This window comes from Paenibacillus sp. FSL H7-0331 (genome assembly GCF_001956045.1).
In genome coordinates, this window is the sequence record NZ_MRTH01000007.1 from 1 (window position 1) to 115,343 (window position 115,343).

Below are 115,343 nucleotides of genomic sequence, written 5' to 3' on the forward strand. Positions count from 1 at the left end.
GCACTCATTCACTGCTGACGAGAATTTGCATTCTCTTGTACTGCTATTTACTCACTCGTTGATTCAGTTTTCAAAGGACAATTCTTATTTTAAAACTAACATTTTGTACCGTCTCGTCTTCAACAATTTTCATTGTTTAGTTTTATCGGCAACTTTTATACTATACCACATCGCTAGTTATTTATGCAAGTGTTATTTTTTATTTCATTTTGCGTTCAAATGAAAATCTTTCGTAACACGTACACCGTTTTTAGCGGCGAGAAGTAATATATCATAGGACAATCATAGAAGTCAAGGCATAAATCAAATAATATTTTGGGGAGTCGATAATCAAGCTCGAAACGAATATGTGCCGGAAATACAAACGGATACCAGAAAGAAGAAAATAACCTCCCCTGTCCACTAATTACGGACTAAGAGGAGGTTATATAAAGTCTAACACTAGTTCTCAATAGATATTGCGTTAGCCATGGTCAACTCATGTTGAAGCTGGTCATGGATCAATCCGTTCGACGCAAGCACATTCCGTACATTTAATGTATAGGGATTACCTTCAGTATCCGTTATCGATCCACCGGACTCCTTAATGAGCAAAGCCCCAGCTGCCATATCCCACGAATTCAAACCAATCTCCCAAAAACCACTCAAGCGGCCAGCAGCTACATATGCCATATGCAAAGCTGCTGAACCAGCAACACGGATATTTCTAACCTTAGGAGACAATGCATTCAAACCACGCAGATTTACAGGTAATGCACCCTCGCGATCGGCTGGTAATCCGGTTGCAACTAGACTATCGATCAGCTTGCTCTCTTTCGATACCTGCATCCGTTTGCCTCTTAGATAGGCGCCTTTATCTTTTTCCGCTACGAACAATTCATTGTGAATAGGATTGTAAACCACACCCACGATGACCTCCCCTTTGTAAGCCAGCGCAATGGAGACACTAAAAAACGGGAAGCCATGAACAAAGTTAGTCGTACCGTCCAAAGGATCAACAATCCACAAATATTCAGCATCGCTAACGTCCTTTAAAGCTTGGACCGAAGCGGCTGGCCCCGGTTCAACCCCTTCTTCCCCAAGAATCGAATGATGCGGAAAATGGGTTTGAATCAAATTGCGGATCATTTTTTCCGCACCTTTATCTACTTCAGTTACTAGATCATGAGAAGAGTATTTGGTATTCAAGCTGTTGAAATCTCCCAATTTGCTTTGAACCCATTCGCCTGCCTTGGAGGCCGTATTAATGGCTACAGCGGTAAAGCTTTTACTTCCAACCGAGAAGGAGTTATTTCCTTCATTAGACATTCCAATCAGCCCTTTTTCCAAAAAAGTTTTATAGTAGTGGTACAACTAGTAGTTAGTATAGTGAATATACGCTTTAATTGCCACAAAGTTTCAACATACTTCTGAATTGCCACACACCCTACCGATAAGATAATCTATTAGTAGATTTCTAATGTTATCTTATGATGCTCACTCTTCAGTCGCTTGTACAAAAGAGCAATAAAAAAAGCTGTTGATTCCTCAACAGCTCTGCTGGTCTAACTATACTATTTACTTGTTATTTGAATTATACCCCTACGATATGGTATCCATTGTCTACATATATAACTTCTCCAGTTATGCCACGGGACAAATGACTCATCAAGAACATCGCGGTATCGCCCACTTCTGCAACTTCGGTTGTACGGCGCATCGGAGCCTTTTCCTCAACACTGCGAAGTATCGAATTGAAATCCTTGATGCCTTTGGCTGCCAATGTACGAATAGGACCCGCAGAAATGGCGTTAACACGTACATTAAACTGTCCAAGATCACTAGCCAAATAACGAACACTTGCTTCCAGGGCAGCCTTGGCAACACCCATAACATTGTAATTTTTCATTGCACGTTCGGCACCAAGATAAGTCATTGTCATGATACTGCCACCTTCGGTCATCAACGGATACATCCGTTGAGCTACAGCTACCAAGGAGTAGGCACTAATATCCTGAGCCAGCGCATAACCTTCACGTGAAGTATCTACAAACAACCCTTCGAGCTCTTCCGTTTTGGCAAATGCAATACTATGTACCAAACCATGCAGCACGCCAAACTGTTCCTTGACGATAGTAGCCAATGTATCGATTTCTGCATCAACCGTTACATTACAAGGTAAAACCGTTGTATTGGGAAGCGTATTCGCAAGCTTGCGTACCCGTTCCTCCACACGTTCGTTCTCAAATGTAAAAGCAAGTGTAGCCCCTTGTGCAGATAAAGATTGGGCGATTGCCCACGCAATGCTGCGATCGTTTGCAACACCCATAACAAGTATATTTTTACCGGATAAAAGTCCACTCATACTAATAAATTCCCCTCTCAACATTAAAATACGTTCATTATCACTCCTTTCTCAAGGTACTTCATTTGGACAAAATATTCAAGCAATAACGAAGTTTTTCATATGAATAATCCAATACGGTTACAGTCTGATCTCAAAGCTTAAAGGACGCTTGGTTTAAAACCTCTAGTTCAGGCTCCTCACTGATTTCCTTCATCAGCTGGAATAAGGCATCATCTTTCTTTTTGGCCTCAATCATCACATCGACCCTTGGCGTTAGCGGGGCAATTGACCTTAGAAATGTAAGCAGGGGTCCGGGATCAATAAAGTCGGCATGACTCCTCGTATCTTTTTCACTTTTTGGACTGGATACATGAATTTTGGGTGGAAGCTCCAATTGTGTTCCCTGCTCCGTTTGTCCTTTCCATGTCTGTAAAATACGCGGCCACAGTACCGCGCTATCTGCTATTTCCTCCTCATGATTTACTTCATGATGATGAATATCGAGTACCATGGGTGTATGCGTCACTTCACATACTTCCAGTGTTTCGGAGGCTGTGAAGGTTTTATCGTCATTTTCCAGTGTCATTCGATTGCGAATCCGCTCTGGCAATGCCTTGAAACGATCGATAAAACGCTGAGAAGCAATCTTTTTGTCACCGTACATGCCACCCATGTGGATATTGCATTTAGCCGACTCATCAAGACCCATCGCCTCCAGCATAGTGACGTGTGAATCCAGATCCTTAAGCGAGCTTGCGAGCACATCTGCACGCGGAGTGCTCAGGACGGTGAAATGATCGGGATGAAAGCTGAGTCTCATCGCATTTTTAATAGCATAACTTCCAAGCTCCGCAAAAGCTTCCGCCAGCACCACCATTGGGTTCCAATCGTTCAGCATCTCATGACCGCGCAGCGGGATCAGTTTGGAGGAACATCGGTATAATTCGATATCGTGTGCCCGGTTGTGCTTAAGGAGACGCAGCGTATTGTGTATATTTTCTATGGCTATACGCTCCAGCTTGCGGACCGCTGCGGCCCGATTATTCAATTTATCAAAGCTGGCGGCTGTCATTGTTTTGGATGGAGACGCATTAGATACCTGCATGGACATCGCAACATAACCAAGACGTACGATCATAGTGGCATATCAGCTCCAATTTTCAGATATGTCCATAGGATGCCCTACAATCACAGGGTCTATAAAAATCATGACAACAATAAAAAGAACACCTTGCCGCCGCAGCGCAAGATGCTCGATGTTAAGCTATTAGTTGGAAGCAAGACTAAAATACATTTCATCAGCCAAAGCGGTCTGAATGCGTGCCTCTTCTTCCGTTAATCGGCGAACCAGCTCCATTTCAACCTGGGTAATCTCTTCGCCTTGAAAATTAATTTCGGCGATTGACACCAAAATTTTGACTATGGCAACCGCTTTGTTATCGAGACTGTACGCAATAACCATTTGGCCTGTCGGGTACACACGAAATCCGCTTTTAACCATTTTGCTTCGGCCGTACTCCAATAACTCGTAGAGCTCCTGCTCGGATTTGAACTTGCATACGGAATTGAACTCAGTCTGGAACCCCATACGAACTCCCCTTTCAAAATAATTATTGTAAAAGACTTCTCATCCAATTATACCTCAAATGAATACTGCAGCCGCTGCTTGTCTTGATGGCGCTTCAATGCAAGCCCAATCAGTTCATCCAACAATTGAGCGTAAGGCTTGCCGGTTTCCTTCCAGAGTAAAGGATACATGCTGAAAGGCGTAAATCCAGGCATCGTATTAATTTCGTTAATGAATAGCTGATTGTCTTCTTTACGTATGAAAAAGTCAATTCGGGACAATCCAGAGCCGTCTACTGCCTGATAAGCACGAATAGCAAGCTCTCTAATTCGTTCAGACAGCTCATCTGGAATTTCCGCTGGTATAATCATGGAGGAGGTCCCGTCTACATACTTGGCCTTGTAATCGTAAAACTCTCCTGTGGAAACCACCTCTCCCACCACAGATGCTTCAGGATCATCGTTCCCCAAAATTGCGACTTCCACCTCTCGGGCATTCACATTCTCTTCTATAATAACTTTACGGTCATATAGAAAGGCACTATGAATGGCTTCGATAAGCTCCTCACGATTTTTGGCTTTGCTGATTCCGACACTGGACCCGAGATTAGCAGGCTTAACAAAGCAAGGATATCCGATGGCCACTTCAATCTCCATAATGAAATAAGCATTGTCCTTCTCCCATTGTGTTCTTGTAAAGTGGCGGAATATACATTGCGGCAAGCCTTCCTGCTCAAATACTCTTTTCATCATGACCTTGTCCATACCGACCGACGAAGCTAGAACACCTGCGCCTACATATGCAATATTGGCCATTTCCAGCAAACCCTGGATCGTACCGTCTTCTCCAAATGTCCCATGCAATAAAGGTAGAACCACATCAATCTGTTGTATGGATGCAGCTCCATCGGTTGCACTTGATCCTGAGGGCTGCAGGGAATTGAAGATAGGCTGAATGGAAAAAGCTTCTTCAGAGCTTGCAGTCGGTTCAAATTGCAGCTCCGCAATATGCTTGGGTGGTCCTTGCAGCTGTAAGCCTGAGCGCCATTCACCCTGTTTGGTTATGTAAAATGGTATAATTTCATATTTACTCATGTCAATGGCTGCAGTAACGGCAAGTGCAGTTTGAAGCGAAACTTCATGTTCTCCAGACTTTCCACCGTAAATTAAGCCAATGCGAATTTTGTCGTTCATAATAACCTCCGAAAATGAATTGTAAGATGTGAATAGTAACCTACTGAATCCCGTAAGCTAAGAGCATGTCTAACCATCAGTCTTGGTCGATCACATGCAAAAACCGATACCGCGTCTGTTCTGTCCAGGCATACGAATCTTTATAGCTCCAGTATCGATGCTTGCTGTTTGTCGTATGTGCATTGACCAAGGGCATCCCATTGGCATCCTTAGCAGTTACAATCGTGCTGTGGCGATAACGCCCGTCACCATTCCAATCGTAGCTAATGACATCTCCCAACTCAAGGTTTTCGGCCTTATGGACTTCTTTCGCCCGCAGTCCATGATCATTTGATGTCATATATCCTTGTAGACTCTGTGCTACAGCCCAACTGAAGCTCCACAGCTCCTGACTGTTATTGCGGCCTTTATACCACCAGCCAGAATCTCTTTTTCCAGTATAGTGCATAGGAGCTTCACCTGCAAAGAGGCATTGGGATATATAATTGCTGCAGTCGACTTCGAACTCCAGATAGGCCGGATTAGCTTGATCCCACCACCGATCAGCATATTGAACTGCTTTATGGCGATCGTAGTAATTTTTCCTAAGAGCCGGCTCCAAATAAGGAAGCACCTCATAATTTAAAAACGGCATAGAGGAAAGCTTCAGCAATCCTTGGTCAACGGTTTGGGGGACTGAGGCTGCAGAAGGGGACATAACCACCCGCTGGGTAGGCTGAAGCAGCTCATTGCCTGTGGATTGAATGTTTGTAATGACCCATTTACCTTCTTGCTCTTCGAAGGTAAGCTGCTCACTTTCCAGCCGCTTCTCTTCATGCTCAGTCACTCCTATGATTCCGACCATGGACTGCCTAAGTCTGATGGATGCTGTCACATATGCGGGCTGCTCAATGGTTTGCGTGATAGTAAGTCTTGTCTCATTTTTTACTGGGGAATAATGTCGATCCTGATCGTTTTGCGAGGTCCTGGCCAGACGCCTGATTTGTGCCTGCAGGAATGGAACATCCGTGACGAATGGCAGTAAGGGCTCAACCGAATAATCCAGATTCATTTGATTTTTATGATGAACATATTCGTAGAGCATCATTTTCCATGACATGCGGTCTACCTCCATTGATATCAAATGACCGATTTTCATCCAATTTGTATCACAGTCAGGACAAGCTCATGCACATACCTTAATGATTCCAATATATGAAGGAATACGTCTGATAATGATTCAATTTAACCTTTACGTAGCCTTCCGCAGCATGTATACTTAACTTATAACAATTATGAAATCTTGTTTCATTCCATGAAACAGAAGTTGTTTTGGACAATGGCTCATCCTGAAATACAGACTTATCATTCAAAGGAGGACATTCACACATGGCTAGAAAAGATCATTACTCAGTACGTACACCGCTCGAAGTTAATGGTAAAACTTACCAATACTACAGTTTGCCTGGACTTCAAGAACAAGGACACGGCAATATTTCCGCGCTGCCTTTTTCCATTAAGGTGCTTCTCGAAGCAGCTGTTCGTCAGTTTGACGGCAGAGCTATCACATCAGAGCACGTAAGACAAATCGCAACCTGGACTGAAGGCAGAGAAGAGAAGGAAATTCCTTTTATTCCCGCTCGTATTGTTTTGCAGGATTTCACAGGGGTTCCGGTTGTAGTTGACTTGGCCGCTATGAGAGATACGGTAAAGCTTGCTGGTGGAAATCCTAAGCAAATTAATCCGCTTGTACCTGTTGATTTGGTTATTGACCACTCGGTTATGGTTGATGCTTTTGGTACCGCTGACGCTTTGGAAACCAATATGAATATTGAATTCGAGCGTAATGAAGAGCGTTATCGTTTCCTTCGTTGGGCTCAAACGGCATTTGACAATTTCCGTGCTGTTCCACCAGCTACAGGTATCGTGCATCAGGTTAACCTCGAGTATTTGGCTTCCGTAGCTGCCACCAAGGTAATCGACGGCGATACTGAAGTATATCCAGATTCACTGGTAGGTACGGATTCCCATACAACGATGATCAATGGTCTTGGTATCGTAGGCTGGGGAGTTGGCGGTATCGAAGCTGAGGCGGGTATGCTTGGACAGCCTTTGTATTTTGTCACACCTGAAGTTATTGGCTTCAAGCTGACTGGTAATCTTCCAGAAGGTTCAACGGCTACCGATTTGGCCCTAACTGTTACACAAATGCTTCGTAAAAAAGGTGTTGTCGGTAAATTTGTTGAATTCTATGGCCCTGGTCTTAGCAATATCAGTCTGGCTGACCGTGCAACAGTTGCCAATATGGCTCCCGAGTATGGTGCTACAGTAGGATTTTTCCCTGTTGACTCCGAATCACTTAATTATTTAAAAGGAACTGGCCGTGAGGATGATCAAATCGCTCTGGTTGAGGCTTACTATAAAGCACAAGGCATGTTCCGTACTGATGATACACCTGACCCTGTATTCAGTGACGTTATTGAGCTCGATATGTCAGCAGTCGTACCAAGCTTGGCAGGTCCAAAACGTCCACAGGATCGTGTTGAATTAACTTCCATGAAGCAAGCCTTCCATGATATTGTTCGCACACCGATCGAAAAAGGCGGTTACGGCTTAAGTGACGCCAAAATCGAAGAAGTTATTGATGTACAGCATGCCAATGGCGATGTTAGCAAAATGGGTACAGGCGCTGTTGTTATCGCTGCTATAACCAGTTGCACCAACACTTCCAACCCAAGCGTTATGATCGGTGCCGGTTTAGTAGCCAAAAAGGCAGTTGCCCGCGGCTTAAGAAAACCTGCTTACGTAAAAAGCAGCTTGACTCCAGGATCGCTGGTTGTAACTGACTATTTAAAAAATGCAGGTTTGCTGGAATCCCTTGAAGCTTTAGGCTTCTACGTTGCAGGCTACGGCTGTGCCACCTGTATCGGAAACTCCGGTCCTTTGCCGGATGAAGTAAGTCAAGCCATCACTGATAACGACATGACCGTGGCTGCCGTACTATCCGGTAACCGTAACTTTGAAGGCCGTGTTCATGCTCAAGTCAAAGCTAACTATTTGGCATCCCCGCCGTTAGTTGTCGCTTATGCTCTGGCTGGAACGGTTAACATTGATCTGGCTAACGATCCAATCGGCTATGACCAAGCCAATCAACCTGTTTACTTGAAAGATATTTGGCCATCCAATGCAGAGATTCAAGAGGCAATTGCTACAGCCATGAGCCCAAGCATTTATCGTGAGAAGTACTCAAATGTGTTCCGTGCTAATGAGCGTTGGAATGCGATCGAGGTTCCTGAGGGTGATCTGTACGAGTGGGACGAAAAATCGACTTATATCGCAAATCCTCCTTTCTTTGAGCGCTTAGGCGATGGTGTTGCCGATATGGCTGATATCCATGGTGCAAAAACATTGGCACTGCTTGGCGATTCGGTAACAACCGACCATATCTCACCTGCTGGTAACATTAAGGCTGACAGTCCTGCTGGCAAGTTCTTGATGGAGCATGGCGTTAGAAAAGAAGATTTCAACTCCTACGGATCCCGCCGCGGTCACCATGAAGTCATGATGCGCGGAACATTCGCTAATATTCGTATTCGTAATCAGGTAGCACCAGGAACTGAAGGCGGCGTAACTACTTACCTTCCAACAGGTGAAGTCGAATCGATTTATGATGCTTCCATGAAGTATCAGGATCAAGACACGAATCTTGTCGTTATTGCAGGTAAAGAATACGGTACAGGCAGCTCCCGTGACTGGGCGGCAAAGGGTACATTCCTATTGGGTGTTAAAGCCGTTATTGCTGAAAGCTTTGAGCGTATTCACCGCTCCAACCTCGTAGGTATGGGCGTGCTTCCTCTTCAATTCAAATCAGGACATGGCTGGAGTGCACTTGGTATTACAGGTACTGAAACTTTTGATATTACAGGCTTGGATAACAATGTGCAGCCAGGTCAGGATGTAACAGTCACTGCTACTCGTCTGGACGGAACCAGCTTCAGCTTTGAAGTCGTTGTGCGTTTGGACAGCTCGGTTGACATTGATTACTATCGCAATGGCGGTATTCTCCAAACGGTCCTTCGCCAAATGATCGCTGAATAAATTGAGGCAAATAGCATCATGTATGAGAGGCTATTTCTGAGGTCCATAGACTTCAGGGATAGCCTCTTTATTTGTGAGTTATCATACCGATAGTGAAGAACACAAAGAGGAGGCTGTTCCGTAAGCACACAATCTGCTTAAGGAAACAGTCTCCTCTTCCAGTCGTTCTGTAATTAACCGTTAACCGTTACCCGTTGCTTATTTCAAGTGCAATGCTTTTACCTACCTACAACCTACAGGTTAGCTGGCAGAGCCTTCAAATATTTTTGCAGCAATCGTACAGCAACTTGTCCTGCTTCAGCCCTTGTCATATTGGCTAAAGGATAGAAGTTGACAAGCGGTTTGTTCTTGGAAGGAATTGGTGATACGACATTGCTGCCGACCATAATTCCTGCAGAGTTTAATGCATCAACTGCCGAGCGAGCGTAATTATTGATGGAGTCACTGTCAGCAAAAGCTTTTTCAATTTTCGCTTTGAGCTTATCATCATTAACGGCCAGCTTCACATTCAATGCGCGTGAGATCATCACCGCAGCATCTTGGCGTGTTAATTGTAAATCCGGTGCAAATACGAGATCGTTCAATCCTTGAACAATACCAGCCCTTGCAGCTGTTTCGATTTCTTCATAATTCCATGTGGCCGAACGGCTTCCTGGAATGATATCGAAGAATGTCTTTTTATCATCATAATTTAATCTCATACCTAATGAACGAACAAGTAAAGCAGCAAATTCACCACGTGTTACATAATCAGAAGCTCCAAAATCGTTGCTGCGAAGTGCAGGCATGTACCCTTTAGCCAGCAGTGTTTGCAAAATATTCCTTGCCCACTCATGATTGGATACATCCTCATAACCATATTTCAGCTTACCAACCATATAGTATCCGAAGTTATCAAATGGAACCTCAATCGTTTTTGCTTTAATATTGACTTCTCCGCCAATATTTCTCCAAATTCCATCGTCTCCCAAATAAAATACCGTTACTTCCGTAGCTGATTGATCCACTACAGCATCATTGTATTTAAGGGTTAACGTTCCACGGTCAGTTGGTGAAATTTTACGATTGGCATAATTGTTATAACGCGTGTAGGTTCCTTCTGTGGAATATGGAGCTAATCCACCTGTAACGTATTTATAATCAGAAGCTCCTACCTTGGATTGCTCACCAAGTCCTGCGGAGATCCAGAAATAATCTGATACTCTTGTAAAATGGTCACGACCCAAATCATTCGAGAACTGCGTGGATAACGAGCTGTCGATAGGGATGACAGTTTGTGATGTTTGCGGTGTCCGGTAGTCAATATCCGTTCCCAATTTTTGATTATAATCATTCACAAGATCGGTATTACCATTCTTAGGATCAGCAATCCCGAACAGAATATTACCTGTCGGCTCAATCTTTCCATCAATGACGCGGCGCAGCACGTTTGTCTTAGGGAAAGTCAATTGCAGATTTTTGTTGAATACATCATGCTTCGTGCCAAGCGGTTCCATGAACATGGCGCCTACACCATTACTCGTTACATAGCGAACAGTAATCGTTTCCTTGGCTTGGTTAGTACCATTCTGTACTACCAGATTGATTTTATTGTCAGTGTCACCTTTTAAACCCGTTAATGTGTAAACAAAACGATTCGCAACGTCTGTACGAGGCTTTGCAGAATTTCCGTTAATCTTCACATCAGAAGCTCCAACCGCTTCCACATCGAAAGTAATGAAATTCTTATTTACAATGATCGCTTCACCCGTATTAGCAATAGGCGCAAGCAACCGATACGGAACGCTTTGACTTATAACGGTAAGCGTCTGGTTTACCTTGGCACCAGCGGTATTCGTGAATTCAATCGTGTACACATGGGTTCCGGCAGATAGGGGAACATCATTCATACGAATTTTAAACCCGCTTGTTGTCCCATCATAGTTAACCGAGCTGTAATAAGCATTACCAGCAGTAGATCCTGGTGTAGGAGTACCGGTATACATCAGATTCTGGCCTTCTCTGACAGTGACAAGATTCGCCCCTGCACCTTCAATGAAAAAGTCGAATTTAGCCAATGTTGTCGTATAAGTGTTATTACTTAAAATTAGCTCTGGTGAAGCCGGTAAATAAACAGTTGGGTCTGTACTGCTGATATCTCCGCGCGGCCCATTCGGAGGCGTTAGCGGACGAACGATATTGATGTTGGGTGTGTTCTCATCCACGACATAGAACGTAACTTCCTTCGTGTACTTACGTAAAACACCCGGCGTAGGAAGTGCGTTATCACTATAGTCGACAATAATTTTGAGCACGTTCCGTCCTGTGAAGAGTGGTCCTGGTTGTACGCCCGGTGTGGCAAGATCGGAGTCACCAATGATTAAATCAGTTGGGTCGATATTGTATGAACCATCTGGCTGTATTGCAGAAATATTTGGAAATGGAACACTCGTATTATTAATAATTAATTGCTTGGCCAGCATGCTGTTACCAAAACCGATGATTTTACCTTTTAACGTGATGCTTTGAACCGTTGCTGCTGAAGAATTAATATTGAATACCTGGTCATTGTAGATATTATCCAGATCGACGTACAGCTTGGCTACGAAAGTAATTTTACCTGTATAGGAAACCGGAGCTGTTCCAGCGGAGAACGCCAATGTCTGGGTACCTTCAGGCAAACCAGTTATTTTATATATCTGCTTGCCTGCATGAATCGAACCCGCTGCTGGAACAACTGCATCCAATGTAACTCCCAGCGTTACGGTTCCGACAGGCTGTATGGCGACCTTTAATTCACCAGCCACTAAGGCTTGTGAGGGATCAACCATGATATAAAAATCTGATCCCGTTACACTTGATCCATTGAAAGGAACCGCCGAAGTATCGTTGTCAATAACGCCACCCGATGTATATTCAGGCGATAACAGCTCAACACCTCTGATTACTTTTCCGGAAACATGCTTGAAGCTAAAAGCTTTACCAATAGCAATCGGAGCTGCTGCTAATGTAGGATACGATAGGGACACAATAACCGGCTGTGTGGAGCTTGGATCGCTGATTGTAGCCGGCAGATTAAATGCAGTAGTCTTAAACTTGACCAATTTATAAGCAGGGTCGCCATACGTATTGGTAATGACCGTTTCTGCAGCAGTACCGTTTATCGTTGCAGCCTGCCCGTTTATAGTAATACCGACATTCGTATTATCAAAGGTTTCAGCCTGGAATGGATACAGCAATTCCATCGTAAGTGATGCTGTGCCAGCAGGGTCCGTTAATGTCGGAATTGTACCCAGTATATCCTTTGTTTCCGCTCCTTCAGTTATACTGACTGCAGTGAAAGGTTGAGTCGGGTCATAGTAATACACCTGACGCTTTACATTAACGGAATCCGTGTTATTGGACAATGTGATATCGAATTTGTTTAGCCCGGGAGTCAATGTAATTGCAGGAGCGTAATAGAGCCCGTTGCTTAGAACTGAAGCGCTTTGCCCATTAACCGTTACTTTAGTTGCATTACTTGCATTCCCTTGAATGTAAGCTACACTATTCGTCAGAACCAAGCCTGTACTCTCATTCAAATCATAGTTTTGGTTATTCGACGTAATTTGCAATGTATTAATTAACGGTGCCGTATCGTACAGCACGTAAAACACATCAGTTTTCGTGGCACCGCCCTGTGACCCGTTAAAGGTCAGACGATTGTAACCGGGAAACAACTGAACGCCGCTAATCTGAAACCGATTATTGGTAGCACCGACCGACGTATTAAAGGTTCTGCCGGATTGCGCTGTCCAGGCTGTATTGTTGATCGAAACGATTTGATCGACAGTTAACGTCAAGGTACTGCCCGTCATTTGCTGAAATGAACCTGTAATAGAAAGAGTGCCTGCATTCGTAACTTTCGCTGTCGTCCGATTCAGGTTGGCGCGTGCAGCAGGCGTGGAGGAAATATCCATATTGCCTGTTACCGCCAGTGACGCGTCGTCAGGAATAAAAAAACTGGATGCTGCCTGAGCCGCAGGTAATGGAAGAATCGATACCAGCAATGCAAACATAAGCGTAAAGTTTATTAATTTCTTCATGTGTTTCAAGTATTTCAATGCAATCGCTCCTTATTTATAAATCGTAATTTGGCTCCAACTTTCCCCGAACTTGTCCTACCATCACCACCCTAATTCTAACCCCTCTAGCATTATTTACCTGAAAGCAGAATTTCCCCAATAGACTATGATACTTATATCGGCTTGAGAGCATATTTTTTTTAACAATCATTGAAAAAAGTTCCCCGCTCACAATCTTGCAATACAAATATCAACTTTCTTCTAAGTTTTACCGATATAATGGGAGAGATTGGAGGATTGGAACATGATAAACAAGTACGTTAAAAAGATGAAATCGGCTGCATGGCTGCTGGCCATTGCTTTAATTGTGCCCGGCCCGTCAGCCAAAGCCCAAGTTTCGTTCAGCGATATCGATATGCAGCAGAAGGCTTGGGCGGTAAGCTCCATTTATGTAATGGCGGAAAAACAGGTGCTGAACGGTTATACGGATGGTACTTTTCGACCAGACAAAACAATTACCAAAGCGGAATGGACGAAAATGATTTACAATCTGTTTAATACGTATCGTCCTAATTTAACGGCAACAGGACAGCAAAAAATTAATGGATTTGCCGATGTAACTACACAGCATTGGGCTTATCAGCCTATTTCAGAAATTTTCAACTATTCGTTCCAGTGGGGCGTATATGGAGTTGCTCCGGATGGACAACTGACCTTCCAGCCAGATACAGAACTAAGCCGATTAGAGCTATCCAACATGCTGTATTCGTTTTTCGATACGCGTTTGATTGATCGGCGATTAAGCTCTAACGATGTGTGTTCCGTTACAGCGAGCCTCAGAGATGTGCCTGTGAAGTTTTTCAAAAATAAAGAGGATTATGATGCAGCTGCAAAAGCAGACGGTCGTTTGGATAACGCAAATGTCCAGATCACGACCAGCAATGGCGTTTTACCCTCTTTATTTATGGGAACAGACGCGGTCGATTGCAGTTTTGGAACCGATGGATTTTCCAATGCACAATCAAGCAGCCTGGCCAGTCTGCAGGCTTCCGGGATTATGACAGCAACAGCAGATGGATATTTTCGTCCACTGGATAAAGTTACGCGCGCAGAAGCTGTAACGATCCTAAACCGTATTTACAACTTTCTCAAGAAAAATTACTGGTTGCCGGATTATTCCAGCATTAACCTTGAGCAAGCCAATACCGGAGACCAAGGAAACAGTGCTGGCGGAGGTGGTCTGACAGGCTCTATAGGCAACGGCTCAGGAGGTTACGGAGGAACAACTGGGGGCAGCGGCTCCAATCCCACAACAGTCAAGGTACGCGATTATTTCAAGCTGCAAGGCCCTAACAATGACTTAGGCACTTTAGCCAAAAACGTCAAAAAAGACGGTGAGATCGAAACTGCCGTCATTCCTCTGGATTACAAGTATCTCACTATAAATCTGGTAAGCCAGGATAAAACGGAAATGGTGGACCTTTCAGTCAATATAGATGGTAAAGCCAATTTGTATAAACAGGAATCGTTTCCCTTGACGCTAGAGATTAGCGGTGCCCAATCCGTTGGACTACGTACACAGCAGAGGAACACATCCATCATCAATAAAAAGGGTGGAACCATTACACTGACTGTCAAGCTGGATAAGCAAAAGCCTTTGCCTGTTGATCCATAAGCTGTACAACATACAGCATAGTGCTCACGCCTCATACACCATGTTCAATGGTCTATGAGGTTTATTTGTATTTATGGTCAGACTTGATAAGCATGATGGGTTATACAGCAGATGTGTGGTCCAGCAAAAAAACACAGCTTTTCCGACAATCCGGTAAGCTGTGTTGGGATTAATGATGGGATTCATTCATCTAAGCATCTTGCCCATTCGACGAGCAGCTTCGATCAGTACAGGAGCATGCTCCTTCATCTTTGCCAGCGTTAATCGATTAGAAGGACCGCTGACCGCTAATGAAGCTACCAGCTGTTGTGCCTGATTATAGATAGGTACAGCTACGGCGGCGGTTCCAAGCTCTCGTTCTTCTACACTTGTTGCGTAGCCCAATTCCTTGGCCTCAGCCAGCTGCTGAAGAAATACAGTCCGTTCCAGGGCCGTTGGTAAATTATGAGCCTTCATCAGGGCCTCCAACAGCTGCGGCTCGGCGAAGGCTACCAGAATCTTGCTCGATGCACCGACATACAACGGTAGCCTTGCCCCAATCGGAGCCACTCGTCTTATCGCTTGATTGCTTTCTACCGCCTGCACGCGAACCCGCTCCAAGCCGTCACATACATAAAGACTGATCGTCTCATCCAGCTGATCACGTAATCGTTCCATTTCCGGAAGCAGAATCATAGCGGGATCATGAGTATGCACCATGTTGGCAGAAAGCTCCCATATTCGAAAACCCAATCGATATTTATCCGTTGCAAAGTCGCGCAGTATAAAGCCCTTTCCCTCCAGTGAAGCCAGCAAGCGATGCACTGTGCTTTTATGAAGGGATACGCGGACGGCAATTTCCGTCAAGCTCAGGTCAGATTCATCCGTAAAACAAAGCAGTATATCCAAAGCGCGCTCAACCGCACGCACTGTTAATTTGCCGTCCTCCATCACGATTTCCTCCGATTTTCAGTTTCACTTGATGAAACCCTGTTACATATAGTATAACTCATGTCTGCGTATACCGCAAAGTGTTTATTAACTAAAATCCAGAATTTGGGTCCACTATTACATGTATATTACAACATGTTTACATTTCTCCCCGTTGATTGACGATACACGTTTCCGGTCTTACTATTATAAATAAGAAGCTGAATCAACTACAACCTATGAATGTTTTATAACGTATCATCGGGATCCTATTGTCTTAGTAAATAGCCGTCCGCTGTGCATTTTCAACACCATGTTATTTTAGTCAACTAGGAGGGATTTCGATGGAAACCAACCCCTTGCCATCCGTTCAATTAACTACTGCCCAATTAGAAACCGCTCTCAATCGGCCGCTTCTAGTCAAGCGTAGAGTTAAACAGGTGCTTATTGCACTCATTTCGCTACTACTGCTTCTATTCAGCCTTGTGATGGCGTTCCATGCCTATATTGCCTGGTCCTTGGCAAGACCTCATATCGATCCATTGCGCTCCAATCCAAGCCTGTCGTTTGGAGCGGCGTACGAAGACATTACGTTTCCAAGCTTGAACGATAGTTCGATCTTATCTGGCTGGTATATCCCTGCGGCATCCTCCCCGAGTATCGGTAAAACCGTTATATTCTCACATGGCTACGGCGGCAACAGAGAAGAAATTTGGGTACCTTTGTACAGCTTGGCTCAAGAGCTTCATAAGCAAAATTACAACGTACTGATGTTCGACTATGGATATGTACAACCTGAAATCAGTGCAACCGGTGGAATTCGCGAATCACAGGAACTGCTGGGTGCCGTCAAATATGCCAAAGATAAGGGTGCAGAATCCGTATATATATGGGGCTTCTCCATGGGGGCAGGAACGGCTCTGCAAGCTGCGCTTCAGACGAGAGATATCGATGGGATGATTCTGGACAGCACCTTCATTCTGGAGCCGGAAACGATGTATCACAACATGAAGCAAATAGCCAATCTGCCCAAGTTCCCTTCACTGGCGCTCGTACATTTATTTTTCCCGCTTATTAACGGTGTTAGTCTGAATCAAATTCCGTATAACCAAGTGAAAGAAGCGCAGTACTCGATGCCGATCTTGTTCATTCACGGTAAACAGGACCAACGCGCTCCTTATGAAATGGTTCAGGAGATTTTCCGTAATCAATCTGCAGGCTCCAGCTCACAGCTGTGGCTTACGCCTAATGACACACACGAGCTTATATTTAAAGCACAAAAGAAAACCTATTTATCATTGACGATGGGATTTCTTAAGGGGATGAATACCAAGCCAGCTCTCTCAGCTAGCAGCGGGATATAAGACAAGTAGCTGAATCAAAGACTGGCTTGATCGGAGATTCAAAGGTATGGACATAAAAAAACAGGCTAACATCCTTCCTTAGCTGGGGGACGTTAGCCTGTTTAGTTGTTAATGCTTGAGTAGAGACAAAAATTCTGAGCGGAGGGCCGCATTGGTACGGAAAGTGCCGCGCACGGCTGAGGTTACCGTCTGACTGCCCGTTTTCTTCACGCCTCTGGAGCACATGCACAAGTGTTCCCCTTCGACAACAACCATGCAGCCATGAGGCGTCAATTCTTCCTCAAGAATATTGGCCAAATCCGATGTAATCCGCTCCTGTACCTGCAATTTGCGAGTTACCGCGTCAACCAATCGGGCAAATTTACTAAGGCCGGCGATTTTACCGCTTGGAACGTATCCGATATGGATCTTACCGAAGAAAGGTGCCATATGATGCTCACACTGGCTGTAATACACAATATCTTTGATGATCACAAGCTCTTCATGTTTCTCATCAAAGGTTACACCTAAAATATCTTTATAGTCTGCCTCATAGCCTGCGAATATTTCTTCATACATCCGGGTTACTCTTGCTGGCGTTTCCAACAAGCCCTCCCGATCAATGTCTTCACCAACCAACCGCAAAATCTCGCGGACATGCCCCTCGATTAATGCACGGTTGTTTATTACACTCGTATTCTTATAATCTTTAGCTGGCATGACTTTAGTTCCACCTCTCTGGACTTAAGGACGAAATTTTCGATTTTTCATCATTTGCTGTGCTTTGCCGAGCTGCTTTTTGTCTAGATTATAACCCATTTTTTTGGCCATTTCCTGCAGCATCTCCGGATTGCTCTGCATCTTTTCAAGCTGTCTGCGCAAATAATACACACCTGCGAAAAATCCGCCGACTGCACCGACAAGCAAAGTAAGTATTGGAATAATATAGTCCCACATCGTTGCTTATTCACCTCACTACTATTGATCATTATTGTATCTTAACAAATAAGAGGGTTAGGTACAACTCACTTTTACCGCAAAGTGCTGCTCCGTTCTCACTGTAATACGCTATCAATGAACACGGTTGTATGCTTGGCCAGATCGACTTCTACGACCTCCAAATCCGTCCCTGATTCGGATTTAACCACTCTGACGACAGGACGTCCGGGAAGTCCTCTGTGCTGTCCAACCACTACGCCCGTTTCTTTCGAAGATAGCCTTACCGAAGTCCCTGTAGGATAAACTGAGATCGTACGCAAGAACTGAATCACAATCTCTCTGTCCAGCTCTTCCCCTGCCAATACCATCATGTGCTCACAAGCTTCATGCGGCATCATGCGCCGACCGAGCGACAAATCAAACAGCAGATTATCGTAGGTGTTGGCAACGGCTACAATTCGTGCATACAGATGGATCTGATCTCCCTGCATCTCTCTTGGCAGACCGCTGCCGTTCATCTTCTCATGATGCTGAAAAGCGACGTGGGCAATAAGCAGGCTTAGCTCACGTTTGTTCTTTAACAGCTCAAACCCACGCCAGGTGTGATGCTTCTTTAAATCCTCGGATGTATCGTCCGTAATCAATTCGACCTTACCGATATCATGCAGCATCGCCCCAATAACAAGCTCCCGCAGCTGGTTCATAGGCATTTCCATTTGAATCCCGATCAGTGCAGACATCATGCTCACATTAAGCGCGTGCACATACATTTCATTGTCTTTGGTCCGGATATCGGACAGTTGGACCAACACATCTTTGTTTTTCATAATTTCATCAAGCAAACTATCAATGCTTCCGTTAATATTACGCGTATTAAAATCTTTACCTGAACGGATGGAGTCAAACGTTTGTCCCATCCGCTGCATGACCGCGCGCTTCGTCTCCTCGGACACAATATCTATAATATCGATGTCCTCAAACAACGGATCTTTAATGTAAATCATCGTAACGCCTATGCGGTTCAGGGTGTTGATCATATAAACCGTAAGCTGCACCCCATCCGATAGTAATACAGCACCATTACCGGAAAAAATTGTCCTACCCAAATGCTCCCCTGGCTCTACATTATCAATGTGTACGTATCTCATCGGGTCTCCGTTCCGAACGTGTCAACAGCCCACAATAGCAGCTGAAATCGTGTGTATCACGTCCATATTTAATTTGACAGAGCCTATTCTGCCTATGCCACACCCACAGTCTGATAAAGAAATCAATTGTATCAGTGCTTACAGGACGTAGAGGCTTTATCCAGCTCCATAAGAACCGTTTGGTGCTGTTCTTTACCAAGTGCCTCTTCTATGGCCACTTCGGCCTGCTTGCCCCCGATTCTCCCTAATGCCCACGCGGCGGAAGCACGGATTTCCGGCCTCTCATCTGTGATAAGCAGTTCATGAAGAACAGGAACAGCGGATTGATCCTTAAAATGTCCTAGTGCATAAATCGCATTGCGTTGAATGGGCTTCCTGCCGCGCCACGCAGCGGAGCTTGTACCAAAACGCTCTTTAAATTCACGGTTGCTCATCTTGAGTAGCGGAAGCAGCAGCGGTTTGACCTGCTCCGCATCCGGCTGGAGCTCGGGATGATGCGTCCAGTTCTTTCCCTTGTTCTTCGGACATACGATCTGGCACGTATCGCAGCCATATAGACGATTTCCGATCTTTTCTTTCATTTCATCTTCTTCAACATGCCCCTTGGTTTGAGTCACATAGGAGATACAGCGGGGCGCGTTCAATTGTCCGGGGCCAACCAATGCTCCTGTCGGACATGCGTCTATACAGAGCGTACAGTCACCGCAGCTTTCCGTTACTGGCACATCAGAAGGCAAAGGCAGATTCGTAATCATTTCACCTAAATACACCCATGAACCGAATTCAGGTGTGATCACCGAACAGTTCTTTCCGATAAAACCAAGACCTGCCCGCTCCGCAACCGCTCGATCTACCAAAGCCCCTGTATCCACCATGCTTTCCATCCGGGCATCAGGAACGCGTTCACGAATCCAGGCCTCCAGCCGCTGCAGCCGGTTGCGCAGCACCTGATGGTAGTCCAAACCCCAGGCCGAGCGGGAAAAGATACCCCGATATGCACCAAGCTCTGATCGCGGCGCATTAACTAGCTTGGATGGATAAGCAACAGCAATGGAAATGATCGTTCTGGGTTCTGCCAAGCTGAGCGCAGGCTCGGTCCGTTTATCAAGATCCGGTTCCTCAAAGCCGGATTCATAGCCCTTGGCGCGATGCTGCAGCAGAATCGATTTTAATTCCACAAAAGGCTCAGCGCTGGAAATCCCTATTTTATCAATACCAAGCTCTGATGCGGCCTCACGCATGTCTTGCTTCAATTGATGCCAGTCCATGCGGTTACTTTGGTTCACAGCTTCCGTCATGTTCTGCATCACCTCGCTTGAAAATTAAAGAATCCTGATTTTGGACAGCGGCCACACAATTAACTCCGCCCGCCCTTCTATCTTATCCAGAGTCACAGCTCCAAAGCTCCTGCTATCATAGCTGGCGAGACGGTGGCGATTATCGCCCATCACAAACAACGATCCCTGTGGTATCGTATATGGCTCCAGACTACCGTCTTCAATAGGTGAATCCGTGTAGCTCTCCATCGCAAACAATCCGTTAACATACAGCTTCCCCTGCTGAATCCAGACTTCATCTCCAGCTACAGCTACAACCCGTTTCACCAGAAAAATTGGCTGTGGCTCACTGGCCTCCGGCTCCTTGACGACCACAACATCGCCACGATTGGGACTCCCTATGAATTGAACGGTTTTATTAATAAATAACCACTCATTTTCTTCAAGAGTAGGCTGCATGGAAGCTCCTTTTACAGTTGAAAGGTGAAAGCCGTATTGATGGACCATCGCCACAATGAATAAGGCAATGAGAATGGATTTGGTCCAACTCCAGACCTCTGTCAAAAGCCCGGCTGAATGATCTGCTGCCAACATGTCTGTTGATAGTCGTTCTTCCGATTTTTTGGTAGTAAAGAAGCCCATTTTACGCCTCCATTCCTTACTTAACCTTTCCACTTTTCCCACTCTCGGTAATAATAATGCACCCACTCATCGCGAAAAGGCGCTTGATCAAGCTGAATGCGGCTTAATAAATCATTCAGCCCCTGCTTTACTTTTCCTTCTACAATGGCAGAGTAATGATACATCAGCTTGTGCTGCTCATATTCATCCTGATCGACAACATGTACAGCACCGCCTGGCATTCGGATCACATCCAGGTCGTAATCGATATACGTAATGACGTTCCCGCTCAAGTAGGGAGGTGAAGCAACATTACAGTAATATCGCACACCCGATTCTTCCAATAGAGCGACTACATTAAACCACTGCTTGGGGATAAAAAAAGAGACACCTGGAATTCGGCTAACCCACTCTTTCCCGTCCGCCTCAATAATTTTCGTTTGACTATTGATAAGGATCATCATCGATTCCGCTTTGTGTGATTCATGATGCAGCGATTCCGGAACCAAAGCGTTCTCAACCCACATCCGATGCAAATGTCCGTCATGCTTAAAGCTTTTGATGATATGCGTGGAAAAAGTCGCCATGAGGTCCATACCCTTCTATATGTAACATAAGACCAACGAAGACTTCAGCAGGCTTTCCCCAAGGAGAATGATGGGATTCCATCCTTCACTATCGCCTCATTCTATATCGGTTGGTTCTGACTTTACTTCGGTTATACATCATATGTTCCTGCGTAAATGATAACACATCTGGTTCATGGAAAACAGTTGTGCCAACACAAAAAAACACAGCCTCCGTTGTTAGCGAACAGACCGTGCCCGTTATAAACACTCCGTATTGTTAGGAAAACGGAGACTATCCGTTTACGATGCTCAAGCGGTGTGAGGAACGTGAGAAATCGGTGTCCTGATAGCCGACGGATTCATACACCGGTAAAACCATCTCGTTATGAACATCTACTGTGATCATGATCTTGCGTACCTTACGCTGTACAAAACGTTGTCTCATCGATTCGATCAATGCCTTACCAAAACCGCGTCGCTGAAATTCCGTACTTACAGCGATACGATAATAATAGCCGTTGTGATTGTCGATCGTACCTACGATTACACCTACGATTTGTTCATTCTCGGCAGCTACTAATACAAGCTCGCTATCCCAAGAAAGCTGCCTTGCAAAAGCTTCCATTGTTTCATCATAACAGGCCTCGCTTAATACGTGCTTGAATAAATCAGTAACAGAAACATAGTCGGACAATTGAAAGGGACGAACAAGCATCAACGGAACTCTCCCCACAGCATGGTTTTGTTTATTTCTATCTGGTATAAAATACGACAAATAGAGCTAAATTCCTTCTTATTTATTTGAAAATACACAAAAAACTTTACAAATGATTAATAATCTCTTGAAAGCGCTGTTTATTAAGCGTTTTCAAGAGTATTAGTGCTCATATTTTCTATATTTTGGATAATTCCTTGGTCCTGTGGATGGATAAGTTTATAGGTCTTTTGTAATAATAAGACTTAGAGTCTGAATCCGATTGAGCAGCGTAGTGGATACTTAATATACATACATGTTGCTTTTATATGGAATATAGGCGATAATAGGATTGAATTGGAATCTACATAACTATTAGGAGGTATTTACGAATGGCACATCAATTACCAGCTCTTCCTTATGCAAACAACGCTTTGGAACCACACATCGACGAGACTACGATGATGATCCACCACGATCGTCACCACAACGCATATGTAACTAACCTGAATGCGGCTTTGGAAGCTCACCCTGATCTTCAATCCAAGTCCATTGAAGAATTGATCTCCAACCTGGACAGCATTCCAGAAGGCATTCGTACTGCAGTTCGTAATAACGGCGGCGGACATGCCAACCACTCCTTGTTCTGGGAAATTATTGGACCTAACGGCGGCGGCGCACCATCCGGCGCATTAGCTGATGCTATCAATGCTGAGCTTGGCGGATTTGACAAGTTCAAAGAAGATCTTGCTAAAGCTGGCGCTACTCGTTTTGGCAGCGGCTGGGCTTGGCTTTCCGTAACTCCTGCAGGTAAATTGGTTGTAAGCAGCACGCCTAACCAAGACAGCCCAATCTCAGAAGGCAACACGCCAATCCTGGGTCTGGATGTATGGGAGCATGCTTATTACTTGAAGTACCAAAACAAACGCCCTGATTATATTTCAGCTTTCTGGAACGTTGTTAACTGGGATGAAGTTGGCAAACGTTACGCAGCTGCTGCTGGTAAATAATAAGACATACATTGTAAAACCGGGACTGGATACCCTCCATTCCCGGTTTTTTGCGTTATCTATAGATGCAGCTCCGTTAGTTTTCTAAACGGTTTTATAGGACAATTTGATCATTATACGACAAAATTTGATAAACACTTGACTTTTGTAGCATTATACACAGAATTATGTCAACCTTTGTGGAATAATGTAGCACATAGACACATGACTAGAGAACCATTGTGGCCCGTATTTCATCATCGTTATAGTGTCTAAACTACTAGTAAGCAAAGGTGATTTGATACTATGAGATTACTCCCTCTTTCTATGGTTCAGCCCGGTATGCGATTAGGTAAACCCATCATCTCTGAAGAAGGTCAGACTTTAATCGGCTACAACGTGGAACTCAGTCAATCTCTGATCAATAAGCTGATCCAATTTGGCTTCCAGCAAATCTACATTAAAGACAAGCGAACCGATGACATCTACATCGAGGACTCCATAAGAGAAGAAACACGTCTTGTCATTCGCGGCCAACTGACTCGCAGCTTTCAAATGCTGCTTTCCTCCAAATCGGTGACGCTTAGCGAACGGCAGCAGATATCCAAAACTGCGAATCATTGTATAGGTCTGCTCAAGGACGATCTGAAATCCCATATTCGTCCTTCAGACGACACGATTATGTTGATGGTGATGAATCGAAGTACTTTTTCCATGGTCGAGCACTTTTTCCAGAATGCACTCAATGTAGCTGTCTACGCAACTCGTATCGGAATGATAGAAGGCTATAGCACGACTGACTTGGAAGCTCTCGGTATGGGGGCGATGTTCCATGATATCGGCAATGCGATGGTCCCCCATTCCCTGCTGACCAAAAAAACATCCTTGTCTCCATTGGAATTCGAAGAAATCAAGAAGCATACCGAGCATGGCTTCAAGCTTCTGCGTGAAATACCTGGTGTTCCCCTACTCTCTGCTCACTGTGCGCTGCAGCATCATGAGAAGGTGAATGGCACCGGCTACCCCTTAAGTCTCTCCGGTACAAGCGTACATCCTTTTGCTCAATGGGTAGGTTTATTGGATGCCTATGATGCGATGACAAATCCACGTCCCTATCGCGCTTCCTTGCCACCGGATCATGCATTAGAAAATCTTTTCACCGGAGCTGGAACGTTGTATGATAAGAGTAAGGTGGAATTTTTCCGAAATAAGGTGGCTATTTATCCAGTCGGCCTTAGTGTTCGCTTAAGTACCGGCCAAACCGGCATTGTATCGAAAATCAACCCGTCGTTCAAGCAGCGGCCTGTGGTAAGAATTTTGACCAATGAGCAGGGCGAGCAGCTAAGGTATCCGGAAGAGATAGATTTATCCCGTCACCTACACATCATGATCTATCGTATCGGAGAGGATGCACTCGTTCATTAAGACTGGAAAAGAGATGAATTCTTTCATGAAAAGTTTAATTCCGTTGTTACAAAATGTACCCTTGTTTCAAGATTTGGCAGTGAGTGATCTGGAGATCATTTCTCCTTTATTTGTTGAGCGTGATTTTAAAAAAGGTACGATTTTATTTTTCGAGGCAGATTTGGGAGAGGAATTTTTTCTTATACAATCAGGAGTCGTCAAAATTTACCGAATTGATTATGCCAAGGAAATTATTCTAGCACTATTTCGTGATGGAGATTTTTTCGGAGAAATGTCGCTGATCCAAAAGGGCTTGACCCGTTCGGCTACAGCGGAAACGCTTGAAAACTGTAAAATCTACACATTAATGCGTTCAGAATTTTATCATTTTCTCGAACAAACGCCTAAGCTGAGTCTGAGACTTCTTGAAGTCACGATGGAGAGACTCCGTAAAGCGAATGAGCAAATTTATGATCTTACCTTCCTCGACGTACGGATGCGTATTATCAAAGTCGTATGCAGACTTGCTCAGGATCACGGCATCATTAAGCAGGGAAGATTGATGATCAATATGAAACTGACTCACCAGCAGATTGCCAATCTGGCTGGTACCGTCAGAGAATCCGTAACCAAGGTACTACAGGAGCTGCAGGAGGATCAGATCATCACCATCGAGAAAAAAATGATTTTCATTAACAAAATGGAGGCCATGAAAAGACTTCTCCCCCTGTAGCTTACAGCTCTGTACAGGCTGCAAAATACGCATTCAATATTTTCAGAAACACGTTCGGGAATGCAAAATTGTCCATTGTCGCGCTATCCACCCATTGATAATGAGAAGGCAGCAGCATGCCTGCAGGGCTTGGAATGATACCAGGCTCTAGTCTGCATGCAATAACATCCATATCCCAGTGAATATGGCTGAACGTATGCTCAGCGTGCATAAACCATCTTTCCGGAATAATACCGATCGTTTCCTCTGCCAATTGGTCCGTCAGCAGCTTGAATGATTCTGGTATAAGTTCCGGCGAGGATGGACTGGCGGCCATATAAGTAAACGGAACCTCTGTATGAGGCAGCTCCCACATGCGGGCTAACAGCCCTTCCTGCGGTCTCTGACGAATTAGAACTTTACCTTGGTGATCACCGCTGCCTGCAATTAATGCCGCTACCCGCTGCTCTGGACGTGGGGGCTTGGCCTTTTTCTTAATCGGCAGCTGCTCCTCCATCCCCGCTTCACGGGCTGAGCAATGCTCCATAACCGGACAAGTCAGGCAGTTCGGGGAACGCGGCTTACATACCATAGCTCCAAGCTCCATCAAAGCCTGATTAAAATCGCCTGCAGCTCCTTCGGGAATCAATACTTTTGCCAGCTTTTCCATTATTCCTCTTGTGCTCGGCTTCATAATATCTTCTTCAATCAAAAAGTACCTCGATAATACCCGCATCACATTGCCGTCCACTGCAGGCTCAGGCTTGTTATAGGCGATACTCAGAATAGCCCCTGACGTATACGGACCCACGCCACGGAGTGAGGAAATTTCTTCTTTATTATCGGGTACTATGCCTCCGTATCGTTCGTGAACCTCTCTAACGGCCCCTTGCAGATTACGTGCCCGTGAATAGTAGCCAAGACCTTCCCACAGCTTGAGCACGTCTTCTTCCGGTGCTTCAGCTAATGCTTCCACTGTGGGGAACCTTTCAATAAAACGGTGAAAGTACGGAATGACCGTATCTACCCGCGTTTGCTGCAGCATGACCTCGGAAATCCAGATATAATAGGGATTACGACTACGACGCCATGGCAAATCACGGCGGTGACGAAGATACCACGCCAGCAGTTCATTTGAAAAGTATTGTTGTTTATGTGTCGTGTCCATGAGTTCTCCTTCTGGTGATACATATTGTGGTATAATAAATGGCAGCTTTTAGTGAAGGAGTGGGACCGATGCTGACTCCTGGTGAACTAGCCGCCAGACTGAATAAACTAGTAATTTCCCTGCTGCTTGTCGGCCATCAAAAATGCAGCCCTGAATGGCGACAGCTGCCCCGAACGATCCGGCATCATTCGATTTGGCTGATTATTAAAGGAAAAGGCAGCTTTACGATTAATGGAACCCATTACCCTGCGGACCCTGGCAAGTTCTTCTCCTTCAGTCCCGGTATGGAAGTTGAGCGGCAAACCGATCCCGAGCAGCCGCTGGAATACTATTTCTTTCGTTTTCATTATACGGAAACTTTCGACGAGAAGGAACAGTGGATTTCCCGAAGCTCGGAAGAGTCGCCATTTCCTCTGGAGGGCATGTACACCGTACACAACACACCCCAGCTTATTTATTTGTTCGAGCAATTGGACATATTATGGAAACGTAGAGGGCATATGACAGCCATGCGTCGTAAAATATTGCTGCTGGAGTTTTTCATGACGTTGATTCAGGATTTCCGCGCACAAAAAGTCGCCGGCAATACAACTGCCGCCATTGAACTAACCCAGGATTATATGGTAGGCCACTACCAGGAGCCTCTTACTCTTGAAGGACTTGCACAAATGGCTGGCTTGAGTATAAGTCATTACTCCCGATTATTCAAAAAATATATAGGCTACAGCCCAATTGATTATTTGACGCATCTCCGCGTTGACCGTGCCAAGGAACTGCTGATGCTGTCCGATTATCGTCTGAAATCGATAGCGAGCAGTGTGGGCTATACAGATGAGTTTTATTTCAGCCGTATTTTCAAAAAAGTAACCGGCGTATCTCCACGTGACTATGCCAAAAAGCATCGTTTTGTTACGTCAGCAGATCGCAATTGATGCACAGAAAAGGTGTGAAGATGATGAAATCAGTTGAAGCCATGAACCCGAAGCAGACTATATTGCAAAACATTCAAAACTCACGACCGTATCTCGTATGGTTGATGATCTGGGGAATCCAATCCGTGCTGGCGTCCACATTGGAATTTATCGGACAATGGCTGAATGTCTCTCCCTGGCAGTCGATTCCACTGTGGATTGCGCTTGCAGCTAGTGCTGTTGTGATATGGAGGGATGTCCGGCTTGGCGTCTGGGGCAAAGTAACGATACCTGCCGGTGCATCTGTATGGTCTGTGATCATGATCATCGTAGCGGTTTGGACGCTTGGGTATGTACACGCTGCAGATGTTTCCTTTATACCCTTGATGAAATCCTTCATTGTTGCCGCGTCACTTGCTCAACTAGGCGTTTGGCTCGGAAGACCCATCCTTTATATAGGCATTTGGCAGTTTGTGCTCACAGTTGTGGTTGCGACTCAATATCTGGGCTTGGCTTCGGTCGTGCTTGGGGGCGCTGGAGGGCTAAGTATGATTGGTTTAGCGTGGATGTTGTACATAGGAAATAAACAATCGGAGGGCGTTATCCAATGAACAGACGGACCCAATATATGCTAACAGTAATTATTGTTCTAACCTTGGGCATTGTATCAGGCTGTGGCAGCAATACGCAAAATAGCGGTAAGGAACCATTTGGGGCCGCAAAAAATGCGAATCAAAACGATGCGTTGGTGGGTGCACCCGAGCAAGTCCAATCCGTTTATAAGCAAAATTGCCTATCCTGTCACGGAGGCGGGCTAGAAGGGCGTGTAGGACCCAAAACGAATCTGCAGCAGGTAGGCTCACGGTTAACTAAGGAGCAGATAGATAAGCAAATTACTGGCGGCGGCAACGGAATGCCTGCTTTCGGGACCAAGCTGAAGCCAGAGGAAACGCAGGCCTTGGTAGACTGGTTGGCTACCAAGCGTTAGAAGGAAGCCTGCGCTTCTATGGATGCTCAGGCTTCGTTGAACGGCTAACTGCTATGCCTGTTTCCCTCTGTTCTCCACCATCACATATGCCATTGCTGTCGAATCGGTATGAGTAATGCTGAGGTGAATGACCGTGCAAGCCGGATCAAGCTCCAGCCGCTGCAAGGCTGCATGGTCGACCGTACAGATCGGCTTGCCGCGTTCATCCGGCAGCACCTCAATGTGCTGCAGCGATACCTGCTTGCCGATACCACAGCCCAATGCCTTGCTGACCGCCTCCTTTGCGGCAAAGCGACCAGCAATAAATTCGGCCACGCGTCCCTGCCGCTTGGCCGCCAACTCCCGCTCTCCCGGTGTCAGTACGCGAACAGCAAACCGCTCCCCTGCGTCGCCCTTCATAATCTTATTCACTCTGGCGATATCGACTAAGTCGATTCCAATACCTATAATCATTGAAGCTTTAACCTTCTTCCATGCTTTCTATGCAGATAAACTACAAACACGTGGTGAATAATGAGCAAGCTTATCCAGCGTAATGTTACACTCCCGGAATAGTTACTCGCTTATGCTCGGTCTTTAGATACTGCTTCTCCAGCTTCTCCTTGGCTGCAGGAGAAATCTCTTTGCCCTCCAGATAATCGCTGTTGTCTTCATAAGTGATGCCAAGCTCGGACTCATCCGTCTGTCCTTCCCATAATCCAGCCGTTGGCGCTTTATCCAATACACTTTGCGGAACACCCAGCACTGCCGCTAGCTGTCGAACTTGTCGTTTGTTTAATGTGCTGAGTGGTGTAATATCAACGGCACCGTCTCCATACTTCGTGAAAAATCCGGTGATCGCCTCCGATGCATGATCGGTTCCAACAACAAGTAAATTCAAATCGAATGCCAATGCATATTGCAGCACCATCCGCGTTCTTGCCTTTACGTTGCCTTTGCCCGCACGACTTATATGACGATGAATACCGATCGATTTAAGCCCATATTCGGCTTCAAGCGCGATTTCATTGACGGTTTCTTCGATATTCGTCTCGATTTTGTAGGTTAATCCGAAGGCTTCAGCTACCGCATAGCTGTCTGTAATATCCGACTGCTCTCCGTAAGGCTGAAACACACCTACCGTTTTGTACTCTCTTCCCTTTTCCGCCGTTAACTCATCGGTGGCCTGCTTGCACAATCCCGCTGCCACGGCGCTGTCAATACCTCCGCTAATCGCAATCAACAGCCCATCGACAGCGGCATTTTCTATGTATTGCTTCAAAAAGTCAACCCGTTTGCGAATTTCCTCATCCACCTGTATAGTCGGTTTCACACCCAGCTTAGCGATAATTTCCTGCTGCAAATTCATGACTCTCCACCTCTCCCTATCCATTTTTACAAAAAAACTCCCGCAGCAGCCCAGGGAATCCTGAGGCCGGGGGAGTCTTCGTATATCGGAAGCGTTTATTGGATAAACAGCTTCCTACTTACAGTAGTTTTCAAAAGCGCTTGTCAGGTCGTTAGCGATTAAATCAGCGGAACGATCCTCAATTTGATGACGTTGAATAAAATGAACAAGCTGTCCATCCTTAAACAAAGCGATTGATGGTGATGATGGTGGATAAGGAGCCAAATACTCACGTGCTTTGGCAGTTGCTTCTTTATCCTGACCGGCAAATACCGTGAACAAATGGTCCGGTTTCACCTCGTTTTGCAATGCTTTGGCTACACCTGGTCTGCATTGACCAGCAGCACATCCGCATACGGAATTAATGACAACAAGAGCTGTACCTTTTACGTCTGCGAGGTTTTCAACAACTTCCTCCGGCGTACGCAGCTCAGTAATTCCGATTCGGGTTAAATCATCTCTCATCGGTTGGACCATATCTTTCATGTACGATTCAAATGACATCGACATCTTAGCTCATCTCCTTTACTAACATAATGATATAAAAACTATTCTAACTCCCATTATACATCGGCAAGGTTGGAAAGCAAAGGTTCTTTGTACGCTCGCCATAATCTTCGGTTAGCTTTTTCCTGGTCGCAGAAATTGAAAGGTATAAGAATCCTTGCCCAGCACATCAAAATGATAACCAGACTGCTGCAAATAGGAAATAATTTCCGGTAGTGCTTCCACTGTCGTCGTCTTTACATCCATATCGTGCATAAGTACAATAATTTGTTTTTTGCCGCTGCTGTTGCTTTTAACCGATTCCACAATCGCTTCCTTGCTCTGAGTGACTGCTGCTGCGTCAGTAGAACTCACATTCCAGTCAAAATACTGATAGCCAAGAGCTGACATCTCGCGGGTAATAGCACTCATGATATGACGGCCACCTGATCGCCAGCTTAAATGATTATTGGATCCTCCGGGATAACGAAGGATATTCGGCTTGACCCCTACGGTTTCTTCCAAGAATCGGTTCAGCCGATCAACATCAGCCTTAAAGGCCCCTACCGAAGCATAAATACGTTTATAATCGTGTGAATACGTGTGATTGCCGAGCGTATGCCCTTCATCTACAATTCGATGAAGCATCTGCTTACTGTAGTCAGAAGTTTTTCCTGTAACAAAAAATGTAGCCTTGATCCCATCTTTCTGCAAAATATCCAAAATGCGTGAAGTACTTTGCGAAGGTCCATCGTCAAAGGTTAAGTACGCAATCTTATCTGATGACGTTACAGCTGCAGCTGCTGGAGATGGCGGTAACAAGAGTGCCGCTACACCCTTCCCACCTATTTGTAAGGTGAAGACACAGATCATCATGAACAAAGCCGCAATTATCATGTAAATAAGGTATTTCATAGCAGTCCTCCCCTGCAATTAGTATGGACATAGGTGGACGTCAGCAGGCTGGGCGATTATTGGTTCCCATGCTATGAATTCCCTTATTCAGCAGTGGCATAGCCAGGATTTTACCACTTTTGCTGTTCGAGGTTTTTATTGGTATATTTAGTTTGAGCCTAATGGAGAAATGGAGCTTGAGAATGACTTATGAAGCGCTGATAACGATGATTGGACAATATGGGTATGCAGCATTATTTTTTGCTTTATGGCTAGGAATTGTTGGGATGCCTGTTCCGGATGAAGGTATTGTCATGACTGGTGGAGCCGTGACCGCAAGCGGTCTACTCTTGCCGATTCCTGCCTTTCTACTGACTTATTTGGGGGTTGTGTCAGGACTGACGCTGGGTTATGTCTTAGGACGATGGATTGGCACACCGGCGTTGAACCGAATGCGTCGCAAAAAAAAGCTTGCTTTATATGTAGACAAGTCAGAGCGGCTGGTGGCCCGTTACGGTTCATACGCACTGGCGATTAGCTACTTTCTGCCGGTAGTTCGCCATATCATTCCGTATCTTGTGGGCTTGAATAAAATGTCCTTTCGACGTTACGCCCTTATCTCATACTCAACCGGATTCGTATGGACACTGCTATTCTTCACATTAGGCTACGTTGCAGGAGATCATGTACCCCAGCTGGCACTTTTGGTGCATCGGTACGGGTTACAGCTGTTATGGTTGCCTGCGATCGCTCTGATCGTATATATCATTATTAGAATATGGAAAAAACAACGGAGGTTGTTAACCAAAGGGAGATTAGATTCATGAAGTTCGATGTAATTGTTATCGGCGGCGGTTCAGCCGGTCTTATGGCAAGTATTGCAGCAAGCGGTAACGGCGCGAAGGTACTATTGATTGACAAGGGTGACAAGCTGGGGCGAAAGCTCGGAATTTCGGGTGGCGGTCGATGCAACGTTACGAATAACAAGGATATTGATGAGCTGATCAAGAACATTCCCGGTAACGGGCGTTTTCTATATAGTGCATTTACCCATTTTGGCAGCAAGGACATTATCACTTTCTTTGAGGGGCTTGGAATTAAGCTGAAGGAAGAGGACCGAGGTCGAATGTTTCCTGTTACCGATAAGGCCAAAAATGTAGTCGACGCGTTGATCAATCAGGTGAAGCGCCAAGGCGTCCATATTCAGACGAATGCTCCTGTTGCAGAAATCCTGTACAAGGAAGGACGAACAGCAGGTGTGCGGCTGCAGTCGGGAGAGCTGATTCACGCGGCTTGCGTCATTGTCGCTACAGGAGGCAAGTCAGTGCCGCAAACAGGTTCAACTGGTGATGGTTATCCATGGGCCGAGCATGCGGGACATTCGATATCTGAGCTTTTTCCCACCGAGGTGCCTATCACTTCCAAGGAACCTTTCATAAAGAGTAAAGAGCTGCAGGGACTATCCCTGCGTGACGTCACACTATCCGTATGGAATCCAAAGGGGAAAAAGCTCATCGAGCATGAAGGCGACCTGATCTTTACGCATTTTGGCATATCCGGTCCTATCGTGTTACGATGCAGCCAATTTGTTGTTAAGGCGCTCAAGCAATTTGGTACACCTACGATAACATTAACGATAGACCTTCTTCCCGAGCAGAGCCTGCAAGAGGTCCATGACTACACGCTTGGCTTAGCCCGGACAGACGCCAAAAAAGCGATAAAAAATGTACTAAAGGCGGTTTTGCCCGAACGGCTTATTCCTCTCTTACTGCACAAAGCGGAGCTAAAGGAAGACATTACCTATGATAATATCCCTAAGCAGCAATGGCTTGAATTGTGCAAGCTCATCAAAGCTTTTCCTATTGAGGCGAATGGGACACTGTCCATCGAAGAAGCCTTTGTTACAGGCGGAGGTATTAATCTTAAGCAGGTAGATCCGAAAACTATGGAATCAAAACTAATGAGCGGACTGTATTTTTGCGGTGAGATTCTTGATATCCACGGTTATACGGGTGGTTACAACATATCGGCGGCTTTTGCTACAGGACATACAGCTGGAACCCACGCTTCACTTTCCTTGCAAAAGGTGTAGCGAGTAAGGTGGATTCATTTAGCTTAGCGGCCCAATATCCTTCCGATCTTCGATCACAGGTGCTTCTCCAGCATTATTGGGCTGCTTCACTCCATCTTCATCGCACTTCTAGCCCTCATTCACATGCTCAGACTTGCTTTTTTGTGAGACATAATTTTGAATCATCGCAATTATCATAAAGAGTACCCCTATATTTATTGCCAAATCAGCAATATTCATCACACCTCGGCCTGAACCAAATGCCAAAAAATCAGTGACAGTACCCAATACGATGCGATCAATCGCATTGCCAACAGCACCCCCAACCATAAATCCAGTGCCTATGTCCATCAGCGTTCCGCGAAGCTCGCCTTTTTTGCGATAATACAAGATCCCTGCAATAAATAAGACGGCAACCAAAGCAAACAGGCGTGCATATCCTGGAAATAGGCCACGCGCCATTCCGTCATTTTCAATATAAGTGAATTGTAATAGCCGGTGAACAGGTATCGACTCTCCAAGCTCCATGTATAAGCGAACCAAACGTTTCGAAGCTTGGTCAATAATCATTACAATAGCAGCAATGATATAAAAAAGCATGGCATTGATTCCTCTCTTGTTAAGACTTGCGCGTTTCAAATCGCCTATTTCGCGTTAATGATAAGTATCCAGTGTGCGAAGGGGAATACTAATGAAAAAAATGTGGCGAACGCTTCTGATTACCTCTTTATTATCTTTGATCATGTCCGGCCTTACTTCTGCACAAACCAACGGAGACTATGCCCCTGTAGCCAAAAGCAGCGATACCCACCCGGCTTTCATTCAGGATATGTATACGGATAATGGAAAGACCTATATCGTTGTTGATGATATCGAATGGTATGAAGGTAAGGAAGCTGATGCTGTTTTTGCACAAAGAGAGCCTGAATTCGGGCAGATGGGTGCACCAAGCGGCTACTATATCGTTAATGATAACACTAAACTGCAAACTTTTGAAATTCAGCGCGATGCAACGGTTCTGATGCAAATTTATAACCGAAACGGTAGTCCTGAGGAAGCTCAGATTGTATGGAATGAACCGATAACATTGAACAATTTCAAAGCTATTTTTAGCAAAGACGCCGTTATCCATGAGTATCCATACCATTTGACCGTTAAGAACGGGAAGATCGTAAACATCGTGCAGCAATATATTCCATAAAAATAAGAGCTTCAACCGGATCTGATTCGATCCTGCTGAAGCTCTTATTGTATTCACGGACAAGCTAGCTCATGTGTATCGCTAAAATCCCGAGAGCCAAAGCCCTCACGAGGAGCTAGCTCTCTTCTTTTAGGTTGGAGTACGGTTCTACATGTACATGCACATTATCGATACTATGCTGCTGATGCATGCGCTGCTCGATCTCGTCACTTATATGGTGACTTTGCTCTACGCTCAGTTCTGCACTTACCTCTACCACTACATCAAGCAGCACACTGCTGCCGTGGACTCTCGCCCGAATATCCTTGATACTCTTCACTCCAGGAGTTTCACGCACCGTTTCCTGAAACACCTTCAACCGCTTATCATCAAAGCCGTCAGTCAATGCATGTGTTGCCTCCGAAAATATGTCCCATGCCGTCTTGCATATGATCAGTCCTACGGCAAATGCAGCTATCGTATCCAATATCGGATAACCGAATCTAGAGCCGATAATACCAACCGTTGCGCCTATGCTGACAAAAGCATCCGAACGGTTATCCATAGCCGCAGCCATTAACGAATGATTGTTTATACGTTTGGCGAGCTTTCTATTATACATATATACGCCCCACATCACGACAGCCGAGAAGAGAGCAACCCATGCCGCGAGCATATCGGGAGCCTGGCGTTCAGCAGACATCAAGCTTTGCACAGATTGAATGATAACCTGAATACCAGCAGCAAACATAATAAAGGAAGCCACCAGCGAAGCAATCGTTTCTGCCCTCATATGACCATACGGATGATCGTGGTCAGGGGGTTTACGAGAAATACGCAGACCGATTAGTACAGCCAGAGACACAATAATATCGGTTGTATTATTAATACCATCAGCGGTCAACGCTTCAGAGCCCGTTATATAGCCCATACTGATTTTGAATATGGATAAAAGAATATACGCAGCAATACTGACCCATGCGCCCTTCTCACCCTGCTTCAGATTATCATATGCGTTCACTTCTGACACTCCTCCAGACCATGATGAAACATGCTCGTTATCTATATGTCCATCATAACAAACGATTCTCGTGTGGGTCTAGAGAAACAGTGTTACCCTGGCAACGAAAAATAGGGAAGGTACAACTTTGTTTTCCGAGGTAAATCTTTTTCACCCAAGCTCACTTACCAACAACATGGTATCTGATTGATAACAGCTACTTGTCCTTTTTCCAATTGGGAAAATCCGTTATTAGCCATACCTACTATTATTTCCCTTGAAAAAAGAAGATATTCCAAATAAAATGAACATATGCTGTTTCAATTTTGCATACGATGGTTACAAAACATAAACAAACAGTATATAACATGTATAAGAAAGAGGTGGAAATATTGTCATCACCGTCTGAAGATCCTAATCGTTCATCTGAACAGCTTCCTGTTGATCCAGCCGATGCCGCTGAGAACAAAGTTATTGGTATTGTTGCCTACATTATTTTCTTCCTGCCCCTCATCGTTGCCAAGCAATCACGATTTGCCATGTACCATGCCAATCAGGGATTACTGCTGCTGCTGGTCTGCATTGCTTGCAACCTTGTATTAGGAGCTATTCCGTTCCTAAACTTGATTCTGGTACCCATTGCCAATCTGGGTGCACTCGTACTGACGATCTTGGGTATCATTAATGCGGCTAATGGACAAATAAAGCCATTACCTCTGATCGGTAAATATACCCTGATCAAAACCCCATAGCACTCATCATCGTTCATAAATATGCAACGAACAATCCGGCTTCGCGGTGAAGCCGGATTGTTTTTATTGACAAGATTGTTTATACTATGGCATATTAAATATAGGGAATTTACTTTACCGCTTAAAAGCCAAAAAGCGTTAAAGAAAAATGAAGCAGACCGCTGCGGTCTGACTAACGGCGCACTGACAGAAAAGGAGCAAATTCGGATGACAAAAGATCTTAACCACAAAATTTTGGACTGTACGATTCGTGACGGGGGACTCGTCAATAACTGGGATTTTAGCGTGAAAATGGTTCAGGACATGTATGCTGGCTTGAGCGAAGCTGGTGTGGAATATATGGAAGTTGGTTATAAAAATTCGGCTAAGCTGTTAAAGGGTGCCGATGCTGGTCCTTGGCGCTTTTTGAATGAGGATTTCCTTAAGGAAGTTATTAAAACAAAAACCGATACAAAACTGTCTGCATTAGTCGATATTGGCCGTGTTGATGAGAATGATATTTTACCTCGTGAGCAAAGCCATCTGGACATGATCCGTGTAGCTACTTATATCAAAGATGTGGACAAGGCGCTGGAACTGGTCAACAAGTTCAATAGCTACGGCTACGAGACGAGCATTAACATTATGGCTCTCTCTCACGTTATGGAAAATGAATTGACAGAAGCTTTTGAAGATATCGCAAAAAGCCCTGTCGATGTCGTTTATGTAGTCGATTCCTATGGCAGCATGGACAATCGTGATGTCGATTATATGGTATCCAAATTCCAGAATTTACTTCCTAATAAAAAGCTCGGTCTTCATATGCACAACAATATGCAGCTTGCATTCGCCAACACATTGGTTGGTGCTTCCAAAGGCGTTGAATTTCTGGATGCTTCCGTATTCGGTATGGGCCGCGCCGCTGGTAACTGCCCAACTGAGTTGTTGGTAAGTTATTTGAAAAATCCAAGATACGAAATTCGTCCCGTATTGGATTTAATCGAAAGACATTTGATCCCTATGCGCGAAAAAGTGGAGTGGGGCTACATTATTCCTTACATGGTCGCTGGTGTATTGAACGAGCATCCACGTGCAGGAATGGCTCTACGTTCAAGTTCTGATAAAGACAAATATGTTGAATTCTACGATAGGCTGACTTCTCCGGAAGCTATGCCTACCAATCATCATTCCGACTGAGTTGTTCGTGAGCCCAGATACACATAAAGAGCAGATGCTTCGGCAGCCTGCTCTTTTGGCGTGTTCATTACCCTTTTATTGGGACAGGTCAGTTATTTTCCAGTAAGAGTTGCTCAAAGGCATCACAAGTATCTGCGTACAGCTGTTCAACCTCTGTAATCAGTCCTATGCATGCTTCTGTTACACAATTGGATCGTCCGATTGTCTCCAGCTTCTCAAAAGCTCTGGATAAGGTATTCATGCCAAGGCTTAAACTCGCTGATTTCAAATCGTGAGCGACAATTCTGAGATTAATAGCATCCTTGTCATCAACAGATTGCTTCAGCAGCTTCATTTTGTCCGGTGTATCCTGACCATACAAATGAAACAAGGCCGCCAGCATTGAATTGTCTCCGTCATCGTTCAAATCCATAATTTCCTGAATAACACACAGATTCAGCAAGGTATCCCCAGCTTCCGTCTGTTCAGTCGAATCGGTCTCCAACGCCGGCAATTCCGGCAGCCACTTTAGCAGAACTTCCTTCAAGGTGGCCAGATTAACCGGCTTGGTAATATAATCATCCATCCCAGCCCCAAGGCACTTTTCGCGGTCGCCCTGCATGGCGTTGGCTGTCATCGCGATTATCGGCAATCTTGTACTCCTGGCATGAGAAGTCTCCTTCTCCCACTCCCGGATCTTCATGCTGGCATCAAACCCGTTCATCACAGGCATCTGATTATCCATCAAAATCAGGGAAAAGTCGCGCCGCTGGACCTCCTCGCAAACCTCGGCTCCGTTGGAAACGGTAATAACGTGGGTGAGTCCCAACTTTTTAAGCTGCAGGAGGGCAACCTGTTGATTGATTTGATTATCCTCCGCCAGCATAATCGGCAAGCTCAAATCTTTATTCAGTAAAATAGACAGGTCCTGACTCGGCGTCACAACTTCTGGTGCTGGAGCACCCTGTAATTTGGCGCAAGCTTCGATATCCAGCTCGATTTCAAACCAGAAGGTTGAACCGACACCGTCTGTGCTCTCGACTCCAATACGACCCTTCATGATCTCAAGCAATTTTTTGGATATGGACAGGCCTAATCCGGTTGAACTGAATTTATGAGTTCGAGACTGATCAGCTTGAAAAAAAGGCTGGAACAGCTTGCTGCGATTTTCTTCGGATATTCCGATTCCGGTATCTTTAACTTCAAAAATCAACCTTTGCTTTTTGTCAAACGCTGACAGTAATCGTACCCTCACATCAATCTGACCCTGATCCGTAAATTTCAGAGCGTTCCCAATCAAATTCAATAAAATTTGACGAATTCGATCCGGGTCACCTTTTAAAGTAGGAGCTATCCTCGGGTCTATATGTATGTGGAGCTTGTTGCCTCTCTTCTGTGAACGTGGAATCATTAATTGCAGAATCAGATCCAGCAGCTCACGAAGATCAAACTCCACCTCCTGAATACGCATTTGACCCGCCTCGATTTTGGATAGATCCAGAATATCATTAATAATCGTCAGCAGCATGTTAGAAGAATCCAAAATGATTGAAATCGATTTTTTATGGGCAATCGATAAATTAGAATAGGAAAGCAGCTCGGCCATCGCAATAATGCCGTTCATTGGCGTCCGAATTTCATGGCTCATCGTCGCCAGAAAGGTACTCTTGGTTTGATTCGCCTGCTCTGCATTTTCCTTGGCCAGCTTAAGCTCAATGTTGCTTTTGGCCAGTTGCCTCTGAACTAGCACCAGTTCGTTGTTTAAGGCTGAAAACTCCTCATAGGCTCGTTGCTCCTGCTCCATCTTCAAGAGCATTTCCTGAGACAGCTTCTTGATCGTTTCCCGAAGGGCCACCAGTTGTTGATTGTTGATTTTCATCAGCTCATCGTAGAAATATGAATAAATAGAATTATACTTCGAGCCCACGACCAATATGCTTTCCTCAAACAAGCCGCCATTAAAATAAAACAGTTCTGTGCGATCTCCGATTTTCAGATTAATTTCCCAATTAAATAAAGCTTTGTTGATCTTGACCTCTTTAAGAAATTCGCGAAATTTACCAGTATTCATTTCATCAAATATTGAATATACGCCACTACCGGCGTCCAAGGTTGAAGATATATCCAGATCATCGCGAATAATCGATACGATCCGTCCATCCGAGTCGCACAATAGTGAGATAACAACCTGGTTCTCTCCCATCTAAAGCCCCCCTAAGTGGTGAAAAGTTGAATACAATTCCCCCTAATCTGCTATCATTTTATTTTCATCAACTCACGTGCCTGAGATATCGCATCCTTAGCATTGTAGGCATGTCCATCTGCACCTACGTTTTTCCATAGCTCGGGATCAATATTAAACGGAATTAGCTCTTTGACCAGATAAACATGAAAGCTCATCGTTGCAGAGATCGCCATAATATCGGCTTGCCTGTCTACAATCGAGTCGATGACAGAACGCTTCGGAACATTGGCACCCAAATAATACGTATCCCACCCATCCATTTCAAAAAAATCACATACCATTCGCAGTCCGATTTCATGCAGTTCTTCTCCTACACAAGCTGCGACCATTTGTCTGCCATTGCGTGCTATCGAGAATATGTAAGGATACAACTGGGACATGATCATTTGGGTCGCCGCGGTACAATAATGCTCCTGTGCTACATTAATCTAGTTAGTCTGCCACAGTCGCCCAATCTCGTATTGTGATTTTTGAAATATGTGTAGATAGATGTCCTCTATCGAAATCTTTTGCTTGTTCATAATCATTGCACTTGCCGTATGACGATCTCCTCGAAGCAGCAGCACTCTGCTCCAAAAGAGCAAGTCCAGCAGCATGATAAATCGACTCGATAAAGAATCACCTCGCTTAAAATCACCATTTAATATTATTTATTAAACACAATTTATAAACTGAAAACATTCTTTTATCGCTCAATCAGACGGAATTATCTGTAACCAACAGAAAAAAGCAGCCGGAGGTTCCCGACTGCTTAAGCTTTGTTCTACATTAGAGTTACTTCAACCGAATTACCGTTAGTAGGGTAACACTTGTATCAAGTATCATTCGCTTTTAACGAAAATCTGGTGGAATCCGGCGAGCAACACCCGTACGAATCGCTGCCTCGATAACAGCATGGCGAACATTGGTTACTACATGATCGTTAAATATACTTGGGATAATATAAAGCTCATTCAGCTCATCATCGCTCACGACCGAAGCAATGGCACGAGCGGCAGCCAGCTTCATATCCTCATGGATACGGCGTGCTCTGCAATCCAATGCCCCTCTGAAAAGCCCCGGGAAGCACAGCACATTGTTGATCTGATTCGGATAATCACTACGTCCTGTTGCCAGCACACGAACATGCGCTTGAGCAATTTCCGGATCGATTTCCGGATGAGGATTGGCAAGAGCAAACACGATCGCATCATTAGCCATCGACTGAACATGCTCAACCTTCAGCAGTCCCGCACGCGACACCCCAATGAAAACATCAGCCCCGTGAATAACCTTGTCCAAGCCTCCAGCAACATCTTCAACCTGAGGTTGTTCAGCAAGCCATTGCCACATCGGTTGATCATAGGTTTGACCGCGGACAATCGCACCATCACGGTCAACCGGCACAAGGCGCTTAACCCCTGCCGCGAGCAGCATTTTGCAAACCGATACACCAGCAGCCCCGATTCCATTGACTACAACACGTATGGATTCAATTGGCTTGTCCACAACCTTCAGCGCGTTAATCAGCCCAGCCATCATGACTACAGCTGTTCCATGCTGATCATCATGAAATACCGGTATATCGAGTTCCTCCTCCAATCGGGATTCAATCTCGAAGCAGCGCGGCGAACTGATATCCTCCAGATTAATACCGCCAAAGATAGGACTGATCACTTTCACAGTACGAATAATTTCCTCTGTATCCTTCGTGTCCAGGCAGATCGGGAACGCATCCACACCAGCCAGCTGCTTGAACAGCATCGCTTTCCCTTCCATTACCGGAGCAGCAGCCTGCGGTCCAATATCACCCAGCCCCAGAACAGCCGTGCCGTCCGTAATAACAGCTACCGTATTCCTTTTGATAGTTAAGGAATAAGCCTTTAGTGGATTTTCTTGAATAGCGGTGCAGACACGGGCTACCCCTGGTGTATATACACGGGACAAGTCATCTCGATTTTTGATCGGCATATTCGGTTGAACAGAAATTTTACCGCCCAGATGAGCAAGAAAGGTACGATCCGACACGTTGATGAGTGTGATCCCTTTCAGGTCCTTAATAGCTTGAACGACTTCAGCCTCAATCGAATCCTGCACATCTATCGTAATATCTCTAACCGAGGATTCCTTGCCGACACGGATAACGTCAATCGAAGTTACATCTCCGCCCGCACGGCTAATAACTGCAGCCACATCACCAAAAGTTACCAAATCATGTGCTAACTCTACCCGTAAAATGATACTTGTATTTGCCATAAAATCCTCCTTCTGTTCATCATAATGAACCTTGTTCTCAATACTGTTTTCACTATCATATCATGTTGACTTTTCAGTTACAATCCTAATTCTTACTTCTGTCCACAATACCATGAAAACCATGTCAACATTTACCACTAAACTTAGCTGGTTCAAGCGACGATATAATGGGTACCCCGCCAAATCTTGGACAAGCCTCGAACCCTATGAAGCGGTGGAGTCCAATATAAAGGACTTTCGATTGGATTCTAACCCCATTGTGGCTGTCAAACGGGTTAGATGTCAAATCAACAATTTCGATAACCAACCACAGCTTTTTTTATCGATTCCCAGGCAAACCTCGTTCTCCTGCTTAAAAGCAATGAGAATGTTTATATACATAAGGTTTGAAAACATCAACTGGAGGTATTACATTTTGAAAAAACATCTTGCGACATTGCTGTTAGCCACCACTCTCACCACAGGCGTCGGTCTACTCGTCCCCAACCAAGCCGATGCTTCATCAGCCGTCATTGTCAGCAGCGTTAACTTCAGAACTGGAGCGTCCGTCGATTCGAGCAGCAAAGGATTTTTGAAAGCCGGAGAGACTGTTGAAATTTTATCAAAAATCAATGACTACTGGTACAAAATCCGTGATTCCAAAGGAGAAACCGGTTATGTATCAACTAGCAGCCAATACATAAAAGAGACCTCTTCTGGCGGCAGTGGCACCACCGATCCTTCCTCGGCCGTCATTGTTAGCAGCGTTAACTTCAGAACAGGTGCATCCACCGATTCGAGCAGCATCAGATTTTTGAAAGCCGGAGAAACCGTTAAAATTTTGTCGAAGGTTAATGACTATTGGTACAAAGTCAGTGATTCCAATGGAGTCACAGGTTATGTATCAACCAACAGCCAATACATAAAACCGTCCACATCCGGTGGTAGTAGCGGCGGAAGTGGAGGTAATAACGGCGGCAATACCAGTAACACCATTAATAGTGTTATCAAAGCGGGCAAATCCTATTTAGGTACCCCCTATGAGTATGGTTCCGACCGTTCCAACACCAATACCTTCGATTGCTCTGATTTCGTACGCCAGGCTTTTAAAGATGGTGCCAATATTACACTACCAAGCGACTCCAGACAGCAGGGTGACTACGTCCGCAAAATCGGTAAAACCACTACCAATTGGAGCAACCTCAAGGTAGGCGACCTGATGTTCTTCATGGATTACAAAGGAACAAGCAAATCCGCATATCCCAGCAATACAGCTAATCAGCGTATTACACATGTAGGCATCTATCTGGGAGACGGTAAAATCTTGCACACCTATTCCAAGGAATCCGGTGGAGTCCGCATTGATACTATTGATAATAGACACTGGGAATACCGGTTTATATTTGGAGGAAGCGCGCTTTAATCTGAATCCCGGACTCATAATCAATACGTAATAAAAAGAAGCAGATGCATCCATCTCATGGACAAGCATCTGCTTCTTTATTATATGCCAAATATCGCATTGATCATCGGTTTGGTATCTCCACCTGGATACATCACATACAGAAGAATGAATACGGCTACACCTGTAGGTGCTGTTAGAAGCCACATTACGGCTGTCCAACGCCCTATTTTGCGGTGTCTGGCAAATCTTTGTTTATACGCAAGCAGCAGCGTGACGATTCCGAATACGCCGCCTGTCGTAGCCAAGGCAATGTGAAAAAATAAAAATAAATGGTAGGGAAGCTTTAAATGCTCGGGACCCCCAAAGCTTGTATTGCCGACGAACAACGTTCTCGATACATATATAATAAAAAAGGCAAGTGCGAACACCGCACCCCACACCATCAGCTTTTGGTGTGTTTGACGGTTACCCTTCACAATCTGGTACCATCCACAGGCGACAAAGATCGCACTGATCACTATAAAGCTGGTGCTGATCGTTGGTAAAATAGGCATACCGAGTCCCACCTAACCCATCATAAATTTAAGCTCGATTCATTTGAACAGAAGGCTGGGCTTGTGGATGCTGAATCAGAGACTCATTCATCAGATCTTCTTCCGCTTCCATTTTGCGCTCTCTCCGGTACCAGCCGAAGAAGGTATACGCAAGCGCCACGGCATAAACAATTTCCTGAACAATCTTCATAATGACCCCGCCAAGCTGCTGATCATTAAGCACCGACATGAACAAATACTGTTCAGGAACGTCAGCATAGGCTTGATATAAAGGTGATCCTGCAAATATGATCAATGCGCAGGCAGGTGTCAGCAAGATCCCGTTAACGAAGATATAACCCATCTTCTTCAGCTCGGACATCCGGTTATATTCAGGTAACGGACAAAATACAGGGAACCACAGCTGAAAAGCAGCCAGTAGAAAAATAGCTTTGTACAGCTCATGAAGCGGCATGTTGGCCATTAAAGTATCCATAATGATCGGAATATGATAAAAGGAGAACACCATATTAAACACGAACAAAGAGATCAATGGCGATGTAAAAGCCTGCATAAAAGCCTTCATCGCTTTCGGTTTCAATACAGGGCGCAGCAGCCATCCAGGCAGTCCCAGCAACAGCAGCGGAGGTACAACTAAATACAGAAACGACTGCTGCAGCATATGAGCGCTAAAGCTGTAGAGATGCGAATACAAGCTGAGCGGCGATCCCTCTGCTACATAGTACATCAACAACCCCAAATAAAAGTATACTAGCTGACTCCTTTTCACAGGTGCTGTATCCGCAAAACGATGACGCCAGCGAGTTACAGCCAAACTGTACAGCCAGCCGATAATGACAACAATGAGGAGCAACCCGGGACTCCACAGGTTAGCAAAACCCGCCGACATAATATCTCCTGTTGTGTGCTCCATATGACCCATTGCTTCCATGTTCATGATGATTCTCCTTTCTCACTAACCTTAATTTCCTGCCTACTTACTTTGTGAAAAATAGTGCATGCTCAATAGAAAGAAGAGGCTTTTATTTCTAAAAGCCTCCTCTACTTACCACCAAGTCCAGTAGACGGCTGCCGCTACTGCAGTTAAAGCTACGATGAATCCAAATATAATCCCTACAATAGGAAACAGGTGACCTCTTTCCTTCATGTGCATCCAATAAGCTAATTGGAAAATCGCTTGTACGATCCCAAGACCCGTTAGGAAAAGAATGAGAAACCAACGATCCAATCCGCCATAAAGTACAGCGGCAAAGGCTATCATTGTTAAAAGAATCGATACAATATAAGACAAGTAATGGTTCTTAGGGCTTTCCGCTTTATGGCGCTTAGCCGCTGGTGTTGCATGCTGTTGGCTGCTCATTTACGGTCCCACCTTCCCCAATAAGTACACTACGGTGAAGATAAATACCCATACTACGTCGATAAAGTGCCAATAAAGTCCGGCAACGTAATACTTAGGGGCAGTTACGACTGTAAGTCCTTTTTTGAACGAAGATATAATTAACAATGTGATCCATAGTACACCGAACGCTACGTGCGCTCCATGGAAGCCAACGAGTGTATAAAAGGAAGTAGCAAATGCGCTCTTCGTAAATACATGACCTTCATGAACATATTCCATGAACTCGTAAATTTCCAGACCCAGGAATCCCAAACCCAGCAATACGGTAACAGCCATCCACAAGTTCAGCTTTTTCAAATCATTACGATGCATGGCCATTGTAGCGAATACGCTGGTCAAGGAACTCGTTAACAAAATAAATGTGGAAATTCCGACTGTTGTCAGATTAAACAATTCTTGTCCAGTTGGACCATCAGGAACCTGATTACGTAATGCGATGAACGTTGCGAACAACGTACCGAACAATACGCACTCTCCGCCAAGGAAGAGCCAGAAGCCCGTGACCTTATTCTTGCCTTCCAATGTCGCGGTTTCTGCGTGAGGTGGCAGTGCACCGCCTACTTCATGATGCGCACTCATGCCTTAGCCCCCTTATCTTCAAGTTCTTCCGGCTCAATATGAAAGCCCTTGTCATCATATACCGAACGAAGGAACATACAAGCCAGCATGATGCCTCCACCGATAATAGCGACAGAATACGTGTGATACATAAAACCGAAACCTGCAATAAAGAATCCGATTGAGAATATTAAAGGCAGGATCGATGCGGATGGCATATGAATCGAACCAATAGGTTCGGCAGGCGTCATTTCCTTGTTGCCAGCCATCTTTTCTTTCCACAATGCATCCAAACCACGAACAAGTGGAGTTTGTTTAAAGTTATATTCAGGTGCAGGAGAAGGAATCGACCACTCCAGTGTACGACCATCCCAAGGATCTGCAGGTGCATTTTTTGGTTTTCTTGCTGCTACAATTGCATTGATCAGGAATACGATAGTACCAATACCCATCAGGAAAGCACCAATCGTACTGACAAAGTTACCTTCTTCAAGCCCTACGCCTGGCTGGTATGTAAATACGCGGCGTGGCATCCCCATAAGCCCAAGGAAATGCTGCGGGAAGAATGTCAGATGGAACCCGATAAAGAATGTCCAGAAGTGAACTTTGCCAAGCGTCTCGCTAAGCATACGTCCGAACATTTTTGGCCACCAATAGTAAAGGCCTGCAAATAATCCCAGTACAAGTCCACCAACGATAACGTAATGGAAATGCGCGACAACAAAGTAAGTATCGTGGTACTGGTAATCTGCCGGTGGAACTGCAAGCATAACCCCAGTCACACCACCCATAACAAAGGTTGGAATAAACGCTGTTGCAAACATATTAGCTGTCGAGAACGTAATTTGACCGCCCCACAATGTAAACAGCCAGTTAAAGATTTTAACGCCTGTAGGTACGGCAATGGCCATTGTTGCAATCGCAAAAATCGCATTACCTATTGGACCAATACCTGTTGTAAACATATGGTGGACCCAAACCATGAAGCCCAGGAATCCGATCAACGCTGTTGCGAATACCATGGAGCTGTATCCGAAAAGACGCTTTTTGGAAAACGTACTGACGATTTCGGAAATGATTCCGAAAGCAGGAAGAATCAGAATGTATACTTCGGGATGCCCAAAGATCCAGAATAAATGCTCCCATAGTACAGCGTTCCCACCCTTGGAAATTTCGAAGAAAGCACCGCCAAACATACGGTCAAACATAAGCTCAACCAAACCAACCGTGATCGCCGGGAAAGCGAACAGGATCAAAGCCGAAGTAATAAAAGCCGTCCATGTAAACATTGGCATTCTCATGTAAGTCATGCCTGGTGCCCGCATGTTAATAATCGTAACGAGGAAGTTAATCCCCCCAATTAGTGTACCCAATCCTGCGATTTGCAGACCTAGTACATAAAAGTCGACCCCATGATATGCGGACGTGGTATCGACGATGGCAGATAATGGAGCATAAGCTGTCCAACCGGCCGTTGGAGCACCGCCCAAAAACCAGCTCACGTTCAGCATTACGCCACCAAAGAAGAATAACCATAAGCCAAGCGCATTAACGAAAGGGAATGCAACATCTCGCGCTCCAATCTGGAGTGGAACAATCGCATTCATAAATGCAAATATGATCGGCATTGCGGCAAAGAAAATCATCGTTGTACCATGCATTGTTGTCAGAGCATTAAACGCATCGCCAACAAAAATTTTCTGATCAGGAAACGCAAGCTGAATCCGGATCAAAATAGCTTCCAGACCGCCTATCAAGAAAAAGAAGCCGCCTGCGATTAAATACAAAATACCGATCTTTTTGTGGTCAACCGTAGTTAACCAATCCATAAGTCCACTGTAGTGCTTTACTGGATGAGAGTTTGCCAACGTATTTTACCTCCTTTTTTCCAAAATCGTCCCTATTTCAGAGCATTCAAATATTTAATAACATCGTTGATTTGTTGATCTTGCAGCGGTTTCGATCCTGTAGGACCAAAAGCAGGCATTTTATTACCCGGTTTCACGGACTGAGGATTACTAATCCATTCATGCAGCTTCGCATCATTGATATCCTTGCCATCCTTGTCTATACGAGGCAACACACCTGCAATCATTTCACGTGAAGCAAAACCGTTCAGATTCGGTCCCATCCCAAGGCCTTCGGGACTGACCGCGTGACAGGCGAGACAGTTATCTTTAAACACCTGTTCACCATTCCGCGCATCTGCAGAAATAGTCGCAGGAGCTTTCATTTTATCAACCCACTTGGTAAAATCGGCTTCGGTCTTCGATATAACCTTGAAGTCCATCAATGCATGTGACGCTCCACAGAGCTCCGCGCACTTACCCATAAAGACAGCGGCATCATCCGCCTCAAAATACATCGTGTTGGTCATGCCCGGATTGGTATCCTGCTTACCTGCAAGTGAAGGCACCCAGAAAGCATGCAATACGTCTGCTGAAGTAATTTCAAAGGCAATTTTCTTACCTTTTGGAATAACCAAATCTTGTGCTGTTGAAATTCCCAACTCCGGATATTCGAACTGCCACCAGAATTGATGCGCCGTTACTTTAACATGCACCGCGTCCTTGTTGCCAATATGATTTTCAGCAAGCTTAACGGTGTAGCTCACGGTTGGCACAGCCAGAATGAGCAGCAAAATAATAGGCACTACCGTCCAAATGATTTCCAGAACGTGACTGCCTTCCACTTGCTTCGGAATAATATCTTTATCGCCTTTTTTCTTCCGAAAGCGTACGAGCACATAAATATAAATCGCAAATACAATCACGGTTACCAATACCATGATGCCCAGACTCAGCTCCATCAAAAACAGCTGATCTCTAGCTACCGGACCTCTTGGCCTCAACGCTGAAAGCGTGTCGCTCCCACAGCCCGATAATAGCAACATTAACCCGACAAGAGGGATGTAACGCCACAGATTCTGCCATCGATTCATCTAATTAATCCCACCTCTAAAGCAAATATTTTTCGAACAAAAGGTCACATATTGTCAATGAGCCTATTTACCATATTAACTATAAATTCGTACCCCTTTTTTGTCAATCAATCTGGAGAAGTTCACAAATTGTTCTCAACCTGCGCCGCTGCTCGTTTTTTTCCAAATAAGCCTCTCTGATTTTATACCCTTGTTCAAGCTATTTTATGCATCGCTTTGATTTGAACTTCCACGCATAATTCTGTTTCTTTGATGAATGCTACTATCATAGTGCGAGTTCAAAAAGTCGACTTTTTGAATCTAAAACGTAAATAAACTCAAGGAGGACTTCATGCAAAATCTGCGTCTTGGCCTAACCTTTATATGTATCAGTTCCTTATTGGGTCTGTGTGGCTGCTTCAGCATTTATGACAAGAACAGTGCTTCGAATTATGGAAGCCGTACAGGAAATGCTCCACAGGATACAACACGCGCTTATCAGACTGAACAGCAAAATTCAATCGTTTCCCATCGCCATTCCACTCTTCAATTCAATCAGGCTCTGGGTGAAAAGGTCGCGGCTATGAATGGCGTTAACAGTTGTATTGTGATGATGGCCGATAAAACGGCATATGTGGCAATCTTGATTGATAACACGGCTTCAGGTACAAAAAGTGGTCCGCTGGAAACCAATAATGCGGGAACGGTAAGAGGCTTGTACAATCCGTCAACTCCGTTCAATGACTATATGGACCCTAATCTGCTGACGAACGGCTCCAATAATTATGAGACCGTCCAATATCATGACCAGATTACTCATTTGTTCAAGCAAAAGATCGCTGAAAAAATTCGCAGTTTGCAGCCTAATGTGTCCGACGTGTATATTTCCGCCAACCGTGATTACGTCAACGAATTAAACCGATTAGCCCAGGAGGCTTGGAGCGGGCATGATTTGACGCCTTATTTGCCTGAATTCGATGCTATATCTGAACGTATATTTGGTACGCTACCTACGATTCCGACGCAGTCTGAGCAATAAACCTGCTCGAAGCCCCCTCAAAGTTTCTCTTCATTAATATATATGAAGAAACCGAGAGGGGTTTTTGACGTGAATCACATGACAGGCTGGTTTCTTTTTCCTACCGATTCCTGTAGAATGCAAGGTAAGCGCCTTGAAAATACCACCACATTATTGGTTTGAATAGTGAGCCTGTTTGCACGTATACCTGCAGTTGCAAGATGTGATCAAGGAATGAACCGATAGATGAAGGAGATAACTAACAATGAAATCCAATATGTTCACCGCACTCGGCATTAGTGAAGAAGTCGCGGAAGCACTGGCACAGCAAGGATATACCGAACCGACACCAATCCAGAAGGAAGCGATTCCGATCGTATTGACAGGCAAGGATATTATCGCTCAAGCACAAACCGGAACAGGTAAAACCCTCGCTTTTGTATTGCCGATTCTGGAAAATTTCGATCCTGTCAAAAACTACACACAAGCGATGATTTTGACACCTACTCGTGAACTGGCTATTCAAATTACGGCTGAGGTGCAAAAGTGGGCTCCACTCAAAGGCATGAATGTATTGGCCGCTTACGGTGGACAAGATGTCGAACGTCAGTTGAAAAAGCTTGCAGGTACAATCCATCTGATCATCGCGACGCCTGGACGACTGCTCGACCATATACGACGCGAAACCGTGCAGTTGAATAAGCTGTCTACCCTGGTGCTCGATGAGGCCGATCAAATGCTGCATATGGGTTTTCTCAAGGACGTTGAGGAAATCATCATGCAAACACCGGTTAAACGACAAACCCTGCTCTTCTCCGCAACGATGCCGACACCGATTCGCAATCTCGCCAAAGGCTACATGAGGTCACCACAGGAAGTCAAGGTCAAATCCCGACAAATCACGCTCACCGAAATCGAGCAAATTGCTATTAAAACTACAGACCGTGGAAAGCAAGATGCCCTTGTCCATTTAATGGAAGAAATGCGTCCGTATTTGGCTATGATTTTTTGCCGTACCAAGCTGCGGGCTGCCGAATTGAATCAGGCCTTGCAGGAAATGGGCTATGTGTCCGATGAGCTGCATGGCGATCTGACCCAGGGTAAGCGCGAGCAGGTCATGAAAAGATTCCGCGATGCCAAAATTCAATTTTTGGTCGTGACGGACATTGCCTCACGTGGTCTTGATGTTGAAGGGATTACCCATGTATTTAACTACGATATGCCGCATGACACTGAGGCTTATATTCACCGGATCGGTCGGACCGGACGGGCTGGACAACGCGGAATGGCAGTTACACTGCTCACTCAGCGTGATATGAAGACGCTGGTCGAAATCGAGCAGGGTATCAACGCACAGCTGCCGATTCGTACGATGCATGCCGACGGCGAGCTGAGCGCAGAGCAAACCAGCGGACGCACCCGTGTTGTCCGCAGCGGCGACAAGGATCGCGTGAGCATGAGCACAGAGCGGGCGGAGCGCGATGGAGCGCGCGGACGTGGTGAGCGTGGCGGCGCACGCCGCGGAGCAGCAGGCGCAAGCGATGGGCCTCGCCGAAGCCGCAGTGGCTTTGGCGGCAACGCGCCAAGCGGGCGTGGACGCGCAGGAGCGGCTGGCGGACAGCGTGGCGCGGACGCTGGCGGCTGGCGCGATCGCAGCGGCGCAGCACCGGCAGCGCGTGGCGATGAACGCGCCAACGCTGGCAGTGCTCGCACCGTGCGGGGCGACGCACGACGCGGAGAAGCAAGCGGCGATACTGAGCGTGTGCGCGGTGGTGGCGAAGAAAGAGGCTTAAGCGGGATTTTTGGCAAGCCCGGTGCTCCCAATCGGAATCGTGATCGCGAGTATGGTACACACAATCGGTCAGCTGGCTCTTCCCGGTCAGAAAGACCAAGCCGTGAGAACGGTGAATCCACGAATAGCCGTGCCGGTGCATCTGCTTCCAGATATGGAACTGGGACAGGGGCCGGTCGGGCTAGTAATGGTGGTGCTGCGGGATCAGCTCGTGACGGTGGAGAATGGACCAGCAAGCGTGATGCTCAGCAGCGAGCCAAGGCAAGTACAGGCCGTGGAGCTTCAGCCGCCCGTGGCGGTGATCGTACCGGTGCAGCAGGCGGCGGACGGCAGGATCGGAATCCACAATCCTCTCCTACCCCAAGAGGCTCTGCACCCGCTAGCCGAGGTGCCCGTCCAGGCAGCAAGGGCAGTGGACCTCGTGGACGCAACGGACGCTAAAACCTTGATTTACACAACATAAATACAGAATGAAGCCTTTACCCTGAGAGTAAAACCATGTAAAATAAAGGGTACGCAACAACTCTCAACTCAAGGAGGGGCTTCTATGTACGAATTAAAGGACCATGACATTATTTTCATTTTCACCGGCCCTAATGGTGCTGGTCGGAAAACCGTAGCACAAATGTTGGGTGATACGCTTGGCATGAAACAAGTTCTTTCGCACACTACAAGAGCACCCCGATCTGGAGAAGAGGATGGACTGGACTATCATTTTGTAACCCCTGAGGCTTTTACACAAGCGCAGCAGAACAACGAATTTATTGAGGTCATTGAATTAGACGGCAATCGTTATGGCGTTCTGGAGCAAGATTTGGCAAATTCCCTGCAAGCGCATGGCGTGATTTATCTGGTTCTGAATCGGCAAGGTGCCGATACCGTGAAACAGCTCTATGGACGAAAAGCAATTCGTATCTTCATCTATACTGATCGGCAAACCATTATCAAACGTGAGGAGCTGCGCGGCTATTCAGCTGACAGCATTGTGAAATCCACAGCTCATTATGATGAAGAAATGGCATACAAAGAACAGTGTGAACATATTTTTGAAAATCTTGATCTGGCTCATACCGTGTTTGATTTGACCAAGACTTTGGACGACAACTACTTACATCGTAATCTCGTTGATAAGGACTAGGCTCAACAGCACATACTAAAAGACCGGTACTTGCGCGGACATGCGTGAACGGTCTTTTTTTATATGATGCTCGCGTTCCATTATCACTTGACGGTACAGCCGTTAATTCATGCATAGAAAGGTGGCAATACCTTGCATATCGTATCCATCGAACCGACGCCAAGTCCTAATTCCATGAAAATCCAGTTAGACGAGCGTATTCCCGACGGCGTGCGGTCGACTTATACCAAAGCGAACATCGATCAGGCTCCAGCTTTTATCGCCAAGCTGTTTGCCATCCATGGAGTCAAAAGTGTGTATCACGCTGCTGACTTTCTAGCTGTCGATCGGATTGGCAGCAACGATTGGCAGCCGATTTTGGCGCAAATTCACGAAGTACTGGGCGGCAGCCCATCCACCATGGATCAGTTCCAGCCTGCTGCAGATGCAGCTGATTCGAGCAATATCTCTTCTTTCGGCGAGGTTCAGGTACTGCTGCAGCACTTTCGGGGTATTCCGCTTCAGGTTCGTGTAACAAGCGGTATGGAACAGCAGCGTGCTGGACTGCCGCAGCGCTTTACTGATGCGGCTATCCGTGCAGCGTCCGCAGCACCCAATCTGATCAAGGAGCGCTCACTTGAGGATTGGGGTATCCGGTACGGCGAGCTTAAGGAAGTATTAGAAGAAATCACTCAGGAAATAGATGCGGCTTATGATGAAACCCGCCTACAGTCTCTAATTGAGCAGTCACTGCAGTTGGGTGGCGCATCGGTAGAAGGCACTGCTGCTGTAAGCTCGGCAGGCCGGGCTATCTTATCCAAAGAAGAGCTGCTGCTGCAATTGGCAGCCCCTGATTGGAAGCAGCGCTATGCAGCTTTACAGCAAATTAAACCCTCTATCGAAACACTGCCGCTGTTGACACATGCCCTAAAGGATGAGAAATCGTCAATTCGCCGTCTCGCGACCGTATATTTGGGTGATTTGAAGGATACGTTGGATGTGCTGCCTTACTTGCAGCCTGCACTAGAGGATTCAACAGCTTCGGTACGCCGTACGGCAGGCGACACGCTGTCCGATATCGGTGATCCTGGCGCTGTCCCCATGATGATGAAAGCACTGAACGATCCCAATAAGCTGGTTCGCTGGCGTGCAGCACGTTTCCTCTATGAGGTCGGTGATGAGCAAGCCCTAACAGCACTGCGGCCAGCAGAGGATGATCCTGAATTTGAAGTCCGTATGCAGATCAAGATGGCAATCGAACGGATTGAAGGCGGCCATGCAGCAGAAGGTTCGGTCTGGCAGCAAATGACGCGAAGATCTGAATAGCAGAGGATTGAAGACTATTGGAATCTAACTGATATTATTTTACAAATATGGTATCTATTTAATTTACCAAAATGATGATAACCCTCCAAAACTCACTTTAGGAGTGATTCCGGGGGGTTATTCATTTTATATTATTTGAATATTTGAATAGTTATGACTTGATCAACGTTTCACCATGCTTCAATACCCGCAGCTTATCTATGGGCAGCTCCCGCTTGCTCCATTCCGCATACAAACGATCCAACGCTTCGCGCGGAGTATCGTCTGCCAGTCGGAAAGCTCCGTAGTGCATCGGGATAAATTCCTCCGCCTGGACATCGATGAAAGCTTGTATCGCTTGCTCAGGCGAAACATGCTGCAAGGACATAAACCATTCCGGCTCATAAGCACCGATCGGCATCAACGCATAGCGGATCGCAAACCTTTCGCCAATCCGCTGGAAGCCTGGGAAGTAGCCGCTATCCCCGACAAAATACACCGCCTCACGCTCCACGTCCGTACGGGTCGCAGGCTGAATGACCCAACCGCCCCAATGCGAGCGGTTAATATCAAACGGCGTCCGGCGTGTCCAATGCTGCGCTGGCACAAAGTGCAGCTCAATGCCTCCAAGCTGCACATGACCCCACCAGCTCAGCTCCGTTACATGAGCATAGCCTCTGGCTCGCAGCTTGCCGCTAAGTCCTTCGGGTACATATAAAGGTGTATCTTTGAACGCTCGTAAGGTGCGCATATCCATATGATCATAATGACTGTGCGAAATAAGCACGGCATCGATACAAGGCAGTTCCTGCATACGTAAGCCTGGAGGCGCCAGACGCCGCTCCAGTCCCATTCGTTCCGACCAGACCGGATCAGTCAGCAGGTTGAAGCCGCCCATTTGAATCAGAAAGGTGGAGTGACCGATCCAGGTGATCGTCGTTTTCTCCCGATTACTGCGAAGAAAATCAATTTCCTTCTGCTCACAGGTCGGTACCACATAGGATAAGTCCTTGATTTTTTCCTTACGCTCTTTGCGCCATTGACGTAAATCCTTAAGAACCTTGCCATGTCGGACGCCATTCATATTTTCAAAACGTTTCCCCTTCATCGTCTTCCCTCCCTCTTGAGTATCTTTTCTTTACTATAGCCTTTTCATTACCTGACGCAAAACGACAGATTTCCCCATTAAAGCCAGCTCCCTAACGATACAGTACCTTTGTGACTTGGTGAAGCCGAGGATCTGTTGTTTAAATAGGTGCTGAGATGATCATCCTAAAAAAGCATGCCGCAAACGGTTAGGTCGTTCCGTTGCTCATGCTTTTTCAATATTACTACGAATATTCGATTTGTAAGGTTGCAGACGATCCAGAATGTCTCATTCTTTAATACCCGTTGTATAAGGCTGCTAGTCTCTGATACCTGCTCTTATTCATCGGTCCAAGGTTGTGTTTATGAAGTTGTAGAAGTTGGCTGATTGTGAACTGTCTCATGTTTGTTATTGTCCCCGCCCTTTTGCAGCTGATACATCCTATAGTAGCGTCCCTGCAGCTCCATCAACTGCTCATGATTGCCGCGCTCCACAATCTCGCCATGATTCAAAACGAGAATCAGATCAGCATCACGAATCGTCGACAGCCGGTGGGCGATCACAAACGTCGTTCGGCCTTCACTGACGACTTGCAGCGCCTGTTGAATCAAGCCCTCAGTTTCACTGTCGATACTGGCAGTCGCTTCATCTAATATCAGAATCGAGGGATCAAAGGCAAGCGCTCTTGCAAAGGAAATGAGCTGTCTTTGACCAGCTGACAATGTGCTTCCCCGCTCGACTACCGGCTCATCATAGCCCTTGGGGAGTTTTTCAATGAACCCGGCAGCTCCCACATCAGCCAGCGCCTGTTTGACTTTGCGCTCGTCAATCGCTTCATTATACAAGCCTACATTGAATTTAATATCGCCAGCGAACAGAAACGGATCCTGTAGAACAATCCCCATATGCTTGCGCAGCGCCTGCTTCGATATTCCCGCAATACTGCGCCCATCAATACGGATTTCGCCTCCGGAGGACTCGTAAAAACCGAGCAGCAGGTTCATAATTGAGCTTTTGCCTGATCCTGTATGACCAACAAGCGCAACCGTCTCGCCTTTTTTGGCCTCGAACGTGATGTTCCTCAGCACCGGCTCACCTTCTTTGTAGGCAAAGGTTACATTATCAAAGGCAACATGCCCCTCCGGTCTGGCTAAGCCAATCGCGTTCTCCAGCTCAACACCTTCCAGATCGAGAATATAAAATACTTTCTCTGCCGACACAACAGCCCGCTGGGCGTTCGTTAACTGGTCAAAAATCCCGATAATCGGCTGAAAAAACCGTCCCAAATAGTCAATAAAGGCATAAAATACACCAAACGAAATGGCCGTCTGCAGCGATTCCCCGCCAAAATACCAGATCGTTCCGGCTGTGAACAACGATCCGACCAGACCGGTAAAATTACGGGAGGATAGTGAAAATACACGCAATTGCTTTTGATTGCTGCGGTAACGGTCCTCATTCAAAACCTCAAATTCTTTCAATCGGGCCTTCTCTTGACGAAAAGCTTGTATGATCGGCATCACGGCAATCGATTCACTGATCATTGCGTTCATATCACTCAATCTGGCACGCATGATAGCAATATAACCTTTGGAAAACTTCAGATGCACCCACATCACAGCGATAAATAACGGTATCAAAATCAATGTAACCAGGGCCAATTGGACATTCAGTAAAAACAAAGCTACATAAATACCAACAACATTAATTGTACTGACCACGAAGGTAGCCATAAAGCTCATAAATAGGTCGCGGATCGCTTCCGTATCATTGGCAACGCGGGAGACAACCTGACCAATCGGCGTGTTATCAAAAAACCGCAGTGGAATCTTTTGAATATGTCGCATCAGGTCCATCCGCATCCTCTGAATGATTCGCAGCGCCGTCGATTGCAGTGTGTATGCCTGGATATAATGCAGGGTACTGGCAATGACCAGCAAAGCAATGAATACCCCAAGCCAGCCCAATACAGGACCTACCTCGTATTGATATAGCGAAGCTACCTCCGATGAGGATAGCTTGCGGGCCGGGTACAGTTCAGCTGCGGCCCCTTTCCGAATGACCTTCACGGTTACTTGTGAAGATTCCGGAGCCACTCCACTCAGCTCAGCTGCCGTAGCGGGCTGAACTGACCAATTACCATCAAAATCCTGAGCTGTATTGATCAGGTACATTCCGCTCTCCAGCTGCATGAAGCGTACTTCCTTCCAGCCTGAACGGATCGCTTGCTGTCTGGCTTCTGACGGATCGGCATGCAGCCAATCGCTGCGGTAATAAATAAGGCCGTTTAACTCGACAGCCTTCATCGTTTGCGCTAAAGCCGGATACTCCTTGGCTTCGTACCAAGGCAGCTGTACGCTGCTGATGTGTTTATCAATAATCGTTTTCGCGATATAAGGACCGCCCAGCTCCGCTCCTACCGCACAGCACAGTACAAGCAGCGCGGCCATAATACGCACTTTGTAAATTAATGCGTAAGAGGCCAGCCTTCGAACTACCGTTTGTTGGGATGCCATGGTTCCATTCCTTTCACGCTTCGCGCTGCTTTTTTGTTGATCTTCTATTTGCTGATCTTCTTATTTGCGTGTTAACTCAACCTGCCAGGGTTGCCTCCATCTGTTGACGGTCAAACTGCTCCTTGTACCACCCGCCGTGCAGCATCAGCTGCTCATGTGTTCCTTCTTCGACGGTTCGTCCATCATCAAGAACGATAATCCAATCGGCATGCATCACTGCAGAAAGCCGATGTGTCGCGATCAGCGTTGTTTTGCCTGAGCGTTCCTTACGGAGATTGTTCAGAATCATGCTTTCGGTTCGTGCATCGACGGCTGATAGCGAATCATCCAAAATTAATATCTCCGGATTGACCAGCAAGGCTCGTGCAATGCTCACCCTTTGCTTTTGACCGCCTGAGAGCATCACTCCGTTCTCGCCAACAATCGTATCCAAGCCTTCCGGCAGCTGCTCCAGATCCTGAGTAAAGGAAGCCATTTCAATCGCTTTGCGAATATCCTCTTCCGTCGCTTCCGGATTGCCAAGGGCTATATTATCGCGAATCGGTTTGGATAGGAGCAGGTGCTCCTGCGGCACGTAGCCCATCCAACCGCGAACCTGCGAAAGTCCAATCTGTTCTATAGGAATGCCCGAAATTAACAGCTTCTGCGGCTCTATCGGATACTGCCTTAGCATCTGCTTCAGCAACGTACTTTTCCCACTGCCGGTCCGACCGACGATCCCAAGCGTTTGTCCGCGCTCAAGCTGCAATGAAATTCCATTTAAGCTGTCGTGTTCGGCTCCCGGGTAACGAAAGCTTAATTGTTGTAACTCAATCCGTCCCGGCTGAGCTACAGCTACTACGGGGTCATGATCCTGAACGTCTGCGGTTTGAGCAAAGCTTGCTGATAACCGATCCACGGATGCCGTCCCACGCTGTAATATATTAATAAATTCACCGAATGCAATCATCGGCCAAATCAGCATACCGAGATAAATATTGAAGGAAACCAGCTGCCCAAGCGATATTTGATTATGAAATACCATGTAAGAGCCGTAACCGATCCCAATCGCATAGCTTAACCCGACAATCGTCGATATCGATGGATGGAACAGCGAGTTGATCGCGGCGACCTTCATATTTTTGGTCATAACGTCCTTCGTAACCTCGTCGAACTTGGCGATATCGTGCTCCTCCTGTACATAGGACCGAATGACACGCATTCCCGATATCGATTCGAGCGCACGATCATTCATCTGTCCGAAGGAGGCCTGTGCGGCCACGAACCGCTTACGCATACGTTTCCCCAGCATACTGATGACAATCGTCAGGAACGGCAGCGGAATCAATGCAGCCAGCATCAGCTTATAGCTGATGAGTGATACCATCGTGATGAGTACAACAGCTGTACCAACTAACGTATTGACCAGCGTCATCACCCCGTAACCAGCCGTTTGGCCGATAGCAAGCACATCATTGGTCGCCAGCGCCATCAGCTCACCGGTTGTATTTCGTTGGAAGAAGGACGGCGACATCTTGGTCATATGCTGCAGTAATCTGCCTCTGAGCAGCTTCTCCAACAATATAGAATTACCGAATAAGGTTGTAATCCATATATATACGATGACATAAATCATCACTGCCAAGCCCACCAGCAGCATGACATTTCGATAAAGCTCTGCTTCGGTCAGTCCTCCTGTACGGATTTGGTCAATGACGTTACCGATCATTTTGGGTGGAATAATGCTTAACAGGTTTACCGTTGCCATGAGGATAATCGCCATACCATATCTAGCCCACTGTTGTTGAAAAAACCATGAGAGCTTTTTTACAAACGTCACGCCAAACTCCTCCTTACTTGTCAATTCATCCTTCTACCATACCATAAATTGGTGATTCAAACATCGGATTTTATCATTAAAAGAAAATGTTCCCCATACATGGAGTATCGCCAAACATACAAAACAAAACCACCTCCAAATCCACTTTAAAAGTAGTTTTGGAGGTGGTCATTTTACCTAATATTACTTATCGATAAGTTGGAGCTATAACGCCAGGGTCAGACACACTTGTAAACTCCCCGTGATCAAACTGCTGTACTTCATTCCCTTTGATCGTGACCGGGTAACCCTTGCCTTCATATCGAAGCTCACCCTCGACTGTGCGGACCGACATCCCGATAATCGACTTCAAGCAGCCCTGACGGTCGGTTACAGCCCGAATGCCACTCGGAAATTGCAAATACATCTCCCCGTTACGATAAACAACTGCCTGGTCGCGTGTATTCACAAGCTCGAACTCGCTGCCTTCAATCGTGCGGCTGTACGCCGTTTCATTGGCAACCTCTTCACCGTGGTCCATCGTATAAGGAACCAATCCGGTGAACCACAGCTGTCCCTCCGGCGTTGGCAGTATACCGCTCAACCGTTCTACATAATCGAGCAGACACAATATCGCTGGGGAATACGTCTCTGTGTACCCTTCCTTCCCTGTCCAAGGGCTTAAGCATTGCGCAAAACGCTCCACACTCAAAAATGCCGATAAAATCGGAAAGATCACCCAGGTCAGCTCCACATAACGGCCATGATGCTCAAACGCATGCGGGGTACGGATCAAGCTTAAGAAATTGGAGGCTCCGCCCCAGCTATTATAGCTGGAGAAGGGATCGAATCGCGGATCATCCATGGACATGGAGGTAAACGGATATTTGGCAAAAAATTTGCTAGTATTCAATAAATAGCGGCGCAGCGTCTTATCAAAAAAATCACGGTCACCGACCTCACACGCCATCACTCTCAGCAGCACATCGGATTGTACTTTTACCCATTCGTCATTACGATCCAGATCATAAAAAAATTCATCCTGCTCATCATAGCAATAGTTGAATAAGCTGTTCAGGCTTTCCTCTGCTTTGGCCTTCCAATCTATACCGGGTTCGCCCAGTTCTTCAGCCATCCGGTGTAAATAAAGACGCTGGCAGTATACATTAGCCGTCAGGTCTGGTGCGAGAAAAGGAAGAATCGGCGAATCGGGATTACAGTACCGTGCATCGTCCCCATGCGGTGTGTCAGGAACATGCCAGAATCGGGGCGATAAATCATGTCCGGTATCAAATGTGCAAAAAGCTTCCACACAGCCGCTTCCCCGCGTATTGCGATAAGCAACCAGCCATTCGTCAAAGCGCTGCATGGCGGAATACATTTTTCGTAAAAATTGTTGATTGCGTCCATTCAGCAAATAGTGATTCCAGACGCTTCTGGCGAGCGGCGTTACCATCTGAATTTGTCGATAGGCAGCGCCATGTTCCGTTATTTTATAAGGCAGCTGACCGTCTTCGCGTTGAAAATCAGCAAAGCTTTCAAAGGAAGCCTCAGATACAGAAGGAATGAAGCGCGACAACAATTCCGAGTTAATGGAACCGGTGCTCTCCAGCCAACAGCCGAGATAGATGCCTCCTTCGTGAAGAATCGGCTTCCTTGCGGTGCCGTTTATATCGCTACCCTTACCCGTAACGGCTCGAGAGACTTGCTCGCTGCCTCCAACACAGCTGGTTGGCACGATACAATCGAGCAGTTTGCGCACAGCGCTGTCATACACGCCCTCAAAACGTGCGGAGGATGCAGCAAAACGGACTCCTGATCGCTTCCACTCAGCCAGCACATCCGCATCGGACGGTTTCTTCAATATGCCCACCTTGTCATCTATATTGATTTGCCTTAGCCGTTCTAATAGGGCTTCACTCATCATACCCGCCTCTTCTCATTCATATTTACTTGTGCGACAAGAACAGGCAGCACCCGAATGTATTCGAGTAGCTGCCCATTCCTTGCTAATTGGATTATTTATTGTTATTGAAAATTTTCACAACACCGTTATAAAAGTCGTCGACTGCTTTTTTAACATCCTTTTTGCCAAATCCGATTTCCTGAACGGTCGTTTCCGCCAGCTTGGAATATTCCGTAAAGCCCGGAGGGTTGTAGCTGACTTTGACCGGTTCCTTCTTGGCCGCATCCGACACCTTGCTCGTGTAATCGTAGATGATCTGGTCAACCGGCGTAGCTTCCTTCTTCAGCAGCTCGCGCATTGGAGCAGTTACCGGAACACCACGGTCATTACCGAGAATTTTGGCTGCGTCCGGATCATTGATCCAGTAGCTCATCAGCTGTGCAACCTCTTTTGGATATTTCGTTTTGTTATAGCCAGACATCCCTTGGCTTGATTCAAAAATAACAGCAGTGCCTTTAGGGCCGCGCGGCAATGGAACCAGTGTCAGGCTGTCCTTGATCAGATTCTGATGCGCACCGAGTGCATTGGAGGCAATCAGGCTCATTGCGACTTTACCGGTTACGATAAGCGACTTGCTCGTATCTCCTGGAGGGTTGGACACCTGCAGCTCAGGGGTCACAACTCCTCCTTCCTTGCGCAGCTTATCCCAGTAAGCGAACCACGGCTCTACGTCCTTTTGCTCGAAGCCAAGCTTGCCGCCGTCCATATCGTACAGCTGCTTGCCATTCTGTTTCAAATAAATGTCCATGCCGTCCACTGTATAGTCATAAGTACCGTAGTAATCTTTGCCCAGCTTCTGGGACAGCTCCTTGGCAATTCGGCTGAAATCATCCCAGGTCCAGCCTTCTTTCGGCAGCTCGACGCCAGCCTTCTTGAACAGCTCCGTATTCACAAGTACACCTCGGGCGTTCGCGCCCGCTGATACGTGCAGCAGCTTGCCTTTGATCGTCCCGTATTCAATCATCGACTTGTCCATATCAGTCAGATTCAGCTCTTTACCAACATAAGAACCGACATCCAGCAATACGCCCTTATTTGCATAATCGACGACATTGCCTCCGAGGAAAAATACATCCGGCGCCGTGCCTGAAGCGAGCTGTGTGTTTAATTTATCGAAATAGCCTGAGCTTGGCGCGAATTCACCAACAATTTTAATATTCGGGTTCTTCTTCTCGAAATTACGCAAAGCCTCATTCGTCCGGTCCGCACGCTTCTGGTCGCCCCACCACATTATACGAAGCTCAACCGGCTCTTTTTTGGCGGCATCCTTAGCAGTGCTGTCTGCAGCACCTGTTGGCGTACCACCTGTACTGCCTCCGCAAGCGGAAGTAACGGCCATCAATGCTGCTATGGCAGCAAATGAAACACTTTTTTTCATTTTTGTAATCCCCCTTAACTGATTATGGAAGCTTGTGTTCTGATCATACTGGATAACGCTTTCTGGATGAATCGGTTTCCTTCGGCACTTCATTATTAATTTTTTCGGATTACTTAATACCCGTGGTGGCTATGCCATCCAGAAAGTACCTTTGGAACGTAAGGAAAATCGTCATAATCGGAATCAGCGACAGTACCGACATCGCCAGCAGCGCACCCCAGTCCGACTCTCCGGCAGGGTCAAACAGTGAGCGAATACCCAACTGTACCGTGAACAGCTTGACGTTATTCAAATAAATCATTTGACTGAAAAAATCGTCCCAAGTCCAGATGAACGTAAAGATTGCCGTCGTAATCAGTGCAGGCACCAGCAGTGGGAGAATAATTTTCCAATAAATCTGACCTTGTCCGCAGCCATCTATTGTCGCGCTCTCATCGAGCTCCTTCGGAATACCACGGATGAACTGCACCATCAACAAAATGAAGAACGAGTCGTGAGCCAGCCATTTGGGAACGATCAAGGGCAAATACGTGTTAATCCACTCAAAGTTTTTGTACAAAATATATTGCGGCACCAGGGTAACATGATACGGAAGCATAATCGTTACGAGCATCATACTGAACCACAGCTTTTTGTATTTGAAATCGAGCCGGGCAAAAGCAAACGCCGCCAACGAGCAAGTAATCACATTACCCAATACGGACATAACGGAAATTTGCGCTGAGTTGGTGAAGAAGCGAAGAAACGATATCCCCTGCAGCCCTTTCCAGCCATTGATGTAATTAGTTAAAGTAAATTCCTTGGGCCACAAGGTCGTATCGGAAAAAATCAGATTGTTCGGCTTAAATGAGCTGCTGAGCAGCCATAACACGGGATACATCATCACAAGTCCTATCGCAATAATGATGAGATGCTTGACTCCGTTAGCATATGTGGATTTGGTTATCATATCGTCACCCCTTCTCTTCCTTGCCATCTCCATAAAAAACCCAATACTTTGAAGTTGCAAAAACGATTGCCGTTAAGCCTCCGATCATGACGAGCATAATCCAGGCCAGTGCGGACGCATAGCCCATGTCGAAAAAGGAGAAGCCTTTTAAATATAAGTACAACGTATAGAACATCGTCGAGTCCATCGGCCCTCCGCGTCCATCTCCGATCACAAAGCCCGGCGTAAACACCTGGAACGAATTGATGATCGTCATAACGAGGTTAAAAAACAGTACCGGCGACAGCAGCGGCAGCGTGATTTGAAAAAACTGACGGATTTTGCCGGCACCATCCACCTGGGACGCTTCGTACAAATCGGCAGGAATTTGCTTCAAACCAGCCAAAAAAATGACCATCGCTGAACCGAACTGCCAGACGGACAACGTAACTATCGTATACAGTACAAAGTTCGGATTCGCGATCCAGGACGGTCCTTCAATACCAAACCAGCTGAGAAAATGATTAAAAAGCCCGTTACCGTCGAATATTTTGCGCCAAACAATTGCAATGGCTACACTGCCGCCAAGCAATGAGGGAATATAGTAGACGGTCCGGTAAATCCCAAGTGCTCGAATTCCTTTATTCAAAGCCATAGCCACCAATAAAGCGAAGATAAGCCGCAGCGGTACGGAGAACAGCACATACTGAAACGTTAATTTCAAGGAATGATAGAACATGCTGTCATCTGTAAAAATCTGCACATAATTGTCGAATCCAAGCCACCGTGGCGAAGATAACAGGTTGAACTTGGTCATTGACAAATATAACGAACCGAGCATCGGGCCCAGCGTCAGACAGAAAAAACCGATCAGCCACGGCAGCAAAAACAAATATGCTGTACGATTCTGTCGGTATCGGGTTGGTTTGCGCGAAGATTGCATGGTGGCCTCCTAATCCTGATCTTATGGAAATGATCCGTGTGTAGTTACGAACGATAACCTAATCATACAGACTAGAGGACTTGTAATGAATTCTATTTCTTCGGCAGTTCATTATTAAATTTTTCAGGTGGACTGTGGCGACAATCGGATGGGGTTACCCCATACATACGTTTAAATTTGGAGGAGAAGTAGCTGGCGTTGGAAAAACCGGTTAATTCGGCGATATCCCACAAGCTGAGCGGTGTATCCACCAGCAGTCGTATCGCGTGGGCCATACGCACCTCAGTCACATATTGGATAAACGTTTTGCCTACCTTCGATTTAAACATCTCCGAGAAATAGGAGGAGTTGTAGCTAAAACGTTCGGCTAGCATCGTCAAATTCAATTCATACATATAATTGCTGTCAATAAACTGCAAGGCTGCCTGGATCATCGATTGCTCGGGATCCTCCGTGTCAGCCTTCACTTTATGGTCAATTTTCTGACCCAAGTGAACCAGAAAGCCTTGTGCTTTGTCGATCGTATCCAAGGCCAGCACCATATCCGGCCTTACCCACAGCTGCTCATTGGCATCCAATTGCACCCCGGCTGAATAAGCCATGGAGTCTAGCAACAGGTAAAGCTGGAGCACCAGCTTGACGAACTGCACCTGTGAATCGATAAAAGCTTCTGTCAGCTCCTTATGAACCGTCTGAGTGAACAGCTCCAATTCGCCGCGTGACAGCTGTCTTTGAATGATTTTAGCTACATCCTCGGTTAATGCAGGTCTGTTGTCTGCGAATTCCTTAGCTGTACCGCCTACATCGCTCTCGAGCAAATTCCAGGCTATCAGGGACGACATATACCCTTCCTTCCATTTGTTAAAGCCACTTATCGGCTGCCCGATGCTGATAGCAGGCTCGAACGATAAATAACTGCTTATGCTCGTACGCAGCTCTTCGACGAACGATGCAGTCGCCTCATCGTCATGGTCCAGGATAAAATGCATCAGCCCTGGATAATTCGGATCACGAAATACCTGCGGCTGACCAGTGTGAAGCTGAGCAAACTCCCGGCAAATCATTTCGAATGGAAGACGGAGCTTATCGGGTGTACGTGTATCAGCTGGGTTAGATGGGCCGGCTGCTATACAACTTGTGGAGACCGGTGAGATGATATGCTTAATGTCTAAGGATGTAGGTGCAGCTGCGCTGGTTAGCGTCTTACCTGACTTACGCTCCTTAAATCCGATGGTCAGGAAGCTGACCATCCGCTCATTCCAATCACGCAGCAAGAACAGCTCTGCGCGCTCCTGCTCGGCCTGCCCTGGTTTAAGCTCCTCCTTGACCAAATGAACAATAAAATGCTCCTTCATCTCGACATAATATTGGGAAAGCCGCCAACGTACCTCTGCCTGCTCGTTTTTGAGGTTTCTCTCCTCATTCAGCTCCTGTGTTACCTTGCGAAGAGCAGCCATCAGCTCATCCTGAGCAACAGGCTTGAGCAAATAATCACGTGCCTGATTGCGTACGGCAGCTCTGGCATAATGGAAATCCTCGTATCCGGTAATCACGATGATCCTAAGTCCTGGGTACTGCTCGTGACAGCTTTCCAGAAAAGAAACCCCGTTCATCACCGGCATATTCATATCGGTTATAACCAGGTCGATGGCGTCAGATGCCAACCACTCTAACGCTTCAATACCATTCGAAGCTTCGGCAACGACCATCAATCGCAGGCTGTCCCAGTCGGCCTTCAGCTTTAACCCGAGTCGAATTTCCGGTTCGTCATCCACAATCATGACTCGATACATGAGGGGCACCTCCTACTTTGGTATGGATAAGACTCATTCATTTCGTCAGCATCTGCTGTACAGGCAGGATCAGCTCGATCCGGGTTCCCTGACCCTGCGACGATTCGATAGTGAAGCTAAAGCGTCCTCCGTAATACAGCTGGCAGCGCGCCAGCACATTACGCAATCCGATCTGTCTGGATCCCGTATTCAAGATGTGATCGAACTGGGAGGATAGCGATTCTGCATACAGCCGCTGTATCAATTCCTCGGCTATGCCAGGGCCATTATCTTCAACGATTAGGCGTACCTGCTCCGGCTCGCTGTATACCCGGATCACAACCTTCGCTATCGTTTGATGAAGGAAGCTGTATTTGACCGCATTTTCCACCAATGGCTGCAAAATGAATTTAACCATTTGCCTGCTATCCATGTCTCCCTCTTCCTGGGTCGAAATATGAAGTCGCTCCCCGAAACGGATTTGCAGGATCGAGACGTAATGCTTCAGGTAAGTTAATTCCTCCTGCAGCGGTACCAGATCCTCGCTGATTCGAAGCGAAAACCGCATCATTTTGCCTAACGATTCGATCACTTTAACTGTATCTCCGGTGCGCTGCTGCATGGACAGACTGCTCATCAGCTCCAATGTGTTGAACAAAAAATGCGGGTTGATTTGCAGCAGCAGCGCTTTATATTCAGCCTGCTGGCGAAGCAGCTTCAGTTCAAACTCGGTTTTGATATGATGCCTAAGCTGCGTCACCATATTGCGAAATGTCGAGGTCACATATCCTACCTCATTACGGACGATCTGATCGGCAGAAATACGGCTTTCCGCATGGGCAAAGTCACCTTTTTGCACGGAACGCATCGCTGAGGCAAGTCGCGACAATGGCTTCGTAATCCCATGTGAAAGCCATGTCGCCACAAGGATTGCGCAAAGCAGCAGTAAAGTAGTAAACAGAATAATGCTATTGCGAAGCGTGTACAGCTTGGCGTACAAATCTTGCTCAGATACGATACCGACCAGCAGCCACTGATTCAGCTTTTTGTAAACCACAATATCGTTCATACCCCGGTCATTCGGTACATACAGGACACCTTGACGCGCACGTACAGTCTTGACAGCCTCTACATTTCTGATCGTTTCGGGATCGGATGCATATTCCTTTTGCGAAAGAATCGGAAGGCCGTTTTGATCCAGCAAAAAGATCGTGCCACTGTCTCCCAGATGTATCCGCTTGAGCGGCTCCAGAAAAAAATCGACACTCACATTAACCTTCATCACGCTTTTGTACAGGGAGGGCTCGAAGGTACCGATCGGCAGCAGCAAGCTCACCACCTGATAAGGCTTCGATTGTCTGGATTCGACCTGATCATTGTGAGCAGATACCCAATGGTTCCCATTCTGCATAAAATCCTTGTACCACGGCTCCTCGAGAAATTCCTTATCCGCAACCACCTGATTGCCAATGCTGATCCACAAGCCCTCTGGTCGATAAATCGACACCGAGGAAACACCTGAATAATTGTTGGTCGTCTGGGTCAAAAACCGGCTTAGCTCTATGTTGGACAGCATCTTTTCCCCTGAAGACAAAGAAGGATCAGATAACGCGATATCCCAGCTTTTGGTCACATCGCTATTATAGACAAGGGACGATAAATCATAGATTTGATTAAGCGCCATGTTGATGTAGGAGCCGTATTCGTCCATTTTCTCCAGAGCCGACGATTCAATATAGGATCTGACAATAGAACGAGATTCATTAAACAGCAGAAAGGAAACGGTTCCAAAAGAAAGCACAAGCAGCACAACAAACGAGGCAATCAAGCGATTTTTTAAGGAATAAAACATGACCCAATCCCCCTTCTCAGTTGTAAAATGCCAGGCATCCGTATCGCCAGCTTATCAAACTCTATCTCAAAAAGCACCGACAACGATTGTCAGTGCTAATCTCTCTATCTACCAGGTAGATATCCAATGAACGAAAGGAACCGCAAGTGCCGCTACGAGCACAGAGGGCAGCAGATTGGCAACGTTAATTTTGCGCAGCTCCAGCAGATTAATGCCGATACCCATAATCAAAACACCACCAACCGCCGTAATTTGCATAATGATCTCATCGAGTGCAGCCTTATCCACCAAGGAGGCGATGCCTGAAGCGGCAAGCGCTATAGCTCCCTGATAAAGAAACACCGAGATTGCCGAGAATAGCACTCCAACACCCATTGTAGAGGCAAATATGACCGTTAAAAAGCCATCCATCATTGCCTTTACATATAAAATATCATGCTGTCCACGCAGTCCGCTGTCGAGTGATCCCAGGATCGCCATCGCACCAACACAGTAAATCAATGTTGTGTTCACAAACCCAGCGGCAATCCTTCCTTGAACTTGGGCTTCTGACTGTAAATCAGCCAACTCGCTATGTTTCCCGCCTCTTGAGCGCCTGCGGATGAAACGACTTAACGCATTAACCATCCGCTCCAACTGTCGGCCCAGAGCCTCCAGATTTCGTTCCACACGCAGCAGCTCGCCCAGCAGTCCGCCAAGCACCAGACTTGCCACTATGAGCAAAAAATTCGTCGACTTCAACGTCATCGACAAACCCAGTGCTACCAAAGCCAGTCCGATCCCCTGCATCACCGTGCTGCGGATGCCCTGACTCAAGCGATTCAGCATCAGTCCCAGCAAACCGCCGACAATGATGGCTGCCGCATTAATGATCGTACCCCATAACGCCATATCGTGTATGCCCTCTCGTTCATCGTGCCTGATCCTGCAGCAGGACTGCAAGATCCAGTTGTTAACCCATTATAACCGATTATGCTGAGCGTCGGCGTGTTAAATGGATAAATGTGATAGCAAGCGCCAGTACGAGAACAAGCCCTTTAATAATATCGAACGCATAATACGGCAAATTCAGCATCGTTAATCCGTTCAGCAGCACTCCGATAAGAACAGCTCCAAAGAACGTACCAATAACGTTGGGCTTCCCGGCACCCAGCACCGAATAACCGACAAATACGGCAGCTACCGATTCCATCAATACGGGAGCACCCGCATCAATTTGACCCGATCCGACACGAGCTGCAAACAGCAGACCGCCCATAGCAGCAAAAACTCCTGACAGCACATAAGCCATCGTACGCACCCGATTGACCTGAATACCTGACAGACGCGCGGCTTCCTGATTGCCACCGGTTACATACAATTGACGTCCCCAGCGAGTATAGGTCAAAAATATGTGCACAAGCACAACCGCAATGATCATCAGCAGCACAGGGACAGGCAGACCGAACAGCTTGCCTTGGCCTATCCAGAGAAAGGACTCTGTGAATTTGCCTGGTGCCTTCGTTCCGTCCGGTAATTGCATGTTGTTATAAATGGAAAATCCTTTGGTGTACGTCTTGTGTACCCCACCGATAATGTACATGACCGCAAGTGTCGCCAATAGATCGGGGATGCGAACCTTAACGATCAACAGCGCATTTAACAAACCGATCAATACGCCGATCAGTAACGGAACCGTTAATACCAAGATGAGCGGCAGCTGATAAAATACCATCATGGAGGCCACTACAACAGTCGTAAGTGAAACCGTCGAGCCTACCGAAAGATCGAAGCCATCTACAATTTGCGAGAAGGTCACGCCTATCGCTACAAAGGTAACGATCGATATCGAACGTAATATATCGGCCAAATTGTCGTAGGACAAAAAGTTTTCATTGCTGAGAGAAAACAAAACGATGACCAGGGCAATGATCACCAATGCCCCATACTTATATGAGTAATCCAGAAATTTATCTTTCACTGAAACGTAGCCTCCCCAGCGCTCGCGTAGTACAAAATTTGTTCCTGCGTGGCTTCATCCCGACGCAGCTCTTTCACGATTTGGCCATAGCTCATAACGAGTATCCGATCCGCTATCCCCAAAATCTCGGCGATTTCGCAGGAGCAATAAATAATCCCTTTGCCTTCCCCGGCAAGTCGGCCAATCAAACGGAATATATCACTTTTGGCTCCGATATCGACGCCCTTGGTCGGCTCATCGAAAATATAGATTTGCGCGTCAGTAGGCAGCCACTTGCCGACAGCAACCTTCTGCTGGTTGCCACCGCTCAAATATTTCACCAGCTGCTCCATATTCGGCGGATGAACGCCCAGTTGCTGGATCATGGCCTTTGCATTGGCAGCTTCCTGCGACTGTTGAACAAAACCAAATCGGCTGAACAGCTTAAGCAGCGGCAGAGACAGGTTGTGCTTGACCGACTGTTCAACAAGAATACCCTGCTTGCGACGCTCCTCTGGAATCAGCGCAATGCCTTCACGCACCGCATCACTTGGATTGCTGAGCTTCAACCGCTTCCCTTGCAGCTCAATCTCTCCTCGCTCCAGCGGATCGGCTCCGAACAGCAGACGGGACAGCTCGGTTTTACCAGCTCCCACCAAGCCTACGATGCCGACAATTTCCCCGCTATGCACGGATAAGTTCACTCCGCGAACCTTGGTCCCAAGCGTCAAATCTCTCGCCACCAATAACGGCCCGCCGATCGGCACCTCTACCTTGGGGAATTCTTCCTCAAAGGTTCTGCCAAGCATCTGCTCGATGACGACTTTTACACTAGTATCCGCCGCAGCTTGGGTAGCAATAATCCGACCATCACGCATCACTGTAACCTTGTCACTGATCCGGAACACTTCATTCAAGCGGTGAGAAATAAATATACAGCCTACGCCATCAGCCTTGAGCCGTTCCATAATTCGAAATAGCTGGTCTGCTTCCTCATTGCTGAGCGGCGCTGTAGGCTCATCAAAGATAATAAACTTGGCCTTTTGCGCTAATGCACGGGCAATGAGCACCATTTGCTTTTGCGCGATGCTCAGTTCCCCAGCCTGCCTTCTCACATCAACCGTAAGTCCAATGTCGCTTAATATACGGGCGGCTTCCCGCTCGATTTGACTCCAGCTTAACCAGCCGCTGCCGTTCGTCATCCGATCCAGCATAATATTTTCCGCAACTGTAAGCTTAGGTACAAGAGCTGTATCCACTTCCTGATAAACGCATTGAATTCCACTCTGAATGGCATCGCTTGGACCGCTGATCGCAAGCGGTTTGCCGTCAATCGCGATCTCGCCCTCATCAGGCAAATAGGCACCGGACATCACTTTGATTAATGTGCTTTTGCCTGCCCCATTAGCTCCAAGCAGTGCATGAATTTCGCCTCCGCTAACCGCAAAATCAACCTGCTGCAGTGCCTTTACTCCGGGAAATGACTTGGAGATGTGACTCATTTGCAATAAGGTGATGGAATTCGTCATCCTGGCATCACGCTCCTCATTTCAATGGAAAATCCCATCGATCCAGATCGATGGGATACTAAATATCTAAAAACTCGATTATTTCTTCTCAGCTTGCTTCAACCAATCGGTGTAGCCTTGCTCGCTCTTACCCCAGCCTTTAACGTGCTCGCTCAATTGCGTTGTGGAAATTTGCGTAGCCGGCAGTTGGTCTCTCGATACGAAAACCGGGTCTAACACGATTTTATCCGGTGTTTGGTCGCCATGCAGCTTTTGGTATAAGAAACGTACTTGAATGCGTCCGATATCCTTAGGATCTACAGCAGCAGAAGCAACCCATGGGTTCTTCGTGTCCTGAATCATCTGTAAATCCTCGTCGCTCATATCGATACCGTAAATTTTGATTTCACTGCGTCCTGCTTGTTGAATCGCACGGGCAGCGCCCTTAGCGAACTCATCCCATGCAGCCCATACAGCTGTAATGTCGCCTTTGTTCGGGTATTTCTTAAGAATAGCTTCCATTTGCGCTTGGGTATCCAACGCCGTGTTGGCCGAAGCTGCTCCGAATGCCGCTACTTCCTTGATTCCTGTGTTTTTATCCATGAATGCTTTGTAAGCCACTTGTCTACGTTCCATTGGCGCGAAGCCTGCTACCCAGATCTTCACGATATTGCCTTTGCCTTCCATGTCCTTGCCCATTTTGTCGAGCGTAAGCTCAGCCATCTTTTGATCGCCTTGCTCTAATACCGTTACGCCTGGAAGCTTGATGTCCGCATCAAAGGCAATAACCGGAATCTTTTTCTCCAATGCTTTTTTCACGCCAGCTTCTAAAGCTTCTGCTGTACCGTGGTCGATCAGGATACCGTCCATCTTTTGATTGATGGCCGCATCCAGATTGGATGACATTTTGGCCAAATCGCCTTCAGCTGTAAATACCGTTACTTTACCGCCCAGCTTTTCGACCTGCTCTTTAACGCCTTCTATATATTGAGCCGAGAACGTGCCCAGGTTGATTTGCATAATCAATGCAATTTTTTTGTTCTCCAACGACACGGCACCTGTACTCGCTGCACCACTCGCAGCTTCCGGTGCTTTGGCTTCCGGTTTGGCTCCGCAAGCTGCCAAGCTCACTGCCAGAATCAGCACGAGCAATAAGGCTATACTTTGTTTAATTTTATTCATGATTACGATTCCCCCTACATCTTTTGCAAATCCTACTCTTTTACTAGGTCTTAACTCTACCACCACTATTTATAGGCTGTCAATGGTATAAATAGGATGTTCATAATATCTCTATATTTCGATACGCTTCCATCAATTGGCGGCTCTGCGGGTCGAGTCCGGTGATCGTAATTTTTTTCCCCAAAGCCCTGTATTTTTCCGTAACCTTGGTGATTGCCGTGACTGCGGAATGATCCCAAATATGAGATCCTTTAAGGTCAATCATGATATGATCGGGGTCTGTATGCGGCTCGAATAGCTCAATAAAATGGGTCATCGTACCAAAAAATAACGGCCCCGTTATCACATACTGCTTAAGAGCTTCCTCATATTTGAATAGATTCGACTCCTCGCGAATAATTACCTGACAGTTCAGCTTCGCCATTCTCCAGCCAAAGTTGAGCGCACTGAGTACGACTCCCGAAACGACGCCAATTGCCAGATTCGATGTAGCCACAACAATAGCCACCGTCAGCACCATCACCACTGCATCACTGCGAGGGATTTTGCCCAGAGTCCGAACCGCTCCCCAATCAAAAGTTCCGATCGACACCATGAACATCACACCAACCAGCGCTGCCATCGGAATTTGCTTCACGATATCGCCAAGCACAAGAATCAAGAATAGAAGAAACACCCCTGAAACGAGCGTTGACAGCCGCGTCCTGCCGCCAGACTTGATGTTAATGACCGTTTGTCCGATCATCGCACAGCCTGCCATGCCACCAAACAATCCATTGATCATATTGGCAATCCCTTGTCCACGAACCTCGCGGTTTTTGTCACTGCCAGTTTCCGTCATTTCATCGACAATGGTTGCGGTCAGCAAGGATTCCGTCATGCCAACAATCGCCAACGCCAGAGAATAAGGCAGTAGGATCAGCAGTGTATGCCAGGACCACGAAATTTGCGGAATATGCAGTAAAGGCAGCGCCTGTCGAATCTCGCCCATATCGCCTACCGTGCGAATATCAAGCTTCAGTGCTATCGCAACAACCGTCATCACGATAATCGCCACCAACGCGGAGGGCACTACTTTAGTTAGAAGCGGAAGCAAATAAATGATCGCGAGCGTCCCTGCTACCATCGCATACATCGGCCAGGATTCACCGACAAAATTGGGCAGCTGCGCCATGAAAATAATAATGGCCAACGCATTCACAAACCCGATAATAACCGAATGCGGAACGAAGGTAATAAACCTTCCTACCTTAAATACGCCAAGAATAAGCTGGAGCAATCCGGTCAGTACCGTTGCCGCGAATAAATAGTCCAAGCCGTACTTCACGATAATCGGCCCCATTAATGAAGCCATAGCTCCAGTTGCCGCCGAAATCATGCCGGGTCTACCGCCCACAATCGAAATGGTGACTGCAATCGTGAAGGACGCGTACAGCCCTACCATCGGGTCTACACCCGCCATAATCGAAAAAGCAATTGCCTCAGGAATCAAGGCGAGTGCTACCGTAATACCGGATAATACATCATTGCGGACATTGCCAAAGAAACCTTGTCTAAGCCACTGCACAAACAAAACGAATCCTCTCCCTATTTAATTGTTGTAGCTCTCCACTCTCAGGATTGCCGGGTCCGATGCTCACTGTTTTCGATTATATACGTTTTGTCGGAATATGCATAGAGTGATTAGGCTGCAGGAAACGCGCGCATACTAACGAACGAAATCACTATTATTTAGGAGGGGAAGGGTACACATGGCTGAGGACAAGAGCATGGAGCCAGTTTCAGGACATGAAGTGGAGACAGACGGTATTTATGAAAACGAATGGGGACGCGAAGAAACGTTGAAACGCGGAGATGAATTTCCTTATGATCCGGTAATGGGACAAACAGAATGGAAGCTCGTCAGCCTGCCGCTTGAAAGCCAGGAGCGGGAAATGTATAAGGATACAACCGGCAATACGAAGCCCCGACTTCATGTAGACCGCGGTGACAAATAACAATACTCTTTCGGGGAGTTAAGCCAGCATGTTATAAGACAGTTCCGTGAAAGGGACTGTCTTTTTTGAGGATTGGAGCTGAATTGTTTGCGCAAGGGGGTTGCTATCAGCTTCGTCATGGCTGCGGCTCCTCCTTGCTTTGTGTACCATACAGCTCCTTCATCAGTCTCTTGCCTGTTGGCGTCTGAGCAAGTCCGCCCTTGGCCGTTTCTCTGTGTTTCTCAGGCATGGCCGCACCAACCTCCAGCATCACCTGGATGACCTCATCCGATGGGATCACGCTGCGCACACCGGCTAAAGCCATATCTGCTGCGGCCAGTGCCGTTGTCGCACCGAAGCCGTTGCGTACGATGCAGGGAATTTCAACAAGTCCACCGACAGGATCGCAGATCAGACCGAGCGAGTTTTTGAGCGCTAGGCCCACGGCGTGGATCGCTTGAGCGGAGGTTCCACCTCTCAGCTCGACCAACGCACCTGCCGCCATGCCGATGGCTGAGCCGATCTCCGCCTGACAGCCGCCTTCGGCGCCGGACACGAATGAATTATTGGCGATCACATAACCGATCGCGCCTGCACTGAACAGCCCGGCGACCATGTGCTCGTCGCTCCAGCCGAATCGTTCCTGGGTGCTGACAAATACACCGGGGATAATCCCGCAGGAGCCTGCGGTCGGCGTCGCTACAATGCGTCCCATCGACGCATTGACCTCTGACACCGCAAGCGCGTATGCCATCGCTGTCGCAGCGGCTGGGCCAAGCAGCGGCTCTTCCTTGGCCATATAAGCCGTAACACGCTGCGCATCGAAGCCGGTTAATCCGCTTCGGGAAGGCGTCGGCTCGAAGAGGCCTTTATGAACGGCCTGTTTCATGATGCTGTAGTAATCAGCCATCTTCGCGAATTCCTCCTCGGGCGGACGGCCAGACTCCTTGGCTTGATCATGCAACATAACAGCGGAAATCGGCTGCCCTTCTGCCTGACAGATTGACGATAGCTGATCCAAGGTTTGAAACCTCATGAATTCCCCTCCCCCCAGTCGATGATTCGTACATCCTGCACATCCGCTAATTGGCCTAATCGCTCCTGTAATCCAGCTGGAAATGAACCATCGGTCTCCACGACCGTCAAGGCGTCCCCTTTGCGTTCCTTACGATCAACATCCATGTACCCGATATTGATATCCAATTCACGGAGCACACCGGAAATATCCGAGATCATCCCTGTACGGTCCGTATGAAAAACAAGCAGTGTCGGATAAACCCCGCTGAATCTGACGTCGAAGCCATTGACCTGCTCCAGCTCGATATTGCCGCCTCCAATCGATGCGCCGCGGATGGCCATTTGCTGGTTACCGCAGCCCAAGAGGATCAAAGCCGTATTCGGATGCTGGGCTAAGCCGCTGCTGGGTGTTATCGTAACCCGTATACCTAGGCGCTCCGCATTCTCCAACGAATCCCGGACACGGGGATCGTCAGGCTCGTAATCCAACAGGCCAGCAATCAACGCCAAATCCGTCCCATGACCCTTATACGTATCAGCAAAAGAACCGTAGAGCTGAATATCTACCCATTCCGGCTGAATAGCCAGCAAGCGGCGGGCCACTCTTCCGAGCCGGACCGCCCCCGCGGTATGCGAACTGGAGGGTCCAACCATGGCGGGGCCAATGATAGAGAATACATCCTTAAATCGCATCATGCTGTCCCTCTCTTCCACTCTAGTCCAACCACTCCGCCAAATGGCTTTTCACAAACTCATCATCGTTTAAATGAGGGTAATCGCGGTACATCCGCTCAATTTCCTCCGCCTGCCCAGGCGACAACGTTTCATGTGGATTCAGACACCATGTTCCTTCCAACAGCCCCTGCCGTCTTAACACCTCATGGATGCCTGGAATGCAGCCTGCAAAAGCATGCGCCGGATCAAAGAAGGCCGCATTGGATTCCGTTACTTCAATATTACGCGTCAGCCAGGCCGAATCGATAGATTGCGATTGACGGGCTGCCTTGATTTCCTCCAACAGCTCTACCGCTTTCTGCGTCCACACCGCCCAATGACCCAACAATCCGCCAACTATTGTTTTTTCCACGGATACACTATTAACGTTGAAGCGATAAGTCGTCAACAAATCATTGATGATGTTGTCGTCATTTCCCGTGTACAGCGCGATTTCATCGCGGCGGCTTGAATAACATACGGCGCGCACGACATCAATCGTCTGATACCGGTTGAAAGGAGCCATTTTGATCGCGACAATTCCGGGAATTTCGGCAAAGCGCCGCCAAAAATCGAAGCTGAATATGCGCCCCCCAACAGATGGCTGCAGGTAAAAACCAATGACAGGCATTACCTCCGCTACGGCTTCGGTTCTGCGCAGTATTTCCTCCTCTGACCAGCCCTGCAGACCGCCCATACTGAGCAATCCAGCGTCATAGCCGAGTCTGGCAGCAAGCTCAGCCTCGGCCAAGGCCTGATCGGTGAAGCCGCAAATTCCGGCAATCTTCAGAAACGGTCGGGTCAACCGAGCATTGTCCACTTCCTCCGCAGCCAGACGCAGCACCGGCTCCAGCAGATTGTAGCGTTCTTCCCTGATTTCAAATTGCGTGGAATGGACAGCAACAGCAATACCTCCGGCTCCTGATGCCATATAATATCGGGTCAGCGCGCGCTGCCGCTGCTCATCCAATTGGCGCGAGCTGTTCAAAGCAAGCGGGTGCGCCGGGATCACCAATCCGCTGTGGAGCGCACGAAGCTGTTCGGCTGACAAGTTTTTATGAGCTGCCATCATTAGTATTTACCGTCTCTTTCCTGAAAATGTGTGGGCTTATTCCAGGTGGACCCGCCTTCTTTCACCCATTGTGCTATCCAATCGATCATCTGCAGCAGCGACACACGGGGATATCCAAACAGCTGATGGGATTTGGAGGCATTATTCAGAAGCGCCATATCCGATTCCTCACCAATAAAAACCGGCTCCTTATCCAAACGTTTGCCGAACTGTTCAGCTATCCAGCGCATCGACATCGTTTCGGGTCCGGTGACGTTGATAAAATTGGGTGGACTGGTACACACATTCAGACTGCGCAGTGCGATTTCATTGGCATCTCCCTGCCATATACAGTTAGCATGGCCCATGGTCACATCAATCGGTTTGCCGGATTGTACGGATCTGGCTACCTCCAGCAAAACCCCATACCGCAAATCAATTGCGTAATTCAAGCGATAGATAACCATTGGAATAGCGTAATGATGGGAAAAATGCTCGAAAACCCGTTCCCGTCCAAGCGTCGACTGCCCATACTCACCGAGCGGCGCCGGAGAAGTCTCCTCTGTTGCACCACCTTGGAATACCGGGGTAAACGGATAAATATTGCCGGATGAAAACACGACGATACGGGAGTTGCGGAACTTCTCCGCGACACGGCCAGGCAGATAGGCGTTCATCGCCCATGTAAAATGCTCGCGTCCGGTCGTGCCGAATTTATTGCCAGCCATGTAAATGATATTTTTCACGTCAGGTAGCTGCTGCAGCTGCTCGTCATCCAGCAGATCGCAGGCTATTGTGCGAACACCTTCTTGTTCCAGCTCGTCCTTCAGCGCTTTATCAGAAAAGCGTGATACACCCCAGATTGTTTTTACGACACCTGCGCGACGTAACGCGTTCATGGCGAGGCGCGCCAAACTTGGACCCATTTTACCGCCAATGCCAAGAAGCATAATATCACCGTCAACTTGCGCTAAATCGTGTACCAAAGCATCTGACGGCTCGGCAAGCTTTTGTTCCAATTGTTCGATGGTTTCTATAGCTGGTTGTGCCTGATTAATCATCGTTTAACTCTCCTTTAGACTTATTCCTATGTGAATTCATACAATTGGTCGGCTAAGTAGAGGAAGAGGCAACCTCAGAATCCCCTCTAGACTATAGACCCGCCGTTTATACCGGTCAGATCAATTCCTGCTCCGTTCCCGTTTCTGCAGAACGGTACACCTGCTCTATAGCAGCAATGACGCTGCGGCCGTAGTCTCCTGAGCATTCCGGGTCGCGTGCTTCACGAATCGCGTCGCGAAGCTCCCTGTACTGTAGCTCGAACGGAGTTGCTATTGCATTCACTTCGACTGGTTCATAGGCGCCTCCCCGACTGATCCAGAGGTCTTGGCCCGTGTTCAGCTTTAGCATACCGCCAGTGAATATAAGCTCCGTCTCATTGCGCGACGCCCCTGGGTAGCCGGACTGAACAATCGTAGCAGGGATACCGTTGTCCAGCTCCAGCCAAATGATACCGCTGCCCTCCACGTCGCCTCGCTTGCCGTGATGACTGACCGATGCCCGCACCCGACGGACATAGCTGTCGGTTAACCATTGAATCTTGTCGATGGAATGTGCGCCCAGATTCGCCAGGATACCACCACCGGACTTCGCTTTTTCAAGAAACCACTGTGGTCTGCTATCTTTATAATAATGAATATGCCGGGTATCATTGATCATCACCAGTTCGCCAAGCTCTCCACTATTCAGAATCGCTTTAGCCGCCAGATTTTCAGCCATATAGTGCTGCGTATGCCCGACCAGAATTCGAATATTCCCTCTATGCGCGGCTGCAATGATCTCATCGCACTCCGTAGTGGTAAGCGCCATTGGCTTTTCCAGCATCAGATGGCACCCGCGTTCGGCCGCGTACAAGGCGGTTTCTTTATGCAAAAAATGCGGCAGGGCAATCGCTGCCACATTCGGTTGTTCGGTTTCCATCATCTCGCGGTAATCGGTATAAGCTCGAACGCCATAACGTTTGGCTGCCTGTTCGGCTTTATCCTTGTTGATATCCACGACCGCGCAGGGCGTGTAGCCTTCCGTTCTCTGCATGGCCTCAAAATGCTGGTCCGAAATAATCCCGGCCCCAATTACGGCAGCTTTTAAATCCATCGATTTCATCCTCCGTCAGTGCTCCTTCCAGCAGGGCTCACAATTCTCACTGATACTAAATCAACGATCAAGCAGCCCTTTTTACTTCATGCCATAAGAGGCCTTGTCAACATACAGCATGCAGTTCATGTGCCGACGCAGGATGCTTGCCGGACACGCCGTCGAGATCGGTCCGTTCAACGTTTGCTGCACCGCTTCCCGTTTGGTCGGACCCGGTACCACGCAGAACAGCTGCTTGCCGGCTACCAGCGCTGGAATGGTCAACGTTAAGGCATGCTTCGGCACATCCTCAAGCCCAGCAAAACAGCCGTCGTTCACCTGCTGCTGCCGACATTCCAAATCGAGCTCCACAGATTTAACCAGCAGTGGATCCGTAAAGTCTGCAACCGGTGGATCGTTGAACGCGATGTGCCCGTTCTCCCCGATGCCCAGACACACGATATCAATCGGAGCTTCAGCCAACAGGCCACTGTACCGCTGCGCCTCCACAGCAATATCCGCCGAGCTGTCGATAATATGAACCTTGCCCGGACGCACGATATCAAACAGCCGATCCTTCAAAAATTGACCAAACGCCTGCGGGGCATTGGCCGGAAGTCCAATATATTCGTCCATATGAAAAGCGGTGACGCGGTTCCAATCGATATCCTTGTCTGCGGCCAACGCCTGCAGCATCTCGTTTTGTGATGGCGCTGCAGCAAAAATCATTCGTACTTCGGATTGCGAGCCCAGCAAGCTTTTTATCCTGTCGGCTACATCAACAGCAGCCCGCTGCCCCATAGCGGCTCTTGTTTCGAATACTTTTACCTTTAACTGATCCGCATCGGTTTCAACAATCGTTCCCAGCCTGCTCATCATTAATCTCCTCCTGGAATTCGATAATAACGCGGAATTCCAACTCCGCTTGGCTTAGCTAGCTTAGCTTAAGGCCATTGTATTCCCTATCCAAGGCTAAATAAACGGACATCTTTTTAAAAAGCACACCATTTCCTTCTGACCTGAAAAAAAGAGCATTTCCTGAAAAATGAATATAGCGCAAAAGAGGATATCGATTTAAAGTATGTAATAATGAAAGAACACAAAAACCGCCTGCATGGAGCAGCCCACAAGGAGGACAACAGCATGAGCACTTTACTGGATATCAAAGAAAAGTCACGTTCTCTGTTTAATAAATTGTTATTCAGTTTTTTGGTCATTATCCTCTTGTTCACCACTTTTAATTTCGTCTCCTATGCTTTTTTCCGCAACAATTTATATGACGAGATCATTCGTTACAATACACTCAACCTGAATCATACCGTCGATAATTATGAGAATCACCTTCATCTGCTCCAGACAACTTTACTGAGCGAGCTATTCAGCACTTCAGCCATCGCGTTGGAAAGCAGCCGGGATCAGCCCAGCTACTCGACTGTCGTCGATCTCAACAACGAGCTTCGCGTCATGATGGGGAACGAACCTTTATTTCTGGATAATGTCATTGTGCAGTTCCAGAACCTGAAGATTGCCATTGACAAGAACGGTTCCCACCAGTCTGCGGATTTGTTTGATAAATATTATGAATCCCAGCTGTACACCAAGGAATTCTGGAGAGCTGAGGCTTTAAAACCGTTCAGCTTTCAGCTGTATCCAGCTGCCGAATTTTCGCAAAAGAAGGTATTCGATCCGTCACCGGGCCAACAGCAGCTTCTGCCGATTATGGTCAAAAAGTCAGGCAGCTCGAATACGACGATTTTAGCCTTTCTCGACGCCAGTAAAGCTTTGAAAAAGTTCCATCAATCGATCAACAGTAATTTTCTGATTCTGGACAGCAGCGGGAAAGTGATCTACAACGTAGGGGATACGTCATTACTGGACAATCTTCCGGATTTCAGCAAATCGGATAGTCTGTTCATCAAGCACGATAAAAATTTATACTTTTATAAGGCTTCTCCAGAGTCAGGGCTGATTTATGTCAATATCGTACCGGAGCAAAGCATCTCCCAGCAAACGACGCAGATGAACGTCATATTGATTTCCCTACTGGTGATCGCGATTATTATAAGCGTCGGTACTTCCATTTTTTTCAGTATGAAATTCAACAATCCGCTGAAACGTATCGTTCAATCGGTTACCGAGCTTAATGCCAGCGCGCCACCTACCTTTCAAATTAGGGAATTCAATATTATAAGTCAGCGGCTGGCCCAGCTCGCCCAGTCCGATCGTAATGCCAAAGCCGACCTGTCGCATAAAGACTCCCTGCTGCAATACTATTCGTTCATTAATAAAATCAAAAACATCCAGACCCATTCCGACGTTCCACAAGAGGAAAAACCCGATATGCTGGAAAAACCGTTCGTTATGACGGCGTTCCAATTAACCTACAAGGAGGACTTCGAGGGAGTCACGGAGTTCGGCAAGGACAAGGCCTCTTATTATGTGAAGGAATTTATTCAGATGACGATGCTCAAGGAGTATGAAAATTCGCTAACGTTCCAAATGGAGCAGGATATGATCTTGACGCTGATATTTGCAGATCCTGTCTTGGACGAACGGCTTCAGCAAACACTGCTGCATATTAAGCAGGTGCTTGATCTTGATAATCAATATATATTTCTGACGATTGCGGTCAGCGATGTTTTCCCGGAATCTGCTAATTTCACCGCTGCTTACGAGCAGTCGTTGGGACGGCTTCAAAAAAGGAAGCTTAACGAGGAAACGCAGATTATCGCTCCGTCCACCACAGCAGAAACTCCCATTCACCACTGGGGCTTTACTTCCCTGGAGGATCAGGATTTCATGGTTCATCTGCATGCCGGAAATGCTGCCCAGACGATAACACTCGTTCATCGTACTCTGGACCGAATGCAAAAAAACGAAGTGACCGCGCACGCATTTATAGATTTTGCCCAGGAGATTGTGAGCAAGGTGAACAAAACACTAATCACGCTGCAGCTCGATATGCAGCTATCTGCTGATTCTCCCTCCCCCGGTGAGCAAATCCGCAGCTGCTATACGCACGAACAGTTTAAAGACTTCCTGAGCGGTTATCTTTCCTTAAGCGCAGAGCTGATTCAGAAGAAAAAGGAAGGCTACGACCATATCACGAAGTTTATGACCGAATATATGGAATCCCATATCGGGGAGGACTTGTCGCTGGATATTCTCGCCGATAAATTAAAGGTATCTGCCGCCTATTTGTCCGCTTATTTCAAGGACAAGACCGGAATCAACTTCATCGACTATCTGAACGATCTGCGCATCCGCAAAGCGAAGGAGATGCTGCTTGGCAGCGACGCCAAGATTCAGGATATTGCCGTTAGCGTTGGTTATCAGAGCGTCAACTCCTTTATCCGCATGTTCAAGAGATCGACGGGAATGTCACCGGGTGAATTCCGCAAATCCTCGTTAACCGAGTCTTGAATCTGAAGCCTTTCGCCGGACTGTCAGTAGTGCGACAGCTGACGGTTTTTATAGCAAGTTTTAAAAATGTGCATTTTATTGAAAAAGGTACATTTGCGATTGTATGTAATCGAAGCAGATTCGAAAAACGGTCTATAGCCGAAGGTTTCAGAATTTCGTATAGTGGACTTACAGCAGCATTCAGCCATGCTAAGCCCCTACGAAAGGATGAACACAAGATGAACATTCTGTATTCAGGAACAGAGCCTGTACAGCACCTAGCGATGCCCATTATCGTAGATAAAGGAGCATTTGCTACAATTCGTGAGGCCGCATTTGCGGAGCAGGAAATCGATTGGTGGGACGAGTCCAATCCACAAGCGCTTCACTGCACGCAATGCTTTGCTGCGGTCGAGCTGCGCAGCCACCTTTGCCTGTTAACCGGAGTGGATGAACAGGATGAACGTTATTTCCCGCTGCGCGACACCGATGAGCTTGAGGACATGGAGCCGCTTCAATGCGACGGCATCCTTGTCGGAACACCGGCAAGCAGCCGATTTGCCCAGCAGCTTTGGGACCATCACGAGCTGGCGCGGCGCTACGAATGGGACAGCCTTTCCGCTGAAGGCTTCTGTGCGGTAACGGTCAACAACCAAGGCGGCAAGCTGCTTCTACTAGCCGGCCGGGACCGTGTCGGCACCTTGTATGCGGTGTATGCTTTTCTGGAAACGCTCGGCTTCCGCTGGTTCGGACTCGGCGAGCAGGGCATGGTGGTACCTGCCTCGGTGAATTTCACCCTGCCGGACACAGATATATGCGAGGCCCCGCGCTTTCGGACAAGGGGCTGCTACAGTGAGCATATCGATGACTCCTCGGCGGACCTGACCAACTGGATGGCGCGCAACCGCGTCAATTTTGTATTTCTCGATCGCATACACAATCCTCACGCATTGAAAAAACGGGGTATTCGCCTTTGCGCCGGAGGCCATAACATCCTATCAAGATTTTTGAACCCGCATGCCCCCTATCCATACCCTCCGTCTCATGGGCCCGGTCATTCCACTGCCATAATCGACAGCCGACCGACTTATTTTGAAGCCCATCCTGAGTGGTTCGGGCTGGTCAACGGTGAGCGCAGCGCCAATGTCGGCGCAGGCGACCGTGAAGGCTATGGGGACAACTATTGTACCACCAATGCCGATGCCACCGACGAGCTGTGCAGCAATGTGGTAGAGGATCTCATATCCGGTGACTGGAAGCAGGTTGATTACTTAAACTTCTGGATGCTGGATAACGGACAATGGTGCTCCTGTGAGCAGTGCGAAACGACAGGCAACTATGCGTACAAAATGATTCTCGTCACCCATCGACTGCGCCAGTTTATCCGTCAGGCCATCATGGACGGGCGGTTGAAGCGGGATGTGAAGATTTTGTTCCCCGTCTACCACGAGACGCTGCCCGCACCGGACCGACCATTGCCGGAAGATTACGATTATGCCAGCTGTTACCCAACTTATTTTCCAATTGAGCGCTGTTATGTCCACCGTCTGGACGATGCAGTATGCACCGAAACCAATGCGGATTTAATGAGCACGTATCGCCCCTGGACAACCGATCTGAACCGGCATTACCGCGGTGAGCTGTATATCGGCGAATATTACAATGTGGGAGCCTTCGCCACGATTCCGGTTCCGTTCATGACGATCATGAAGCAGGACATCCCATTTTATTACCGGACCGGTATCCGACACTTTCATTACATGCACATGTCCGACCAAAAATGGGGTACCCTGACTCTCACCAACTACCAGCTGTATAGAATGCTGTGGAATCCAGAGCTGAATGTAGAAGCACTGCTTGATGATTACTTCACTCAGTATTATGGAGAAGTCGCAAGGGAGATGCGCCATTTCTATGAATCATTGGAGACCGCGATGCGCAATGCCAAGTTCCTGAAGCATTATCAATACCTCGGAGACCGGCGTCTATCGCTCGCAGCTCTGTTGAATCAGGATGCAGAAATCCTGTTTCCGCTTAAACACATGCAGTACGAGCAGCAGTCAGATGATCCTAACGCAGGCATCAGCCTTGTGCAAACGATGGATCTGCTGGCCTACTGCCGCAAGCTGATAGACGATGCACTGCTTCATGCTAAGAAAGACGAGGTTATAACGCGGCTTCTGGAGGACGAGATGCGATTCACCTATCTCGAAGACATGACCCATTACCTCTACTATATGGTGCGGACGAACAGGTTCAAATGGTCCGGACGCCACAAGCTGGCGAAGCGCAGCTTCACTCATGCGCGGCACTATGCCAAGAGATTGGAGCACAACACGGAAGCGACCAAGCCTACTGGCCGATTCAAGCTGTATGATAATGCGTTGAAGGCGAGCTGGTGCGAGGACGCTTACCGGAATTACATGCAACTGTTCGGTAATGGTACAGAGGATTAAATGCGAATGCGACTGACCAGCGAGATAAGACGAGTGAGTGACACAGTCCCCACATAAGAATGAATAAAGCTCCAAAACCACTATGAAGGTGGATTTGGAGCTTTATTTGACTATTTCAAAGTATCTTGTCCGTACGCTCATAAGCCGTCTTGTAAATAGCTTTGATTTTATCCAGACCCAGCTTATTTTGCTCGGCAACAAATTGATCCCATTCCGCCATTTTTCTTTCACCCAGAATGAATTTGGATAAATTCTCGTCCCTGCTTTTTTCCAGCGCTTTACCGGTTGTCGAAATGATTTCAAGCTCATTTTCATTGAATGATGGCTTCGGTCTATACTCGGAATCATATTTACGCGCTTCCGGGTAAGCCGCTTGCAGCTCCTTGGAGGAAAGGGACAGATGCGCGTCATAATCAATCCATTGGTAGGTGCCATAAGTAGCCAATCCGGTTTTCTTACGCAGATCGGTTACATCGACAAAGTCGGCTTTCATTTTCTTTGTGCCGTTTTCTACCGTGTACGATTCACCTTCTTTGCCCCAGCTTGCCATCGTTTTGCCTTCCTCGGAGTAGAAGAAATCCATGAATTTCATAATATCCTTCACATCCTTGGCCTTCGAGGCAATGACGAAGCCTCCGGTGACTGTGTGCGTATAAGCGTTCTGCTGCTTGCCGTTCGCTCCCCCAGCAGGCGGTGCCATCAAGGCTACCGTAAACTGCGGATTTTCTTTGCGCATCGCCAGATTGAAGAAGTCGATCCGTCCGATATAATCCACGGTGATAAAGGACTTGGAACCGGCCATCATATCCTGCCATTGCTTCGTTTCAAGCGTAAGAAAATCCGGTGGAATCAGCCCATCCTTGTAAAATTTGTTCATATACTCGATCATCGTCTTGAATTCGTTCTCCGTCGGGCCGTAGCGAACATCCTTTTTCGCCTTGTCGTAGAAGAAATCATCATGCGTGCCAAAGCCAGGGGCCATATATTTCAGGATCTGCAGACGGTTTCCGCCGATTCTGAAGGAGAGCGGGTAGCTGTCCGGGTACTTCGCTTTTAATTGCTTCAATACCTCATATAACTCATCGTAAGTCGCCGGAGCTTTAAGCCCCTCCTTTTTGAAAATATCATCGCGGTCCATCCAGATTGTCCGGTTCGTCTCACCAAAGCCCTCGTTCGGGAACTGATACATCTTGCCGTCAGCCGCAATCGCTTCCTTTGTAATATCCGGATATTTCTCCATCCACTTTTTGAAATTCGGCATTTGGTCCTTATAATCCAGAATATTGACGAACGCGCCCTGCTGGCCGAATTTATTCGCCTGCTGCAGATCCTTAACGATCATCAGGTCGGGAATTTGACCGGAAGCAACGGCCAGATTAACAGCTTCATCCGTCTTGCCAGGTGGCGTGCGCACATCCAGAGTTACACCCGTTTTCTCCTCGATCCACTTCCAGGCCGGCCAGTCCTTGCTATAAGGCCAGCTTGGATTGGACTCCGTGAGCATGGTGAACGTTTTTTTGACAGGAGGGCTGTTAGGAACCGCAGCTTGTGGGGTTTCTTTCGTTTCACCACCAGAAGCACATCCGGTAACCAGCGATAATCCTACAACCGACGACAACAAGATTGAACCCTTTTTACTCATGCGTCTCACCTCATTCATATGATTATACTCTTTAAGAGCGTGTCTCCAAAGTTCATACAGATTTGATGCATATGGCCTTGTCCTGCTGCTCAGCCCTTCACAGCACCAATTAGAGCCCCTTTGACGAAATACTTTTGCAGAAACGGGTAAATCATCAGAATCGGTAAGGTTGCCACCATAATAACGGTATACTTCAGGGACTCCTCGACAATCACGTTATCACCGCCAATTCCGGTAGACTCCCCATAGCCGCTGGCGCCTGCCAGCACGATACTTCGCAGCACGACCTGAAGCGGGAACAGTTTCTCATCGGTCAGATACAGAAACGGCAGGGTAAAGTTATTCCACAGCGCGACTGCATAATACAACCCGATTGTCGCAAAAGCCGCTTGGGATAAAGGAATGACAATTCTGATAAAAATTCCAAAGTCGGTCAGTCCGTCCATTGTCCCGGATTCCTCAAGCTCGACCGGAACATTCTGGAAGAAAGTGCGCATAACCAGCAGGTTAAATGAGTTGACGGCTCCCGGCAGCACCATTGCCCACAACGTGTCCATCAAACCAAAGCTTTTGACAACGAGAAACGTCGGGATCATTCCCCCGCTGAAAAACATCGTAAAAATAATGATCAAGGTGAATCCCTTATGAAATACCATCCTTTTCTTGGATAAAGAGTACGCCCCCATTGCCGTAATGACCAATGAAATCAAGGTACCTAACACTACATAGAGGATCGTATTGCCGTAGGCGCGCATAATCCTCGGATCACTCAGCACCATTGTATACATATCAAAGTTCAGTCCCTTGGGGAATAGCGTGACCTCGCCGCGGAGCACGAAAATATCCTTACTGAGTGAAATCGACAGCATGTACCAGAACGGATAGATGGTGACAACAGCTACAAACAGCAGGATCACCACGTTAACAGCGGAAAACAAACTCCATTTTTTCTTCAACTCATCTCACCTACCATAGGCTGTTTTCTGAAAGCTTGCGGCTCACATAATTGGCCGAAATGATGAATACCAAACTTACCAAACCCGTGAATAAATCGATTGCGGCGGCGTAGCTGAAATTGGAATTAGTCAAACCGACTCTGTATACATAGGTACTGATAATATCAGCGGTTTCATAGGTAGCCGGATTGGACAGCAGGAATACTTTCTCAAACCCGATTTCCAGCACCTTGCCCACATTCAATATAAACACAATCGTAATCGCCGGCATAATGCCAGGCAGCGTTACATGAATCAATTTATGAAACCGATTCGCTCCATCGATATCCGAAGCTTCATACAATTGCGGGTCTATGGCCGTTAATGCCGCTAAATAAATAATCGTTTCCCACCCAAAATGCTGCCACACATCCGAGGACACGTAGATTGTACGAAACCAGCCCGGATTCACGAGGAAGTTAATCATGTCGAAGCCGGAAGCCTTGATCAACTGATTAACCAGGCCTGAGGTCGGAGACAGGAACAAAACCACCATACTGGCGACAACGACATTGGATATAAAATGGGGCAGGTAGCTCGCCGTCTGCACAAATCTTTTGAAGGCTGCATGTTTCATTTCGTTCAACAGTAGAGCAAGCGTAATCGGAACGGCAAATCCGAACAGCAGCTTATATACGCCAAGTAAAATCGTGTTTCTCATGAGAATGAAAAAATCGGGATTTTCAAAAAACATCAAATAATATTTGAAACCCACCCAGCTGCTTTCCCATATGCCCCGGTACAAATTGTAGTTTTTGAATGAAATCACAATTCCAAATATCGGCAGGTACTTAAATAAGAGGTAATACAATAGACAAGGTAAAAACATCCAGATCAAATATTTGCTGCTGCGCCACTTTCGTTTGAGAACCGTAAACCGGCTTGTGCGCTTCTCGACAAATTGCGAACCCGCATCGCCAGTCACAAAACGGGATTGCATAAGCGTAACCTCCTTCTAAAAGCGATTGTCCATGTACACGATCTTCATGATGCTTGTGTGACCTAAGCTCGCGACGTCTGGTATTGATCTCATCATATCGAGAGTCCCGATGCCGGGCTACCTCCACGTTTTTATGTCTTGTTCCTTTTTTGGACCCGCTGAAAAATGGTGATTACCTAGAAAACGGAATATGGCGAGTTTACCGTGTGGCTGTGCTTATGAACGATACCAAACAGCCCGCTTCACTCTTTTGAGTGAACGGGCTGTGCTGAGTTTATGTAGCTTCTTGTAGGCTGCTTTCTGTCTCTACCTGACCTGATCCATGCATGTTTTCAAGATCAACAGGTTACAGTAACAAGTGATTGTACAATAGAGGAGGTTTACTCATGGACGATACGCATGATTTTGTAGAGAAAGTACACGACACACAGAAAAAAGCCGAGGCTAATAAAAGACATCAAGGTAAAGGAACCCCAGGCGACAAGCTGCCCAATAAGCAGCACAGTACCAATAAGTAATTACAGCCAAAGAGGCTTTTCCTTTAGCAGCCAACACTGCTTAGGGGAAAGCCTCCTTGTATGTTATGTATATACAGCAAGTCGCAAGTTCCGCCTACACCATCCACCCGTGGAACAGGCTTCATAATAACTCGCTTCCCTTGCCCTTGCTCAGTCTACTTGCGACCGTAATCGGCTTTGATCTCTCCCCACGCCTTCGTATCCCACTTGAGAATCGGATTGCTGTAGGTGTTTGAATGCAGCCAATTGAGAGCACGGTCGACAAGCGTCCAAATTTCCTCGGTTGAGGCGTCGCGCGGCAATGTCGTAGCAACAGCCTTTTTACGAATCCAGCTCATCGCTGTCATCGAATCACTGTACACCGTCATCGAGCTGCCCTGCTGCTTGAGATAGGCCAGTGCATGGACAATCGCCAAAAATTCACCCAGATTATTCGTACCCTTGGCAATCGGCGGGTGCTCGAAGATGACCTCACCGGTTCTTGTGCTTACTCCTTTGTACTCAACAATACCCGGATTGCCCTTACTGCCCACATCTACAGATATACTGTCGAGCACGACCTGTTGAGGCAGTTTCCCTCCGGCTGCCTTATCTCCGCTGGGTGAGCCTGTGCCACCTGAGGCACCTGACTTGCCCTTCCAGCTTGTCGAACCCGTACTGGTACCGACCGCTGCTTTGGCCGCCGCAAAGGACGACTTCCAGCCTCGGGCCAACGCAGCCTGAGCCTCAGCCGAGCTCTCATAGGCTTTAAACTTGGCTTGCGGATAGCCATTCGTTTGCTGCTGGCACTCTGCCCAGGTTTCGTAAATACCCGGTACTTTCCCTTCCCATACTACATAATATTTTTGCTTGGCCACAGAATTGCTCACCTTCTAACAAGGATAATATAAAGACCGCCTGTATTTCAATTTCCTGCTAACCTTGATAATTTTTGAAAAAATCGATGAAATAGGCCCCATATTTGAAAAATTTAGCTTCCCCGACACCTTTGATTTTCAGCATAGCCGCCGGATTCGTCGGTTTGATTCCACACATTTCCCGAAGCGTGCTGTCGGGAAATACGATATAAGGCGGAATGCCCTCCCGCTTCGCAATCGTCATGCGCAGCTGCCGCAGCTCGTCGAACAGGTCAGCCTCGACCTCGCGGGCCACAGGCGCCTGCCGAATGCGCATTTTCTGCTCGACCCGCTCCTCGCCCGCCAAGACAGCCTGTGCTCTGGCGTGCAGCCGCAGTACAGGGAATTTGCCATCGGTAATGAGCAAATAGCCCTCAGCCACAAGCAACTGGATCAGATCGACGATTTCTTTTTCCGTGCGTTCCTTCAGCAGTCCGTAGGTCGTCAGGCTATCGAAGCCCATCTCCAGCACCTTCTTATTACGCGAGCCTTTCAGCACCGATGCCACCGTTGTCGCACCGAAGCGTTCCTTCATCCGCCGCACACAGGAAAATATTTTTTGCGCTTCGATCGTGATATCCGTCATCTGCCGCTCGGTACTGCAGGAGCTGCACCGACCACAATCCTCGCCATCATCACCGAAGTAACGCACAATGTAGCGCTGGAGGCATTGCGAGGTATGACAGTAATCCGCCATCTGCTGCAGCCGACGATACTCCTGTGCCTGCCGCTCCGGGTCCCCAATCGACTGCTCAATCAAAAATTTCTGAATGTGGATGTCCTGCGGGCTGAAGAGCAGCATGCACTCACTCGGCTCACCATCCCGTCCGGCACGTCCAGCTTCCTGGTAATAAGCCTCCATATTTTTCGGCATATTATAATGGATGACATAACGCACGTTCGATTTATCAATACCCATCCCGAATGCGTTACTGGCTACCATCACACGTATTTCATCATACAGGAACTGCTCCTGGGCTTCGGCGCGTTCTTTATCCGTCATCCCTGCATGGTATTTACCAACCGGAATGCGCTGCTTGCGCAGCAGCTCGTACAAATTGTCAACTTCCTTGCGTGTAGCCGCATAAATAATGCCGACTTCATCCTCATGCTCACGTATATAGCTGAGCATCACATCCCGCTTGTTCTCACCCTTAATAACCGACAAAGCCAAATTTTCCCGCGCAAATCCGGTCACGAACACTTCCGGCGCACGCAGCTGCAGATGCTTGACGATGTCTTCACGAACCTGATCTGTAGCCGTAGCTGTAAAAGCAGCTACAATCGGTCGCTTCGGCAGCAGTGTAACCAGCCGGCTGATCGCCATATAGCTCGGTCGGAAATCATGCCCCCATTGCGAGACACAGTGCGCCTCATCAATGGCGACCATCGGCACCTCCAGATTGGCCAGCAGCTCGATGAAACGCTCCGACTCCAGCCGCTCCGGCGCCACATACAGCAGCTTGTACTCACCAAGCCGTGCCTTGCGAATACGCAGCTCCACCTGGGCATATGAAAGCGAGCTGTTGATGTAAGCTGCAGACACCCCGATGCTATCCAGCCCGTCCACCTGATCCTTCATCAATGAAATCAACGGTGACACGACAATCGTTGTCCCCTCAAGGAGCATCGCCGGAACCTGATAGCAGATTGACTTCCCGCCACCTGTGGGCATAATACCAAGCGTATCCTGTCTGTTTAAAATACTTGAAATCACTTGTTTTTGTCCGTCACGGAAGGATCCGTAGCCGTAATAAGTCTTCAGCAGCGTTTCCGCCTGCTCCATCGTGCCTATCACATCATGCTCCCCCTTGCTAAATAAGCGCTTGAATCGTTCCCTGCTCACCCACAGGTATCCGATTCCTGAAACTACCAGAAGCTATCCAGATTCGCTTTGCTTCGGCATATTCTGTTCGAATTGGCTCTACTCCGTCCACACGCATCTGTTATATAGAATGAGCTCCGTCTACTGGGCTTGTCCTGAATTGCAGCGCACGTCTGGATACGATGGGCTCTCCATCCCATAGCACTTCGGTCTTGGCCTTGCGGCTCAACACCTCCGGCTCCTCCAGCAGAACGAGAAAATTTTTGGTTGGCAGCTCACCCAACCCGTGCTTTGCTGACAGCTTATCCAGGTAAGGCCGCATGTCCTCGTGCTGACCCGACATATTGCCGCCTATTTCCGAGAACGCGTACAAGGCGCTGGCTACCGACACTCTTTTGACACGATAACGCTCGACCGCCCGTAAAAAGAAATCCCAATCCCAATAATGATACATCTCCACGTCGAACATTCCCAAGCGCTCATGCAGCTCTGCGCGATACAGACAACCTGACGAAACAAACGTTGAAAATCTGCGCATTGCCGCTACATCGTGCTCATAGGCAAACACGAATCGCTCTGTCGCCCGCCTTGTGTGCCCCTCCACTCTATAATCGAAAATTTCCACATCCGAATAGACCATATCAGAGCCTTCAATTTCCTTCATCATCCGCTCAATATGCGTCGGCAGCAGCAGGTCGTCATCGTCACACAGCATAATATATTCACCACGCACTAGCGTAAGACCGCGGTTACGGGCATGGACATGCTTGGAATTGCACTCCATATTGACGATATTCAGTTCTAGCTCCGGGTAAAGCGTTCGCAGAAAATCAACCGGCTCCCCGGCATCGTTCACGATAATAATTTGCAAATGACGATACGTCTGTCTCCACAAGGACTCTATCAGCTCACTCACGAAATCCGCTCGATTATACGTCGGAATAATGACAGAAACGAGAGGCGATCCTCCTGTAGGTTGCTGCCTGTCCATCTCTTCCATCCTACCTGTCTCCTCCCCAAATGTTACAATTCCATACAAAGCCGCTACTCCCAAGATACCAAAAAATCAGCGAAAAGGGAAACCATTCACACTCTCATCCGTATTATGACTATTTAAACCAAAAGGATTTGTGTCACTTGTGTCGAATTGTGTTTAGATGTATAAATAGGTGTACGGGAGGATTTATAGGATGACATGGAAACCGATTTACGATAGTGAACAGTTGTCTCTGATTGTGGACGATGTCAAGCAAGTAGCTATGCTCGAGGTAAACAGCGGTGGATACGTCCCGCATTATATAACATTTCACTGGAACGAGCAGGAGCTGGCCGAGATCATCCAGGCTCTTCAGAACGCCCAGCAGGAGCTCAAGGGCAATCATGCATAAATCCGAACCGTACAGCGGCAGCTAGAAAATGAACTTAAAGATTCAGTCAGGAGGTTTACCGTGATGCTTAGATTGAAAAATGTACAATGGATATCAATAGGCCTATGTCTGTGCATGTTGCTGATTACTCCCTTGTCGGCTAGTGCTCAGGACAACCCTCAGATCCCCATCTATATATCGCAGGAAAAACAGCAGTGGGAACAACAACCTTTTATTATACAAGGCAATACCATGGTGCCGATGCGCGTCTTGTTTGAAAAGCTTGGCTTTACTGTATCGTGGGATAATGACAAACAAATGGCAACAGCAACCAAGGGTGGACTCACCATTATATTGACTATTAATAAAGCAACGGCAGTCGTCAATAAAACGACTTATTTCCTTGAGGTGTCACCGGTTATTCGTGATGGCAGCACCTTCATGCCCTTGCGATTTGTAAGTGAAGCCGCAGGAGCTGATGTGGCCTGGGATGAAACCGAACGCTCCGTGCAAATCAGCTTTGATAACGTACCGCAAAAGAGGATACGCAAGCTGATCGATAATGTCACGCAAAGCAGCAGCTTCGTTCAAAGCGTCGTCACCCTTACCGGCGGTGATGGAATCAAAAAGAACGACATGGTCATTAAGGATATCGTCATGAACGGAGATAATACCTCCGCCAAAATCAAGTTCGAGGCCGGGTTCACCGTATCCAAAGCGATCAAATCGACAAGCGGCATTACCATCTCTCCTGCCGAATCTGTCGTCTATGAGTTCACCTGTGATGTATTCAAAGACGCCTATGATCAATGGATTCTGCAGACCCAACCCGATGCCATGCCTTATGAGCTAAAAGAAAAGAAGCCCTTTATGCAATAAGCGGCTTATCTCAGCATAAACAAGGCACCTCAGATGATTAACGTCTGGGGTGCCTTGTTGCATGTTCGGCTTATTAGCTGCGGCGCAGCTTCATGTCCTGATACGATTCCCAGGCTACCGCGATCAGTCTATACAGGAGATAACTGCCCAGATAAGCACCGCAGGCCAAAAAGCGTACATCGGCAAACAGTTTATGGATCGTCGTCATCATGACCTCCTGATCCCGATTAATTTCATAAATCTTCACAGCGGCCATAATCCCGAACACCCAACTGCTAACGATAGCCAGCCAATCGAAGCCAAGCCCGACTCCGTTACCGCGATTCCATTTGGCTGCCGAGAACATAAATATCGGGATCACAATGACTGCTGCTCCAATTGCAAACGTCATAATCAATCCACCTCCACCTGTTCAGTATCGGATTATACGGTACAATTATACGAACACAGCCACACTTATAAGAATGCGGTTCTCGCACGTTGTGGTGAAAAAAAGCGAGCCAAGAGGCCCGCTTTCATTGCTGATAAATATGAGTATGAGTTCTATAAAGCCTATGGAGCCAGCAAACGAATAACTTTACCCTCTTCAGCAAGGTCCACTGTCCAGCCTATCACCTCTGCGAAGATCTGAACAGGAACTACAAGTCTGTCACCTTGAAGTGTCAATGGAGCGCTCGCAACTTTCTTGGTGCTGTTGTGAATTACAAAGTCGGAGCCCAGAGAAAACGTTGCGCTGTTGCCATTCCAGGCCACCGTTGCGGAACGATCAGCCTCATTCCAGATTAATGTGGCACCCACTGCATCAACAGCATATCGAAGTGGAATGTACGTATAGTTTTCTTTTCTTAGAGGAGTTACATCCATCGTTAGCTTGTGTCCATTTACATCCAGCTCGGTGCTGTTGATGGTAAAGGTTACTACGCTATTGGTAACGATCGGCGGCTGCACCTGCGGAAACATAGCCGGTAATTGAGCAGCAATGCCGATTGCCAGAGCATCAGCTGTTTTGAACATATGTGTATAAGCCATGTCTACATTGGGATAAGTAAAGGAATAATCATTTTTGGCATACGTATCAAAGACCGTCAACAAAAAATTATTATGCTCTTTCAAGCTTTTGCTGATGTCAGCTTCAAGAAAAAAGTCCGGGTTCGCTTTTGCAAAAAATTGCGCTTGAGATTCACGATATACATCCAGGTTATCCATTGCTTTCTTCGCACTCAGATAATCCTTAGCTGCTGTTGCTTTTACGTAATCAAAGAGGTAGCCAATGTGCGAAGCCCAGAGCGGTTTGAACTCATCTGCTACACCTTGACCGTATACGACAGCGATTGCTGCAGTTAAATCATCCGTATTTTGCCCAAGTGCAGCTACAACCTGATCAAAATCCGGCTTGCCGTCAATTCCTTTTTGCATCGCCACAATCGCCAGTAATGCATGCTCGCCTAACACTTGGCCCAGTGTGCCACGAAGATCCACCGTTGTCGATTGAATAGAGGAATTTGAAAACCTGTCAGGGTACTGGGTAGCCATACCAATAGCTAGCACATCCGCGGTCTCATACATATGGCTATAAGCCATACGTGCCTTGGTGTAAGCATCAGCATAATCCTTGTTCACGTAAGCATTAAATGATTCGATCAGGTGACCGATGTGCATGTTCAAGCTTTCCTCAATAGCTGGCGCTTTAAAATTGTCCGGGTTGGCGACTGCGAAGAAAGCGGCTTGCTTGACACGATAGTCATCAAGCTTCGCCACAGCTGCTGCACGACCAGCTTCATCTTTAATGGCTGTAGCGTTTACATATTCAATCAGATAGCCGATATGAGAGCTCCAGATCGATTTAAACGTCACTCCGGCATCCGGACCGTATACCGATGCAATAGCCGCAGCCAGCTGATCTGTGTTTTTGCTAAGAAGATTGGCTGTATCGCTGTAATCAACTGCTTTGTCATAATTTTTTTGCATGGCAAGTACAGCTAGCAAGGCATGCTCCCCAAGTAGTTGTCCAAGGCCTACACGCAGATCAGAAGCAGCTGTAATGGAATTGCTGGCAGGTGCTGGTGCTGCTCCAGCCACCAAGGTTGGGAGCATAAGGGCCATACAGAGTACGAGCAACGCAAATTTGGTTTTCAAAAGCTTCATCAATAACACATCTCCTTTAATTCTCTTTATAGTTGTAATCCCTTCGTTGGCACCGCATTTTACATCGTTCCACCGCATAATGAAGCCCAATACTTCATTATGAACAGAACAATGCCCTGTTCATCCGACGGCAGCGGAAAGCTTGCATCACTCCAAATGAGCGCTGCTCCACCAACCCCCTCCACTTTTGTATGCCATTGCTTATGTATGTATACCAACTGCCATAAAATAGCCAGTTAGCAATGATTACCCATTCAAATCAGGTTTGAAGCATCTACCCTTAATGATCTCCACGGATCGGTAAATATAAAGTAAAGGCACTTCCTTCACTTTCCCTGCTGTCCACAGTTAAATTACCACCAAGCAGCTCTGTCATCGCACGGCTGATCGACAGCCCTAAACCTGTGCCTCCATACTTACGGCTGATAGAACCATCTGCCTGCTGAAACGCTTCGAAGATTGCCGCCTGCATGCTTTCCTTAATCCCGATCCCCGTATCGCAAATGGTAAAAGCGATCCATTCTCCGGCTGTATCATCATTCTTGCATACTGCCTTACGAATATCCAGCAGCACACGCCCTTCCGAAGTGAATTTAAAGGCATTGGACAGCAGGTTACGCAGAATTTGCTGTAAACGCATTGCATCCGTTCGAATGACTGCCGGGACATCAGGTGCCATATAGATAATAAAATCAAGCCCCTTTTGCTCAGCAATATGGCGGAAATGGAATTGCAGCACGTGCGCAATCTCGCTGACGATCACATCCTCTGATACAATCTCCAGCCGGCCTGCTTCCACCCTGGATAAGTCCAGAATGTCATCAATCAGCTGCAGCAGCTCCTGTCCGGAGCCATTAATGATCTCAGCATAATCGGCGGTTTCATGCTCCTCTTTACGTTTTTCCTCATCACGTATCATCTGGGATAAAGAAATAATGCTATTCAGCGGTGTTCTCAGCTCGTGTGACATGTTAACCAGAAACTCCGATTTGTATTGAGAAGCCAGCAGCAGCTGTTTGGCCTTTTGCTCTACCTCCTTACGCGTGTCCAGCAATTCGTCCGTCTGCCTTTGAAGCGCCGAATGTGCGACCTGAATGTCTACCACTCTGCGCCTTTCAACCTGAAAATCATACAGCATAAACGCAAAAAAGAAGCTTAAAAGCAAGCTGATCGGAAAAGTAACTGGAAATGTAACCGAGAAATATTGAAAGGCCGGTATGACACCCAATATCCCAATGTTGATGCAATATACCAAATTAACCGTAATAATCACGATCATCATCTTCGTTATGTAGCTCCAGCGCACTCGCTTTAATACGATATTCAGCAGCATGCACAGCAGACCCAGGATCAGAATGTTCCAGAAACCAGCACAGGCCGCATCGCTGATCCCGAAGGACAGTCTGGCAACTCCAATTCCGGCACCAATGATTAGCAGCGTCACAGGCTGAGAATAAGCCAGCGTGCATATGATAAGAGGCATAAATCGTAAATCGAATATGATGTCTTGTCCGATATTAAGTCCAAACATCATTGTTGCCCACCCGGCTCCGATAGCGGCGAGCACAGACAGCCCATATTTTAAAGATCCCGAAGCTTCCACAAGCACATATTTATGAACAAGCATCGCCATATAAGCAAGCGTCGTGAGTATACAAATATTAATAAAAAATACCTTGGTAAATTCCATTCTTTCCTGTAACCTCCATCATTTATGAATATACCATTACCCAGTATACCATATAGAAGCTCGGATGCCTCTACCTGCTGCATCGTCTGACATAGCCACTCGTGCTTGCTTTCCCGGATGCTGTCTGTTAGGATAAACAGGAACATACATTCCCATTTATTGAGGTGATTGACTAATATGTCTACAACCAAACCTCCCAAAGTACGCTATGAGCCGATGCAGGCCAAAACCATACTCAATCCGGTTAAAGCTCCCTCGATGCCTTTTGACTGGTCCATTAATCCGTATCGCGGCTGCCAGCATGGGTGCAGCTTTTGCTATGCGCGCTCAACCCATTCATTTCTCGGTATTGCAGCAGATGACTCATTTCAGAACCATATCTTTATGAAATCGGATGCACCCGCCGTGCTCAGAGCACAAATAAAAAAACGCTTGCGCGGCGGCAAACGTATCGTCAATTGGGAGCCGATTGCTATCGGCACAGCCACAGATCCTTATCAGCAGATCGAAAGCAAGGCTATGCTGACTCGTGGCTGTCTGGAGGTATTGGCCGAGTTTCAAATTCCTGTCTCGATCACTACACGCTCTCCACTAATTCTAAGGGATCTGGATCTCCTGCGGAAGCTCCCCATCATCTCAATTAATATCAGTATCAGTACGTTGAATAACACGGTCTGGAGGCAATTTGAACCGTCCACGCCTTCTCCCGCCAAACGTCTGGACACAGTCGAAAAGCTCACTGCCGAGGGGATACCGACAGGCGTATTCATCGCACCAATCCTGCCCTATATAACGGATAGTGAAGCCGATTTGCAAAAGCTGATTGCTGCCGCAGCACAAGCAGGAGCCCAGTTCATCATGCCATCCTATTTACGCTTAAGCACTTCGCCAGTCAAGGTATGGTTCTTCCAAGCACTCCGGCAGCATTATCCTCAGCTGACCGAACGCTACGCGCAGCTGTATCATAGCACCGCTTACGCACCCTCCTCCTACCGGGAGCCGATAATGAGTAAGATCGATGCCTGCCTGCTGCAGCACAAGATGACCAATCACAAGTACATGGCGACCACAACCCAAGCTCCGAGCGTTTCCGCTGAAGCTATTGCTAGTACAGAACCTGTTCAATTGACGTTATTTTGAATGCAAAAAGAGATGGCGGTTACATCTGACGAGCGATTAAATTTCGGCTTTACGCTTTGAATTTGTTTGTAAAATTTGTTCAGAGAATACACCTTTATAGATTTCATCATCCAAAAATTTTAATATATTTTTCAGTTCTTTTTTATCATTGGGGAAATGGATTTTGTTTTTAACAGCGGTGATGGTCAACCCGAATGCCTGCGCCTTATGTTTAATTTCCGTTACCTTATATTTATCAAGAATGCGCGATTCATCAATAATGGCAATTTTCCTTCGTACCCAGGAATCCGCGTTTATTTTAAAGATACTGGCATCCTCGATGTTGATTTTCGAATGCTTCATAAAGCTCTCCACATCCGTATCTGTCGCTTCGCGGAAGTATTCGGAGAGGTCAAACACCTGACGGGCGAAGAAGAAGGATGAGAAGCGCAGCTCATCGTTGACCACGACACAATCTACAGCATCCGTAATACAAATACCGAATCGATCATCCATCGTAAATGTTTCTTTACTGTGAAACAGACTGATTCCTTTTCTCGTTGTGATGTACTGCTCCTTGCGAAATTTTTGAAAAGCAACCACAAGCTGCTCTTTTCCATTTACGACTGAATATCTGCCAGTAAAAATTGCTTTAATCACCGGCTGCTGCTTCGGATCGGGAATGAATGCGGCCACACCGATTGGGTCCTTCAAGGCCTGAACAATTTGTGGACTCAGCTTAAATCCGGGAATCACGAGCATTTCATCATATTCAGGCTTGTAACCGCCATCAAAAGCAATCGGCTGCTTATGGTTAACGAATACAGTGGCGGCTTCGCTTAATAATATACCAACCTCTGTTTGGGCCTGCTGTGTAGTCTCGATGCGATAAACCTGAATGGCCTCTTCCTCCTGCTGGAGCATAACAAATAGAGACTGACCTTCGAACATTCATCTTCCCCCCGATCGATCAAGCAATAAGTATTCCGTAATCCGAATGACATTTGTCAGCTCGTCCTTATTGCGAATAGCCCTTCTGGACATTACCGTGTAGCTGCCAATACCATTCTCCGTCTCAATCTCATAAAAATGATAGCCTATAAAAAACAACAACGGATTGGCGGTTGGCGAATGGGCCAGCAGCAGAACAACTAACACGACAACAGAAATGACAAGCGACATAAAAGGATTGATTTTATCCCAGACGATACTGGTGAACGGTAATACATAGGAAAGTGCATATTGGATCATGATTTTATCATTAGGTGTGACCTTCTTAACTCTGACTGCTATGACAGCCAATCTGCTTTTCATCCTATGGAAAGAAACCAATGCCAGTACAATGAGCCATACCGCAACAAATACAAAGATGACAGGCAGCGTATACGTTGATTTGCCCAATACCCAGGCAGCGGAAAAAGCGATAAGAATGGGCGCACCGCTAGAGCAAACCCATAATGCTTTATGTACATTGCCAATCATGCGACTCCCCCTCGATAGATATGCAGCAGGAATGCTGAGACACGCTGATCCTACCTTTATATTACCATTTATTACTAGCGAGAAACACCCCTACTTGCTTGCAGAATGACCTCTCAAACCCTTGAACCATCCGCCGGATTCGTAATTGAAGCGGAAGATGCCGTATAATCATTTATATGCATAGGGCAGGTTCAAAGGGAGGTTGATCGAGAATGCGAGATTTTGCCGCACAACTGGAAAAGTATGCTGAATTGGCTTTAAAGGTAGGCTTGAATATTCACGAGGGGCAGACACTCGTTGTGTTCGCACCGATTGCCGCGGTTGATTTTGTAAGGACGATTGCCCAAAAGGCTTATCAGGCGGGAGTATGGCAGGTATTGGTGGAATGGGACGATGAGTCGCTGCGGCGCATTCGCTTTTTGCACGCAAGGGATGAGTCCTTTCAGCAATTTCCAACCTGGAAGGCAGAGGGTTTTGCCGAAATGGCCCGGCAGGACGCAGCTTTCTTAACGGTGTATGCCCCGAATCCGGAGCTGCTGAAGGATATTGACCCGGGTAAGATTGCCTTGGCCAGTAAGACGCAGATGAACGAAATGAAGGAATATCGTACGTTCTTGCAAGCGGGTAAAGTCAGTTGGTCGATCGTCTCGGTTCCAACCCCATCCTGGGCTACCAAAGTATTTCCCGAGCTGTTGCCAGATGAAGCCATCGATAAATTGTGGGGATATATTTTTCAAGCTACACGTCTCGACCGCGAGGACCCGATTAGCGCTTGGGAGGAGCATATTCGACAGCTTCAGGAGCGCATGGCTTTTTTAAATGATAAAAATTACAGAAAGCTTTATTATAAAGCTCCTGGCACCGATCTGACTATCGAGCTTCCCGAAGCGCATCAATGGGTTGCCGGCGGCATTCACAACGAGCAGGGTGCCTTCTTCGTGCCGAATTTGCCAACCGAGGAAGTCTTCACACTCCCGTTAAAAGAAGGGGTGCATGGCAAGGTAAGCAGCACGATGCCACTGAATGTCAACGGCAATCTGATTGACCGCTTTTCGCTAACCTTTGAAAAAGGCAGAATTGTCAGCTTCACCGCAGAAGAGGGCTACGAAACGCTGAAGCAATTAATCGAAACCGACGAAGGCTCGCATTTCCTTGGGGAGATAGCTCTGGTGCCGCACGGGTCGCCGATCTCCGCGATGAACGTCATTTTCTATAATACGGCATTTGACGAAAATGCCTCCTCCCACTTGGCTATCGGCAGTGCGTACCCGCTCTGTATCAAGGAAGGTACGGTGATGAGCAAGGAAGAACTTGCCCTTCATGGAGCGAACAGCAGCCTGACCCATGTCGATTTTATGATCGGCTCGGCGGAGCTTGATATTGACGGTGAAACTGCTGATGGAATTCGGGAGCCTCTATTCCGCCGCGGGGCATGGGTATAGCGAATAGAGCCGCTTTATTGGTACATGGCAGCAAAACTAGCAGCAACCACGGATTATTGGCTCTAAAAGGCCTTCCGTGGTTATTTGATGCTCCATAGGGTATCCAGTGCTTGCATTGTCATTGTCAATGCGGCTATTACACCTGACGCGCTTCCAGCCGGCGAGCCAGCAGGGACAGTGCAAAGTTGACTATAAAATACATGACAGCGGCCAATAGTAGAATCGGCACTACAAAATTGACATCCTGTCCATTAATAATTTGGGCATTGTGCATCAGCTCTCCAAGCGAAATCACAACGGCCAACGAAGTGTCCTTTAACAATGAGATAAATTGACTGACCATCGGAGGCACCATCCGCCGCAAAGCCTGAGGTAATACAATGTGCTGCAGCGTCTGTAAGTAGGTAAGACCTGATGAACGAGCCGCCTCAATTTGACCCTTATCAATCGAATTCAAACCACTGCGCACGATCTCCGAGATCATGGCAGCCTCGAACACCGTTAACGCAACTATCGCCGCATTCATCACACTTAGCTTAATTCCGATCTCCGGTAAAGCAAAAAAGGTGAAAAATATGATGAGCAGCAGCGGTAAATTACGAATGATTTCTACCACCGCTGCGGTCAGCTGAGAAATCACAGGGAGCTTCGTGTAACGAATTGTGCCTAAGAAACAGCCTATAATAAAACTGAATACAATTGCGATAAGCGCCACCTGTAAAGTGATTCCAAGCCCTGTAAGCATAAAGCGAATATGCTCCCAGGTGTAAGCACCGATAAAGTTCATTCACGTTCACCTCCAACGCATATTCATCAGCTTAATGGGACCTGGCCATTCTGCGCTCCAGGTAAGCGAGACCCAGGCTCAAAGGGATCGTAATGATCAAATAAAACAAAGCAACAAATATGTAAACACTGAAGACGACAAACGTTTTGGTGGAAATCAGATCGGCATAATACATCAAATCCAGTCCAGCGACGACGCTAAGTACCGATGAATTTTTGACCAGATTCAAAAACTGGTTGCCGATTGGAGGAATAACAATCTTCAAGGCTTGCGGCAGCACGATAAACCGCATCGTTTGTGCATAAGTCAGGCCCGAAGCACGTGCCGCCTCCGTTTGCCCTTTTGGAACCGCCTGGATCCCTGCACGGACGGCCTCAGCAATAAAGACTGCGGTATATATCGTAAGGCCCAACGTTCCGGCAACAAAACCGCTCATCGGTACACCCAGTGAGGACGGGCCCAGAAAAAATAAGAAGACAATCAGAATGAGTGGAATATTCCGGATAAATTCTACAAAGGCCGTACTGATCCAGTTGAGCGGCTTCACGGGGGATATCCGCATAACGGCCAGCAAGGTACCGAGAATAAAGCTGCCAGCCAAGGCAATCAGACTTACCTGAAGCGTATTCAAAAAACCTTCCAGATACATGTCCCAGTATTTGATCAATATGCTGAAGCTAAGGAATTTGTCCATCGTCCAACCTCCTTCCTTGATACGAAATGGAATAGGATGAACAGCCATCCATGCAGGCCGCTCATCCTATCGCCAAACAACCTTTATTTACTTGGCTTTTCACCTATCCACTGCTCATACAGCTTATCGTAGTCTCCGCTCGACTTCATTGCTTTCAAAAAGTCATTTACATAAGTAACGTAGCCCGTATCACCTTTGCGAATGGCCATCCCATAAGGCTCATCTGTAAATGTTCCACCGACTACCTGATAATTGGGATCCTGTTTCACCATGCCGTACAATATCGCATTATCGGTAGTCAGCGTGTCTCCCTGTCCGGCCTTCAAGGCCGTGAATGCATCCTGATAATTTTCAAATTCCAATACAGTTGCCTCAGGGGACTTGGCTCTAATATTATCTGTAGATGTGGAGCCCTTAACGGCCAACACCTTCACACCCTTTTTCACATCTGCCACACTTTGAATCGGACTGCCTTTTTTGACCAAAAGTGATTGTCCCGCTTTAAAGTACACATCAGAAAATTCAACCTCCTGCTTACGCTCCTCGGTAATCGTCATCGTTGCGATGATCATATCGATGTCCCCGTTTTTCAACAGAGGAATACGCGTCTTGGAGGTCACTTCCTTGAGCTCCAGCTTCGTCTCGTCACCAAGAATTTTTTTGGCTAATGCCTTGGCGATATCAATATCAAAGCCCTCTACTTTACCGCTTCCAGGGTCCTTCAAACCAAACAGCTTCGTATCATATTTGACACCCACAACCAGCTTCCCACGCTTTTGAATATCGTCGAGTGTTTTGCTGCCTGTGGATTTTGGAGCTTCACCAGCCGGAGCAGCAGGTGCAGTCGGAGTCGTTGTACCCGCACCTTGATTTGTTGGAGTATCTGTCTTCGTTCCACAGCCTGTCATTACCATCCCTGCCAAACCAAGCATTAACGTAAACGTCATCCAGCTCTTTTTCATCATCATCCATAATCCCCCTCATTCCGGTTAGTTGTGTTGGAGTAATCGACTTAGAAATAACTGCGCTCGTTCTTCTTGTGGATTGGAGAAAAATGCATCCGGCGGCGCTTCCTCCAGAATCTGTCCTTGGTCCATGAATACGACCCGGTCTGCCACTTCACGGGCAAATCCCATCTCATGGGTAACCACAACCATCGTCATCCCTTCATGGACCAAACTTTTCATAACATCCAATACTTCTCCGATCATCTCAGGGTCCAATGCTGAGGTGGGTTCGTCAAACAGCATAATTTGCGGCTTCATCGCAAGTCCTCTGGCTATCGCTACTCGCTGCTGCTGTCCACCGGACAGCTGGGATGGAAAAGAATTAGCCTTCTCGGGAATCCCCACTTTCTCCAAGTAATGCATAGCCGTTTGAAGCGCTTCTTGCTTGCTAACTCCTGCTACCTTGATCGGTGCCAAAGTAATATTATCAATGACTGTCATATGGGGGTACAAATTAAAATGCTGAAATACCATGCCGATATGACGACGCAGCTTATTAACATCTGCATGTTTGTCATGGAGTTGGGTGCCATTTACGATTAATTGCCCGTCAGTGATCGTTTCCAGACGATTGATACAGCGGAGCAGCGTGCTTTTACCTGAACCTGACGGTCCGATAACCACGACTACTTCACCTGCTTCAATCGTTAAATCAATCTGCGTCAGAACCTGAAACTTCCCATAATGCTTGTTAACCCCACGAAATTCAATCATTTTACACCCCCCAACCTTTTCTTTATGGAGCAGCTGTGTAAATCGTTTCGATACGTTCTGCCTGCTTGTGATATTTACGTTGTTTTTACTATAGCTAACAACTTATTACCACTCCATGCGATTTATGACTCACTATCCAGCTAAATTGATGTTTTCGACATCATACGCTTCCTATATTCCAGCCTAATTCATTGATGTGATTTCATTATCGCCTTGAACATTCAAATATGCAATAATTTTATGTTATTTTTACTAACTTTAATTGTTATATTAGTTAACTTTAATATGCCATCACATTTTGGACACTGTTTCCCTGTTGATCGTCCACGCCTCCCCTCTATGATTTACATAATTTATAGAGAAAGGAGTGATAGCCATGAATTATACAACAAGACGTACTGGAACAACCAGAAGTAGAAGATGCGATAACTTCTGTGCGAATGTATGCAACCAATTTAGCAGCGGTCGGAGCCGCTGTGTAAGAGATTGTCTGGCTTGTCGGCGACGCGCAGTGAAAAAACGCCATCCCCGTGTTTCACCTATCAGACAAGCTCCATGCGGCTGTAGATAATTAGAAACCAGCCCGCAGCCTTTGGTAAGAGTAGCAGCAGATTATTTGAGCTAAATATAGTAAAAAGAAAACCTCTATCGAGGCCTTTCAAAGATGAGCGACCGCGGTTCAGAGGTAGGTTTTCTTGAAACATAAGCAAAGGAGCCTATCCGTAATTCGGATAAGCTCCTTCTATTCATGAATGTATCTTAACCTAGAAACTTTCTTGAATGACTTGATGTTCAATCGGCAGGCGACCGCTAGCGCGTCCAGGAGATGCGGCTTTTCCAATGGATATAATCATGACCGGAATGTAGCGCTCAGGAATGTTGAATTCCTTAATTAACGCTTGCGGATTATATCCGCCCATCGGGACACTGTCATACCCTTTGGCTTTCGCGGCCAGCATCAGCTGCATTGCGGCAAGGGAAGCGTTGCGGATGGCTTCGTCTTTGCCAAGGGATGGATTGTTAGCATAAGCACCATTAATTTGTCCGAGCAGCATCTCACGAATTTCCGGGGTTGCATTTTCGAACACGACAGGCGCAACCAGATTAGCCTCCAAGTCGCCTAATACAACCACGTTTACTGACGCATCCGATACTTGCTGCTGGTTATAAGCGATGGGCAGCAAACGATCCTTATTAGCTTGCTCCTGAATCGTCAAAAAACGCCAATGCTGCAAATTCCATGACGATGGAGCATTGAGAGCCAGCTCAAGAATTTCATTCCATTCTGCTTCTGGAATAACAACATCACGTTGATATTTACGCACCGAGTGGCGCGAACGAATAACTTCTTCTGTAGATAGTTGTTGATCTGTTGTAGTCATGTTGAAATCACTCCTATATTTATTTATTTGAGTATAGCACTTCAACTTACATAATGTAAGTATGTTTTTAAAAGTTAACTACTCCATATTTATGCATATGAACAATCTTAGGATGCTCAGGTTGTATAAAGTACATCCTTTTATCACAACCTATTAGAGCAAATTGGAAAAAGAAGCAAAATCAGGCTTGCAAACAATAAACCATTACAGGGAGGTTGCCATTCATGGCTCCAATGAATCCATCTTATCAGCAATTTCTGCAAGATCAGCAAATGCAGCAGATGCAGCAGGCGCAGCAAGCGCAGCAAGCTTTAACCTCATCAGGTCTGAGTAACTTTACTCAACAAATCAGGCAAACCCAACAGCAGCTGATGCAAGTTCAGGACGATCTACAAAAGGCTCAATCCCAAATCGATATCCAGCTTGATGCTCAAAAAAGACGCCTGTTTGAAACCCAGCAGCGAATTGAACAAACGATTCAGCAAATGAATGGATTAATTCAAGCTTCGCAAACGAATACACAAGCACAATCGTCGTCGATGAATTTGTTTCCACAGCAATAGAGATAACCCTTAAAGAGGTTGTTCAAAAAGTCATCTTTTGATCACGCGGTTACACAGGAAGCGTATTCGGCATCGAATCTTGCAATCAGGCTCGAAGTCCGGTGCTCATTTAGGTTTGCCTAAACTCCGCTCCTCCTTCTTCACCTGCTTGCAACCTTCTCGGTGCTGAAATGTCGACTTTTTGAACACGCACTTAAAGCCACGTTAAACCGCAAATCAAAAGGCGCTTTGGAGCTAACGGCTGTCGTTAACTCCAAAGCGCCTTTTATATATCAATCAACCTGCTTAATTTTCAATCTTCATGCTCTCGTCCGTTACGGTCTGGAGCCACCTGTTTGCTGAACGACATGGGTCAGCTCGTGGGCTAACAATTCCTGTCCGCCTTGACTGCCGGGATCGTACTTCCCGTTGCCAAAAAATACGTCCTTACCTTGTGTAAAAGCCTGAGCCCCAATCGATCTGCTAATGTCTCCTGCTTCTGAGTCATGATGGATCGAAACATCTCCAAAGTCAGCCCCGAAAGCCTGTTCCATCCCCGATAAAGTATTCCCATCCATCTTGGAGCCACTGCCGCTTTTCGTTTGAATTCGCTGCTCAATGGAAGGCGTCACATCGAAGCCTTCACCTGCCGACTTCATTTGCAGCTCCTCTTCCAGCTCACCGCCTTCCGACTCCCGCTGGATCGCTCCGATCTCCGGTTTCATCTGCAACTCTTCCTCTTCCAGCTCACCGCCTTCCGACTCCCGCTGGATCGCTCCGATCTCCGGCTTCATCTGCAGCTCTTCCTCTTCCAGCTCACCGCCTTCTGACTCCCGCTGAATCGCTCCGATCTCCGGCTTCATCTGCAGCTCTTCCTCTTCCAGCTCACCGCCTTCTGATTCGCGCTGGATCGCTCCGATCTCCGGCTTCATCTGTAGCTCTTCCTCTTCCAGCTCACCGCCTTCTGATTCGCGCTGGATCGCTCCGATCTCCGGCTTCATCTGTAGCTCTTCCTCAACTTGTCCAGCAACCTGATCCGCTTCCTGCTCATACTTATCACCAACAGGGCCTACAGTCATTTTCGCCTGAATCGGCATTTTGCCCGCAGAACTACCGGCCAGCATTCTTTGCACATTACGATTTCCAATTACTTCATGCAAGCTCATCACCTCGGAAGAACCTGCTGTCGCTGAATGACTTGCTTGATCCTTAGCCGCTGCTGTCTTTTTTTGTAATGTGGCTTCCGTGCTGGATTTACTATGATGACGTGGTTGATGGGTATGCATGCTTTACCTCCTTAGAGTTTGCGAAGCAAACTAACTTCGTAAGCACAATCTATCTTATGATAAACACGCTGCTGGTTGAATACGTTAACTCAACTATACCATATTCTTGAAATGGGAGCGTATATTTCTGACTCTATTCAATCATTAGTTACTTGCCCACACACTTAATCAGCAGCATCGCAATATCGTCAGATTGTTTCGCACCTGCTGTAAACGAATCAACATCCTGCAAAATCCGCAGCATCAACGCATCCATTTCAAGATGATGCTCCGAACCCACAAGCTCCCGCAAGCGCGTCATCCCGTATTGCTGTAACTGTACATCCTCAGCCTCACTGATTCCATCTGTATACAAAAGAATTCGTTCTCCATGTTGCAGGTAGGCTGTATTGTCGCTATATTCCATATCTTCAAGCACGCCCAAGGGAAGCCCTTTAACTCCAATCAACGGCTCCAGACCTCCACCCTCACGAACCGTATAGGGGGTGCAATGGCCGCCATCGCTGTAGATTAATTCTCCAGTCACCATGTCCAGCACACCGCAAAATATCGTTGCAAACATCGCCGATTCATCCTTGTACAGCTCCCGATTAACTTCCGTTAGCAGCTGTCCGGGTGTCATATTCGCCTTCATCTTACCTTTAATAAGCGTCATTGTGACCGCCATAAACAAAGCGGCAGGAATCCCTTTATCCGATACATCTCCGAGTGTAAAAAACAGCTTCGAATCTCCAACCATAAAATAATCGTAAAAGTCACCGCCAACTTCTCTCGCCGGACGAATCATCGAACGTACACAATCCGCCATCAGCAGTTCGGAAGACGTTGGCGCATCCATGCTATCATGGACCAGACCAGCATCCGATAGAGTAGGAATCGATCTCAACGATGTCACACGCTGTGGCAGAAAGCCCAATTGAATATCACTCGCAATCCGCAGCTCGCTTTCCATCCGCTCTTTGGCTGCAACCGTATCTTTTAATGCTTGAATCGATTTCTCCAACGCCTCATACAGCATTGCGTTTTCCAAGGATATTGCGGTCGGTGATGCAATAGACTGCAGCAGCTTCAAATCTTTATCGCTAAAATGCTTCCCATTGCGTTTATTCAACACCTGAAGCACTCCGATAATCTCACCTTTATTCGTCATGGGCACACACATCAGGTTACGTGTCGGATAATCCACCCGATTGGCTACCTTCGAGGACCACCGCGAATCGCTGGCAGCATCATCGATTTTCACAGACTCACCGGACTGGGCCACCCAGCCTGCGATACCTTCACCCATCGCCAACCGGATCTCGCGAATCTGGCCACCTTTTTCCCCAAGCGCCAGCTCGAAGAACAGCTCCCCTTTTTCTGTATCGACCAGAATTACCGACGACGCCTCTGCATCCGTAACGCGGGATGTCGTATCCATAATTTTTTGCAATAGATCCTGCTTATAGATCGTTGAATTCATCTCCTGGCTGACTTCAAAAAGCTGCAAAGTGCGCGACAGCTCTCTTTCAGCCGTACGCCGCCTCCATTCAACAGCCCCCAAAGCAAGCAGCAAAACCAGGAACGCGAGCATCCAGCCATATGGTAATTCACCCATGCTTGTGTCACCTGCCTATAGGCATCCCTCTCTGCTTACTCAGATAAAGCCTGAGTCGCTTCAGCCTCAGTCGCATAAATCGAGAAAATCGCACTAAAACCCGACATATCAAACACTTCGCGAACATTGTCAGTCATTTCAATCAGTGCCAGACTGCCTTTAAGCGCCTTCATCTTCTTAGCAGCCACAAGTAATATACGCAGACCTGCGCTGCTCACATAGTCAAGCTTGGAGAGATTGAATATGAATTTCGTCCGTCCCTGTTCAACCAGCTGCACAAACGTGCCTTCCAGCACCCCCGATGTGTTGGCATCCAGTCTTCCTTCAATAGCAACAATCGCAATATCGCCCACCGTTCGTTCCGTTACATTCATGCCCCTATTTCCCTCCTAAAAGTTTTCGTAGAAAACTCGCTTCGTAAGCATTAGCTTTCAGTTTTCGTAGAAAACCTGTAACATTAGCTATCGGGTTTTCCAACCTATTTTTTTCATGTGCAGTATGTTCAACTTGTCGACTCGTTCATAAATAGCTTCATCCATGGATTCCCGGACAAAATGAATCCCCAACCCGCCAATCCTGCGCTCCTCCACAGATGCCTGAACATCCGGCGAAGGCAGCGATAGCGGATCAAATGCCATCCCATCATCCGTAATCGTCAGCTCAATATTGTCCATATCTACCCATATCGAGATCCTGATCGAATGTGCGACACTTGATTGACAGCCATATAAGATCGTATTCGTAACCAATTCATCACAGACAAGATTAAGCTGAAACAACGTCTTTGAATCAACAGACATCTGTTCTGCCCACGAGGCTAGCCAAGCTTCCAGTCGCGCAAGCTCTTCAAGATTATTTGTCAGCTCAATTTGTTGACACTCGCCGCTCACACCATCCCCTGCTTTCCATTGGGTTATGCCATCTTCATCAGCATCGATTCAAGCATACGGACACGCGCACTTGATGCATGCAGTAAGCCAATGCCAATCTCCGGATACAACCGGATCAGTCTCGCCAAGCCTTCGCCTCCCAGTGACAGCACGCGAACCTCATCAAATATCGCCTGTGCAGTAACCCCTGATACGGATTGATCCAATGCCGTACTTTCGCCAAATACCTCTTTGGCGCCCAAGACGCCAATGGTGCCCTCTCCCCCATTGCTCGTTACAAGGCTAAGTTCCACATGACCATCTACAATGAGGTATACGTTGGAATTCGTTTCCCCTTGACGCAGCAGCAGTGCCTGATCAGGAAATACCTGCTCTTGTGTAATGCCGGCAATGAGACCAAGCTCATCGACTGATACATTAGAAAATAAGGAAACCTGCTTCAAAAACAGCACCTTGTCGAGCATCGTTAACAGCTTCTTCTCATTCGGCATAACGGCTTGCTCCTCCTCACTTAACGCATGTTGTGCGATATCCCGCAGCCAGTCATCCGATCCCAGGCCAGCCTGTACAATCACAGCTCTCGGATCGGCGATTTCTCCGTGGTCTAACACGTCCGTCGAGGTCTTCAGCATATCGAGCAGAGCATAGGCAAGCTTGCGATCCCCGAGTCCTTCGGCCAATACCTCAAGGCCGTTCTCGCGAATTTCTTCGTCCTTATCCTGGACACTTTCCCGGACAACCTGAACAACTCTTTCGTCGGCCAGCTTCGCCAGAACAACCCACGCCGCATCACATATAACATCGCGAATTTCATTTAATCGCTGCTCGGCCAGCTCCGCCAAGCCTTCCATCTTAAGCTTTGCTATGGCAGCTGACAGCGCCCTGTCCTGATTGGAGCCTTGCAGACGCTGAATGCATGAGTCAACCAAGGTTTCACGGATTCGGGCCTCGTCAAGCAGATGGGCAAGTGCGGCGACACAAGCGTCCCATATAAAAGGATTCGGATACTGCAGCCCTTCCATTAGCGCGGCAATACCTTTGTCCCCCATATCGATAAGTGCCTGGATAATCGCTTTACGCATCTCTTGGTCAGCCATGGGGTACATCGGAAGCAATGAGCCGATCGCTTCATCATATTGCAGTCTGCCCAGGCACTGCGCAGCAGCTACCCGAACTGCCGGCCGTTGATCCTCCAATAACGACATGACCCAATCGCTGTAGCTCGACAAGCCTAAATCAGCAACCGTACGGCAGCCATACACGGCCCAATCCCCGCCATTATCCAACAGCTTAATAATGGCTTCATCACACGCGGAGAAGCTTTCTTCACTGCCAAGTGCATACAGCGCCTTGACCGCTTCTGCGACGACCCGGGGATGCGTATCCAACAGCTTCAGCCTAATAAAATAATGCGCCTGACTTTGCATGTGCCCGGCTCTGGCTATCAATCGAACACATTCAACCCTCACATCAACTTCTTCATCCTCCAGCAGGGAAGCCACCTGCACCAACTCCTGGATCGTTGCCTTTTGCAAGCTCATTGCACGCAGAGCAGCCACACGAATACGCGGATTATGGTCGTCAACGAGCTTGACCAGCCTTGGCAGGTAAGAGGAATCTTTCGCTTTGCCGATCAATTCAAGCGCAACCTCGCGCACATAATCATTTGGATTATGGAGATGCTCCAACACCCCCTGCAGCATTTTCGTGCTGCGCATACCTCCCAGAAAAGCAACAGCCATTTCCGAAAAATCGGCTTGAAAGGACTGCACGCTTTTGATTAATTCCTTAATATACAAGCTGCGTCCGAACCAGGCAATCACGATCAATAATAAGGCGACAATCACACCGATTATCGCAACGGAATCCAGACTTAAGATCCCTTTGGAATGCAGGAGGGAGAGCAATGCACCCAGCAATATACCGCCGGATGCCGCAATCGCTTGCGATACATAACGAATGCCATCCCTCTGATTAATCGGAAGCATTTTGAAGAACAATTGGTAGCAGGGCTCAGCCGTATAATAAAGTAAAATATAGAACAGTGCATAGGTCGCTGATACAACAGCCAGCGCGTAACCCGTACCCAGAAATAAGGCGGATAGACCGAAGCCAAACATAAACACAATCGATATAGCCAACAGCATGTTGCTCGCGCCCAGCCAATTCATTAACCGTCCAGAGAACGTCTGGAGCAGCAGCGAAGCCGAGAATTGGATCGTAATGATCAATCCATAATAAGCTGTCAAATCGCGTTCGATCGGGAACGCCTTTTCAGTGGTCGTGAAATATTGGTACTCCATTAAGAAATAAAGAGCTGGCATTAAGGTCATCAGACCTACAGCACATAGCAGAAACGGACTTTTTATCAACTGCTTATAGTAATGGCCGGATAAAGCCGATGCTTCTCCTTGGACAGCCAGTTCCTGCTTATGCAGCTGCTTGTCATCTTTAAGGGTTAAGGGGACCAGATACCTGGCTATCGCCTTACGGAAATTGAACAAACCAATCAACAGGAACAAGGGTGCCAGTATATAGACAACCTCTGTACCCGACCATCTTCCGACCTGCTGGGCAATAAAACCGGCGGTTATCCCACCTACAGTAGCAGCCCCGACGAATATTGGCATTAACCGTTTAGCCTGTTGAGTCGGGCACAGGTCAAATGCCGTACTCCACAGCAGCAGCGTCAGCTGGCGAACGACAAAGTTCGATGAAATAAACAGGATCGGATAATACCATTGGTAATCCCAACCTCCTACTTTAAAGCCAATCAGGATCATCCCATTGACTAGCAGGACCCCTGTCATCAGGAGATACATCGTTCGCATCAGCTTAGCCTTCGGCAGCTTTTCCGCCAGCTTGGCCAACAGCCAGCCCTCAAGCGGCATAATAATCGCTTCTGCAATGTACACAAATGGCAGGAATTGCACACCAAACCTTTGATTAAAAAGTGCCATAAAAGCCGTATAGCTTAATAACTCTGCAATACCGGCAAAATAAAAGACCGGCAGCATAACCCAAAGCTTACGCGAGTCCTCTGTACGCAGCCCAAGTAATCGGAATAAAGTACCAGCCACATCATCAAGTCCAATCCTATATAATCTGTCTTGCCTACCGTGTGTGATTTGCAGAGTGGGTTCGGTGCATGGCTAAAGCTTTTTCCAATAGGCAAGCCGGGCTTCACCCTCATAATAATAGTTGGGATAATTACCAATCAATTGAAATCCGAGCTTCGCGAACATGTTTTGCACGGAGGCGTATTGGGGCAGATCGCATGTATAAGTCAAGATGTAACGCCCGCTCTGCTGCTCAATAAACTCAAGCATGGTCTCATACAACTGCTTGGCAATCCCAAGGTTGCGGTATCCCTTATGTACAACCAGATAATCCCACAAATAACCGCCTGTTCTGTGTTCGTTTTCCCGTGTACTGATAACGGCGATAATTTGCTTGTGCTCATTCTCCACATACCAATGCCGATGGTTCGGAATTTGCAGACTTTCTCGCGGCCATTTGCTAAAATGCACAAGCTCCCCTGGCGTATGGTTCTGATCATCAAAAGCATCCTTGGAGAGAAAAAATTGGCTGACTCGCTCCGCGTCCCTCTCATTTTGCATGGCATGCACCTGAAATATGACCTTACTCATGATCGATTGCTCCATTCTAATAGACTAAGAGACGGACAAGGTTCCATTCCAATCCTCGGTTGTACCATTCTGGAAGTATTCATCACATAAATAGAAGTACAGCTTGGCAGCTTTATCCTGTCGATTTGCTTTGATCACCTGGAGGAATGCCTCTCTTGCGTCATAAAAACGTCCGACCTGATACAGTAATATCGCCTGCTCAAACTTTGCCTTTGTTTTTTCCTTCAA

The 115,343-nt window shown here is 47.0% G+C and carries 104 protein-coding genes (1 of these 104 running past the window's edge); 28 read left to right on the forward strand and 76 right to left on the reverse strand.

Annotated elements, in window-relative coordinates; translation table 11 throughout:
* Positions 1–441: 441 nt before the first annotated feature.
* From BK127_RS12005 to BK127_RS12030, 6 genes are all read right to left on the reverse strand, one after another.
* Complete coding sequence (locus BK127_RS12005) at positions 442–1,308, reverse strand: inositol monophosphatase family protein (RefSeq protein WP_076230303.1); 867 nt, start codon at positions 1,306–1,308, stop codon at positions 442–444.
* 265 nt (positions 1,309–1,573) lie between these two features.
* Complete coding sequence (gene fabI / locus BK127_RS12010) at positions 1,574–2,344, reverse strand: enoyl-ACP reductase FabI (RefSeq protein ID WP_076230304.1); 771 nt, start codon at positions 2,342–2,344, stop codon at positions 1,574–1,576.
* A 133-nt stretch (positions 2,345–2,477) separates the two neighbouring features.
* A complete protein-coding gene (gene uvsE / locus BK127_RS12015) occupies positions 2,478–3,464 on the reverse strand; it encodes a UV DNA damage repair endonuclease UvsE (RefSeq protein WP_076230305.1) in 987 nt (328 codons plus the stop codon).
* 129 nt (positions 3,465–3,593) lie between these two features.
* Positions 3,594–3,914, reverse strand: a complete 321-nt coding sequence (locus BK127_RS12020) for a hypothetical protein (protein WP_076230306.1) — start codon at positions 3,912–3,914, stop codon at positions 3,594–3,596.
* 47 nt (positions 3,915–3,961) lie between these two features.
* A complete protein-coding gene (locus tag BK127_RS12025) occupies positions 3,962–5,086 on the reverse strand; it encodes a D-alanine--D-alanine ligase (RefSeq protein ID WP_076230307.1) in 1,125 nt (374 codons plus the stop codon).
* Between the two features lie 76 nt (positions 5,087–5,162).
* Positions 5,163–6,185 (reverse strand): amidase domain-containing protein, encoded by a 1,023-nt coding sequence (locus tag BK127_RS12030; RefSeq protein WP_076230308.1) that lies wholly within the window; start codon positions 6,183–6,185, stop codon positions 5,163–5,165.
* A 269-nt stretch (positions 6,186–6,454) separates the two neighbouring features.
* Here BK127_RS12030 and acnA point away from each other — a divergent pair, with 269 nt between their 5' ends.
* A complete protein-coding gene (gene acnA, locus BK127_RS12035; RefSeq protein ID WP_076230309.1) occupies positions 6,455–9,163 on the forward strand; it encodes an aconitate hydratase AcnA in 2,709 nt (902 codons plus the stop codon).
* 233 nt (positions 9,164–9,396) lie between these two features.
* Here acnA and BK127_RS12040 read toward each other — a convergent pair whose 3' ends face one another.
* Complete coding sequence (locus BK127_RS12040) at positions 9,397–13,227, reverse strand: S-layer homology domain-containing protein (protein WP_179097455.1); 3,831 nt, start codon at positions 13,225–13,227, stop codon at positions 9,397–9,399.
* Positions 13,228–13,510: 283 nt separating this feature from the next.
* Between BK127_RS12040 and BK127_RS12045 the strand changes: the two genes are divergently transcribed.
* Positions 13,511–14,881: an S-layer homology domain-containing protein gene (locus tag BK127_RS12045; RefSeq protein WP_076230311.1), complete on the forward strand. Its 1,371-nt coding sequence runs from the start codon at positions 13,511–13,513 to the stop codon at positions 14,879–14,881.
* A 186-nt stretch (positions 14,882–15,067) separates the two neighbouring features.
* Here the strand turns inward: BK127_RS12045 and BK127_RS12050 are convergent, their stop codons facing one another.
* A complete protein-coding gene (locus BK127_RS12050) occupies positions 15,068–15,811 on the reverse strand; it encodes an IclR family transcriptional regulator (RefSeq protein WP_076230312.1) in 744 nt (247 codons plus the stop codon).
* Positions 15,812–16,134: 323 nt separating this feature from the next.
* Here BK127_RS12050 and BK127_RS12055 point away from each other — a divergent pair, with 323 nt between their 5' ends.
* On the forward strand, positions 16,135–17,154 hold the full coding sequence (locus BK127_RS12055) for an alpha/beta hydrolase (RefSeq protein WP_076230313.1): 1,020 nt from the start codon (positions 16,135–16,137) through the stop codon (positions 17,152–17,154).
* Between the two features lie 108 nt (positions 17,155–17,262).
* Here BK127_RS12055 and folE read toward each other — a convergent pair whose 3' ends face one another.
* The 7 genes from folE to BK127_RS12090 form a co-directional block, all read right to left on the reverse strand.
* Entirely contained in the window at positions 17,263–17,853 is a 591-nt protein-coding gene (gene folE / locus BK127_RS12060) for a GTP cyclohydrolase I FolE (RefSeq protein ID WP_076230314.1), read from the reverse strand.
* Positions 17,854–17,877: 24 nt separating this feature from the next.
* Positions 17,878–18,090 (reverse strand): YneF family protein, encoded by a 213-nt coding sequence (locus BK127_RS12065; RefSeq protein ID WP_076230315.1) that lies wholly within the window; start codon positions 18,088–18,090, stop codon positions 17,878–17,880.
* Between the two features lie 98 nt (positions 18,091–18,188).
* Positions 18,189–19,220, reverse strand: a complete 1,032-nt coding sequence (locus tag BK127_RS12070; protein ID WP_076230316.1) for an HD-GYP domain-containing protein — start codon at positions 19,218–19,220, stop codon at positions 18,189–18,191.
* 131 nt (positions 19,221–19,351) lie between these two features.
* Positions 19,352–20,518 (reverse strand): tRNA epoxyqueuosine(34) reductase QueG, encoded by a 1,167-nt coding sequence (queG, locus tag BK127_RS12075; RefSeq protein WP_083689250.1) that lies wholly within the window; start codon positions 20,516–20,518, stop codon positions 19,352–19,354.
* A gap of 24 nt (positions 20,519–20,542) precedes the next feature.
* The gene (lepB, locus tag BK127_RS12080; RefSeq protein WP_076230318.1) at positions 20,543–21,139 is read right to left on the reverse strand and encodes a signal peptidase I; all 597 of its coding nucleotides are present in this window, start codon (positions 21,137–21,139) and stop codon (positions 20,543–20,545) included.
* A 20-nt stretch (positions 21,140–21,159) separates the two neighbouring features.
* Complete coding sequence (locus BK127_RS12085) at positions 21,160–21,705, reverse strand: DUF402 domain-containing protein (protein ID WP_076230319.1); 546 nt, start codon at positions 21,703–21,705, stop codon at positions 21,160–21,162.
* Positions 21,706–21,979: 274 nt separating this feature from the next.
* Positions 21,980–22,402, reverse strand: a complete 423-nt coding sequence (locus tag BK127_RS12090; RefSeq protein WP_076230320.1) for a GNAT family N-acetyltransferase — start codon at positions 22,400–22,402, stop codon at positions 21,980–21,982.
* A gap of 371 nt (positions 22,403–22,773) precedes the next feature.
* Between BK127_RS12090 and BK127_RS12095 the strand changes: the two genes are divergently transcribed.
* The 3 genes from BK127_RS12095 to BK127_RS12105 all read left to right on the forward strand — a co-directional run bounded on the left by BK127_RS12095 (position 22,774) and on the right by BK127_RS12105 (position 25,507).
* Positions 22,774–23,391, forward strand: a complete 618-nt coding sequence (locus BK127_RS12095) for a superoxide dismutase (protein ID WP_076230321.1) — start codon at positions 22,774–22,776, stop codon at positions 23,389–23,391.
* A gap of 285 nt (positions 23,392–23,676) precedes the next feature.
* Positions 23,677–24,795 carry an HD-GYP domain-containing protein gene (locus BK127_RS12100; RefSeq protein WP_076230322.1) on the forward strand — a complete coding sequence of 373 codons (1,119 nt, stop codon included), beginning with the start codon at positions 23,677–23,679 and terminating at the stop codon, positions 24,793–24,795.
* Between the two features lie 25 nt (positions 24,796–24,820).
* On the forward strand, positions 24,821–25,507 hold the full coding sequence (locus tag BK127_RS12105; RefSeq protein WP_076230323.1) for a Crp/Fnr family transcriptional regulator: 687 nt from the start codon (positions 24,821–24,823) through the stop codon (positions 25,505–25,507).
* A 1-nt stretch (position 25,508) separates the two neighbouring features.
* Here the strand turns inward: BK127_RS12105 and mutY are convergent, their stop codons facing one another.
* Positions 25,509–26,654, reverse strand: a complete 1,146-nt coding sequence (gene mutY / locus BK127_RS12110) for an A/G-specific adenine glycosylase (protein ID WP_076230324.1) — start codon at positions 26,652–26,654, stop codon at positions 25,509–25,511.
* A 38-nt stretch (positions 26,655–26,692) separates the two neighbouring features.
* Here mutY and BK127_RS12115 point away from each other — a divergent pair, with 38 nt between their 5' ends.
* From BK127_RS12115 to BK127_RS12125, 3 genes are read left to right on the forward strand one after another with little or no spacing between them, the layout of a single operon-like run.
* Complete coding sequence (locus BK127_RS12115) at positions 26,693–27,586, forward strand: AraC family transcriptional regulator (RefSeq protein WP_256711275.1); 894 nt, start codon at positions 26,693–26,695, stop codon at positions 27,584–27,586.
* A 23-nt stretch (positions 27,587–27,609) separates the two neighbouring features.
* Positions 27,610–28,176, forward strand: coding sequence for a hypothetical protein (locus BK127_RS12120; RefSeq protein WP_179097456.1), 567 nt, complete (start codon positions 27,610–27,612; stop codon positions 28,174–28,176).
* Positions 28,173–28,553, forward strand: a complete 381-nt coding sequence (locus tag BK127_RS12125; RefSeq protein WP_256711276.1) for a c-type cytochrome — start codon at positions 28,173–28,175, stop codon at positions 28,551–28,553. Before BK127_RS12120 ends, BK127_RS12125 begins: the two co-directional genes overlap by 4 nt.
* 51 nt (positions 28,554–28,604) lie before the next feature.
* Here the strand turns inward: BK127_RS12125 and acpS are convergent, their stop codons facing one another.
* The 4 genes from acpS to BK127_RS12145 all read right to left on the reverse strand — a co-directional run bounded on the left by acpS (position 28,605) and on the right by BK127_RS12145 (position 31,341).
* A complete protein-coding gene (acpS, locus tag BK127_RS12130) occupies positions 28,605–29,006 on the reverse strand; it encodes a holo-ACP synthase (RefSeq protein ID WP_076230327.1) in 402 nt (133 codons plus the stop codon).
* Between the two features lie 85 nt (positions 29,007–29,091).
* Positions 29,092–29,901 (reverse strand): ammonia-dependent NAD(+) synthetase, encoded by an 810-nt coding sequence (nadE, locus tag BK127_RS12135; protein WP_076230328.1) that lies wholly within the window; start codon positions 29,899–29,901, stop codon positions 29,092–29,094.
* A 114-nt stretch (positions 29,902–30,015) separates the two neighbouring features.
* Entirely contained in the window at positions 30,016–30,450 is a 435-nt protein-coding gene (locus tag BK127_RS12140) for a BrxA/BrxB family bacilliredoxin (RefSeq protein WP_076230329.1), read from the reverse strand.
* 111 nt (positions 30,451–30,561) lie between these two features.
* Complete coding sequence (locus tag BK127_RS12145) at positions 30,562–31,341, reverse strand: polysaccharide deacetylase family protein (RefSeq protein WP_076230330.1); 780 nt, start codon at positions 31,339–31,341, stop codon at positions 30,562–30,564.
* Between the two features lie 182 nt (positions 31,342–31,523).
* Between BK127_RS12145 and BK127_RS12150 the strand changes: the two genes are divergently transcribed.
* Both BK127_RS12150 and BK127_RS12155 read left to right on the forward strand, forming a co-directional pair.
* Complete coding sequence (locus BK127_RS12150; protein WP_076230331.1) at positions 31,524–32,147, forward strand: DedA family protein; 624 nt, start codon at positions 31,524–31,526, stop codon at positions 32,145–32,147.
* Positions 32,144–33,412 carry a BaiN/RdsA family NAD(P)/FAD-dependent oxidoreductase gene (locus BK127_RS12155; RefSeq protein ID WP_076230332.1) on the forward strand — a complete coding sequence of 423 codons (1,269 nt, stop codon included), beginning with the start codon at positions 32,144–32,146 and terminating at the stop codon, positions 33,410–33,412. Before BK127_RS12150 ends, BK127_RS12155 begins: the two co-directional genes overlap by 4 nt.
* Before the next feature lie 108 nt (positions 33,413–33,520).
* On the opposite strand, the gene lspA is transcribed toward BK127_RS12155, so the two are convergent.
* The gene (gene lspA / locus BK127_RS12160; RefSeq protein ID WP_076230333.1) at positions 33,521–33,991 is read right to left on the reverse strand and encodes a signal peptidase II; all 471 of its coding nucleotides are present in this window, start codon (positions 33,989–33,991) and stop codon (positions 33,521–33,523) included.
* Positions 33,992–34,082: 91 nt separating this feature from the next.
* On the opposite strand from lspA, the gene BK127_RS12165 reads away from it, so the two are divergent.
* Positions 34,083–34,592 (forward strand): hypothetical protein, encoded by a 510-nt coding sequence (locus BK127_RS12165; protein ID WP_076230334.1) that lies wholly within the window; start codon positions 34,083–34,085, stop codon positions 34,590–34,592.
* Between the two features lie 115 nt (positions 34,593–34,707).
* Here the strand turns inward: BK127_RS12165 and BK127_RS12170 are convergent, their stop codons facing one another.
* Entirely contained in the window at positions 34,708–35,592 is an 885-nt protein-coding gene (locus tag BK127_RS12170) for a cation diffusion facilitator family transporter (RefSeq protein ID WP_076230335.1), read from the reverse strand.
* Between the two features lie 347 nt (positions 35,593–35,939).
* On the opposite strand from BK127_RS12170, the gene BK127_RS12175 reads away from it, so the two are divergent.
* Complete coding sequence (locus tag BK127_RS12175; protein ID WP_256711277.1) at positions 35,940–36,323, forward strand: DUF4870 domain-containing protein; 384 nt, start codon at positions 35,940–35,942, stop codon at positions 36,321–36,323.
* Between the two features lie 207 nt (positions 36,324–36,530).
* Positions 36,531–37,499, forward strand: a complete 969-nt coding sequence (locus BK127_RS12180; protein WP_076230629.1) for an aldolase catalytic domain-containing protein — start codon at positions 36,531–36,533, stop codon at positions 37,497–37,499.
* Positions 37,500–37,587: 88 nt separating this feature from the next.
* Here BK127_RS12180 and BK127_RS12185 read toward each other — a convergent pair whose 3' ends face one another.
* From BK127_RS12185 to BK127_RS12195, 4 genes are all read right to left on the reverse strand, one after another.
* Entirely contained in the window at positions 37,588–39,681 is a 2,094-nt protein-coding gene (locus tag BK127_RS12185; protein WP_083689251.1) for an ATP-binding protein, read from the reverse strand.
* Positions 39,682–39,734: 53 nt separating this feature from the next.
* Positions 39,735–40,103, reverse strand: coding sequence for a cobalamin B12-binding domain-containing protein (locus BK127_RS44740; RefSeq protein ID WP_256711278.1), 369 nt, complete (start codon positions 40,101–40,103; stop codon positions 39,735–39,737).
* Positions 40,104–40,151: 48 nt separating this feature from the next.
* Positions 40,152–40,319, reverse strand: coding sequence for a hypothetical protein (locus tag BK127_RS44745; RefSeq protein ID WP_256711279.1), 168 nt, complete (start codon positions 40,317–40,319; stop codon positions 40,152–40,154).
* Positions 40,320–40,554: 235 nt separating this feature from the next.
* The gene (locus tag BK127_RS12195; protein WP_076230337.1) at positions 40,555–41,958 is read right to left on the reverse strand and encodes an NAD-dependent malic enzyme; all 1,404 of its coding nucleotides are present in this window, start codon (positions 41,956–41,958) and stop codon (positions 40,555–40,557) included.
* A gap of 415 nt (positions 41,959–42,373) precedes the next feature.
* Between BK127_RS12195 and BK127_RS12200 the strand changes: the two genes are divergently transcribed.
* Positions 42,374–43,360 (forward strand): C40 family peptidase, encoded by a 987-nt coding sequence (locus tag BK127_RS12200; protein ID WP_076230338.1) that lies wholly within the window; start codon positions 42,374–42,376, stop codon positions 43,358–43,360.
* An 80-nt stretch (positions 43,361–43,440) separates the two neighbouring features.
* On the opposite strand, the gene BK127_RS12205 is transcribed toward BK127_RS12200, so the two are convergent.
* The 6 genes from BK127_RS12205 to coxB all read right to left on the reverse strand — a co-directional run bounded on the left by BK127_RS12205 (position 43,441) and on the right by coxB (position 48,797).
* Positions 43,441–43,896 carry a DUF420 domain-containing protein gene (locus BK127_RS12205; protein ID WP_076230339.1) on the reverse strand — a complete coding sequence of 152 codons (456 nt, stop codon included), beginning with the start codon at positions 43,894–43,896 and terminating at the stop codon, positions 43,441–43,443.
* A gap of 28 nt (positions 43,897–43,924) precedes the next feature.
* Positions 43,925–44,833, reverse strand: a complete 909-nt coding sequence (locus tag BK127_RS12210; RefSeq protein WP_256711280.1) for a cytochrome c oxidase assembly protein — start codon at positions 44,831–44,833, stop codon at positions 43,925–43,927.
* A 108-nt stretch (positions 44,834–44,941) separates the two neighbouring features.
* Positions 44,942–45,256 (reverse strand): cytochrome C oxidase subunit IV family protein, encoded by a 315-nt coding sequence (locus tag BK127_RS12215; protein ID WP_076230340.1) that lies wholly within the window; start codon positions 45,254–45,256, stop codon positions 44,942–44,944.
* A complete protein-coding gene (locus BK127_RS12220) occupies positions 45,257–45,877 on the reverse strand; it encodes a cytochrome (ubi)quinol oxidase subunit III (protein ID WP_076230341.1) in 621 nt (206 codons plus the stop codon).
* Complete coding sequence (gene ctaD, locus BK127_RS12225; protein ID WP_076230637.1) at positions 45,874–47,685, reverse strand: cytochrome c oxidase subunit I; 1,812 nt, start codon at positions 47,683–47,685, stop codon at positions 45,874–45,876. Before ctaD ends, BK127_RS12220 begins: the two co-directional genes overlap by 4 nt.
* 71 nt (positions 47,686–47,756) lie before the next feature.
* Positions 47,757–48,797: a cytochrome c oxidase subunit II gene (gene coxB, locus BK127_RS12230; RefSeq protein WP_076230342.1), complete on the reverse strand. Its 1,041-nt coding sequence runs from the start codon at positions 48,795–48,797 to the stop codon at positions 47,757–47,759.
* Positions 48,798–49,128: 331 nt separating this feature from the next.
* On the opposite strand from coxB, the gene BK127_RS12235 reads away from it, so the two are divergent.
* The 4 genes from BK127_RS12235 to BK127_RS12250 all read left to right on the forward strand — a co-directional run bounded on the left by BK127_RS12235 (position 49,129) and on the right by BK127_RS12250 (position 54,029).
* A complete protein-coding gene (locus tag BK127_RS12235; RefSeq protein WP_076230343.1) occupies positions 49,129–49,815 on the forward strand; it encodes a hypothetical protein in 687 nt (228 codons plus the stop codon).
* Positions 49,816–50,059: 244 nt separating this feature from the next.
* The gene (locus BK127_RS12240; RefSeq protein WP_076230344.1) at positions 50,060–52,027 is read left to right on the forward strand and encodes a DEAD/DEAH box helicase; all 1,968 of its coding nucleotides are present in this window, start codon (positions 50,060–50,062) and stop codon (positions 52,025–52,027) included.
* Positions 52,028–52,133: 106 nt separating this feature from the next.
* Positions 52,134–52,724, forward strand: a complete 591-nt coding sequence (locus BK127_RS12245; protein ID WP_076230345.1) for a guanylate kinase — start codon at positions 52,134–52,136, stop codon at positions 52,722–52,724.
* A gap of 132 nt (positions 52,725–52,856) precedes the next feature.
* Entirely contained in the window at positions 52,857–54,029 is a 1,173-nt protein-coding gene (locus tag BK127_RS12250) for a conserved virulence factor C family protein (protein WP_076230346.1), read from the forward strand.
* Positions 54,030–54,180: 151 nt separating this feature from the next.
* Here BK127_RS12250 and BK127_RS12255 read toward each other — a convergent pair whose 3' ends face one another.
* The 14 genes from BK127_RS12255 to BK127_RS12320 all read right to left on the reverse strand — a co-directional run bounded on the left by BK127_RS12255 (position 54,181) and on the right by BK127_RS12320 (position 74,450).
* On the reverse strand, positions 54,181–55,116 hold the full coding sequence (locus BK127_RS12255; RefSeq protein WP_076230347.1) for an MBL fold metallo-hydrolase: 936 nt from the start codon (positions 55,114–55,116) through the stop codon (positions 54,181–54,183).
* Positions 55,117–55,457: 341 nt separating this feature from the next.
* Positions 55,458–57,611: an ABC transporter ATP-binding protein gene (locus BK127_RS12260; protein WP_076230348.1), complete on the reverse strand. Its 2,154-nt coding sequence runs from the start codon at positions 57,609–57,611 to the stop codon at positions 55,458–55,460.
* Between the two features lie 76 nt (positions 57,612–57,687).
* Complete coding sequence (locus BK127_RS12265; protein ID WP_076230349.1) at positions 57,688–59,430, reverse strand: ABC transporter ATP-binding protein; 1,743 nt, start codon at positions 59,428–59,430, stop codon at positions 57,688–57,690.
* Positions 59,431–59,617: 187 nt separating this feature from the next.
* Complete coding sequence (locus BK127_RS12270) at positions 59,618–61,333, reverse strand: MGH1-like glycoside hydrolase domain-containing protein (protein ID WP_076230350.1); 1,716 nt, start codon at positions 61,331–61,333, stop codon at positions 59,618–59,620.
* Positions 61,334–61,427: 94 nt separating this feature from the next.
* Positions 61,428–62,753, reverse strand: a complete 1,326-nt coding sequence (locus BK127_RS12275) for an ABC transporter substrate-binding protein (RefSeq protein ID WP_076230351.1) — start codon at positions 62,751–62,753, stop codon at positions 61,428–61,430.
* Between the two features lie 109 nt (positions 62,754–62,862).
* A complete protein-coding gene (locus BK127_RS12280; protein WP_076230352.1) occupies positions 62,863–63,702 on the reverse strand; it encodes a carbohydrate ABC transporter permease in 840 nt (279 codons plus the stop codon).
* Between the two features lie 4 nt (positions 63,703–63,706).
* The gene (locus BK127_RS12285) at positions 63,707–64,624 is read right to left on the reverse strand and encodes a carbohydrate ABC transporter permease (RefSeq protein ID WP_076230353.1); all 918 of its coding nucleotides are present in this window, start codon (positions 64,622–64,624) and stop codon (positions 63,707–63,709) included.
* Positions 64,625–64,716: 92 nt separating this feature from the next.
* Entirely contained in the window at positions 64,717–66,417 is a 1,701-nt protein-coding gene (locus BK127_RS12290) for a response regulator transcription factor (protein WP_076230354.1), read from the reverse strand.
* A gap of 37 nt (positions 66,418–66,454) precedes the next feature.
* Complete coding sequence (locus BK127_RS12295; RefSeq protein WP_076230355.1) at positions 66,455–68,248, reverse strand: cache domain-containing sensor histidine kinase; 1,794 nt, start codon at positions 68,246–68,248, stop codon at positions 66,455–66,457.
* 108 nt (positions 68,249–68,356) lie between these two features.
* Positions 68,357–69,139 (reverse strand): DUF554 domain-containing protein, encoded by a 783-nt coding sequence (locus BK127_RS12300; RefSeq protein WP_076230356.1) that lies wholly within the window; start codon positions 69,137–69,139, stop codon positions 68,357–68,359.
* A gap of 79 nt (positions 69,140–69,218) precedes the next feature.
* Positions 69,219–70,208 (reverse strand): ABC transporter permease, encoded by a 990-nt coding sequence (locus BK127_RS12305; protein ID WP_076230357.1) that lies wholly within the window; start codon positions 70,206–70,208, stop codon positions 69,219–69,221.
* Positions 70,205–71,716, reverse strand: coding sequence for a sugar ABC transporter ATP-binding protein (locus BK127_RS12310; RefSeq protein ID WP_076230358.1), 1,512 nt, complete (start codon positions 71,714–71,716; stop codon positions 70,205–70,207). Before BK127_RS12310 ends, BK127_RS12305 begins: the two co-directional genes overlap by 4 nt.
* A gap of 78 nt (positions 71,717–71,794) precedes the next feature.
* Entirely contained in the window at positions 71,795–72,877 is a 1,083-nt protein-coding gene (locus tag BK127_RS12315) for a sugar ABC transporter substrate-binding protein (RefSeq protein ID WP_076230359.1), read from the reverse strand.
* Positions 72,878–72,977: 100 nt separating this feature from the next.
* The gene (locus tag BK127_RS12320) at positions 72,978–74,450 is read right to left on the reverse strand and encodes a SulP family inorganic anion transporter (RefSeq protein ID WP_076230360.1); all 1,473 of its coding nucleotides are present in this window, start codon (positions 74,448–74,450) and stop codon (positions 72,978–72,980) included.
* A 178-nt stretch (positions 74,451–74,628) separates the two neighbouring features.
* Here BK127_RS12320 and BK127_RS12325 point away from each other — a divergent pair, with 178 nt between their 5' ends.
* Positions 74,629–74,874: a hypothetical protein gene (locus BK127_RS12325; RefSeq protein ID WP_076230361.1), complete on the forward strand. Its 246-nt coding sequence runs from the start codon at positions 74,629–74,631 to the stop codon at positions 74,872–74,874.
* A 115-nt stretch (positions 74,875–74,989) separates the two neighbouring features.
* Here BK127_RS12325 and sdaAA read toward each other — a convergent pair whose 3' ends face one another.
* The 6 genes from sdaAA to BK127_RS12355 all read right to left on the reverse strand — a co-directional run bounded on the left by sdaAA (position 74,990) and on the right by BK127_RS12355 (position 80,647).
* Positions 74,990–75,889 (reverse strand): L-serine ammonia-lyase, iron-sulfur-dependent, subunit alpha, encoded by a 900-nt coding sequence (gene sdaAA, locus BK127_RS12330; protein ID WP_076230362.1) that lies wholly within the window; start codon positions 75,887–75,889, stop codon positions 74,990–74,992.
* Positions 75,886–76,563: an L-serine ammonia-lyase, iron-sulfur-dependent subunit beta gene (gene sdaAB / locus BK127_RS12335; RefSeq protein ID WP_076230640.1), complete on the reverse strand. Its 678-nt coding sequence runs from the start codon at positions 76,561–76,563 to the stop codon at positions 75,886–75,888. The genes sdaAA and sdaAB overlap by 4 nt, the downstream gene beginning before the upstream one ends.
* A 22-nt stretch (positions 76,564–76,585) precedes the next feature.
* Positions 76,586–77,653 (reverse strand): dihydrodipicolinate synthase family protein, encoded by a 1,068-nt coding sequence (locus BK127_RS12340; RefSeq protein ID WP_076230644.1) that lies wholly within the window; start codon positions 77,651–77,653, stop codon positions 76,586–76,588.
* Positions 77,654–77,655: 2 nt separating this feature from the next.
* Positions 77,656–78,696: an NAD-dependent epimerase/dehydratase family protein gene (locus BK127_RS12345; protein WP_372237351.1), complete on the reverse strand. Its 1,041-nt coding sequence runs from the start codon at positions 78,694–78,696 to the stop codon at positions 77,656–77,658.
* A 115-nt stretch (positions 78,697–78,811) separates the two neighbouring features.
* Entirely contained in the window at positions 78,812–79,798 is a 987-nt protein-coding gene (locus BK127_RS12350) for a Gfo/Idh/MocA family protein (protein WP_256711281.1), read from the reverse strand.
* 72 nt (positions 79,799–79,870) lie between these two features.
* Entirely contained in the window at positions 79,871–80,647 is a 777-nt protein-coding gene (locus BK127_RS12355) for a glucosamine-6-phosphate deaminase (protein WP_076230363.1), read from the reverse strand.
* A gap of 264 nt (positions 80,648–80,911) precedes the next feature.
* Here BK127_RS12355 and BK127_RS12360 point away from each other — a divergent pair, with 264 nt between their 5' ends.
* Entirely contained in the window at positions 80,912–83,191 is a 2,280-nt protein-coding gene (locus tag BK127_RS12360) for an AraC family transcriptional regulator (protein WP_076230364.1), read from the forward strand.
* Between the two features lie 218 nt (positions 83,192–83,409).
* Positions 83,410–85,626, forward strand: a complete 2,217-nt coding sequence (locus tag BK127_RS12365; RefSeq protein ID WP_144026444.1) for a DUF4838 domain-containing protein — start codon at positions 83,410–83,412, stop codon at positions 85,624–85,626.
* A 115-nt stretch (positions 85,627–85,741) separates the two neighbouring features.
* Here BK127_RS12365 and BK127_RS12370 read toward each other — a convergent pair whose 3' ends face one another.
* The 3 genes from BK127_RS12370 to BK127_RS12380 form a co-directional block, all read right to left on the reverse strand.
* Positions 85,742–87,268: a type 2 periplasmic-binding domain-containing protein gene (locus BK127_RS12370; RefSeq protein WP_076230366.1), complete on the reverse strand. Its 1,527-nt coding sequence runs from the start codon at positions 87,266–87,268 to the stop codon at positions 85,742–85,744.
* 89 nt (positions 87,269–87,357) lie between these two features.
* Positions 87,358–88,224, reverse strand: a complete 867-nt coding sequence (locus BK127_RS12375; protein WP_076230367.1) for a carbohydrate ABC transporter permease — start codon at positions 88,222–88,224, stop codon at positions 87,358–87,360.
* A 10-nt stretch (positions 88,225–88,234) separates the two neighbouring features.
* The gene (locus BK127_RS12380) at positions 88,235–89,092 is read right to left on the reverse strand and encodes an ABC transporter permease (protein WP_076230649.1); all 858 of its coding nucleotides are present in this window, start codon (positions 89,090–89,092) and stop codon (positions 88,235–88,237) included.
* Positions 89,093–89,589: 497 nt separating this feature from the next.
* On the opposite strand from BK127_RS12380, the gene BK127_RS12385 reads away from it, so the two are divergent.
* A complete protein-coding gene (locus tag BK127_RS12385) occupies positions 89,590–89,721 on the forward strand; it encodes a DUF4023 domain-containing protein (protein WP_076230368.1) in 132 nt (43 codons plus the stop codon).
* Positions 89,722–89,876: 155 nt separating this feature from the next.
* Here BK127_RS12385 and rnhA read toward each other — a convergent pair whose 3' ends face one another.
* The 3 genes from rnhA to BK127_RS12400 form a co-directional block, all read right to left on the reverse strand.
* Positions 89,877–90,578: a ribonuclease H gene (gene rnhA, locus BK127_RS12390; protein WP_076230369.1), complete on the reverse strand. Its 702-nt coding sequence runs from the start codon at positions 90,576–90,578 to the stop codon at positions 89,877–89,879.
* Positions 90,579–90,636: 58 nt separating this feature from the next.
* Positions 90,637–92,403, reverse strand: coding sequence for a DNA helicase RecQ (gene recQ / locus BK127_RS12395; RefSeq protein WP_076230651.1), 1,767 nt, complete (start codon positions 92,401–92,403; stop codon positions 90,637–90,639).
* A 160-nt stretch (positions 92,404–92,563) separates the two neighbouring features.
* A complete protein-coding gene (locus BK127_RS12400) occupies positions 92,564–93,442 on the reverse strand; it encodes a glycosyltransferase family 2 protein (protein WP_256711282.1) in 879 nt (292 codons plus the stop codon).
* A gap of 190 nt (positions 93,443–93,632) precedes the next feature.
* On the opposite strand from BK127_RS12400, the gene BK127_RS12405 reads away from it, so the two are divergent.
* Together BK127_RS12405 and BK127_RS12410 are read left to right on the forward strand one after the other, a co-directional pair.
* Positions 93,633–93,830: a hypothetical protein gene (locus BK127_RS12405; protein WP_076230370.1), complete on the forward strand. Its 198-nt coding sequence runs from the start codon at positions 93,633–93,635 to the stop codon at positions 93,828–93,830.
* A gap of 63 nt (positions 93,831–93,893) precedes the next feature.
* Positions 93,894–94,688 carry a copper amine oxidase N-terminal domain-containing protein gene (locus BK127_RS12410; RefSeq protein ID WP_076230371.1) on the forward strand — a complete coding sequence of 265 codons (795 nt, stop codon included), beginning with the start codon at positions 93,894–93,896 and terminating at the stop codon, positions 94,686–94,688.
* A gap of 73 nt (positions 94,689–94,761) precedes the next feature.
* On the opposite strand, the gene BK127_RS12415 is transcribed toward BK127_RS12410, so the two are convergent.
* From BK127_RS12415 to BK127_RS12425, 4 genes are all read right to left on the reverse strand, one after another.
* Complete coding sequence (locus tag BK127_RS12415) at positions 94,762–95,079, reverse strand: hypothetical protein (RefSeq protein WP_076230372.1); 318 nt, start codon at positions 95,077–95,079, stop codon at positions 94,762–94,764.
* Between the two features lie 161 nt (positions 95,080–95,240).
* On the reverse strand, positions 95,241–96,833 hold the full coding sequence (locus tag BK127_RS12420; protein ID WP_076230373.1) for a copper amine oxidase N-terminal domain-containing protein: 1,593 nt from the start codon (positions 96,831–96,833) through the stop codon (positions 95,241–95,243).
* A gap of 59 nt (positions 96,834–96,892) precedes the next feature.
* Positions 96,893–97,051 (reverse strand): hypothetical protein, encoded by a 159-nt coding sequence (locus BK127_RS43670; protein ID WP_179097457.1) that lies wholly within the window; start codon positions 97,049–97,051, stop codon positions 96,893–96,895.
* Positions 97,052–97,113: 62 nt separating this feature from the next.
* The gene (locus tag BK127_RS12425; protein ID WP_076230374.1) at positions 97,114–98,523 is read right to left on the reverse strand and encodes a sensor histidine kinase; all 1,410 of its coding nucleotides are present in this window, start codon (positions 98,521–98,523) and stop codon (positions 97,114–97,116) included.
* A gap of 177 nt (positions 98,524–98,700) precedes the next feature.
* On the opposite strand from BK127_RS12425, the gene BK127_RS12430 reads away from it, so the two are divergent.
* Complete coding sequence (locus tag BK127_RS12430) at positions 98,701–99,663, forward strand: SPL family radical SAM protein (RefSeq protein ID WP_076230375.1); 963 nt, start codon at positions 98,701–98,703, stop codon at positions 99,661–99,663.
* Between the two features lie 36 nt (positions 99,664–99,699).
* Here BK127_RS12430 and BK127_RS12435 read toward each other — a convergent pair whose 3' ends face one another.
* Together BK127_RS12435 and BK127_RS12440 are read right to left on the reverse strand one after the other, a co-directional pair.
* Positions 99,700–100,593: a Kiwa anti-phage protein KwaB-like domain-containing protein gene (locus BK127_RS12435; RefSeq protein ID WP_076230376.1), complete on the reverse strand. Its 894-nt coding sequence runs from the start codon at positions 100,591–100,593 to the stop codon at positions 99,700–99,702.
* A complete protein-coding gene (locus BK127_RS12440; protein ID WP_076230377.1) occupies positions 100,594–101,124 on the reverse strand; it encodes a hypothetical protein in 531 nt (176 codons plus the stop codon).
* 212 nt (positions 101,125–101,336) lie between these two features.
* Between BK127_RS12440 and BK127_RS12445 the strand changes: the two genes are divergently transcribed.
* Positions 101,337–102,566: an aminopeptidase gene (locus BK127_RS12445; protein WP_076230378.1), complete on the forward strand. Its 1,230-nt coding sequence runs from the start codon at positions 101,337–101,339 to the stop codon at positions 102,564–102,566.
* Between the two features lie 136 nt (positions 102,567–102,702).
* Here BK127_RS12445 and BK127_RS12450 read toward each other — a convergent pair whose 3' ends face one another.
* The 5 genes from BK127_RS12450 to BK127_RS12470 all read right to left on the reverse strand — a co-directional run bounded on the left by BK127_RS12450 (position 102,703) and on the right by BK127_RS12470 (position 107,150).
* Positions 102,703–103,353 carry an amino acid ABC transporter permease gene (locus BK127_RS12450; RefSeq protein WP_076230379.1) on the reverse strand — a complete coding sequence of 217 codons (651 nt, stop codon included), beginning with the start codon at positions 103,351–103,353 and terminating at the stop codon, positions 102,703–102,705.
* 31 nt (positions 103,354–103,384) lie between these two features.
* Positions 103,385–104,047 carry an amino acid ABC transporter permease gene (locus BK127_RS12455; RefSeq protein WP_076230380.1) on the reverse strand — a complete coding sequence of 221 codons (663 nt, stop codon included), beginning with the start codon at positions 104,045–104,047 and terminating at the stop codon, positions 103,385–103,387.
* Positions 104,048–104,130: 83 nt separating this feature from the next.
* Positions 104,131–105,012 carry a glutamate ABC transporter substrate-binding protein gene (locus tag BK127_RS12460; RefSeq protein WP_076230655.1) on the reverse strand — a complete coding sequence of 294 codons (882 nt, stop codon included), beginning with the start codon at positions 105,010–105,012 and terminating at the stop codon, positions 104,131–104,133.
* Between the two features lie 24 nt (positions 105,013–105,036).
* Entirely contained in the window at positions 105,037–105,768 is a 732-nt protein-coding gene (locus BK127_RS12465; RefSeq protein WP_076230381.1) for an amino acid ABC transporter ATP-binding protein, read from the reverse strand.
* Between the two features lie 764 nt (positions 105,769–106,532).
* A complete protein-coding gene (locus tag BK127_RS12470; RefSeq protein WP_076230382.1) occupies positions 106,533–107,150 on the reverse strand; it encodes a nitroreductase family protein in 618 nt (205 codons plus the stop codon).
* Positions 107,151–107,374: 224 nt separating this feature from the next.
* Between BK127_RS12470 and BK127_RS12475 the strand changes: the two genes are divergently transcribed.
* Positions 107,375–107,713 carry a hypothetical protein gene (locus BK127_RS12475; protein ID WP_076230383.1) on the forward strand — a complete coding sequence of 113 codons (339 nt, stop codon included), beginning with the start codon at positions 107,375–107,377 and terminating at the stop codon, positions 107,711–107,713.
* Between the two features lie 314 nt (positions 107,714–108,027).
* On the opposite strand, the gene BK127_RS12480 is transcribed toward BK127_RS12475, so the two are convergent.
* The 7 genes from BK127_RS12480 to BK127_RS12510 form a co-directional block, all read right to left on the reverse strand.
* Positions 108,028–108,978: an eCIS core domain-containing protein gene (locus tag BK127_RS12480; RefSeq protein ID WP_076230384.1), complete on the reverse strand. Its 951-nt coding sequence runs from the start codon at positions 108,976–108,978 to the stop codon at positions 108,028–108,030.
* A 148-nt stretch (positions 108,979–109,126) separates the two neighbouring features.
* On the reverse strand, positions 109,127–110,575 hold the full coding sequence (locus BK127_RS12485; protein WP_076230385.1) for a PP2C family protein-serine/threonine phosphatase: 1,449 nt from the start codon (positions 110,573–110,575) through the stop codon (positions 109,127–109,129).
* Between the two features lie 35 nt (positions 110,576–110,610).
* Positions 110,611–110,949 carry an STAS domain-containing protein gene (locus BK127_RS12490; protein WP_076230386.1) on the reverse strand — a complete coding sequence of 113 codons (339 nt, stop codon included), beginning with the start codon at positions 110,947–110,949 and terminating at the stop codon, positions 110,611–110,613.
* An 87-nt stretch (positions 110,950–111,036) separates the two neighbouring features.
* Complete coding sequence (locus tag BK127_RS12495; protein ID WP_179097458.1) at positions 111,037–111,465, reverse strand: ATP-binding protein; 429 nt, start codon at positions 111,463–111,465, stop codon at positions 111,037–111,039.
* 23 nt (positions 111,466–111,488) lie between these two features.
* A complete protein-coding gene (locus BK127_RS12500; RefSeq protein WP_076230387.1) occupies positions 111,489–114,545 on the reverse strand; it encodes a HEAT repeat domain-containing protein in 3,057 nt (1,018 codons plus the stop codon).
* Positions 114,546–114,617: 72 nt separating this feature from the next.
* Entirely contained in the window at positions 114,618–115,115 is a 498-nt protein-coding gene (locus tag BK127_RS12505; RefSeq protein ID WP_076230388.1) for a GNAT family N-acetyltransferase, read from the reverse strand.
* A gap of 24 nt (positions 115,116–115,139) precedes the next feature.
* Positions 115,140–115,343, reverse strand: partial view of an adenylate/guanylate cyclase domain-containing protein gene (locus BK127_RS12510; RefSeq protein ID WP_076230389.1) — the end only. It continues 2,565 nt past the right edge of the window; the window shows 204 of its 2,769 coding nt (coding positions 2,566–2,769); the start codon falls outside the window, past its right edge — the gene reads right to left on this strand; the stop codon is at positions 115,140–115,142.

Coding starts and splice junctions, on each gene's coding strand:
- BK127_RS12415 (WP_076230372.1), bottom strand. CDS start 95,079: ATGACGTTTGCAATTGGAGCAGCAGTCATTGTGATCCCGATATTTATG.
- BK127_RS12450 (WP_076230379.1), bottom strand. CDS start 103,353: ATGAACTTTATCGGTGCTTACACCTGGGAGCATATTCGCTTTATGCTT.
- BK127_RS12245 (WP_076230345.1), top strand. CDS start 52,134: ATGTACGAATTAAAGGACCATGACATTATTTTCATTTTCACCGGCCCT.
- BK127_RS12470 (WP_076230382.1), bottom strand. CDS start 107,150: ATGACTACAACAGATCAACAACTATCTACAGAAGAAGTTATTCGTTCG.
- BK127_RS12155 (WP_076230332.1), top strand. CDS start 32,144: ATGAAGTTCGATGTAATTGTTATCGGCGGCGGTTCAGCCGGTCTTATG.
- BK127_RS12275 (WP_076230351.1), bottom strand. CDS start 62,753: ATGAAAAAAAGTGTTTCATTTGCTGCCATAGCAGCATTGATGGCCGTT.
- BK127_RS12140 (WP_076230329.1), bottom strand. CDS start 30,450: ATGTCGATGTCATTTGAATCGTACATGAAAGATATGGTCCAACCGATG.
- BK127_RS12325 (WP_076230361.1), top strand. CDS start 74,629: ATGGCTGAGGACAAGAGCATGGAGCCAGTTTCAGGACATGAAGTGGAG.
- BK127_RS12215 (WP_076230340.1), bottom strand. CDS start 45,256: ATGAGCAGCCAACAGCATGCAACACCAGCGGCTAAGCGCCATAAAGCG.
- queG (WP_083689250.1), bottom strand. CDS start 20,518: ATGACGGAAGCTGTGAACCAAAGTAACCGCATGGACTGGCATCAATTG.
- recQ (WP_076230651.1), bottom strand. CDS start 92,403: ATGGAGCAGGCGGAAACGCTGCTGAAGACTTATTACGGCTACGGATCC.
- BK127_RS44745 (WP_256711279.1), bottom strand. CDS start 40,319: ATGCTGCTGGACTTGCTCTTTTGGAGCAGAGTGCTGCTGCTTCGAGGA.
- BK127_RS12050 (WP_076230312.1), bottom strand. CDS start 15,811: ATGGAGGACGGCAAATTAACAGTGCGTGCGGTTGAGCGCGCTTTGGAT.
- mutY (WP_076230324.1), bottom strand. CDS start 26,654: ATGGACACGACACATAAACAACAATACTTTTCAAATGAACTGCTGGCG.
- coxB (WP_076230342.1), bottom strand. CDS start 48,797: ATGAATCGATGGCAGAATCTGTGGCGTTACATCCCTCTTGTCGGGTTA.
- BK127_RS12220 (WP_076230341.1), bottom strand. CDS start 45,877: ATGAGTGCGCATCATGAAGTAGGCGGTGCACTGCCACCTCACGCAGAA.
- BK127_RS12040 (WP_179097455.1), bottom strand. CDS start 13,227: ATGAAGAAATTAATAAACTTTACGCTTATGTTTGCATTGCTGGTATCG.
- BK127_RS12430 (WP_076230375.1), top strand. CDS start 98,701: ATGTCTACAACCAAACCTCCCAAAGTACGCTATGAGCCGATGCAGGCC.
- BK127_RS12045 (WP_076230311.1), top strand. CDS start 13,511: ATGATAAACAAGTACGTTAAAAAGATGAAATCGGCTGCATGGCTGCTG.
- BK127_RS12180 (WP_076230629.1), top strand. CDS start 36,531: ATGACAAAAGATCTTAACCACAAAATTTTGGACTGTACGATTCGTGAC.
- nadE (WP_076230328.1), bottom strand. CDS start 29,901: ATGAATTTGCAGCAGGAAATTATCGCTAAGCTGGGTGTGAAACCGACT.
- BK127_RS12030 (WP_076230308.1), bottom strand. CDS start 6,185: ATGTCATGGAAAATGATGCTCTACGAATATGTTCATCATAAAAATCAA.
- BK127_RS12460 (WP_076230655.1), bottom strand. CDS start 105,012: ATGATGAAAAAGAGCTGGATGACGTTTACGTTAATGCTTGGTTTGGCA.
- BK127_RS12065 (WP_076230315.1), bottom strand. CDS start 18,090: ATGTGGGACTATATTATTCCAATACTTACTTTGCTTGTCGGTGCAGTC.
- BK127_RS12070 (WP_076230316.1), bottom strand. CDS start 19,220: ATGAGATACGTACACATTGATAATGTAGAGCCAGGGGAGCATTTGGGT.
- BK127_RS12020 (WP_076230306.1), bottom strand. CDS start 3,914: ATGGGGTTCCAGACTGAGTTCAATTCCGTATGCAAGTTCAAATCCGAG.
- BK127_RS12280 (WP_076230352.1), bottom strand. CDS start 63,702: ATGATAACCAAATCCACATATGCTAACGGAGTCAAGCATCTCATCATT.
- BK127_RS12125 (WP_256711276.1), top strand. CDS start 28,173: ATGAACAGACGGACCCAATATATGCTAACAGTAATTATTGTTCTAACC.
- BK127_RS12260 (WP_076230348.1), bottom strand. CDS start 57,611: ATGGCATCCCAACAAACGGTAGTTCGAAGGCTGGCCTCTTACGCATTA.
- BK127_RS12420 (WP_076230373.1), bottom strand. CDS start 96,833: ATGAAGCTTTTGAAAACCAAATTTGCGTTGCTCGTACTCTGTATGGCC.
- BK127_RS12485 (WP_076230385.1), bottom strand. CDS start 110,575: ATGGGTGAATTACCATATGGCTGGATGCTCGCGTTCCTGGTTTTGCTG.
- sdaAB (WP_076230640.1), bottom strand. CDS start 76,563: ATGCGATTTAAGGATGTATTCTCTATCATTGGCCCCGCCATGGTTGGA.
- BK127_RS12085 (WP_076230319.1), bottom strand. CDS start 21,705: ATGGCGACTTTTTCCACGCATATCATCAAAAGCTTTAAGCATGACGGA.
- BK127_RS12455 (WP_076230380.1), bottom strand. CDS start 104,047: ATGGACAAATTCCTTAGCTTCAGCATATTGATCAAATACTGGGACATG.
- BK127_RS12115 (WP_256711275.1), top strand. CDS start 26,693: ATGGCAGCTTTTAGTGAAGGAGTGGGACCGATGCTGACTCCTGGTGAA.
- ctaD (WP_076230637.1), bottom strand. CDS start 47,685: ATGGATTGGTTAACTACGGTTGACCACAAAAAGATCGGTATTTTGTAT.
- BK127_RS12300 (WP_076230356.1), bottom strand. CDS start 69,139: ATGGCGTTATGGGGTACGATCATTAATGCGGCAGCCATCATTGTCGGC.
- folE (WP_076230314.1), bottom strand. CDS start 17,853: ATGCCAGCTAAAGATTATAAGAATACGAGTGTAATAAACAACCGTGCA.
- acpS (WP_076230327.1), bottom strand. CDS start 29,006: ATGATTATAGGTATTGGAATCGACTTAGTCGATATCGCCAGAGTGAAT.
- BK127_RS12475 (WP_076230383.1), top strand. CDS start 107,375: ATGGCTCCAATGAATCCATCTTATCAGCAATTTCTGCAAGATCAGCAA.
- uvsE (WP_076230305.1), bottom strand. CDS start 3,464: ATGATCGTACGTCTTGGTTATGTTGCGATGTCCATGCAGGTATCTAAT.
- BK127_RS12165 (WP_076230334.1), top strand. CDS start 34,083: ATGAAAAAAATGTGGCGAACGCTTCTGATTACCTCTTTATTATCTTTG.
- BK127_RS12385 (WP_076230368.1), top strand. CDS start 89,590: ATGGACGATACGCATGATTTTGTAGAGAAAGTACACGACACACAGAAA.
- BK127_RS12175 (WP_256711277.1), top strand. CDS start 35,940: ATGTATAAGAAAGAGGTGGAAATATTGTCATCACCGTCTGAAGATCCT.
- BK127_RS12350 (WP_256711281.1), bottom strand. CDS start 79,798: ATGAAATCGATGGATTTAAAAGCTGCCGTAATTGGGGCCGGGATTATT.
- BK127_RS12005 (WP_076230303.1), bottom strand. CDS start 1,308: ATGTCTAATGAAGGAAATAACTCCTTCTCGGTTGGAAGTAAAAGCTTT.
- BK127_RS12120 (WP_179097456.1), top strand. CDS start 27,610: ATGAAATCAGTTGAAGCCATGAACCCGAAGCAGACTATATTGCAAAAC.
- BK127_RS12355 (WP_076230363.1), bottom strand. CDS start 80,647: ATGATGAGCAGGCTGGGAACGATTGTTGAAACCGATGCGGATCAGTTA.
- BK127_RS12240 (WP_076230344.1), top strand. CDS start 50,060: ATGAAATCCAATATGTTCACCGCACTCGGCATTAGTGAAGAAGTCGCG.
- lspA (WP_076230333.1), bottom strand. CDS start 33,991: ATGCTTTTTTATATCATTGCTGCTATTGTAATGATTATTGACCAAGCT.
- BK127_RS12425 (WP_076230374.1), bottom strand. CDS start 98,523: ATGGAATTTACCAAGGTATTTTTTATTAATATTTGTATACTCACGACG.
- BK127_RS12310 (WP_076230358.1), bottom strand. CDS start 71,716: ATGACGAATTCCATCACCTTATTGCAAATGAGTCACATCTCCAAGTCA.
- BK127_RS12100 (WP_076230322.1), top strand. CDS start 23,677: ATGAGATTACTCCCTCTTTCTATGGTTCAGCCCGGTATGCGATTAGGT.
- BK127_RS12150 (WP_076230331.1), top strand. CDS start 31,524: ATGACTTATGAAGCGCTGATAACGATGATTGGACAATATGGGTATGCA.
- sdaAA (WP_076230362.1), bottom strand. CDS start 75,889: ATGAGGTTTCAAACCTTGGATCAGCTATCGTCAATCTGTCAGGCAGAA.
- BK127_RS12285 (WP_076230353.1), bottom strand. CDS start 64,624: ATGCAATCTTCGCGCAAACCAACCCGATACCGACAGAATCGTACAGCA.
- BK127_RS12345 (WP_372237351.1), bottom strand. CDS start 78,696: ATGATTAATCAGGCACAACCAGCTATAGAAACCATCGAACAATTGGAA.
- BK127_RS12145 (WP_076230330.1), bottom strand. CDS start 31,341: ATGAAATACCTTATTTACATGATAATTGCGGCTTTGTTCATGATGATC.
- BK127_RS12505 (WP_076230388.1), bottom strand. CDS start 115,115: ATGAGTAAGGTCATATTTCAGGTGCATGCCATGCAAAATGAGAGGGAC.
- BK127_RS12435 (WP_076230376.1), bottom strand. CDS start 100,593: ATGTTCGAAGGTCAGTCTCTATTTGTTATGCTCCAGCAGGAGGAAGAG.
- BK127_RS12055 (WP_076230313.1), top strand. CDS start 16,135: ATGGAAACCAACCCCTTGCCATCCGTTCAATTAACTACTGCCCAATTA.
- BK127_RS12410 (WP_076230371.1), top strand. CDS start 93,894: ATGCTTAGATTGAAAAATGTACAATGGATATCAATAGGCCTATGTCTG.
- BK127_RS12255 (WP_076230347.1), bottom strand. CDS start 55,116: ATGAAGGGGAAACGTTTTGAAAATATGAATGGCGTCCGACATGGCAAG.
- BK127_RS12405 (WP_076230370.1), top strand. CDS start 93,633: ATGACATGGAAACCGATTTACGATAGTGAACAGTTGTCTCTGATTGTG.
- acnA (WP_076230309.1), top strand. CDS start 6,455: ATGGCTAGAAAAGATCATTACTCAGTACGTACACCGCTCGAAGTTAAT.
- BK127_RS12400 (WP_256711282.1), bottom strand. CDS start 93,442: ATGGAAGAGATGGACAGGCAGCAACCTACAGGAGGATCGCCTCTCGTT.
- BK127_RS12095 (WP_076230321.1), top strand. CDS start 22,774: ATGGCACATCAATTACCAGCTCTTCCTTATGCAAACAACGCTTTGGAA.
- BK127_RS12195 (WP_076230337.1), bottom strand. CDS start 41,958: ATGGCAAATACAAGTATCATTTTACGGGTAGAGTTAGCACATGATTTG.
- BK127_RS44740 (WP_256711278.1), bottom strand. CDS start 40,103: ATGTCCCAGTTGTATCCTTACATATTCTCGATAGCACGCAATGGCAGA.
- BK127_RS12090 (WP_076230320.1), bottom strand. CDS start 22,402: ATGCTTGTTCGTCCCTTTCAATTGTCCGACTATGTTTCTGTTACTGAT.
- BK127_RS12380 (WP_076230649.1), bottom strand. CDS start 89,092: ATGTTTTTACCTTGTCTATTGTATTACCTCTTATTTAAGTACCTGCCG.
- BK127_RS12360 (WP_076230364.1), top strand. CDS start 80,912: ATGAGCACTTTACTGGATATCAAAGAAAAGTCACGTTCTCTGTTTAAT.
- BK127_RS12465 (WP_076230381.1), bottom strand. CDS start 105,768: ATGATTGAATTTCGTGGGGTTAACAAGCATTATGGGAAGTTTCAGGTT.
- BK127_RS12370 (WP_076230366.1), bottom strand. CDS start 87,268: ATGAGTAAAAAGGGTTCAATCTTGTTGTCGTCGGTTGTAGGATTATCG.
- BK127_RS12365 (WP_144026444.1), top strand. CDS start 83,410: ATGAACATTCTGTATTCAGGAACAGAGCCTGTACAGCACCTAGCGATG.
- BK127_RS12490 (WP_076230386.1), bottom strand. CDS start 110,949: ATGAATGTAACGGAACGAACGGTGGGCGATATTGCGATTGTTGCTATT.
- BK127_RS12185 (WP_083689251.1), bottom strand. CDS start 39,681: ATGGGAGAGAACCAGGTTGTTATCTCACTATTGTGCGACTCGGATGGA.
- BK127_RS12025 (WP_076230307.1), bottom strand. CDS start 5,086: ATGAACGACAAAATTCGCATTGGCTTAATTTACGGTGGAAAGTCTGGA.
- fabI (WP_076230304.1), bottom strand. CDS start 2,344: ATGAGTGGACTTTTATCCGGTAAAAATATACTTGTTATGGGTGTTGCA.
- BK127_RS12480 (WP_076230384.1), bottom strand. CDS start 108,978: ATGCATACCCATCAACCACGTCATCATAGTAAATCCAGCACGGAAGCC.
- BK127_RS12315 (WP_076230359.1), bottom strand. CDS start 72,877: ATGAATAAAATTAAACAAAGTATAGCCTTATTGCTCGTGCTGATTCTG.
- BK127_RS12105 (WP_076230323.1), top strand. CDS start 24,821: ATGAAAAGTTTAATTCCGTTGTTACAAAATGTACCCTTGTTTCAAGAT.
- BK127_RS12445 (WP_076230378.1), top strand. CDS start 101,337: ATGCGAGATTTTGCCGCACAACTGGAAAAGTATGCTGAATTGGCTTTA.
- BK127_RS12205 (WP_076230339.1), bottom strand. CDS start 43,896: ATGCCTATTTTACCAACGATCAGCACCAGCTTTATAGTGATCAGTGCG.
- BK127_RS12295 (WP_076230355.1), bottom strand. CDS start 68,248: ATGTTTTATTCCTTAAAAAATCGCTTGATTGCCTCGTTTGTTGTGCTG.
- BK127_RS12290 (WP_076230354.1), bottom strand. CDS start 66,417: ATGTATCGAGTCATGATTGTGGATGACGAACCGGAAATTCGACTCGGG.
- BK127_RS12270 (WP_076230350.1), bottom strand. CDS start 61,333: ATGAGTGAAGCCCTATTAGAACGGCTAAGGCAAATCAATATAGATGAC.
- BK127_RS12440 (WP_076230377.1), bottom strand. CDS start 101,124: ATGATTGGCAATGTACATAAAGCATTATGGGTTTGCTCTAGCGGTGCG.
- BK127_RS12235 (WP_076230343.1), top strand. CDS start 49,129: ATGCAAAATCTGCGTCTTGGCCTAACCTTTATATGTATCAGTTCCTTA.
- BK127_RS12210 (WP_256711280.1), bottom strand. CDS start 44,833: ATGAACATGGAAGCAATGGGTCATATGGAGCACACAACAGGAGATATT.
- BK127_RS12340 (WP_076230644.1), bottom strand. CDS start 77,653: ATGGCAGCTCATAAAAACTTGTCAGCCGAACAGCTTCGTGCGCTCCAC.
- lepB (WP_076230318.1), bottom strand. CDS start 21,139: ATGGGCTTCTTTACTACCAAAAAATCGGAAGAACGACTATCAACAGAC.